Raw genomic sequence first — 85456 nt, forward strand, 5'->3', positions numbered from 1 at the left:
AAACGTAAAAGTTTGAAGTATCTGTATTTTTTGGCAATTTAGTTGTGGAATCAAGATGTTAAACAGCCTTAAAATAATGATTAGAAATCGTGGACAGTGATTTAACATTAATGTATGACATTGGTACAATAGAATAAGGAGTGTCTTACAAATCAAAAATCAATTAGTGAAATTACAAAAACATTTCCGTAATTTTACCAATTGATTAAACATCTGGTAAATGACTTGCAATCCGCCACATATATTTTAGTTAACATAATATATATTATCGAAAGCTATGTTAACTAAATCTCTTTAAATACATACACTAACAGCCTATACATGGCTTATAAATTATTACTATTTCTATGTATTCTTCATATGTTTTAATCATTCGTATTCTAAAACTCGCTAAAACGCCTGTAAACGTTGATTTACAGGCGTTCCTTATTAAATGCTTCTTAAGCTATCCAAGATATAATCGCTTATAGTAACAATTAGCACCAACTTTTAACTAATAAATAAATTATTTTTGCAATAACTACAGTTATTTAACTTAACAATGATTCATAAATACGAATAAATTGGTATTATTAACTAATTTTTCATAATTCCACGGATAATAAGTATATACTCTAGGAATTCTTGATTATCGCAAATTAGCAAGCCAATATTCCATTTATACGCTTCAAAAGTATTAAAATCATCATATTTATTCTCTAACTTTAATTAAGTACTGATAATAATTCGTTCAACCATATGCAAATAAAATAAAACAACAACGATATATTTTTACTTTGGATTCAATTTAAAACCATAAAACGCATGACCTTTAAACGTTTGTTTAGCCATTTTACCAGTTGCTGTATACTGTTTGCCACGTTTTGATTTTGCTTCAAAGCTAATGATTTGACCCTGTAATAGCTTTATAATTTCGTCCTCTGTAAAAACATGACCGCTCCATTCTTTAGCAAAAGAAATCATTTCGCCATTAAATTGACCAGTTATTTTTTCAGAAACTTTTCTTTTGGGTGTGGCTTTTGGTTTGCCCAAAAGAGATTCTAATGACTCAGCATTTTCTAACATAATTGGCATATCATGTATCACAACCTGGGTTACCGATTCGAGCAACTTAGACATTGTCATATCAAAGCGACCAACTTGATCCATCATTTCAAATAAACGTTTGGTGATTTTTGGCGAGGCAATCCATGTTCCTTTAACCATAACGGCTGAAACTTGACCCGTTTCAGTTAAAGTTAATTTACCACGCAATTCTTTTATCATCGCCTTTGTACCACGGCTCATATCAGCTAATGTTGATACTCGAGTCGCACCAGTGCCAACATTATGCTTTTCCAAAAATGCCATAATCCACTTTGTTGTCGGTGCTTGTGGTTTTTATTCGCCCCTTCATACAGATATGGACCAGCCATCGGTCCCAACTGTTTCCCCTGCGCTTGATCATCATCATGTTCATCGTCTACTTTTACAGCACGTTGTGAATCATATACTGCCTTAAAGTTCAATTCAATTGGTACATTAAAAGCAGTTTTAAAAGTTGGATAATCTTTTAAATCAGCCGTTACATGATCATATACATAATCTTCAGCAAGCATTGCAAGGTAGTTTTTTGCTACAATTTCGTAAATAGCTTGTGCACTAGTACCAAATTTGGACAAATCGGTTAAACTTGTTGGTACGGATTCCCCTGGCCTATTAGCGCCGTGAGCCCCTTTTGCTTTAACATGCGTTGATCGTGGCTGACGATGCGTTAGTAGCTGCGGATCCACATTTACAACTTTCGCAATCTGATCAATCTTAGGTAATAGTTCGTTAAATTGTTCTGGTGTTACGGTTTTATCTTCCGTACGTGGATATGACACAATCTGCGCTTCATACATTTTTTGATAAGTACTGAGAACTTCTTTGGAAGAAAAACCACGTGGTGCCAAAATGGCTGCTAAACCAGCTAAATCAAGTAATTTCCCAGGTATTTGTTGACGAGTTTGATGTTTCTCGTTATTAATTGCACTGTCATGATACTGCATCATATCGTTTTGTGCTTGTGCTTGTGCTTGTGCTTTGGTTGCAAAACGCCAAGGTATATTCTCGTCATTTGAAACGGCGCGACTAAAAACATGTCCAGCAGGATCTTTGAATTTCACTTCAAAGTAAGGCTTCTTAATGTATTGTTTAATTGCTTCAAGTTGCGCATAAATTTGCCAAATAATAACAGACTTTAACCGACCTTCACGGGCAACGACCTTATAACCTTGCTTTTTTGCCGCTGTGGTCGCAATGCGTGTGAGCTGCATTGAAGCAAAGTCCCATCGATTACGACTTTCACCTTTGATATAATCCCCATCTTGATGTTTATCGGAGACATCACGTAAATTTTTCATGGCTGTTTGAATACCGTGCGATGATTCGTCCATAAAATTAGCACGCAATACTACTCCGTGCCACTTAATATCTTCTAATGCTTCCCAAGCTAATAATTCTCCTTCACCAGAGGGATCTGTATCGGTTGCAATCACAATCGCATCGTAATCAGTCTGCGATTCTTTCTTTAACTCATCGACTAATTTTTTTGTGGATTCTATCTTTCCTGTGCGCATATTACGCTGACGAATATACGTTCGTGCCCAAGAGAAATCGGATAACTGCCAGGGTAAATGTTTAATCTGCCAGGATTTATACTGCTTTTTTAAGTCCTCAGAAACCATTGCTTCCGGATCTTTTAGCGTCATCACATGGCCACGTAAATGTGTAATTTTATAGGTAAATGTGCCAAACGTACCAGTTTGACCACCTAATGCTTTGACAAAGTTTGCGGCAGCAGACGGTTTTTCAGTTAGAATAAGATATTTTGGCATAAATAGATGACATGACTTTCTAAATTTATCTTCTTCTATTCTAACAGATTATGATTGTGACTTCTTTTTCTTAAGCTGTTCATTAATTCGACGAGCGTTGGCACGTGCTTGCTGCCGAATATAAATGAAAATAATGATATAAATTATGATGAATGTGGGAACATTACTGAGCACAATTTTCAAATCACCAAATGTTAACCAAATAAAGAAACCGTAGGTAAGCATTTCCAATATAAAATGGCTGATAAACTGTGTTAAAAACGTGATTTGATCATATCTGAACACGATAGATAGTAACCCCATTATTGCACTCATTGTCATTAACAAGCCAAATTGCGGTATAGATAATGTGGTATGATTTAACGTTACAGATAATAGTGATAGGAATGATCCAATGCCAACACCGATTAATATATCTTTAAACTGTTTCATTGTCTGCCCTCCCCTCTAAGCGATTCAAGATATTTTTAATAAATCTTCGTGATACGGTAACTCGGGTTCCGTCTGTTAAAAAGGCATAATAATTACCAGAAAATGCGGATTCCATGCGTACTAGTGCGTTTAAATTAATAGCCATTGACCTTGAGATTTGTACGAATAAATGTGAAGTATTAGAAGATAAAAATTGCTTCAATGTTTTGCGAGTGGTTAGCTGTTGTTGTTGTTTTAATGTTACAGATAAATCATTGCCAAAACTTTCCACAATTAAAATATCTGATTGCGCCACAACGTGAATGTCATCGGCTGTTTTGATTACCAATTTATGTGTTTCAACTGTTTTTGTTTGTAGCTGTTTTGCAATAGCTGTCATTTTTGTTAAATCGTTTCCTGAAATGACAACCTCTATATCATTTAACGATTCATTCACATTGATTTTAATTTCCATATATATCCCCATGTCGCAACATACTTACTAACTTAAAACTATTTTATCAAAATACGTAGTGATGACATATGCCTTTTAGCATAACGATAATATTGCGCCAGACAAAATAAGACAACTGTTATGAATAAAAACACAATCATTTTAAACCATTGCGACTGCATGTCTGATAAAAATCCTGTTGCCCAGTGTGCTTTAAGCGTTTCCCGAAAAATTGAAAATGGTATCCATTGCATCACGCTTTCTATTGTACTAGGTAGTTGAAACGTCCCCATGCTTCCAGTTAAAAATGCGATACCAAAATAAAATACCATTGCTACACCTTGTATCAAATGAAATCCTTGGAATACTTGTGCAATCGTAAATGCTAGTAAATACAATGATAATGATAAAATGCTGATACTTGTAAAGATATTGATCATACTTAAAATAGACAAATTTGGTAATGGTAAAATGTGCAGCAATGTTAAACAGTAAATAACAGTAATGATATTTACCAAAATGAACACTGAGACAAACTTTGCGATGAGCTGTTTTGCCAAACTATAACCAAATAAAACAAGTCGATCGGTTACACCATCTGTCGTATCCCGTCCAAAAGCAATAGTAAAAGGTAATATTACCAGTCCCAATGGAATCATCGGCAATAGTGTGGCAAATAGCCCTTTGGCCAATGCTTGGTTAGCTATAGGATCAGGCGTTGCATGATAGTTACCGATGGCTAACATAAGTGGCAATAATCCACCGACAATCATGGCAAGGCTATAACCGACCGTATTTTTTAACTCGAATTTGATATAATGCCACATGATTATTGTCCCGATCTTTCTTTTGTAATACCTGATAAAGCATTTAAATAAATCAAATTAATACTATTTTGTGTTACGGAACAGAGATATCCCTGTTGGTTTAAATGGTTAACAATTTGTTGCTGATGACTTTTGTTTTTGCATGCAATGACAGTTTGTCCCTGTTCACCACGAACTATTTGATAGTCATTTAGCACAGTAACACCTTCTGGACAATCAACAATAATAGCTGAATAACCTATATATTTTTCAAATAAGGTGGTGATACGCCCATAATCAATAACACGCCCATGATCGATAATCAGAAGTTTATTGGCTAATTTTTCGATTTCATCGAAATAATGTGTAATGAGTAAAATCATGGCGGGCTTATTAGCATACCAACTTTTAATTTTATTCATTAAGTTACAGCGCGTTTCAAAATCTAAACCCGTACTCAACTCATCAAAACAAGTTAACGGTGCATCTTGATAAAGTACCATGATGATAGTTAAGCGTTGCTTTTGGCCACCAGATAACTGTGAGAATTTCTGATTTAAATTCTTTTCAAAATCAAAAAACTTAACTAGTTCAATCAATCGTTGATTTTTTCGGTAGCTTGTCTGCAGTAGCCCTTCCAAAATGGTGCGACAATTCACAGTCGTCGGATAATTATTTTCTTGTAAATGCACTGCAATGTGGTTAGGTTTATTAATTTCACCACTATAAGCCACCTGATTCGTCAGTGCTTTAATAAGTGTTGATTTTCCAGCACCATTACTGCCGATAATCCCAACAATATCATGTTCTAATATCGTAATATCACAGCCCATGTCCAATGCGACAAAATTACCGTAGTTCACTTTAATATGTTTCATTTCTAGCATATGGTTGCTCCTTATTAATATTCTATGGTGCCAGCATAACAGCGTTAATCAGCAAAAAACCGCTTTCTGTGATAAGCGGTTTAAATATGTAGATATGTTGCATTTTGTATGACCTAAAATATGGACAATCTTGAAGTAAATTAATATAAAAAATGCTGACAAACAGCAAAAATATATTGACGAATCTGTATATTCTTGGTATTCTAATATAGTTGTTTATTACGAACAACGTAATTGACCATGGCTCGTTGGTCAAGTGGCTAAGACGCTGCCCTTTCACGGCGGAATCGAGAGTTCGATTCTCTCACGAGCTACTAAAAAAGCTGGAACTTCGGTTCCGGCTTTTTTGTTTTATGCATTAATTATTTTGAGCGTCTAATAGTGCTTTTTGTAACTCCGAATCAACAGCATATAAAAATAATCCATGAACACCGCGTTTAATAAGGACGTTTAATTCATTTTTTAAATGTTCTACTGCATGGTCTTTCCCGTTACGTTTTTTAATGGCATTTTTATTGGCTGAGGCAGATGAATCAAATGACACTTTACCATCACGATATATTACTGAGGGACCAAGAATTAACCCAGCATAATTTAAATCAAATCCTTGAATAGTAAATGTTGAACCAATCTCATTAATAGAATAATCAGATTCAGCCCATGATAATCCACGATTACGTTGCTTATCTTTTGAAGTTCTTGTTTCTAGATTCCAGGGTAATTCCAAATTATCAGCTATAACAGTCCACTTATCATTCTTTCCGTATCCACTTTTACCTTGTTTATATTCCCAATCAAAAGTAGCTAACATCCTAGATAATCCATTCTGTTGATCTTTAGATTTATGAATAATTTCGTGATACATCTTTAGAGGATCTTCAAAAATTTTAAGATCATATTTATTATCATACGGAATTGCATCAATACTGCCTTCAACAAAATTTTCAATCCATTTAATTGTTTCGTCAGATGCATCAATTCTAAATTGATCTTCTAGTTTAACCACACAATTTGCAGATAAGAACATGGTTGCAATATGCTCTGAATCGATATGTTGTTCAGAGCGTAAGATTTGTTTTTGATCAAAAACAATTACGGTTACTTTTGCACGCTTACGAATTTCATCCAATTGCCATCCTGATTTCCAAGATTGTTTTCCCTGCGTCCATAATAAATGTGCCTCATCAACTAATACCACATCAGCCTTACTGTTAACGGGCCGATGATTAATCCATGTGGTTGGTTTTTTAACTATATCGTGGTTTTTAGTAGAGAGTCCTAATTTTTATCGTGGTTTTTAGTAGAGAGTCCTAATTTTTTAGCAATTTGATCATAAACTGTTAATTGTTCGTCATGGTTAACAAGTAAATAAGAATCTAAATTATTAATGATTGGATTTGCGAATTCTCCTTGACCATGTGAAGATAGTTCAAAAAATAATGAACTCAATAATACTGTTTTCCCCGTTCCTGCTGCACCATCAATAATAATTAATTGGCCATCATCTTCAGTAGATAATGCCGACTCTATTCTCGAAATAATTTCATTTTTAGCCTTACGTTGTTTTTCAGATAATTTATGAAATGGACTGGCTTTAAAAAGTGCAGAATCTCTGACGACGTTTAGTGGTGGTATCAACTCTTTATTTTCGTGATGAAGTTTATTCCAAATTTTATGAAATATTTCATCAGTCATATTAGACGTATAGTATTGACCTTGTTGGTTACCACGACCATTTAACGATTTTACTCTATCAATCCCCATCATATTATTAATTAAACGATTCTCTATATCTAGTGTCATAGATTTAGTGAACATATCATGCCCAATTGCATATACATGAGGATTGTGTGTTAACTTCTGTAATTTATCATTTTTATCGTTAAGATGTTGACGTGTTCGCTGTTCTAACCGATTTGCCTCTCCTACATATACATCGAACGTACTTTTTTGGTACTTACTGCTAGTTTTGTTTTCGTCTTCTACAATGTATACAATAGGATAATCAAAAAACAATTTCTCATCCTGAGTTAATGAAAGAGTATGCTTCAAATAATCTAACCCATTTTGTGAATATTCAAACTGTCTAATTTTCGGTGTGTTTACTGTCATACTATTGCTATCCCATATTTATTTAATCATAGCGTCATTGATACTCTCAAACTTCGCCTTCATTGTTGGATTACCTCTCGTCAGCTTTTTAACACTAACATCATCTAGCTTATTATTCGCTAACCTTAATTGATTTTCAGATGTGGTTAAAGCTTTCTTAACGCTTTCCATACGGGCAATCGACTTATCAATCTCTTCAATCGCTTTTTTAAAGTTATTTGCAGCGCTTTGATAATTTTTACCGAATGCATTTTTAAAGCTAGATAAATCACTCTCAAAATGTGTGATATCAATATTTTGCTCGCGGACTTGCTCAAGTTCTTGCTTGTAGGCAACACTATTTAACGCAGCATTACGTAGCACACCAATAAACTGAATAAAGAATTGTGGTCGAACGACATACATTTTTTCGTAGTCTGTTACTTGGACAATACCCGTGTTGTAATAATCATTATCTGCTTCAAGTAATGAAACCAACACCGCATATTCAGTCTGCTTCTCACGACGGTCCTTATCTAATTCTTTAAAGAAATCAGCGTTCTTATGCTTCGTTGCAGTAGTATCTGCTTCATTTTTCATATCGAACATAATACTAATAAATTCAGTACCATCTTGATAATCTCTAAAAATAAAGTCACCTTTAGAATTCGTTTCGGATAATTGATTATCCTTTTCGAAATATGCATTAGGAAAAGCATACGGTCGAATTTTATTAAACTCATTAAGTGAATATTGTTCTAAGCTTTCACCAATTTCTTTTGTTGATTGACGTGCTTTAAAATCTTTATAAAATTCGACTTGATCAGTTGCCGCTTTAAGTTGGGCTTCATATTGACCTTGAACCGTGGCTAACTGTAATTGTTTTTCTTGATCTTTTAATTTTAGCTGTGTTGTTAATTCAGCAACTTTTTGATCACGTTGTGCGAGTTCATTTTGAACGGCAGCCTCTTTTTTAATCAAGGCATTTTCTAATTCAGATTGACTTTGTTGTCTGACAGCTTCAACTTTTGATGTCAACGATGTAATTTCCACTTGTTTTTGAGCTAATGTGTCCTGTAGGTCCAAATCTTTTTCATGAGTTGTGCTTGTAGTTCAACAGCATTTTGCTGTGAAATACCTTTTAGCTGCGTTTCTAGTGCAACAATTTTATTTTCTTTATCGGTGATAGATGTCTGCAATGTTTCTTTTTGATGCTGCAGTTGCGCCGTTAATTCGGCTTTTGCTTGCTGACGTTGCTGTACGAGCCACTCTGCCTTAGCTTGTGCTAACTTATCATCCAGTATTTCAGCTATTTTGCCATTGATAATTGATGTGTCAATGTTTTGCTCATCCGTTAAATCAATACTATCTCCTACTTGGGCAGCCTCATCTAACACTAATTCTGTCTGTGATGCGATATGAAATTTAATTTTTGCCATGTCTGGACATCCTTTAAAACATGCTTTACCAAAGTTGGTCGTAATGCTTTTATTATAGCAAAAATACATTTATGAATGATATTTCTTCCCATAATATTGTGCTTTGAGCAGTAAACATACCTTACTTCTCTATCGTGAGTATAATGAAAATAGAATAATGTATTTTGTATGATTGTTAAAAATGAGGAGGTCATTTATGGCAAAAGTAGCTGTTCTAGTCACAAATTTATTTGAAGATATTGAACTCACTGACCCGGTTGGCGCCCTAAAGGACGCCGGTCATACCGTAACATTTATTGAAAAAGACGCTGATAATATTGTTTCTGGTAAGCATGGTACAGAAGTCACTATTGACGCTGGCATTCACCATGTTTCACCAAAGGATTTTGATGCGTTATTATTACCTGGTGGTTTTTCACCTGACCAATTACGAGCAGATGAGCGTTTCGTTGACTTTGTCCGCTACTTCTTATTAGCAGACAAACCAGTATTTGCGATTTGCCACGGACCGCAACTCTTTATTCAAACAGGATTAGCTAAAGGTCGAAAAATGACGGCTTATAAGAGTGTACAACCAGATTTGTACTATGCTGGGGCAATCGTTAAAGATGCATCTGCGGTAGTCGATCGTCAACTGGTGACAAGTCGTAATCCAAACGATATTCCTGATTTTAATGTCGCTATGTTAAAGGTATTAAGTTAATACCACATAAAAAAGCAGTTGTTGTGACTAACCACAATAGCTGCTTTTTATATATGTTGTTATTGATAAAATAGACCACTTAAGACAGCAACCAAAGCCAAAAATATAATACACAATAATAACGTTATACTGGTTAATTTTATCTTCCTTTTCGTACGCGATAAATCAACCTGTTTCACTTTTTTATACCACAATTCAATGAAAGTGGTGATAAGAAATAGTGCAACAACCAAAACAAGCATGATGGCTACTGGTATCAAGCGGCCTAAGAATCCTACTGTCATAACTACAGACACCTCCTTCTGCCATTAAAACCATCATAACGCCGAATCGTTGTTTTTGTACACTGAAGTGCTCGCTTTTAATTGACTAAACGTTGAATGTATTGCGCAGCTTGGCGACCAGCTTGTTGTCCAAAAACAATCGTTTCAGCAATTGAATTTCCCCCAACACGGTTATCACCGTGTAAACCACTGGTCACTTCTCCAGCCGCAAAGAGACCATGAATAACTTCTTGCTGTGCATTCATCACTTCTGTTTTAGTATTAATTCGAACACCACCCATAGTGTAATGGACAGCTGGTTGGATCCGTATGGCGTAGAATGGTGATTTAAACGGTAGTTGTTGCGACAGTATTGGTCGCTTAAAATCTGGATCGTTGTGTGCTCTGACGCTCTTCTCCCAATTTTCTAGGGTGTCTCGTAGTCTCTTGGTATCCAAATGTGTCCGGGTTGCTAGTTCTGAAATTGTCTCTCCCTGCTGAACAAAGCCCATTTTGTCATAAAAATCGACAGCCTGACTACGTTCACGAATACGTTGATCAAAAATCAAAAAACTATCGTGTTCAATGGTTGCAGAAACAATCTGTCGATCCGCTAGTTCATTTACAAAGCGCTCTCCTTGATGGTTAACAAGAATCGCCCCTTCACCACGCAAAGCTTCACCGATTAAATAAGTGCGTCCGGTGACCTGATTAACGTGTGCAGTTGGATGAATTTGAATATTTTCTAAATTGCATAATTGCGCCCCAACATTTTCTGCTAAAAATAGACCGTCACCAGTAGCGCCTACTTGATTAGTAGTTGGGTAACCAATTAGCTGTGAGTATTGCTGAATGAGTTTCTGATTCGCAGCAAATCCACCTGTTGCTAGTATAACTGCTCGGCCGTCTAATACTGTTTCTTTTGATAACTCTTTTGTTGAAATGGCTACACCATTAATCCAACCTTGACTATTTTGCTTTAAAGCGGTGACTTTTGTAGATAATAAAATCGGTATGTGATACGTTTTTATCTGTGACAATAAACCATTAATGAGATATTGGCCGATTGGTGCTGTAGATGCTGGTCGGTGCGTTCGTTTCTTTGTCATACCTGCAGTGAGTGTAAGATCTTCAAGCAAAATATAATGTTGCGCTAACCATTCGATTGCTTGATTGCTATGCGCAACAAAATACTTTAATATAGCAGGATCATTCTTTTGGTGACCAATACGATACGTGTCATCATAAAACGACGTTGTTGTATCCTGAATACCTTTTTTCTGTTGTACAGTCGTTTCGGCAGCATTCATACCTGATGAAGCTCGTTTTGTATTACCACCAATACTTGGCATTTTTTCAATGATGATGGGCTTTAAGCCAAGCTCATAGGCTTGAATTGCACTGACTAGGCCCGCACTACCTGAACCAATAATAATAACGTCATAATTTTCATTCATATATCCCTTATCCACCACTATTAGCCCCCCTTGACAGATGTCATATACTTATCATAGCGAATATTACGGCTAAAAAGAAGATGCTATAATGGATTTAAATAACTAAGGAGTATGATATGAGAATCCGACCTTTAGAACGAAAAGATCTCCCATATGTTTATAATCAAGAGAATGCACGTGGTGTCATGGCACTATGGTTTGAAGAAGCTTATACATCATTTGATGAACTAGAACTATTATACGAAAAGCATGTTTTAGATCAAACTGAACGTCGCTTTGTTATCGATGTCGACGGACAATTTGCCGGTGTTGTTGAATTAATGTATATCGATGACTTACACCGTAATACTGAAATTCAAATCATCGTTGACAAGGATTTCCAAGGTCAAGGCCTAGCCCAAGAAGCAATGCAAAAAGGTATTGAATACGCTTTTAATGTTTTAAATATGTATAAAGTTTACCTGTATGTTGACGTTGATAATCAAGCTGCTGTTCATATTTATGAGAAAATTGGTTTCCAAAATGAAGGCCGTCTACGACAACATTTCTTCGCTGAAGGTCAATATCATGACAGTTTTGTTATGGGCATCCTAAGATCAGAATTTTAAAATTAAGCGCACAAAAAAAGAACGTCTGCTTTAAAGCTGTACGTTCTTTTTTGATGATTACTTATTCAAACCATCATGAATATGATCTAAGTTCCACTTCATCATACCGTAGTAAGTGTCACCATCAGTTCCCTCTTTAGCTAGAGAATCTGTATAGACCTTAGAATAGATTGGTAATCCTGTTTCCTTAGATACCTTTTCCATTGACTTTGGTGAAACTGAACTTTCAACAAACAATGATTGTACCTTTGTAGCACGAATCTTAGCCAACACTTGCTTCATTTGTTCAGGTGTTCCTTGAGATTCTGTGTTAATTTCCCAGATGTATGCTGGTGTTAAGCCGTAAGCTTTTGAGAAATACTTGAAGGCACCTTCTGAGGTTACCAACAACTTCTTGTTTTCAGGAATATCTGCAAACTTTTCTTTAGCTTGTGTGTCTAACTTTTGTAGCTTCTTAACATAAGCATCTGTACGCTTTTGGTAATCATCAGCGTTTTTTGGATCCTTCTTCTTCAATACATCGTTGATGACTTTAACGTATGAAATACCATTTTGTAAGTCTAACCAAGCATGAGGATCAAGTTCATTTGTTTGACCTTTACTTGTCAACTTCATTGGTGTCACATTTTTTGAAACTGCGAATACTTCTTTGTCATCCTTTTTGTTAGCATTCTTTGTTAATTCAGAGAACCAACCATTACCACCAGTTTCAAGGTTCAAACCATTGTGGAAAATAACATCCGCTTCAGTTGTCTTTGAAATATCTGTTGGACGTGGGTCGTATTCGTGCGGATCTGTACCACGCTTAACAATTGAGTATACTGAAACATCATCGCCACCAACATTTTTGACCATATCTTCTAAAATTGAATTAGTCGTTACAACACGCAACTTGTCATGCGCCGTTGATTTTTTACTACTTTCATGGTTAACAAACCATAAAACACCGCCAATAACAACAAACAAACCAATCAGTGTGATTGCAACTTTTTTAAACATTGGGTTCTCCCTTTTTTGCAATTCTTGATGTCAAGAAGCCTTGTTTTGGTGAAATAATAAATGAAATGATAAAGAATATTGAAGCTGTTAAGACGATTGATGGTCCAGATGCCCAGTTAAATGTATAGCTCAAGTACAAGCCAACAACTGAGGCAATAACACTTAAGATAGCCGACAAGACTAACATAAACTTCAATTTATTTGTCCATAGGAATGCAGTCGCTGCTGGTGTGATCAACATTGCTACAATCAAAATAATACCAACAGTTTGTAATGCAGACACTGTGACCAATGTCAACACAATCATCAAACCATAATGTAACCATTGTGTCTTTAATCCATATGATCGTGCAAATGTTTCATCAAATGATGAGATTAACAGTTCTTTGAAGAAAACTACGACGAACAAGACAACCAATGCGCCAACAATAACGGTTGTGATTAAATCAGAATCACTAACAGCCAAAACATTTCCAAACAAAATGTGATGCAAATTAGTGGTACTCTCTGCCATAGAAATCAAAATGAAACCAAGGGCAAAGAAAGAACTGAACACAATACCAATTGCCGTATCATTTTTTAACTTACTGTGTGTTGAAACAAAACCAATTAACAAAGCTGCTACGATACCGAACACAGACGCACCGATAAGCAAATTAACGCCAAGCATATACGCAACGGCCACACCTGGTAAAACAGCGTGGGAAATGGCATCGCCCATTAATGACATACCACGCAAAATGATGAAGCTACCAACCAAACCTGACATAATACCCACTAGGATTGATGTAATCAAGGCTGTTTGTAGAAAATTATATTGACCTAATGCGTCAATAAAGTTTACAATACTATTCATGGGAAACCCCCTCTTGTTTAGAATCATTATCATCTGTAAACAAGACATTACCGAGGTCTGCACTGAATGCCTTAGAGACATTATCTTTGGTATACACTTCTGCGACAGGACCAGCGGCCACAATACCACGGTTCAAAATAATCAAGTGATCAAAATAATCTGTTACCTTATTCAAATCATGATGAACCACAATAATTGTTTTGCCTTCTGCTCGCCATGTTTTAAGGATTGACATAATTTCGCTTTCACTCTTCATATCAATACCAGCAAACGGCTCGTCCAATATGACAATTGGCGCTGCTTGAACAATCGCACGTGCTACAAAGACACGTTGTAATTGTCCGCCTGACAAATCACCAATTTGACGCTCTTTAAAATTAAGCATGTTAACTTGCTCTAAAGCAGATAACGCATTTTGCTTGTCTTGCTTACTTGGCTCCTTAAAAAGCCCTAGACGGCCATATGAACCGCTCAAAACAACATCAAACACATTGATTGGGAATGTTAAATCTAAATTAGCTCTTTGCTCAACATAGGCTACTTGTTCACGATGAGACTCAATAGGCCTTTGATCAACACGAGCTACACCATTTTGGCGTTTAATTAAACCTAACGCCCCTTTAATCATGGTTGATTTTCCCGCTCCATTGGGACCGATAATACCAGTTATTGCGCCACTGGGGAACTCTACGGATAGATTATCTAATATCTGAGTATTTTGATAACCCACCGAGAGATTTTCAATTTTAAACATACACTTCCACTTCTCCTTACTTTTATTCTGTATTTAGGCGCACTTAAATTTTACTATATATTAAACTTAAATTAAAGTATAATTTTACCTGAAAGGACAATAATATGTCAGTATCTATGTCTAAGAAGCAATATCTTCAAACAATTTTCGAATTAAGTGGTCCAAAACAAGACCTCGTTGCCAATAAATCGGTTGCAGAACATTTACATTTAACACCGGCATCAATTTCGGAAATGGCAACACACCTACGTCAACACGGTGATATTGAAGTTGTACCATATCACGGCATGAAATTAACCGATCAGGGCTATGAGACGGCGATGAAATTAATTCGTGCACATCGAATCTTAGAAACATTTTTTGTTATCCACCTCAAAATGAGTTTAGCTGAAGCACATAAAAGTGCTGATGCCTTTGATCATGATTCTTCATTTGACATTACGAACCGCTTAGACGCCTTTCTCAATTTCCCTTCAACCAACCCAAGCGGACTACCTATTCCTAATCAAGATTATCAATTACCCCCGCATCAGTTTGATGCGTTAAGCTCTGTTCACGAGGACGACAAGTTCGTGATTACAGCATTAGCTGACGATTATGAATTATTACGTTTCTCCGAGACACTTCACATTACGATTAATTCCAAATGGCGATTATCGGGGCATCTCAGCGTTGATGACGGCTTTTATATCCAATCTCTAGATAATGACCAACAACAAATTGGTGTAACTGCTAAAATTGCCGCATTGATATTTGTCAAAACACTACCTGCTATTGAACAGTAAAAAAGCATTATTCTCCTAATTAGAATAATGCTTTTTTATTGCGCTTTAAACGCCAATATTTATCAGCTTCAGCAACAATTAATACAATAAACCCAGTAGCAATAATCAACAGCCAATGATTGAATTGTAAGGCTTGCGTTGAAAAGACTGTTTGCATAAATGGTACATAGGTTAAAATGAGCTGTAATACAATCATTATTCCAATTGCAATGAAGGCCATTGGATTACCCCATAAAGCAGAACTAAACGCTGGTGCAGATGTTCGAATATTAAATAAATAGAATATTTTACCAAAAATAATAATATTCACGGCAACAGTGCTGGCCACTTCAAAGGCAGTTCCAGACGCATTCAATGTTTCAAACGTAACTAAAGCAACCGCTGCTATAATGACACTAACATAAGTCATCTGTATCACATCATGGCGACTCATTAACTTATTGGTTGTTTTACGTGGTAGACGTTTCATAATGCCCGGTTCAGCTGGTTCGAATATAAAGGCTAACTGAATAGTGATTGCTGAAACCATATTAATCCAAAGTAATTGTGTTGGAGTTAAAGGCATCGGTTGTCGTAGTAAAATGCTCATGACAACAATCAGTCCTTCAGCAAAACTTGTCGGTAGCAAAAATAAAATAGTTTTACGTATATTATCGTAAAGTCGTCGCCCTTGCCTAATTGCAACTTTAATTGTTGAGAAATCATCATTAGCTAGTATCATGTCTGCAGAATCTTTCGCAACATCAGTACCTTTAATACCCATCGCCACACCAATATCAGCTTGTTTCAAAGCTGGTGCATCATTCACACCATCCCCAGTCATCGCCGTGACCAAACCATTGGCCTGATAAGCCTTGATGATACGTAATTTATCATATGGTGTTGTACGTGCAAATATATCACGTTGCGGTACAACATCTCTCAACTCATCATCCGATAAGCGTTCAACCTCTGAACCCGTCATTGTCTGAATGTCATCTGATAATCCCAACTGTTGCCCAATAGCTTTCGCAGTAGATGGACTATCACCGGTAATCATTTTGACACGAATGCCTGCTTGACGCATATCCGCAATTGACTGAATCACTTCAGGACGCGGTGGATCAATAATGGCAGCTAAACCAAGTAACTGAATCCCTTGTTCCGCCAGAAGTTCATGTGTAACTTCTTGTGTATTATCTGGCACATCAAGATAACCAACCGCAATAACACGCTTACCCGTTTGTGCGAAATTTTCAGAAGCATCATCCCAATACTGTCGCTTAAAGTCTTGTTGTTGTTCAGATAGCTTAAATAGCACATCTGGCGCACCCTTAATCGCAATGAAACGTTTACCCTTTTGATTTTCTACAAGACGTGCAATATAACGATAATCCGAATCAAATGGGATACGATCAATCTCTTTTAACTTTGGTTCTTTAACACCAAAGGCTTTATAATAAGCTGACAAAAATGACGCATCAGTCGGCTCACCGTTCACCACCCATTGGCCTTTATCTTCGGTTAAGAAGGTGTCATTGGCTTGTTGCCCCATCGTTAGGAACATCTCTAATTTTTCATCAGTTGTTGGATCAATGATTTGGTCCTGCCATAAAATATCGCCATTGGGCTGGTAACCGGTTCCGGTCAATTGATAATGGCGTTCATCAATCAATATATCTTGGAGCGTCATTTCATTTTTAGTTAACGTCCCAGTTTTATCAGATGCAATGATATCAACAGCACCCAGTGTCTCTGCAGCTGGTAGTGTTTTAACAATCGCTTGTTGCTTCGTCAGTTTTTGAACACCTGTGGCTAAGATAACCGACGTTGCAGCGGGCAACCCTTCAGGAATGGACCCAACAATCATCGTAATAATAGCCATAGCCAGTACTGGTAACGTATAGATATTCATAAACCAGCCTAAAGCAAACATCGCAACTGCCACAAAGATAATAAACCAAGAAATGCCCTTACCTAAATTATCTAATTCTTTTGTTAGGGGTGATTTATTCTGCGTTGCATCAGACACATTTTTAGAAATTTGGCCAATCTCGGTATGAATACCAGTCGCGACAACAATTCCAGTAGCACTACCGTTACTAACAGCCGTTGAAGCATATGCCATATTGTTTCGTTCAGCTAGTGGTGTGTCTTTTGGTAAAACCAGACTATCCTTCAAAACAGAATCGGCCTCACCAGTTAGTGTGGCTTCTTGAATTCTTAAATTATCAGTATCTAGTAATCGTAGATCTGCTGGGACGTTATCACCAGCTTCTAAATAAACTAGATCACCTGGTACCAATTCACGTGCAGGAATATAAACCCGCATGTTGTCTCGAATAACAGTAGCGTTAACAGATAGCATTTGCTTAATATTTTCAAGTGCATTAGATGCGTTCACCTCTTGAAAATATCCGATAAAGGCATTAATCACAACAACCAAACCAATAACAATCGCATCAGAATAGTGTCGCATTAACAATGTTAGCAATGCAGCAACAATCAGAATATATACAATAACGTTGTTAAATTGTCGCAAAAAATTAACCACTTTGGTGTTGGTTTACTTGTTACCTCATTGAAGCCAAATTGCTCAATACGTTTTTGAGTTTCAGATTCCGTCAGTCCTTGCGGATAATGACCTGCTAAATCTTCTGTCACTACTTGCCATTCTTCGTTATAAAATAACGATCCAGGTTCTTCTTTATCATGATTATTTGGTGTTTGCATATATCTTTTAGACTCCTAATTATGCCCATTTTTATACCACATCAATATATGTTAATGGTAACATCAGTACTTTTTAAGTGTCAAAGAAACTGCTTTCATGCTAACTTGTAAAAACTTGTGGTGTGGCAGTGAGGTGTTGCTTTATTATCGCTTCATCAATGGTTACGCCAATACCATATTCTGTTGGCACCTTAATGTGCCCGTGGTGAATGGTCAAACGCTGATGAATAATATCTTGCTCAAAATACCGTTGGCTATCTGATATATCACCAGGAAATGCAATACCCGGTAAACTAGCTAATGCCAAATCCACTGCTCGACCCAATCCGCTACTTAACATGCCGCCAATCCAAGGCAAAACATGGTGCTGTTGGGCAAGTCTAATCGCTTCAATGGCTGTTTGGATCCCTCCTATTTTCCCTTGCTTAATCGTTAGTACATGATTAGCCGACAAAGCAATTGATGTATGAATATCATCAAGGGCGTTAATACTCTCATCCAAACTTAATTTGATATTAGACATTCTCTGAAATGTTGCATGCTGAACAAAATCATGAACACCAAAAGGTTGTTCTATAAAGTCAAGATTTGGTGCGTCTAATGGTGATAAAGATTGCGCTGATGTTAACGTGAAACTACTATTAGCATCTAAAGAAAAATGTTGCGTTTTAAATCGTGCTAAGAGCCACTTAATTTGATCAAAATCTGTTGCCTTAGCATCTACCTTGAGCTTAATACGCTCATAACCCATAGCATGTGCTTGCTTAATTTGCGTTAGTAATTGTGACGGTTCCGATAATAAGGAAATCGCAATACCAACAGGTACTCGCTGGTGTATACCGCCAATCATCTGTGCCAGTGATTTGTGCTGTAGCTTACCCAATGCATCCCACAATGCCATTTCGATACCTGCGCGTGCAAACGATCCAAATGGTGTGATTTGTTGCAAATAGCTTGTGACCGCTTTAATATCTGAAAATTGGTAAGCTTTTAATGCGGGGATGAAGTGATGAGCAAGTAAATGACGACTTAACTGTTGATTTTCAGGGGCATAGGCACAATCAGCAAAGGACTGTACTTCGCCATACCCAGTCACTGTGATCCTTGAGCTCATATCTTGAACATCAATGGCAATAATCGTTAAAGGTCGTTCCTGCGTTGTATTATGCGCTGTACGAAATGGTGCCTTTAGCATCAATGCAATCGGCCATAATGTTATTTTTGAAATTTTATAAGTCATTTAATACGCTTTCAAGAAACTGTTGTGGTCGCTCAAGATGGCAATTATGGCCAGCCTGCGCCAAACAGTATAATCGTGCATTTGGTAACAGTGCTAGCATATCAGAACCAATCTGTCGGAATTTCTGGTCTAATTCGCCAACAATAACCGTAGTAGCTACATCTAAATGAGCTAGTGACGGCCAATAATTGGCTTGTTGTCCGGTTCCCATTTGAATTAATGAAGTTGCCATATTATTTGGATTTTGGTTTAAGCGTTGTTGCCGAATCTTAACTTTCAATTGGCTGGGTAAACGCGATTGACTTGCAAATAATGGCAATTGTTCCCACTTAGAAATAAATGAAGGAAAGTCATCTAAGAGCGCGGCAGCTCGTTGTTGATCTAATTGTCGCCGTTGCTTTTGCGTTGCTATCGCTGTCAAACCTGGGGAAGCACTTTCTAATATTAATTGCCGAAGCATTTCCGGGTGCTGTAAAGCAAATCCCAAGGCTAAACGACCACCCATTGAATAGCCTAGCAAATGGACATCATCCCAACCATACCATTTCAGAATAGCTGCTATGTCTATGATTTGTTGTGACATTGTAAATCGCCTAGTATCAGTTACCGTATCTGTTGTATTAAAGCCTAAGAGATTTAACGCGATAATTTCGCCAGGCAAATCAGCTATTATCGTATCGAAATCATGATAACTTCCCATAAAGCCATGTAGTAACAACCACTGGTAATTTGTATCATCATTTTTTGATGCCATAGGCTGTATGTATAATGATTGATTGTTAATGTCTGTTCATTCATTGAAATGTTCTCTTAGCATTTGAGTAAAGTCTTGGTGTTGTTCATAATTATCTTGTCTATTACTACTATATTCAATAATACGGGTACCAACAACCGACTGCCGTAGAATATCGCCTAGTCCTTGTGTTGTACTTATTTTTTCATACGTCAAATCATACAGCATTGCAATACGAGATAAATCTAACCCTAACGGTGTTCCAAATAACGTGTCAAAATATTCTTGTTGTTGTGCTTGTGGTAAAAATGAAAAAATACTGCCACCATTATTATTTGTCACAATAATATCTAATGGTAACTGATATTGTTTCCCCATCATTAAGCCATTCATATCATGAAAGAGCGCAATATCACCAATTAATAGTAAGCTTCTTTGTTCTTGACTAGTCGCTGCCATTCCCATTGCACTCGACACAACACCATCAATGCCATTAGCACCACGATTAGCATAAATATTATGTGTATGGCGACCAAGAAAGAAATTATCCATATCTCTAATTGGCATGCTATTAGAGACAAATATTGGTTGAGCATCATGGGTAAAGTGATCAATAGCATCAATTAAAGATAATTCACCAACATTGTGCATCAATTGATTTTGATATTTTTGATTCATTGTTTGCCATACTGTATAAAATTCTGACTGTACCGTGCTATTATTTTGAATTTGGGTCAACTGTTCCAAAAAGTTAGCCACTGCTATGGGCACAATATGTGAAGCGTGGCGTGAATGGTCATTACCAGCGTCTTCACCGACATACCAAGTGGTAACCTCATGCTTTTTCAACCATCCTAATAGTTGGCCAGCAATCGGCGTTGCACCAAAGCGAATAACAATATCTGGTAAAGCGTCATCATTTAAGATATCTGCTTTAATGAATTGATCAATTCCAGTAATAGTATGCGTATAACGCACCCGGCTTAACACATCTGCTATAACAGGAATATGATATTTTTCAGAAAAACTACGCAGTAATTCACTATAATCCTCGGACTCATTGGGTCCGCAAAGCAACAAAATCTTTTTATTCTGTAACGCTTCCAGAGTATTTTGTGGCACAATATTGGGCGCCATCGTCCACGTTAGCTGTTTAACGCGAAGCGGCGTGTCATCATTCATATCCGGCATCAAAGGTTTTCTCAATGGTAAATTAATATGAATGGGTCCTCTAGGTGCTATTTGAGCTTGATATATCAACTTCTGTACTTCGTATGCAATATATTCTGGCACATCCGGATGATTATCTTGCAGCGTGAGTTCTAAATCTTGTTTAACAAAATGGCTGAAGAGATGTGTTTGGGAGATCGTTTGTGGCGCCCCATTGTTTTGTAATTCTTGCGGTCTATCAGCGGATAACACAATTAATGGTATATGTGATACAGATGCTTCAGCAACGGCTGAAGTAAATTCAGTAATCGCTGTTCCTGAAGTGCCTAACACAACCACTGGTTTTAACGTGACTTTAGCAATACCTAAAGCAAAAAAAGCTGCTGAGCGCTCATCAACATCTACAAAAAGCGCTATTTTTTCTGATTCAGCTAATTGAGCTAACAGCAAAGCAATTGGTGTATTGCGGGAACCGGGTGACACGACGAAATGTCGAACGCCACTATGCATTAGTGCCGTAAGCAAATATTTTGTATTGATCGTTAGTGCATCAGTCATTCAACATATCCTCGATTAATTGTTGCATCGGTAAAAATTTTAAATCTGTCTCACGCCATTCCTCTTCGGCAGACGAATCTTGAAGAATCCCTGCCCCAGCAAATAATTTAGCCTGTTTTGTCTGACTATCAAAATGCATTGCGCGGATACCAACCACTAGCTCACCATCTCCTTGCAGATTAGCAATGCCCACAGGTGCTGCAAAAATCCCTCTTGGATATTTTTCATGCTGTTCAATGTATGCCAATGCTGTTGTCGTGGGCATACCACCTAAAGCGGGCGTGGGATGTAACTTGTCTACAAAATCAAAAATGGTCACTTTGGGTCGTTTAATGCCGCTAATTGGTGTATAAAGATGTTGAACTTGTTGATTTTGTAAAATAACAGGCTTATCCGGTACATTTAATGTCAAAGTTAAGTCCTTTAGCTGTTGATTAATTTGTTGGACCACGAATTGATGTTCAGCACGATTCTTAGTATCCTGCATGAGGTGCTGTGCTAATTCTTCGTCCCGATTATACTGTTGATTACGTTGGATTGTACCAGCCACTGCAGCGGTATAGATATGATGATTCACCAGTTTAACTAGCCGCTCAGGTGTTGCTGATACAAACCATTCATGATCTGATTTTAACAAAACATGATAAGTATTCGCTTGCTGCTGTTTTAACCGACTAATAATACGTGGAATGGATAAATTGCTTGCTAACTGAAGATGACGTTGACGTGCAAAAACGACTTTCTTTAACGTTGGCGTTTGTTTCAAAGTATCAATTAATTGGGTAGTCCTTTGGCGCCAATCTTGTTCATCTTGTTGTGTGAGAATACTATTTTTAATCTTTACAGATGCTGTCATTGTTCTAAATGGTGCTAACCACTGCTCATAATCAAATGTCTGACGCGTTCGACTATACTGATACCAATGCAATGACTGATTACTATCTATGTGTACCACGAGTTTTGGTAGAAACCATCGTCCCTGCATTAGACCATGAGATGGTTTTTGATCCGAAAATTGTTGCGCACCAAAAATCCAAGTGTGTGCAACATCTAATGATGACAATGCTTGATACCATTGCTTAAAATTCTTCTGGCCTGTTCCTTTTATCCATGTATCTAATTCACCATATGCTAACCACATATGACCATCTTGTGTAGATTCAAAATAAGCACCAACATCATAAGCTGCCAAAGCCTGAAGCAACCATTGTAATTCATCATCTTTTATTTTCTTACAGCCACTATTAACTGTGATCATTATTTTATTACTCCATTGCTACACATCAATATGAATAAAAACAGTAGCTATACGGCCCACTGTTTTCCAACTACTCGTCTATACGAGTAGATTATAATTAATGATATTCAACGATTCGTCCTACTATCATGGCAATACCGATTAGCGCCGGGCCAAACTGTCCCCACTGGTAATGTTTGGTTAAGTGTTATCCCTTGCTTAATGGCATGATAGACAAATTCTTTAGCATTAGTTATTGCTTCTTGTGCATTGGCCCCAATGGCATAATTTGCTGTAATACTAGCAGCAAATGTACAACCCGCACCATTATTACAAAGCAGTGATTGTTTAATTTTGTCTTGACTCAAAATGAAGTACCGATTATCTTCATCAAGTACCACATCAACAGCATCATGCCCAGCTAAGCGGTTACCACCTTTAATCACTATTGTTTGCCCAGCAACACTTTTAATCTGTTGGGCTGCATGTTTCATGTCGTCCAGCGTTTCGATGCTCTGATCTGCCAAAAGTTCTGCTTCAATTAAGTTAGGCGTAACGACTGTTGCTAACGGTACTAATTGTTCTCGAATAGCGCGCAATAAGCCCTGCATCTCAGTCCGATTTGTTTCTTTAAAAACCATGACTGGATCTAAAATAATCGGTATTGTCACATGTTTTAGTCGTTGCGCTATTAATTCAATCGCTTCAATATTAGGTACAAAGCCAATTTTGATAGCCGCAATGTCCGATAAGACCAATACTGAAGATAGTTGTTGTGATAATACATTTAGTGGTACAACATGAATATCAACAGCATCATCAATCACCGTCACAATGCTAGTAATAATACTCAATCCAAACAACCCATATTCGTTAAATGTCGCCAAATCGGCTTGTAAGCCACCACCAGATAAAGAATCAGAACCAGCTATTGTGAGTACTTTTTTAGGCAAAATAAAAACCTCCTGGTTTATTTTGCAACAAAACTAATGCTACTGCCATTATCATTAACTGACACAACTTTAGCATTACTGTCATTGGATTCAATGCGCCAAGAGTAATAACGACCATTAGCTTTAGCCCATTCAATCGCTTCTGAAATAGACTTTCCCACTAGGGCTTGTGAATCACCCGTTGTTTTAGAAGAGCTTGAACTACTTTGGCTAGAGGAAGAACTACTGCTACTTTGAGAAGACTCAGAACTGCTACTTGATGACTCTGTATCCTGATCAGAAGTAGATCCGTTACCAGATGAATCGATTGTTTCATTTATAACTTTTGAATTTGAATTTTTTGCAGCAATCGGCGTTGACGGACTCGAAGAATGGGTAAACATATAATAAGAGAACCCAGCAAGCCCAATAATTAGCATGGCAACGAGTGCAAAGAACGTATTGCGTACGGGGTGAGACTTTTTTCGTCTACGAGAACGTTGTAATTGGTTATCTTTTGTCATAATACCATCCTTTATCACTATATTATACCAAAATACAAAAAGCAAAAACGACTCTAATAAAACGTACGAGTATTACAATTAATTTGGTACAATATGACTATTATTTTTGAGGTGAAAATATGAAAGCAAAACAAGATATAGAAGATTTACGTGTTATTGATTTTATTATGATTATTGTCGGAACAGCACTATATGCTTGGGGTCTAGTTAATATTAATATTCCAAATCAACTTGCCGAAGGTGGCATATCTGGTGTCACTTTAATATTATATGCACTTTTTAAGTTTAACCCTGCTTACACGACAATTATTCTCAATATTCCAATTTTATTACTGGGCTTTAAATTACTTGGCAAACGCTCCCTCATCTATACATTGTTAGGTATTTTATCTCTGTCGAGCTGGCTTTGGTTTTGGCAAAAAGTACCAATGCCACCTATGCTCAATAACGATATGCTAATTGCCGGATTGCTTGCAGGTATTGCAGCGGGTGTTGGCTTAGGTATTGTTTTTCGTTTTGGTGGTACATCTGGTGGTACCGATGTGATTGCGCGTATTGTAGAACAACGATTGGGTATTCCAATTGGTAAAACAATGTTCTTTTTGGATGCCATCGTTTTAATTGCTTCACTCATTTATATTGATATCTTACATATGATGTATACGCTGATTGCCTCATTTGTCTTTGCACAATTTCTTAATATTATGGAACAAGGTGCTTATCCTGCACGAACGTGTATTATTTTCACAAATTATCCAGAAGAAATCGCGCACGCAATTATGGAACAATTAGAACGTGGTACAAGTCTATTAAAGTCCGAAGGCGGTTACACGCATCGTGAGCAACGTGTTGTCTACGCTGTTATTGCACCATCAGAGGTCCAAACCATGCGACGTATCATTGAAGAAGTTGATCCAAAAGCATTTGTTTCTATTATTAATACACAAGAGCAACATGGTGAAGGCTTTAGTTATCTTCGACCTCGAAAGAAATACTTTTCTTTTTCAAAATAATATTGTAGTTATTAAAAAGTTTCCTGTCCTCATACATATGAACAGGAAACTTTTTATTTACTTTTCTTGTGTATCAGATGTATCAGCTGGCGTTTCATCTTTAGGTGTTGTGCCATCTGGTAAAGTTTTTTCTGTTGGCTTATCCCAAGTCACAAAATCGCAATCTGGATATCGGGAACAACCGTAAAATGTTCGGCCACGCTTTGTTTTACGCTGGATAATTTGTCCCTTATGACATTTAGGACATACCAGCCCGATTTCTTGAACAATCGCTTTAGTATTACGGCAATCTGGAAAACGGGAACAGGCATGGAACTTGCCATAACGTCCCATTTTAACAACCATTGGCGCACCACAAATTTCACAATCCATACCCGCCAATTCATCATGCATAATAATTTTTTCAAGAGATGATTCAGCCTTTTTGACTTCCTTATCAAACGGTTGAAAGAATGAATCAATCACGGGCACCCATTGTTTTCGTCCCTCTTCTACTTCGTCCAACTCATGTTCAACATCAGCAGTAAACTTCATATTCGTTACATCAGGGAAATTATCTTCAACAATGGTTTGAACAATTTCACCTAGTTCAGTTGGTACAAATTTACGGGCATCAATACGTACATAATTACGACGCTGTATCGTGTCTAAAGTTGGCGCATAGGTTGATGGACGACCAACGCCATTTTCTTCTAGTGCTTTAATTAAAGTCGCTTCAGAATAACGAGCAGGTGGCTGCGTGAAGTGTTGCTCCGGATTAATATTAGCCAGATTGGTTTTATCACCAACTGCTAGTTCTGGTAATTGGTTGTGCTTTTCTTTAGCCGCTGGGTAAGCTTTAGTAAATCCAGCAAACTTTGTCTTTGAACCATTGGCACGGAAAATAATGCCATTTTGCTCAATTGTGACAGCCATTGTATCCAAGACTTCAGGCGTCATTTGACTCGCTACAAATCGTGACCATATCAAAGAATAGAGTTTGAACTGATCTGGCGTTAGTTTATCTTTAATCGATTGTGGTGTATGCGCAACACTAGTAGGACGAATGGCTTCATGAGCATCTTGTGCGCCTTCTTGCAATTTACCCTGTACCGGTTTTGTTGCAGCGTATTCTGCGCCCCATTCTTCATGAATATAATGTGCTGCTTCATTCTTAGCAATACTTGAAATTCGTGTCGAATCGGTACGCATATAAGTAATTAGCCCAACTTGGCCAATGCCTTTACCTAAGTTAATGCCCTCATACAACTGCTGTGCTGCCATCATCGTTTTACGCGTTTTAAAGTTTAACTGCGTATTAGCCGTTTGTTGCATTGTAGATGTGGTAAATGGTGGTTGTGGCTTTCGACGACGTTCCTTGGCAACGACATTCGTCACATCAAAATCAGCATTTCGGTCTAACTTTTGCAGTACCTGTTGCACGGCTTCATTATCAGGAAGGGGTTGCTTTTTATCATCAAATCCATAAAAACTAGCTTTAAACTTACTACGCTGTTTTTTAAATTCAGAATCTAACGTCCAATACTCTTCCGGTTGGAAAGCTTGAATTTCGCGTTCACGTGCAATGATTAACCCTAGTGCAACAGACTGTACACGTCCTGCAGACAATCCACGCTTAACCGTCTTCCATAGGATAGGTGATATTGAATAACCCACTAGCCGATCCAAAATGCGTCGCGCTTGTTGCGCATCCACTAGATTTTGATTGATATTTCGTGGTGTTTTAAAGGCGTTTTTGACCGTATCTTTAGTAATTTCATTAAATACAACACGATTGGACTGTTCTGGATCTAAGCCTAGAATATGTTGTAAATGCCAAGCAATGGCTTCACCCTCACGATCCGGATCGGAAGCTAAATATACTGACTTAGCAGCTTTAGCTTCCTTACGCAATCCCTTAATCACCTCTCCTTTACCACGAATATTAATATATTTTGGTTCGTAGTCATTTTCCACATCAACACCTAATGTTGACTTTGGTAAATCTCTTACGTGACCTAGACTTGCAATAACTTTATAATTTCGCCCCAAATATTTTTCAATTGTCTTGGCCTTTGACGGGCTTTCAACAATAACAAGATTTTTTTAACTTTACTCGTTTTTCTTTTTTAGTAGCTTTCTTTTTAGTTTCTACCAATTCAGTATGCCTCAAATTTTATTTCTACATTTTTAATATAGATTACAAGATATCATATATAGCATATCAAATGCTATCAAAAATTTGTATACTTTCTAAGATATCCTTTGATTTTACCACTGGCTTAGCACCTAAAGCTAATAATTCATTCGTTCCTTGACTGTTTTCCGCAAAAATTGGGCCCGGAATAGTCAATACTTCGCGGTTGTTTTGCAATGCACTGTTAGCTGTAATTAGGCTGCCAGATTTTATTTTGGCTTCCACAACCAATGTCACACTAGAAAGTCCAGCAATAATACGATTCCGTGCAGGAAAATGGCTACGATACGGGCCACATCCTGGTGCATATTCACTAAGTACCAAGCCACTGCGCGCAATTTGCGACTGTAATTGTCGATTACTTGCAGGATAGAATTGATCAATTCCTGTGCCAATCACAGCAATCGGCACACCACCGCGACGTAAAGTAATTTGATGTGCCATGGTATCAATGCCCTTGGCTAAGCCAGATATTACAGCAGTTCCTGAATGTACAACATCTGGTAATAAATGCTGCAATGCCTGATAGCCATAGTTAGTAGCCGTTCGCGTTCCTACAATCGCTAAATTCGGTAATTTAAGCGCTGCCAAGTGTCCTTGATAGAAAAGAATTAGGGGTGGCTCAAAAATTTCGCGTAATTGTATAGGATAGGCTTCATCAAAATAAGTGATGTAATCAACATCTATGGGGAATATATTTTGGTTTAACTGCTGTTGATAGGCGTAGGTTATATTTTGTGCCTGTTTACTATTAGGATTGATTTGTAAAATCTGACATAATGCATACACGGACCAAGGATAACGTTTAGGTGCTTGGTCATGAGTTATTGCAGCAATAATTTTTGCTTCCGCTGCTGAACCGATCCCTTTTGTTAAATGGAGCATTAATAAAAAATGATTGCGTTGCATGATTTTCCCTCTCAGATATCATACGAACCACAATCACAAAACTATATCATATTCTTAATTGGCGCAAATGTCTTACGATGAAGCGGTGTAATACCGTATTCTTCAATTGCTACTAGGTGTTCTTTAGTGCCGTACCCTGCATTGTGTTGAAAGCCGTAAGCAGGATACCTTTTACCATATTCTGCCATGAGACGATCACGCGTTACCTTGGCAATAATACTTGCTGCCCCAATCGAATTACTACGCGCATCACCTTTAATCAAAGATTCTTGGGGTAAATCAAGGTCAAGTTGCATCGCATCAATGAGCAGACCATCAACCGGAATACTTAACTGTTGAACAGCTTGAGTCATTGCCAGCCGAGCAGCCTGATAAATATTAATAGCATCAATTGTCTCAGCATCAACTTGCCCAATACCAATCGCCAATGCCTCAGCCATAATCACATCATATAAACGATCACGTTTGTCCGCGCTTAACTGTTTCGAATCAATCACGTCAACTTGGTTAAAATCATGTGGTAGAATAACTGCCGCACTAACGACTGGACCGGCTAATGGGCCACGACCCACTTCATCAATCCCAGCGACATTCACGAGTCCTTTAGCCCAATACTGTTTCTCAATATCAAAACGCTTTTGAAATGCCACTTGCTTCAGTGCATATTGTTTTTGGCGTTTATGCCAGCTTGAAACAGCTGTTTGCACACCTTTTCTTGTATCCTGCGACCACTCTGCTAAACGTTGATCTGTTGGATCATTGATGAATTTAAGCTGTTGTTTAATTTCACTAATTGATTCGCTCATGACTGCGCCTCAATTAAATCTAAAGTAAAAGTACCCAGCTTACCCTTTCTTAAGTCATTTAGAATACGTTCACTCGCTCTATCGTAATCATCTTTAAATCCAAGCTTTTGTGTAATCAGCAGTAATACATCAACATCGCTCTGGTCAAAAGCATTATCTGGCAAATGATATCGTGCAATAATGCGTTCAGGATAGTAATCCCGATAAAATTTAAGCAGAAACAATGCCGCATCATCTTTAGCAAAAATAGTACTTTTGACAGCACCTGTTAATGATAATCTTAAGCCAATAGCTTGATCTTCAAATTTTGGCCACAAAACGCCAGGCGAATCCAATAATTCAAGCTTGGTTGAGGTTTTTAGCCAAGCTATCTTTTTTGTAACACCCGGTCGATCAGCAGTTGGTGCCACATTCTTTTTAATGAGATGATTAAGTAACGTCGACTTACCAACGTTAGGGATACCAGCAATGAGTGCTCGAATAGGCTGATCAACGATGCCTTTTTCTAGCTGTGCTGTTTTCTTAGCTTTTAACGCCTCTCTTGCAGCTTTCGTGACAAGTTGAGGTGTTTTAGGGTCACGCGTATCCAACACCAGTACTGTGTAGCCTTGCATCTCAAAATGTTTTTTCCAAAGTCGTGTCTGTTCAGGATCAGCTAAATCTGCCTTGGTCATGATTAATAATCTTGGCTTTTTACCAATTAACTTATCCACTTCAGGATTACGTGAACTTTCTGGAATACGCGCATCTACTAACTCAAAAACAATATCAACTAATTTTAGATTTTCTCGCATTAAGCGAAAGGCTTTGGCCATATGTCCAGGGAACCATTGTATTATTTGTGCCATAAAGATCTCCTTATTACCTTAACGCCAATGTGTTTATCGATTCGCCTGGAATTCTTGCCACGCTTCATCGAATATTGTCATACTAACTAAGTATGTTGCAGTTTCTTCTAAATACTTTGATAATTCATCAAAGTCGGTACTCTGCTTTGGAAAATCACTATCTAAAAATGCATGATTTGCAAATTCTTGAATTTCATTGGCTGACACAACATTTCTTTGTGTCATCAACCACTGATAGAATGAACGTTGATGATTCATTTAGCTACCCCTCCCTCAAATACAAATTGATCATGTTGAATATCAATGACTTTCGCTCTAAATGCCATATCTTGGACAACGGGTAATTTTGACATATTGATAAAAATTTGCTGCTTGTTTGGTTGAATTGTCACGTATTTCGGCGCATCATAACTTGCTTTAACATAACTCAAAACCGTTTTAGTGGGTAGTGGCAAGCGACCGATGGCTAATTTCTTAGTTTTCAAAATAATATTTCCGTTTTTGGTGACTTCAGGATCAAAGGTCATCCCCATATCTAATTTTTGCCCGAGCATATTTAGTGAACCATAAAGCATAATATGGTCATCGATACGAAAATGATACCCTTCCGGTGCTGATTCATTGAGATAGTGCGCAGCTAAAGCATTAATTTGTTGTTTGTTTAAGGTAACATCAAAAGTTGCCTGACTGCTCTGTAATTTAGAAGCAGTATCGGTAAGCTTGGTAGGTTTATTAGCCATAATCATAGCAAAACTAAAACTGACTACAAGCACTACAACCAATGCCCAAAAAGCCCAAAACCATTTAGATTTTTGCTTTTGAGTTATTGCGGTTCGCTTTAACGCTGATTGATCCATACTATTTCCTTTTGTTTTATTCTTTGCAACAATTGACGCGTCATATAATCATATCCACGACTATTAGGATGATAATGATCATCATCACTAATATAATCATTATGTACATCAGAGTGTGTATCACTTAATAATGTTTGCATGGAAATTGCTGATGTATTGGTCAATTCTTTTCGCAATTTTGATGTTGTATATTGTCCATATGTTAAATCAAAGATATCAACATAATATGCTTTTTTAACTTGTCGCGTGGATTGCTGATTAATATTATTATACAACTTAACATCTTGATTTAAATCTGCCCGATTCGCAAAATAAACATAAACTGGATTATAATTACCAAAAATAAAGATTGGTGCATCGGCATTAAATGATCGCACAGTAGTGAACAATTGTTGAAGATGGCGAGTATATGTTTTTGTCGATGAATTTACCGAAGCAGTTAATGCTTGTGGCGTCTTGACGGTTGCATTTTTCAATAATACTTGTTGTAAATCGTTACCACCGACAGTCAACACAATTATATTTGACTGACTAATTTTACGTTGAATATTCTTTTGTGCTAGCACTCGTGATCTAATTTGATCTGAACGATCTCCTGCTTTACCAAAATTAGTTGTCTTAACCGGTAAATGGTAATGAGATTTCAACTCCCTGGTAATTCTACCAGAATAACCTTGCTCATGTTGTTGATCACCGACACCTTCAGTCAGTGAATCACCAATTGTAAGCAAGTTTATTTTTGTTATTTTATGTGGTGGTTCAGCTGGCTTAACATACTGCCATAAATAAAAGGTTCCAGTACCTACAATGCTAATCGCAATGAGGCTATAAATAATATACTTTAGATAATGTTTTAAACGCATCCTATACTTACGCTCCTGTTACTATAGTCAGCAAAGCATTATTATACAATAAAAAACGACCAGAGGTGGTCGTTTTAAGATAACTGAATTCAACGTGCACGATAAATAATGGCTAACGCACCAGCACCTGTATGTGTTGAAACAATAGGCGTTGTTACTTGCGTTACAATCGGTGTCTCAGGAAAAAGTGTTTGCAAGCGTGCCGCCATCTTTTCAGCTACTTCTGGTATGCCGGCATGAGAGATACCAATACTCATAACTTCTGAATATGCTTTCATACCATCAATAACGCTGTCATGAAACTTGGCAATGGCTTTCATCCCTCTACCCTTTGCCAGTACTTCGACTGCACCTTCTTTGTCAACACCAGCGCCAACCTTAATATTCAGTAAATTACCAATCATACCTTGTGTTTTACTCAGGCGACCACCGGCTACCATATTATTCAATGACGTAAAGCTCAAGAAAATATGTGTTTGATTCCTGACTTCCAGTAACTTATCCAAAATTTCAGTCATGGTTGCACCTTTTGCTACCATTTTAGCAGCTTCGATGACCATAAAAGCCTGTCCGCGGTCTGTTGATAATGTATCAAAGGTAGTAACTTTAGCGTTAGTCAGAGCGGCAGCTTGTTCGGCAGCATGAATGGTACCCGATAGACGTGATGATAAATGTAAACTCAAAATTTCATCATCCGGATACTGCTGTGCTATCTCATCATACACCGCCGTGAACTTACCAATTGCTGGTTGGGATGTTTGCGGCAAGCTTTGGCTAGTTGCCATTTTTTCCAAAAACTCGTTGGGTTGAATTGTTATACCATCTTCATAAACAGTACCATCTATTTGAACTGACAAAGGTACAATATAAATACCATATGTTTTTACTTCTTCCGCCGTTAACGCCACAGAAGAATCAGTCACAATTTTAATGTTTGACATAGATACCCTCTAATTTCACTTCTTTAAATAATGTTCTACAATAAATGCATAATCATTATTGTCATTTTTTTCATAATTTTTTTGAGATTGTAGCGTGAAGTCATCACGATTAATATCATCGACAAACGTATCACCGTTAATCGTTGCCTGAACACGCGTGATGACTAATTCATCAGCAAAAGGCATAAATAGCTTAAAGATTTCAGCGCCACCAATAATGGCCATATCTTGATCACATTGTTTAAACAATTGAATGACCTCATCAACACTATGTACCACCTTAACCGATTCATGTCCTGATTGCCATGTTTCCTGACGTGTCAAAACAACATTCGTGCGTTTAGGTAGTGGTCTGCCAATACTGTCCCATGTTGCACGTCCCATAACAGTCAGTGTATTAAGTGTTTCTGCTTTAAACAATTTAAGATCATCAGCTATATGCCAAGGAATTGTGCCATCTTTACCAATAGCATGTTGTTGATCTTCAGCCCAAACCATTTTAATTTTGTTCATCACGCCATCTCCTTGCATAGTTCATTAATACTTGTCGATCATTGATTAGTTCACCAGTCACAACTTGTTCTGTTATTCTTCTTAACATTTGACCTAATTGTGGACCAGCCGGCACAATGTGATGTGCCATTAAGTCCTGACCATTAATCGTTAATTCATTGGCATGCTTAATAGGTAAATCGGATAATATTTTTTAACCTCGCCTATTACAGCAGAACGAATCGGTAGCAAGGCTAAGACCTCTAACAATGTGTCTTGATAGTCAGCAACCTGGAATAGATCCCACGCCTTAATTATACCCGCTTGAATATGATATACAACAGGGACAATAGCTGTGGTTGTACGCATAATTGTACGGCTCAACTTCCATTCACGTAATAACGTGTTAACCTCATGACTATTCTCACCAGATTTCACTGCCAAATAGCTCCATATGCCCGCTATTGTGACAGGTTGGTTTTCAAGTAAATCATGACGTATATCCTGCCATATTGACAAGCGCCAATGGCGCATATTGCTAGGTAGATAGTTGAATAACTGATGCGTTATCCCAAGCTCTATAGCATGTGCTGCGTTTTTTCCCATCATGAGTTTTTCAAACTCAACCTGAATGCGTTCGACAGCAATCTTTTCCAAATTAGGCACCAACGTTGCCAAGGCATGACACGTTTGTTCTTCGATGGTAAAACCTAATTGTGCACTGAAACGTAATGCACGCATCATACGCAAGGCATCTTCACCAAAACGTTCTGTAGGATCACCAACTGCACGAATAATTCCGGCGTTAAGGTCATTTAGCCCATCAAAAAGATCAATCACTTCACCTTCTCTAGTCATTGCAAGCGCATTAATCGTAAAATCCCGGCGCTTTAAATCCTCTGATAAGCTTCTAACAAAGCGTACATGATCAGGTCGCCTAAAATCGGTATACCCTGATTCTGTTCTAAAAGTGGTGATTTCATAACCCTCACCATGATCTAATATCATGACTGTGCCATGCTGAATACCTGTATCTACGGTATGCGTAAAAATACGTTTTACTTCTTCTGGAAAGGCACTTGTTGCGATATCAACATCATGAATCGGCTGTCCTAACAACGTATCTCGAACAGATCCACCAACAAAATAAGCTTCAAAGTGCGCCTCATTCAGCTTTTTTAAAATCGGACTTGCAATCAAAAATTCCGATGGTATTTTTTAATTTTCATAGATTTAGTCGAGTACATTTTCTAAGCCAACCATTAACCCGTTTAATCGATCACGGTGGCGTATTGCTACAGCAACACCTGTCATAAATGATGAACGATCAAATGAATCTTGACGAATAGTCAGCGCTTCTCCCTTTCCACCGAACAAAACTTGTTCATGGGCAACATAGCCCGGTAGTCGCACAGAGTGAACATGAATGTCTTCAACTTTACCACCTCTAGCACCTTCAATACTTTCAGTGGCATTTGTGTTTATTGTGGGTAATGATTGTCGTGCTTCTGCTATTAACTTGGCAGTATTAATTGCGGTACCAGATGGTGCATCTAATTTACCTGGATGATGCATCTCAATCACTTCGACGTCTGGAAAATACTTTGCTGCTTGTTTCGCAAACTGCATTAGCAATACAGCAGATAGACCAAAGTTTGGTGCAATGAGACCGGCCATATGGTTTTGCTGTGCCACATGTTGTAGTGACTCTAACTGCGCATCATCTAATCCCGTAGTACCGACAATGGGGATGATATTTTGAGATAATGCGTAATGGACGTTATCAAATACCGCACTTGGCACACTAAAATCCAGCCATACATCACTCGTGACATCTATTGATGATAAAGAATGATAGATGGGCACATCTAGGTTATCTGTATAATCCAATGCTCCAGTTCGATCGAATGTTGTATGTGGATCATAAACACCAATCAAGTCAAAATCATCGTTATCTGCTATAAGGCGCATCACATTTGTGCCCATATTACCTCTGAAACCAGCTAGTATTATCGTTGCCATCTTACATCAATACCTCAATTCATTATCGTTAATTCTATTCTACCAAAAACTTATTCGTTCAAGGCAAATATACTCATCTTACATACTATCATTTTCATAATCAGCCAAACGCAACTGCATCTCGATATCATCTGGTACAAGTTTTAAGTACTGCTGTAATGATTGAATTTCAATATCGCGTTGGCCATTCTCTCGATACCATGCCATAGCATCCAATAAAAAGTCAGTATTATTTTGCAAAAGTGGCCATGCTAAATCATAATTTTCACTTGCTTTTTCATATTCATCTGTCATTTCGTATGCTTTAGCGAGCACCCAATAAAAACTATTATCAATCACATCATTTTCTTGCTGATCTAAAATAAGTGTGATGACTTCAGCTGCACGGTCTTGAAGCAAAAGTACCTGTGCTAATGATGTGATGGCCATTGTATCCGCTTCATCTAGTGCAATAGCTTTGACAAGATAGGTTTCAGCAGATTCTAACTCATTTAACTTCTGCGCTGTTATACCAGCTAAACGATAAAGCTGTGAATTGGTTTCATCTTGAGAAAGGCCTTCTTGATAGATTCGATAAGCTTCATCGATTTTATTTAGTTTTTCATAAGCTTTTCCAAGTAACGGATACACAGATGTATATTTGGGATCTACGTCAATAATGTCATTAAATAAATCAATTGCATCTTGCCATTGCGTATTTTGATAATAAACAACCGCTAATTGAAACTGTGTTGTCAGTGTAATATTTTCAGGTTTAATTTGTTCCAGGTATCCAATGGCATTATCATAATTACCGATTTGTGCGTACGCGACACCGAGTCTTGCTACAATATCAATCTTGCTAACTTCTAATGTCCCTTGCATAATCAAACGACGATAAATAGGAATGGCTTGATGATAACTCTGAATATCAAAATAGAATTCCGCTAATGCTAACTGAATAATATCGTGATCCGGCATTAACTGCTGTGCTCGACGTAGACTACTTTCAGCAGCTTCATTTAGGCCCTCTGATTGGTACAAATCAGCTTTAACCAATAGGGATGACACATAGGCGTCAGATTCAGGATTAACTTGTGATAGTAACTCTAAAGCATGATCAATTTCTCCGTCATCAATTGCAATATCAGCTAACGCTGTACGGATACTATCTTCTTGTGGATATCGCGTTAACAAAAGCTCGTAGGCTTCTTTAGCGTAATGTGTAAATCCCATGCCATATAATTCTTCAGCTAAATTATAGATGAGTTCGTCACTATCATTCTGCAATGATTTTTTAAAATAGTTCTGAGCGCTAACTAAATCACCGCTTTCAATTGCATTTAACATACTATTCGCATCATTGATTGCTGTCATATATTCCTCCAGATATCTATTTTCCAAATAAAAAGAACCAGAAATATTCTGGCCCCTTTATTTAGAAAAACATCTCATAATAGCGTATTCACTACTATTTTTAACGAGATTCTTTATTTAACGGCATATTCTTGAAGCCATCAAAACATTTCTATACAAGCGTTTTTGATGATTAAAGCATCTATAAAATCTTATAATTATTAATGCTTTTTTCAAAAAATTCTCCGGTATTCCTGTTGAGATTACTTAGATATTAATGCTGTTTTTAGACCTTTACCAGTTTCCCAAATTATGCTATGAAATGCAAATAAATTATGAAAATTAAAATGACTGAATTTTGGACAATGCCATATCTCTCAAAGGTGCATGTAGTTATTTGAATTGTGTCACTCTGATAGCAGTCATGATATATAATTCATAATCTAGCTTTCAATTCCACACTATTATAGAATGAAGGCACCAGTTGATTGAATTGTTCAAATACCTTTTGAATTAATATATGGAGGATGTTACATGATGGAAGACAATATTACTAATTATACTTTTGATGACAGCCTTGAAATTCAAGGACTTTTTGGAAACACTCCCAACATTCAGCAACTAGATGATGATAAAATATCTGGCACACTATTAATTAAAAATGGCGTCGGAGAATTAAATATTTTAGGTAAAATTGAAAAAGTGGATTATACTCTTCCTACTTCAGGAGTGATTATAAATAACGAAAATCTTTTAAGATACTCAAACGAAGGATATATATATGGTTTTCTAGAAAATGGTAATATTATTCGTTTAGATAAATTTTATATGAAAGACTATAAAACTTCGTTTCCTGGATTAGAGAGAGCCTCCTATGATGTTGAAAAATAAGATCGATAATTGGAAAAACTGATAACTTTGATTTCCCATCTAACTATGCCTATATATCAATAAATTCTCTGGTCTATTGGGGGTTTACTAATCAATTTTTCCCACCCCACAACCTAAGTACAGTTGGCCCGAATGTCCCAGTAGGAAGCTTTGATTACAAAAATTTATATTTTTCACTGGAAATATGCCCTAGTCGATTTCATAAAACAAATGCTCGTAATCAAAATGTTATTACAACATACAATAGTTTAACTTTCAAAATAATTTTTCCTACAACCTGTTCTGATGAGCAATTAGAAGCAATAAGTGAGGAGATAAACAAATTCATTATTATCTTAACTCACCATGCCTCTTACATTTCCAAAATACAAAAAGATTTAAAATCTGAAAAACTTAACATAAGCTCATCGGTAATCAGTCATCATGGAGATAAATCTGACATAGCGGATTACTCTTCCATTCGAGAGCCATTATCTTACCAGAATATTCAAAGCGGTTTTGACTTTCAAAAGTATTTAACTAATTATTTATCAAAGTCGTTTGAACTCAACGTTATGATTAATAGTTTCCTCATGAATATTAATGGAAATCTAGTTGTGGAAAATTCTCTTCTATCTTATAGTAACGCTATAGATATATATTATAGAAATGCTACATATACTACCAATAATAAACTAATAAAAAATTTCAAAGATAAACTTTCTCGTTTTATAGATGAGATACCTCCAAAAATTCGATCTCTATTTTTTCATCCACCGATAAAAAAGATTTTTTCGTAAAGGCCACTAAGACAACCCGAGATTTTTTGGTGCATGGCATACACTCAGAATCTAACTTTGTTTTAAATGATGTACGCTTAACTCTATTAGTAATTAATTTAGATTGGCTAGTTTATATAACTATACTAACTAAACTTGGTATAGATGAAGCTACTATTTTGAATGTATTGAAGAACTATCACATACCCGTTTCCGAAAATGATATTCTCTCTTAAAAAATAGAAACTAAAAGCACCCCGCAATTAAGCGAGGCGTTTTTAGTTTCTATTTAACTTCTTTTAATCCTGCAACTTGATAGGCTTTAGTCGCATTCCCAAGTTTCACGTACTCTTCACAAAAGCGTTTCTGTTTTGTTGTTAATTTGTCCAATCTGATCTTCTCTCTACATTTTTTTGATAGTAGATGTTTATTTTTGTCACAAAATAAAAAACGTTTATCCAAAATAATTTATGATAAACGCTTATTCTCTCGTGATTTATACCAAATGAAATATTTTTCCAACCTCTTAATGGTATGCAAAATAAAACGTGTTCACGCTTTTATAGCAATGATGATACCTTTAACGACAAGCACACATAGCACAGCTAAAGCCAAAAACACAACTAATCCAGACATAAATATCACACCACTCCAAATTGCATTAATCATTTTACTTACTTCTCACTTCCTTATTTCTGTGCAAAATAAAAAGCGCTTATGCGCTAATCTTTAAACACTTTATAATAAATTATTTATGAATATCACATCACTAAGTACAATCATTTAATTTAATATATTCGATTTACTACCTTCTTAAAGTTTATTCTTTATATTCATAACCAATTTGATAATATTTTCTGAAGTATTTTCAACTTCTTCATAAGCTTCATGATAGTTATCATAAAGCTTTTGTTCGGATGAAGATAAATATGCACGTTCGACATTCTTTTCATGACGCTCATAGTTAAGATCTTCCAATATTTTTTGATTTATAAATCTTTGTTGTTGGGAATAATAATATACTAGATGATTTTTTAATTTCTCTGTTTCCTCTTTAAGATTATCAATGTATCTGTCTAAATTAGAATCTCTATTTTCCAATTCCATGTAACGAATCTCTTTAAGCATTAAATCAGCATAAAACCAATTATTCATTTTAGCTATTTGTTGGTCGAACCCACTATAAATATCTGCATAATAATCATCTTGATCCAACTGATCAGGTAAATTTGTTTTAACAAATAATCCATTATCGTTGTTTATATTAAGCTCAATGTTATAAAGTGGTTCGATAAAATCTTTTAAATACTGAGACCAACTTTCCAAACGTTTTTCTTTCTTAAAACTACTGTCAGCTTGCCAAAGAGCTATCATAGTAGCACCTATCACACCAATAATACTACCACTTATATTAGACCAAAATCCCAACCAGTCTCCACCATAATTTGATGTTGGAAACCAGTTATAATATTGCTCTGTAATCAATATAACCATCACAATAAGCACAACTATAGTTACCAATAAATATTTTAAAAATTTCTCTGCATTTTCTCATCTCCAATAGCATGAAGTCTACTACTGGGAAACGTTAAACAACAAAATTATTATGCCAAATTAAGAAACTAACCGTGCAAACAATCCAATAAAAACCACAATAATATAGGAGCCCTCTCATTTATTTAGTTATATAGTTTCCATATTCATCACTCATAATCAGTTATCCTCTGAATAATGATACGCAAATAAAAAGAGCCACACATATTTTTGTATGACTCTTTTCGATATTACAATATTACCACCATTCTTTAGGTAAAAAGTACCAAAATAGTACCACCATATTGAGGGGTCGAGTTATCCACAAATAAGAAAAATATTCTACATTCTTAATTGCATTAGCTTAATTGCAACTTGTGCTTGATGCTATCAGATAATACTTGTGAAAAATTCAAACCAGCCTCTCGACCAGCTCTATCAACATATGCCGGAACTGTTAGGGTCTTCTTGACTAATTTATTATCTTCTTTTTCGCGCACAATAGACGTATTTACTTGGACGGCTAACAACGCTTCTCCTTTGTTAACTTGTATATCCAAGGCATCTGTTGCCTTTGGTAATTTTATATTTTCGTCTTCAGCAACCAACAAGTAACCTTCTAAAGCATCCTTCGCCATATCTGAAGCTTCAACAACATCCGCTCCAAATGTATTGACACTTGGTAGATCATGAAATTTAACACCGATAGCATCGTCGTCGTGATACAAAGTAGCATAATAAACGTATTTCATATTTATCACCCTTCAATCTTGAGTACAACAAAACCAGGCTATTTATAGCCTAAAGCTTTGATTATTTTCTGTGCCGTCCCTTTGGCTATAGGATTGTTACCATGATTTGGAATAGTTACCAACTCACGCGTTGTCTTATTAAGAAACTGATGATGACTGCCCTTAATTCGAACAACTTCAAATCCTTTAGTTTTAGCCATTTTGGATAGCTTTTTGAAATTGTACTCAACCATGATTGCTCCTTTCAATACAATAATTATAACACGTGTATTTATACGTGTCAAAGAAGCAATAGGATCCTTTTGCAAAAACATTCGTTAGGTTGCAACTATCAGTTAACTGTTCAATGTCTAGGAATTTCCAGAACATGTTTGAGTAATTAACCCCAGTAATCGTCCAAGAACGTGTTTCTTTGTTTAGGAACACACTCATCCCTAGATACTACTAAAAACATCACTATGACGATTAAAAGCGCTTTAAAAGACGCATACATTGATGGATACATTGATCGTGATATATTTGGTAGAGTTAAAGCTGTTAGTGCTAAACGAGAAATACATATTCAAAACTATTTGAATGCGACTGATTTCGAGAAGTTACAAAATTATCTTTACTCCGAAATAAATAAATTTGATAAATTTCATCTATTAATTTTATTAGCAATTGAAACTGGAGCACGATTAGGAGAATTACTAGCATTAAATCCGTCTGATTTTGACTTAAGAGCTGGTGGATGAGTATATTAAAATCATAACTAAAGTACATAGCATTTACAGTCATATGCTCAAAGAAAAAGAGCAAACTCAACGTGAGCTTGCTCTTAGTGTATTGGACAATATCAAGGAATAGATTACTCATTTCCCCAAAGTTCCCCAAAAACCTTATGAAACCTTGTTGTATAAGGCTATTGATTATTTAACAGCATCTTTCAATGCTTTACCTGGCTTAAATGCAGGAATCTTTGATGCAGGAATATCAATTTCTTCACCAGTTTGAGGGTTACGGCCCTTACGAGCAGCACGTGAACGAACTTCAAAGTTACCAAATCCAATTAATTGAACTTTGTCACCCTTCTTTAATGAAGCTTCGATTGATGAAAATACTGCGTCAACTGCTGCAGTAGCATCCTTTTTGTTAAACCAGTTGCTTGCGCTACTGAATCTACTAATTCTTGTTTATTAGCCATGTCTTTCTCCTTAGGAGTTTATTTATCGCCACGCGATGATGAAATGCGTCGAAACGTTATTTCATGTAATTAGATTATCACAAGAACAGCCAAATGTGTAGTAATTACAAGGGTTTTAGCGTTTTCGTAATATTTGTGTCATCTTAAAGTTAACTATTTGTAAAGTTTATGTTCGCGCTCTGATAATTAATTTAATAGGTGTTCCACTGAAATCGAAACTATCACGAATTTGATTTTCTAAGAAACGTTCATATGAAAAATGCATTAATTCAACATCATTGACAAAAATAACAAATGTTGGTGGCTGAATCGCAACTTGCGTTGCATAATATACCCTTAATCGGCGACCATTATCACTAGGCGTTGGGTTAACGGCAATTGCATCCATAATCACATCATTCAGTGTAGATGACGAGATACGCTTACGGTGGTTAGCATCAACGTCTTTAATCAGTTGTGGTAAACGGTCTAACCGTTGTCCTGTTTTGGCTGAAACAAACACAATTGGTGCATAATCCAAAAACTTAAATTCAGTACGAATGGTCTCTTCGAATTCTTGCATAGTTTTTGTATTTTTATCAATGGCATCCCACTTATTAACAACAATAATCATACTACGACCCGCTTCATGAGCGAAACCAGCCACGTGCTTATCTTGTTCTCTAATGCCAGCTTCGGCATCGATTACCATCAAAATAACATTACTTTCGTCTACTGCTTTCAAAGCACGTAATACTGAATATTTTTCAGTGTTTTCATAGACTTTACCACGCTTACGCATACCAGCCGTATCAACCATGACGAATTCATCACCATCAGCTGTCATAAATCGTGAATCAATGGCATCACGTGTTGTACCTTCAATGTCAGAAACAATAACACGTTCTTCACCTAAAATCGCATTAACGATAGAAGATTTACCAACATTTGGACGCCCGATAATGCTAAAACGAATCGCATCATCTTCTTGTTCGGCAGCTTCGTCGGGGAAATGCTTAACAATTTCATCTAGTAAATCACCCAATCCTAGACCGTGCGAACCTGAAATAGGGAAAGGATCACCCAGACCTAACGCGTAGAATTCATAAATATCAGCGCGCATTTCTGGATTATCAACTTTATTGATTGCCAAAACAACAGGTTTGTCTGTTTTATAAAGCAACTTAGCGACAACTTCATCGGCTTCTGTTAATCCTTCACGACCAGATGCTACCATTACGATGACATCAGCTTCTTCTAAGGCAATTTCAACTTGTCCACGAATTTCTGACAAAAATGGTTCATTACCAATTTCTATACCACCGGTATCAATAATTTTAAAATCATAGTTTAACCAGTCCGCGCTTGCATACAAGCGATCACGCGTTACACCAGGTAAATCTTCCACAATGGCGATACGTTCACCGGCCATACGATTAAAAATAGTTGATTTACCAACATTCGGGCGACCTACAATTGCAACAATGGGTGCTGCCATAGAGACACCTCCTTATATATTTAACTTAGTATTTACAATAAAAAAAGCTGGCAAGCCAGCTTTTTAATTTTACAATTTATCACCAAAGATGTCACCAAGTGTTGCACCTGATTCATCATCTTGTTGATTATATGCTGCGATATCCGCACGTGATGCACGTCCATCGTTGTCTTCTTCTTCGTGAGCTGGCTTCTCTTCCAATGCCTTCATTGAAAGTGAGATACGTTCTTCGGCTGGCTTAACATCCAAAACTTGTACCTTAACCTTATCACCTGACTTCAAAACATCAGCTGGATTTTCAACACGCTTGTGTGAGATTTGTGATACGTGGATAAGACCTTCAATACCTGGGAAAATTTCAACGAATGCGCCGAAATCCTTAACACGCTTTACAGTACCTTCAAGTACAGTACCAGCAGGTGCTTCTTCAGCAACTTTATCCCAAGGTCCAGGTTGAGTAGCCTTGATTGATAGAGAAATACGACCCTTCTCTTCATCCAATGCCAAAATCTTAACATTGACCTTTTCACCACGTGATAATACATCAGCTGGGTTCTTGACACGATCATATGAAATTTCAGAAACGTGAACCAAACCGTCTACACCACCAAGGTCAATAAATGCACCGAAGTCAGCCAAACGTGCTACTGTTCCTTCAACAACTTCACCTACTGAAAGCTTACCAAATACTTCAGCAATCTTTTCAGCATGTTCTTGTGCAATAACGGCCTTACGTGAAAGAATCAAACGACTCTTGGCTGGATCAATTTCAATAACCTGTGCCTTGATGTCTTTATTCTTGAATTGGTTCAAATCTGAAACAAAACGTTCTGCAACCATTGATGCTGGTACGAATCCACGCACACCTTCAACCGTGACAACTAAACCACCACGAACAGCATTAACAACCTTTGCATCCACTGTATCACCTTCGGCAAAGTTTAAGTTCTCCCATGCCTTACGTGCATCCAAGCGCTTCTTTGAAAGAAGGTATGCAACGCCTTCTTTATCGCTTGTTACGTTGTTAATAACAACAGCTTCAACTGTGTCACCAACTTTTAATTCGTCGGCCAGATTGATGTTACGATCGTCAGAGTACTCACGTGCTGGCACAACTCCTTCTTCACCGGTATGCAAACCAATAACAGCTTGGTTGTCATTATCAATGGCAACAACTTCGCCTGTAACAACATCTCCTACCTTTATTTGATCTGCACTTTCAAGAGCTGCTAATAGCTCGTTGTTTGTTTCACTCATGACGTCAATCGTCCTCCTGCAATTTACACTTATAGGTATACTATAACAAATTAAACTCTATTTGCATAGTAAAAAAGCCGCTTGCGCGACGATAATACTTTATTTCTTTTGTCTATCGTTAATTATAGCCGTAATCTCTGTCACGACTTCTTCAATGCTGTGTCCTGTTGTGTCTACTAATATTGCATCATCAGCTTGAATTAGAGGACTGATTGCACGGTGCGAGTCTTTATAGTCACGTAATGCAATGTCTGCTTTTAACGTTTCCAAATTGGCTGTCATTCCTTTAGCCATATTTTCTTTATAGCGGCGCTGCGCCCGTTCATCGACACTAGCAACTAAAAATATCTTGACTTGAGCAAGTGGTAAAACCGTCGTCCCAATATCACGGCCGTCCATAATAATATTAGCTTCCTGCGCTAATTGGCGTTGCCTTTCCACCAAATCAGTACGAACATCAGCATAAGCTGCAACCTGTGACACGTTGTTCGTAATTTCATTGGAGCGAATCTCTTCTGTCACATCATCATGATTTAAGAAAACGCGCTGTCCAGATACATCAGGTTCAAAATCAATATTAATTTTATCAAGTAATTCAATAACTTTTGATTCATCATTATAATCAATATGTGCACGTTTAACAGCCAATGTTACCGTCCGATACATAGCACCAGTATCTACATAGATATAACCTAAATTAGATGCCAAAATTTTTGCAATCGTTGATTTTCCAGCTGAAGCTGGCCCATCAATAGCAATTTGCCAATTCATAATAATATGGGTCTCCTCTTATTTAACGCGTAATGATTGCCCTGGAGCTAAATTAGTCACATCAACTCCGGGATTAAGACGTTGTAATTCAGAAACCGAAATACCTGCATTTGTGGCAACACGATATGCGCCCTGCCCCGATCCTACCGTTGCTGTTGATTGACTTGCTTCGCTACTAGTTGCTGAACTACTTGTCTGAGCCGTTGTGTCGCTTTGCGCACTAGATTCTGACTCTACAGTGGATGACGAAGTAGTGGTATCAGTGCTTTCTGACACGGTTGAAGATGAAGCCATAGTATCATCGCTTTGCGCACTTGATGTACTCGTCTCTTCACTAGTACTCTTTGATATGTCTGCTTTGCTACTGGTTGAAGATGAAGCCTTACTTGATGAGCTTGACGACTTAACACTGGCTGGCGTTGCATCTGATCTATGATTGTTCTTTATCATACCGTAAACGGGCACAAACGAAATTACCACTAAAAATAGTGCAACCAATAGGACATATATTTTTTATTATTCTGATCTGACCCTTGATCTTTTTTCTTGAAAAATGAGGTTCAACTTTTTGATGTTGACGCCGAGATGTTCGACTCAAGTCGTTAGGGTTATAATCGTTCATTTGAAACGACCTCCACATAAAATTACTTCACATAAAAGTTTACCATAAGGCGAACGATTAGTGTGTTAAAGTCTTGGTCATCTATTAATTATATGCTTAACTTTCATAGTACTCGATAAAATCGTCATCGAAACAATACCCCATATAATACCTTGTATCAGATTAAATGGCATAACAATGGCAATCAAATAGTGTCCCACACCAAATATCTGTTGAATATCAAAATGAGCAAACTGTGCATATAGCGGAATGACCACAAACCAATTAACAATAATCATACTTATCGCCAAACCACCTGTTGCAACCAAGACGCCAAGTATAGCACGAATATAATTTAACTTGACTGTTACCCGTGGCAAAATAAGATATAAAAGTGTGATAAATGTCAAAACACCTAACACATTAACAGGCAGTCCCAAATATGTATTGACGCCTTCGTTATTTAATAATAATTTTAAAATTGTTCGTAATAAAATAACCAATAATCCTGCTGAAAAATCAAACCAATATACAGCTAACAGAACAGGTATAATTGAAAAATCTAACTTCAAAAAATCTGCGCCTGGAATTAATGGAATTTGCGGAAATATCATAAGCAAAAAAGATATGGTACTCATGATGGCGATAAACGTAATCCGCTGTGTCCGTGTGCGTGAAATTGACATATTTTTATCCTCAAAAAACTGCCTATTTATCAGGGCACAACAAATAAGCAGTTACTTTCATTTTTAACTTCTTTATACCAGACTTTAACTGTCGGCCTTGGAATCTCACCAAATCGGTCACATCACTGTGAGTCGCGGAGCTTGTCATATTGGAAAACATGCATTACCGCCGGTTGGGAATCACACCCGACCCTGAAGTAAATATTCAATTTAATATGATACTACCACATGAACAGAACAAAAACAACGGTTAGTGCTTACGACGATAGTTTTTATAATCCTTTGCCTTTAGACGACTCACCTCAGCATTTGTTAACTTACGATATTCTCCCGGCTGTAATCCAACCAAATCTAAAAAGGCATATTGTTCTCTTTTCAGTTTTTCAACTGGGAAGCCGACCTTAGCTAACATATTCTTAACTTGATGATTTTTACCTTCGTGGATAATGAGCTTCACCATGCTAGTTTTCTTAGTTTTATCAACACTTTCGACACTAACACGTGCTGGTTGCGTCTTATGCCCCTCAATCATCACACCTTTTTTCAAAGGTAATAAATCATTCTCAGTCGCCATCCCCTTAACTTTAGCAATATAAACCTTGTCAACCTTTGATTTTGGGTGCATCAGTTCATTAGCTATCGTGCCGTCATTGGTCAATAGCAAAGCACCCGTTGTGTCATAGTCTAGACGCCCTACTGGATAAACACGTTGGCTAACATCATCTAAAATATCTAAAACAGTGGCTCTACCTTTTTCATCTTGCGTCGTCGTCACAACACCACGTGGCTTATTTAATAAATAATAAACGAGTCGTTCACGCCCCTCGATGGGCACACCGTCAACGGCAACCGTATCACTACGACGTACTTTTGTTCCTAGTTCTTTAACCTGTTGGCCATTAACACTCACACGGCCCTCAACGATTAAAGCTTCCGCCCCGCGTCGTGAAGCAAGACCTGCTTGCGCAATAACCTTTTGCAAGCGTTCTTCATTTTGTATTTCAGACATGATTAAGTTCCTCATTTTTTGGTTTGGTAAATGTACTTTCTTGATCAAAAAGCATTTGTTGTGGGGCATCCCCTGATTCCACCTCAATCGCATCAAAATCTACTAAAGGTGGTAATTCATCCAAAGATTTCAAGCCAAAATAATCAAGAAATCCAGATGTTGTCCCATACATAATCGGTCGACCAATTTCATCCTTGCGGCCAACCACCTGAATCATTTCTTTAGTCAAAAGCTTTTGTAAAATATTTGTCGATTTAACACCGCGTATATTTTCAATTTCAATTCGAGTGATTGGCTGTTTATAGGCAATAATAACTAAAACCTCTAAAGAAGATTTGGATAATTTATTATTAGCGGGTAATTCGAAATATTTTTTAAAATCCCCCCTAATTCGGGCTTCGTTACCAGATAAAGCCTATCCTCATCTTGATGTAATTCAAGTGCACAATTATTATCTTGACTATACTTGGCATTTAAATGATCAATAATGCCTTGAATCGCTGGATGTGTAAAGCCTGTAATATTACTAATTGCACTAAAACTGATGCCCTCATCTCCTGCAACAAATAGCAAGGCTTCGATTTGGCTTTGGTTACTCATCGTTAAAACTTCCAATTTCTATAAAAATTTCTGCTGTAGGCATTTCTTGGTGCAGTATTAAGCGTGATTCTTTGACTAATTCTAGCAACGCAAAAAATTCATCACCAAAATCTCACGATCACTCAAATCAACAAAAAAGATTTAAATGATAGCCGCTCTCCAGAACTTAATTGACTCATCTTTGTTGTCACCGAAGTCATTGCATCATTAAGTGAGTAACGTTCACGCACAATACTACGACTAATAGGATCTTCTCGTTGTTTACGCAATAAAATTTGTGAAAAAGCAAGCTGCAAGTCAACCAGTGTTAATCCTGGAGATAATGCTGTATTGGGTGATAGATCACTAGGCACTAATGCTGGCTCACGAGTGAAGGATTGCTTCTCTGCATGTTCGCGATATTCTAGCGTTTTTGCAGCAATTTGAAACTGTTGGTAAGTCAATAATTGCAACATTAATGCTTCTTTTGTGTCTATTGATTCTTCATCGATGATATCTACGGTGGTATCTTCAATTTCTGGTGGTAACAAATCTGCTGATTTAATGCGAAGTAATGTTGCCGCCATGACCAAATACTCACTTGCCACGTCTAATGCCATTGCTTCTTGTTGCTTAATAAATGCAAGATATTGGGTGGTAATTTCTGCAATAGGTAGATCTAAAATATCCATTTCTGACTTTTGAATTAGGTGCAATAATAAATCTAAAGGGCCTTCAAATTCAGAAATTTTAATTGTGAGATTGTTGTTCTTGATAATTTTTTCTCCACTTATTAATGAGTTTTTGATTATCTAGTGTCCCCATCAAATAAGCATCACGATATTGTACTTGATAATCTGTTAGAATCGCAAAATAATTAGCCGCTTTTCGTGAATCTGGTGTTAAAGAAATGTGGCGCACCAATGTAATTTTGTGATTAATCACTTCCACGCCCAATACGCCTTGAACTTGATTATGATCATCATCACGCCATGTCCATAGTTGACGATTATCATCTCTGTAATACCAAGCAATTTCAGCATTAAGATGATCGATTTCTCTTAAACCAGGTAATAATGCCAACAGGCCCATTACTGTTTTTTCACTATCTTTTCGAGCTCTTACTAACATAATGTCGTCTTTCCTAAAATTCTATTAAGCACGTGGATGCGTTTGGTCATACACTTCACTTAATCTCTTCTTCGAAATATGCGTATAAATCTGAGTCGTTGAAATATCGGCATGCCCTAATAATTCTTGAACAATCCGTAAATCAGCACCATTTTCTAAAATGTGCGTTGCAAATGAATGACGTAATGTATGGGGTGATACATCTTTTGTAATACCAGCTGCAGTCACCATTTTTTTAATAATTTTCCAAATACCTTGCCGGCTAATTTTCTGACCACGGTCGTTTAAAAAACATAGTCAGATTCTTGGCCTTTAAGCAGTACATCTCGACTAGTCTCAAAATAACGTTGTAACCAAGTTGTTGCAACCTCACCAATTGGAATAATCCGCTCTTTGTCCCCTTTACCAATGGTTTGAATCAAACCTAGAGTCAAATGTAAATCTTTCATTCTTAAATTAACCAGTTCACTGACTCGAAGACCTGTTGCATACATAACTTCTAACAAAGTACGATTACGTATGCCTAAAGGGTTTACTGGTGTTGGTACTTGCAATAAACGGTCGATTTCTTCGACACTTAAAACAGCAGGTAAGTGACTGGACTTCTTTGGTGGTTGAATATGGATCATTGGATTATGTGCTAATAATTTTTCTTGCGCCAAATAGCCAAAAAATTTACGTAATGAAGTTACCATACGAATAACTGAATTGTTTGACTTATGCGACTGCTTTAAAACGTTCAACCAGGATAAGATGGTAACATGATCCACATTTTCAAGTTGAATTGACTGATGCGCTAGATACGTCACAAACTGTTTTAAATCTTGCCGATAGCTTGTAATGGTATTTTCAGACAAGCCACGTTCAATCCTTATAAAATGCAAATAATCATTCACATAATTCTCTGAATTATTGTTCGTCATTTTTTAATTTAATGCCACCTTCGATTTGTTCAACTACTCTTAACTTAAGCAGTCTACCCAAAGCACGTTTAAATTGGCCCTTACTAAAGCCAAGCTGACGTTTAATCAAAACTGGATCACTCTTATCATTAAATGGCAATGAATGATTACTGCGTCTTTGTAGTTGCAACAACAAAAACTTGGCATCTTCATCCATTGTTTCATGCGCTAATGGCTTCAGTGATAAATTCAATGACCCATCATCACGTACAGCAATGACACGTGCGTTCACCACTTCACCAAGTCTTGGTTCATCATCACGTTGTGAGGGATGAATAAAGCCTAGATAATAGTCTTCAGTGACAACTAACGTCCCTGCTATTTTATTACGATACACAGTTGCTTTAACTGATTTATGATTCAAACCTTCTGGTGCGCGTCGAGAAACGGCGGCAATAATGTCTTGCTGTGCCAATTCACCCCAAAGGCGCCCCTTGCTGTCCTCTTTCAACGCCAATAGTAAGCGATCACCTTTTTGTGGCCATAAATTAGTCATTGTAGGTAAATCATCCATTGATATCACAATGTCCTTATTGGGGATCCCGACATCAACAAATATACCCAAATCATGGCGACCAGCAACAACACTACCCCAGCCGTAAACGTCTTTTTGAGCGCGTGGCATATTTTTAGTAATTTGTAATTTATGTTGGTTATTTTCATACGCAAATCCAGTGACAAAACCGCCCATTTTGAGCGGCTTCACTAATTCTGCTTTGTCAATTTCATAGACGAATCCATCTAATTGTGCAAAGAAGAAATTATCATTCTCATCTGTAACATTTGCTTTAATAATAGTACCTAATTGTGGTTGTGTCATACGATTTCCTTTTTGTATTCTGATACTATTCTATCATGTTAAAAGTTAACATAAACTATATTAATAAAAAAACAGCCAAATGCTGTTCTTTTATTGCAAAATATCGTGCAACAAGATATCGTATCCCTTTTCTTCTTCCTCAGGCGTAAGGCGTAGAGGCGCTGCAATCATTTCCGTGATTTTAGCCAAAATAAAAGTACCAAGTGCCGCAAGTACCACAGTAAATAGTACCGCAATAATTTGTTTACCAAGCAATGCGATATTCCCGTTTAACAATCCTGCAACGCCGCCGATGCGTTGATCAGCGAATACACCAGTTAATAGCGCCCCAACAGTACCGCCAATACCATGAATACCAAAAGCATCCAATGTATCGTCATAGCCGAAACGATTTTTGACAAATGTAATACCAGCAAAACCAACAACACCACCGATTAACCCCATTACCACAGCTGCCCACGGTGAAACGAACCCAGCAGCGGGGGTGATAACCACTAATCCAGCAATACCACCACTTGTAATGCCCGCTAAAGTGATACGCTTACGCATTAAGTACTCAACCATTCCCCACATGAGCAACGCAGCTGCAGAAGCCAGCCATGTATTCACTAACGCTAATACTGCAATGCCATTAGCTGCCAATGCTGAACCGGCATTAAAACCAAACCAACCAATCCATAACAAAGCGCCACCAATCAAAACGTAACTCGGTCGTACTGGTAAATGTTTATCTTGATGACGATGTCCAATCATCAAAGCAAGCACCAAACCAGTCACACCACTTGAAATGTGAACTACTGTACCACCAGCAAAGTCAATCGCGCCAAGTTGTGCTAGCAAACCATTTCCCCATACCATATGTGCCAATGGTGCATAGATTACAATCAGCCATAACGTAATAAATACAATTAGCGCTTTAATACGTACACGACCAACAACTGAGCCAGTAATAATAGCGGCAGTAATTATTGGAAACATGCCTTGAAACAATGCAAATGCACCGTCCGGAATGGTTAAATCTTTTGTTGATTTAGAGAAAGACACATTATTAAAAAATAAATGGTCGAAGTTTCCCATGATATTTCCCTTACCACCAAAGGCAATTGAATAACCGACTAAAAACCAAACAACTGTTGCAATACCAATGATGAGAACTGGTACGAACATTGTGTGGAATAAATTACGTTTTTCGCCTAAGCCACCGTAAAACAAAGCTAATCCTGGCGTCATAATCCATACCAATGCAGCAGAAATCAAAACCCATGCCAAATCACCACTGTTCATACTATATCTCCTCTTAATTCATTCTATAAACAGTAGTTTACCATCTATACCAGTTGATGGAATATAAAGTGATAGCTTTTCTAACATTATCATTTTATCGCTATGATTGTTTTGGTATCAATGCTATATTATTAATTTATTTAATTAAGTACTCTTATGAATGATATATACAAATAAAAAATAACGCCTAAGCGTTATTTTCTTTAGTTATCACATATTGTACAAATTGGTCATGCGATTCGGTTGGCACATGATCTACAAAAAAGTTCAGATGTCGCAATGGCGATCGTATGCCCCGTATATTGTGACAAGAAACGATCATAGTATCCAGCCCCCTGACCCAAACGTGCACCACGTTGATCAAAGGCCAGGCCTGGTACAATAACGAGATCAATCGTATTAATTGCTACAGCATCGGCTTGTTCTGGCTCTGAAATAGCTAACTGGCCTTTTTTCAGCTTAGTATCCATTGTTAACGGTACAAAATGCATATTGTGATTCAAAATTTTGGGAACCACAACGCTTTTATTGTCATACCAAGCCCGTGTAATAATGGCTTGTGTATTGACTTCCCAAGGTAAACTCAAGGTAACGGCAACTGTCTTTGCATTTTGCCAATAGTCGCTATGAAATAACTTTTCCTGCAACAAAGCTTCCTCTTGATGATGCTGTTGATGACCTACAACCGCTTTCATCTTTTGCTTTTGTATATCACGTAATTGCGATTTATCCATTTTTTCTGACATAATCACTTGCGTCGCAGATTAATTAAATAAATGTGCCATTGCCAACTTTTCAGCTGACTTTTTAACCTGAGCAAGTACCGTAGCATCATCTGCATGGTGAATCGCTTCAGCAATCAAGCGCGCAACTTCACGTGCATCTTCTTCATTAAACCCACGCGTTGTAATAGCTGGTGTTCCAATACGAATACCTGAAGTAACAAATGGGCTAAGCTTTTCATTTGGCAAAGCTTCTTTGTTGGTCGTAATCGACACTGAATCAAGCAATTCTTGTGTCTGCTTACCGTTCAAACCTGTTTGTGTTAAGTCGAGATTGAACAAATGATTATCTGTACCACCAGTTACAACACGGATATCATCTGTCTTGTTAAATTCATCAGCCATTGCTTGAGCATTACGAATCACTTGAGCAGCGTAATCCTTAAATGATGGCTGCAATGCTTCACCAAATGCAATAGCCTTTGCAGCAATAACGTGTTCTAATGGACCACCTTGAGATCCAGGGAAAATCGCTGAATTAATTTTTTAGCATATTTTTCTTGCGATAAAATAATACCACCACGTGGGCCACGTAATGTCTTATGCGTTGTAGATGTCACAACATCAGCAATGCCAACAGGATTTGGATGTAATCCTGCAGTAACCAATCCTGCGATATGTGCCATATCAACCATCAGATAAGCGCCCACTTCATCAGCAATTTCACGGAACTTATTGAAATCAATAATACGTGAATAAGCAGATGCACCCGCCACAATCATCTTAGGTTGTACTTCTTTTGCTTGTTGTAAAATGGCATCATAGTCCAATAATTCGGTTTCAGGATCTAATCCATATGAAAATGATTCATACATTTTACCAGAAAAACTTACTTTAGCACCGTGGGTTAAATGACCACCGGCATCCAACCCCATGCCCAAAATTTTGTCACCAGGCTCTAGGAAAGCCATATAAACAGCAGCATTAGCTTGAGAACCAGAATGTGGTTGAACATTGACATACTCTGCACCGAATAACTCCTGCAAACGCTCCATAGCAGTCTGTTCAATGACATCGACATACTCAGTTCCACCATAATAACGCTTATAGGGATAACCCTCAGCGTATTTATTAGTAAGTCTAGATCCTTGCGCTGCTCGCACAGCCTGAGATGCGAAATTCTCTGAAGCAATAAGTTCAATTGTTCGATTTTGACGTGCTGACTCTTGTTGAATAGCACTCCAAACAATAGCATCTTGTTCCTGATATGACATGTAGCTTTCTCCTTATATTACCAAAATAGGTTATGTTAATATTTTACCCTATTTTAGCTTTAAAGTTACACCTAATGTTTGTAAAATTTCCGAAGAATCAATAATTTTATCGTGTAATATTGGTTTTTGAATAAATCACGGACTTGGTTCGGTATTTTCGTATGTGTTATCGTGGATAATTGGGTTAATCCTGCCTCTCCTAGAGCCACTTCCTCACCTAATGCCTGCATCACTGTTTGAGGGAACTTATAGGGGCTAGCCGTCGCTGCCAATAAGGTTGGCATTTGACCATCAAGCTGTTCAAATGCATGGTAGCCAACTGCCGTATGTGGGTCTAGCAAATAACGAGATGCCTTGAAAACTTGGCTGATTGTTTTATCAACTTCTGTATCCGTTGCATCATAAGCTAAGAACTGACTAAGCTGTTCACGCGTTGTTGCTGTTAGCTCATAGTAGCCTTTTTGTGTTAGATCACTCATATAATTTTGAATTTCTTGCGCATTACGACCGCTCGCAAAGTATAGCAAACGCTCTAAATTACTTGAAACCAAAATATCCATTGCTGGTGAGTGTGTGACTTTAAATTGGCGATTTTTATTGTAAACACCAGTATTGAAAAAATCAGTCAAAACATTATTCTCATTAGATGCAACGACAAACTGGGCAACTGGTAAACCAATTTGTTGCGCATAAAATGCAGCCAGCACATTACCAAAGTTACCGGTTGGCACAACAATTTTTATCTCATCACCGGCATGAAGTTGTTGTTGTTTAACAAGTTGCGCATAAGCGTAAATATAATAGACAATTTGCGGGATTAATCGACCAATATTGATTGAATTAGCTGAAGAAAACTGCAATTGATTACCTGATAACAGGGTCATTAATTCTTGATTACCCAGTGCGGCCTTTACTGCTTGTTGCGCATCATCGAAGTTACCCGTAATGGCAATAACATGCGCATTTTTTGCCTGTTCACTGACCATTTGTTGCCGCTGTATATCACTAACACCAACCTTTGGATAAAAGACAATGATTTCAGTTTGATCCACATCCCCAAAACCGCTCATTGCTGCTGTACCAGTATCTCCTGATGTAGCTGCCAGAATCACGAGTTTATTTTTTAATTGTTGTTTTTTAGCTGCCATTGTTAATAAATGTGGCAACGCTTGTAAGGCAATATCCTTGAACGCTAATGTTGGCCCATGAAACAATTCTAAATAATGCAAATGCTTTTCGCTATGGATAGGCACAATGTCTTGATTATCCCATTGCTGGCCATAGGCTGCCTGAACGACTTCTTGGATTTCTTGATTCGAAAAATCATCAAAAAAGCACCAAAAATGCGTGTCGCAATTTGTTGATAGGATTGCTGAGCTAATATCTGCCAATCTAGATCAACATTGGGCCATTTCTCAGGAACATATAATCCGCCATCTGGTGCCATTCCATTGATTATAGCTTGACTGGCACTGACAGATGGACTTTTACCACGTGTCGAAATATAATTCATTATTAGAATTCCTTTTAATTTTATTATAATTTAAGTATACATGATTTCATTTTTTAGACAAAAATGATAAAATTAATAGATAAATCAAAGTAAGACAAGGAGAGTAGTTGTTCTATATCAATTAGAGCATTACGTAAATATATATGTCAGAAATCGGAATTGGTCTTTTCGGCCTTGGAACTGTAGGCACAGGTGTTGTCAAAATATTGCAAGAAAATGCAGAACAAATTGCTAAACGTACCGGAACGAAAATGGTTGTGAAGCATGCTGTCGTTCATAATGTGAATAAAACAAGATCTGGTATTATCAACACCTTCCCAATTACCGATAATCCAAAAGATATATTAGAAAATGATAGCATCGAAATTGTCGTTGAAGTTATGGGTTCCATAGATGCAGCGCGCGACATTATTAAACGCGCGTTAAATGCTAAAAAACATGTTGTAACGGCTAATAAAGATTTAATTGCCATTCATGGTCAAGAATTAGTCCGTATTGCGCATGATAACGGTGTTGACCTATATTATGAAGCAGCTGTTGCTGGTGGTATTCCTATCTTACGCACGCTAACAAGTAGCTTTACCGCTGACGAAATATCTCGTGTTGCTGGTATTATTAACGGTACAAGTAACTTTATTTTAACGCAAATGGCTGTCAACCACCTTTCATATGCACAAGCATTACAACTTGCCCAAGATAAAGGATTTGCTGAAGCAGATCCAACTAATGATGTTGAGGGCTTTGATGCGGCGTATAAACTGATTATTCTATCTAACTTCGCGTTCGGTGTACAACCCGTTCTAGGAGATGTCAATATCAAAGGTATTAGTGATTTAACGGACACCGATATTCAAGATGCACACCAATTAGGCTTTGCTATTAAATTATTAGGTGTTGCTGAACGCGTTGATAACGCCATCAGCATTGAAGTCGCACCACATTTGGTACCGCTAGATCATCCTTTAGCTACTGTACACAATGAAAATAACGCCGTTTTGGTAAATGGTGAATCTGTTGGTGAAATCATCTTATATGGACCTGGTGCCGGCGAACTACCAACAGCTAATTCCGTTTTGAGTGATTTAACTAACGTCGCAACCGATTTAGCCCTCAATACTTCCGGACGCCCATTTAATTCATTTAATCAAGATTTACCTTTAGCCAAACCATCTCAAAGAAAAGCACGCCGTTTTATTGTCATTGAAGTAAAGGATACACCAGGGGCTATGTACTCAGTGACCGGTATATTTGCCAGTGCACAGATTAGTTTTACAGATTTGAAACAATCCCCAGCTGTGAATGGTATTGCACGTCTTATTGCCATTACCCATCCTGCGAGTGATGCACAACTCAATGTCATCAAAACAACGCTTAAAAATGCTGACGGGATTAATCTGCGTTCGGAGTACAAAATATTCTCATGACTATACGTATTAAAGTTCCAGCAACAACGGCCAATATCGGCCCGGGTTTTGATTCATTAGGTGTCGCTGTTAATCTATATCTCACATTAGATATTATAAAGCCAGCAAATACATGGTACGTTCACCATGATTATGGTGATACTATCCCCCACAATGAGCAAAACTTCATTGTCAAAACTGCGTTAAAAATATGCGCATCACTACCCCCACATGAAATTAAAGTAACCTCTGATATTCCATTGGCTCGTGGTCTTGGTTCTTCTTCATCAGCACTGTTAGCTGGTATTGCTCTAGCCAACGTTTTAGGACAATTAAATCTAACATCCCAGCATATATTAGAAAAAGCAACACAATTAGAGGGTCATCCTGATAATGTTGCCCCTGCTTTATTAGGTGGTGCAGTTGCAGCTTATTATGATAACAGTACCGTGTATCATGCCTCATTTGATATTGATCACAGCTTACGATTCGTTACTTTTATACCACACTATGAAATGTTAACCGAAACAGCTAGAGCCGCTTTACCTGCGTCACTCTCATTTCAAAATAGTGTGCAAGCTAGTGCAATCGCCAACACTTTAGTTGCAGCATTAACTCATCATGATTTAAATACTGCCGGTCGGCTTATGGAGCTAGATCAATTCCATGAAGTATATCGACAGTCCATGGTGCCACATCTTCAGGAAATCCGACAAGTAGCGCACCAATTAGCGATTCATGGTACGTTCTTGTCTGGTGCAGGGCCAACTACTATTACTGTGACCACAGCAGACAAAGTGGCACCCTTAATCCAAGCTATCAATCAATTAAATTTATCAGGTGACATCCACGTCTTACAAATCGATCCGTTAGGATTACAAATTACTGGAGAATAATAAAAATGAAAGTTGTTAAATTTGGCGGTACCTCTCTTGCTGATGGTACCCAATTAAAGCGTGTTTTTGATATTATCAACTCAGATGTTGATCGAAAAGTTGTTGTTGTATCAGCGCCTGGGAAGCGATTTCAAGATGATATTAAAGTCACTGACTTATTATTACAGTATGCGCAAGCCACAATTGATGATACTGATACAAAGGAAATCATTCAAGAAATTAAACAGCGCTATCATGCTATCGCAGATTATTTTCAAATGCCACATGAGCATCTAACCCAAATAGATGCTCAAATTGATCATTTGTCTCAAAAGCACTATCGCTCATTTGATTACCTTAAAGCAGCATTTGCAGCCCACGGTGAATATTTAAACGCTCAATTAATCGCCAAAGTGTTCACACATTTGGGGATGCCGGCTAAATTTATTGATCCTAAGGACGCTGGTTTACTTGTTAATGATCGACCTTTGTCCGCAAGCCTAGAATCAAGCAGTTATCAAAAAATTGCACAATTGGATTTAAGCACTAGTGAACGATTGATTATCCCGGGTTTCTTTGGGTATACTGCTCGTGGCGATATTGCAACATTTTCTCGTGGCGGATCAGATATTACAGGTGCCATTATGGCACGTGGCTTAAATGCAGATTTGTATGAAAACTTCACAGATGTTAGTGCTATTTACGCTGTTAATCCTAACATCATTTCCAATCCTCTACCGATTCATCATATGTCGTATGATGAAATGCGAGAATTATCTTATGCTGGATTTGCAGTATTCCATGACGAAGCTATTATTCCAGCCATTCAGGGTGGAATTCACATCAATATTAAAAATACCAATGCGCCTGACGAACCTGGTACTTTCATCGTGCCACCGACTGAAGTACGTCATACCAAAGCCGTAACCGGGATTGCAAGTTCTAACAGGTTTGCAGCATTATACTTACATCGTTACCTCTTGAACCGAGAAGTCGGCTTCACACTTAAAATATTAGAAATTCTAAAGCGTCATAACGTATCTTATGAACATATGCCATCAGGTATTGATGATTTAACCATTATTTTTGATAAATCGCTATTAGTTCAAGAACAAATTGATGGTATGATTGCTGATATTACTGAAGAAATCAAACCAGATACATTGAAATGGCTGCCCAATTACAGCATCATTATGATTGTTGGCGAAGGTATGCGTAATCGTGTTGGTGCCCTAACTGAAATTGTATCCCCACTAAGTAAACAAGGCATTAGTTTACAGATGGTTAACCAAGGTGCTAGTGAAATTTCAATTATGCTAGGTATTCAACCTGATTTGTCAGATAAAGCTGTTTCGGCAATATATAATCAAGTATTTACTGATTAAACAATTTATCAAAAAAGTACGCACAGTAAGTGGCGTACTTTTTTATTTCTCGATTTTAATGATAAAAAACGCCACTCTCTAAAGAGTGGCGGGTAGGTAGATAGATACTACCCAGTTGGTCAATAATAGTTTAACATATTATTTTAAAATAAGCTATATCTAAATTACCATTGCGCTAATAAATCAGTAATTATTAGCTGTCCTGGTGCACTCCCTGTCGTCTGAGACGTCGTCGCAAAAGTTAATTCAGAACCGTATTGGTAACCAATAATCCGTGATTTTTTGCCTAAATCACCCATGCTCATGGTAATTAATGGTTGCGTCAGTACTTTATGACATTTCGCAGTCACGTTCAATAACCTTTCGACATCTGCTAATTGCTTAGGCATCATTGCGACTTTGACAACATCGGGATGATAGTCACTCATATTTTTGATTAGAGACACCAATTCGTTTTCATCTGGCGTTTGCGTAAAGTTATGGAGTGATAAAATAGACATCACCCTTCGGTCACGTGCTAACGCTAGCAACTGATGGACAACCTCTGCACCTTGATTAACTTCAATATCAATTAAATCAGGTAAGACGTCACAAGCTAAGATATCATGTACTACTTGCTCATAAATTTGTTGTCCCTCACCACCTTCTTGTTTGGAACGATAAGTTAGCAATACCTTTTTATGTGATTTTAATTGCTTTAACACATCACGATATTGGATTTTATCTGGCAAGGTCATTTCTAAATCCAAACGCCATTCAACAATATCAGCTGCTGAGCTTAAAATTTCTGTCAAAGCCATTTGCGTTGTGAACGGCACCGCAATAAGCGCCGGATGCGTTAAATTTAACTTTAATTGGTCTTTAAGCAACTTGGTACACCACCCATACCATTTTAGGCTGTAATTCTTGTCGGATAACATATTCTGCCTTAGGCAATTGTTCCGGTTTAGATATCAAGGCAAAACGTTCACCATGCTTTTGAAATTCACCATAAACTTTAGGCTTACTAGATGAGAAGGTAATGGAAGGTCCCCAAGCATCATCTAAATGTTCGTCTTGTAAAAATTGCTTAAGCAATCCTTCCGTGGCTGCATGTGTTCGTGCAATATTTAAATTATACTTCGTATTTTCTAAAATAATTAACGGTAGTAATGGCAAATCAAAAACATCAATCATTTGTAATTGCTGCCATTTTAAATAATTAATATCTGCCCAATTTAAGTGATCATATTTTTTACTTTTAAAGGCAACTGGCATTAATATTTGTTCACCAGAATATTCATCCAATTGTAATAAAATTTCTTCAAAACTATCATGCAGAATAATTTCAACATCATGATCATTTTGATAAATTCTTGCAGCACGAGCTGAGTCTGTACTATCAGGTCCGAGTGTATGTAATTTCATTATTCTAATTGCTCTCGCTCTCTTTCAATTGACATTTTTAATAGCAAATTTAAGAGTTCATCAATCATCTGCTCCTCAACATGCGAGTGAGCAGAAAATTCATTTTTCAAAGCCGCGCGCATTTGATTCATTCTATCTTTTTGAACGACTGGCATATGGTAGCTTTTTTATAATCTGCTACTTCATCAACCAATTGCATTCGTTTAGCGATGAGATTAATCAGTTTACGATCTACCGTATCAATTTGAGATCGCAAATATAGTAAATCCTTTGTTGCAACATCAGCATCAATCGTATTGATAATTTCATTGACGATTGTTGCTGCTGGTTTATCAACAATTTCAACGACATAATCAGCTACTGAACGGTATAGCGGGTCGCGCTTTTGCCATAATTCAAAAAAGCAAGTGTTGATTTTTGGTTCAAAAGCGGTCGTTGCTTTTCAGGTAGCAAGCGCTTGATTGTATCCTCTAATGGCCCATATAAATAAATAATAGTTGCGCCACTTTGCTTCAAAATGGCAACATTTTCAGGCCGATCAACACTACCGCCTCCTGTTGCAACAATACCCGGAAAACGAACTGCTTGCTGCAATACTTGTGTCTCAATATCGCGGAATGCAGCCTCACCATCTTCTGAAAAAATATTTGGAATAGTCTTATTCGCTGCTTTTTCTATTTCGTGGTCAACATCAAAAAACCAACGTCACGTTTTTGTGCCAATGTTTGTCCAACTAACGTTTTACCAGCACCCATAAATCCAATTAATATAATTGTTGGTGTCGTCATGCCTTTTCTCCTAAATGTTGTCGCGAATCTTGTGCACGTGATAGCAGTGCTTCTAATTCTAGTCGATTACCGTTTGTTAAAGCAATTTCAATTTCTTTTAAGGCTTCTGTATAAACGTGCAAACTATCAACGATACTATCTTGATTAGATAATAAGATATCGGTCCATACTTTAGCATTACTGCCTGCTATTCGCGTTGTATCTTTAAACCCACCCGCAACATATTGACCAAAGACTTGCGCATCGCCAAGTTGTTTTACCGCTGCGTTAACTAACGCAAAAGCTGCGATATGTGGGACATCGCTAATCATTGCCATCAAATCATCATGTTGCTGTGTATCTATTTCAGTGAAATTAGCCCCAATTGATTGTAAAATTTGCTTTAATTCTGGAACGTTTTGTTTAGATTGTTTATCAATAGGTATCAAAAAATAGGGCACCCCTTGATATAAAGTTGGATTCACAGCATCAAGGCCACTATTTTGCGTTCCAGCCATTGCGTGGCCACCAATAAATGTAATATACTGTTGATCAAAAGTAATCTTAGCTTGTTCAAAAATTGATTGTTTAGTAGAACCAGCATCAGTAATGATGACATCATCCTTTAACACCAGTTGACCTAATGTTTTAATGGTACTAAGAATAACAGAAACTGGCGTTGCTAAAATAATAACATCAGCCTTTCCAGCGACTGCACTCAAATTCGTCGTGCCCTCATGAATGATTTGCTTTGCGCACGCTTCATTAATAATATCTGTATTTTGATCAACGCCAATAATATGATGCTGATGATATAAAGCCGCAGCTAATGAACCACCCATCTCACCTAATCCTTGGATTACTATTGTCTTCATGAGATTACCTGCTTAAGATCCGATAGAAATTCAGGATACGATACTGCCATTGCTAGTTCATCTTGCAATGTAACATCTCCAGCTGTAATTAATCCTGCTACTGCTAACATCATCCCAATACGATGATCACCATGACTATTAACCGTTGCTGATACTTTCGTTTGCAATGGTGTGCCACCATGAATAATCATGCCATCAGATGTTTCTTCGATATTGGCACCTAATTTTTTAGTTCCGTAACAACTGTTGCAATACGATCTGTTTCTTTTACACGTAGCTCTTCGGCTCCGCTAATCACGGTATCCCCTGATGCTTGAGTCGCGGCTAATGCCAAAATGGGCAACTCATCAACTGCACTTGGAATATCAGCAGCAGTAATATTAATACCCTGCAAGTCTTGTGATCGAACAGTTATGTCAGCAATTGGTTCACCTATCGTATCATGCTGATGTATCTCAATTATTGCACCCATACGTTCCAGCAATGTTAACACGCCAATTCTAGTTGGATTAACACCAACATTTTTTAAAGTAATTTCTGAATGTGGTGTGATAAGCGCAGCAACAATAAAAAATGCAGCACTAGAAATATCACTTGGCACCAAAACTTGCTGTCCTAACAACCGTTCTTGCTGAGTCACCGTAATCTGATTGCCATCAATTTGAATATGTCCACCAAATTGTTGCAACATCCGCTCAGTATGATCGCGGCTCTTAATTGTTTCAATAACTGTGGTTTCACCTTCGGCTTGCATACCAGCTAATAATATCGCACTTTTAACTTGAGCAGAGGCCACTGGCATTTGATATGTGATGCCATGCAACGTGTTATTCGCTTGAATAACACCCGGTAAATAGTTGTCTTGCGACAATTCAAATTTAGCGCCCATTTGTTTTAATGGTTCACTTACACGATTTAATGGTCGCTTTGATAACGATGCATCTCCAAATATAGCTAAATCAAATGGCTGACGACTTAGCAAGCCCATTAATAGTCGTGTAGAAGTGCCTGAGTTCCCCATATCAAGTGCCTGATTGGGTTGATTAAAATGACCTAAGCCCCGCCCATTAACCAAGACACGTTCATCATTATAATCAATATCGACACCCAAACTTTTAAACACACCCATTGTATGTAATACATCTGCAGAGGTGAGAAAGTTCTTAATTTCTGTTTTGCCCTCAGCAATAGCGCCAAACATCAGTGCTCTGTGAGAAATACTTTTATCACCAGGTACGAGTAGTTCGCCGTGTAACCCTTTTTGTGTTGCTTTTTGTAATTTAATCATAGTTGTTAATCCTTATGTACGAGGTAAATCCTTACCCCACCTTTACGTCGCATTTTAAAATTGTTGTGTCTCTTGACGATACACTGCGACTTGTTCTTTCATACGCTCGATATTGTCAGCGTCAAACTTATCAAGTACTGCTTTAGCAAGTTCAATCGCTACCATTGCTTCAGCAATCACAGCTGCTGCTGTAACAGCAGTCGTATCAGAACGTTCAATACTTGCCTTGTGATCTTGATGTGTATCAATATCAACACTTTGCATTGGTCGATACAAAGTTGGAATTGGCTTAACAACACCACGTACAATGATGGCACCACCAGTGGTCATACCACCTTCAAAACCACCTAAATTATCGCTACCACGGTAGAATCCTTTTTCTTCCGACCAGAAAATTTCATCCATGACTTGATCACCGTATTTTTCAGCATTACCAAATCCGCCACCAAATTCAACACCTTTAAAGGCATTAATACCCACAATGGCGCTGGCTATTTTCGCATCTAATTTTGTATCAGCTGAAACATAAGAACCAAGGCCAACTGGCATTCCCGTAGCCATTACTTGAACAGTACCACCAACGGTGTTGGCATTTTTTTAGTTTGGTCAATAACGGTCTTAATTTCATCATCCGTTGCTTGGTCTAAAGTGCGCGTATCAAAACTTTCTGTTACCTCACGTAATTTCGCTAAAGTTTTATACTGTTCCAATTGCGCTAAGTCGGTCTTGGCTGGGCCAACATTAACCACAAATCCATGCACATCAACACCAATTTCACTCAGTAATTTTTTAGCAACAGCACCCACAGCAACCCGCATTGTCGTTTCACGTGCTGAAGAACGCTCCAACACATTACGCAAATCATGGTGTCGATACTTAATACCACCAACTAAATCCGCATGCCCCGGGCGTGGCCGTAATACTTTACGCAATGTATTTTCATCATTAGCAGGCGTATTCGGTGCCATAATTTTTGACCAATTATTGTGATCATCGTTGTGTACATTAAGCGTGATGGGTGATCCCAAAGTGACTTGATGACGCACACCAGTTAAGAATGTCACCTGATCTGTTTCAATTTTTTGACGATCTCCACGACCATACCCTTTTTGACGACGGGCTAACTGTTGATTAACATCTTCTTGTGTTATATGTAATCCCGCTGGGATACCTTCAATAACAGCAATCTCTTCAGGACCGTGACTTTCACCTGCAGTAACGTAACGCATAAATAATCCTCTTTTCAATTTAGATAAAATCCGGCATTTCGGATAATGATTTTTTAATAATTTTAGGTTGACCGATGCTTGTCAAACCAACCAAATTGAGCATACCATTGTGATTCTTTTTATCGTGTTTCAGTTGATCAAAAAATGCTGATGTTCCAATAATTTCAGACGAGGTTGGCAAGCCAACGGCATCTAGTCGTTGCTTTATTTGATCTGTCATCCCCTTTGGAGAAACACCATCTCTTTCAAAGCGTGATGTGATAGCAATCATGCCAATCGCAACAGCTTCTCCATGACGTAATTGACCGTGAGCTAATAGTTCAATCGCATGGCCTAATGTATGACCAAAGTTCAAAAATTGACGTTGCCCACTCTCTTTTTCGTCAGCCATCACCACTTTAGCTTTATAAGCGATGGCTTTTTCAGATAATTCCGGAGCATGTTGGCGTAAATCTTCAATTGATGTAATACTGCCAGTTAATTGGAAGAATGCTTCAGAATCAAGGGCTGATGTTTTCACAACTTCGCCATAACCTTCCACAAGATCACGATCAGTTAATGTCTTTAAATAGGTACTATCTACTAACACCAAGTCAGGTTGGTAGAAAGTGCCAATGATGTTTTTAGTCATTTCTAGATTAACCGCTGTTTTACCACCAACTGAAGAATCGACTTGTGCTGTTAAAGATGTAGCAATTTGAATAAATGCAATGCCTCGCATATAGGTGGAGGCAATAAATCCACCCAAATCACCAATGACACCACCACCTAGTGCAACTAACCCATCTCCTCGTGTAAACCCATACATCGCTAACTGTGATACAACATCACCAACTGTTGCTAAAGATTTTGACCCTTCGCCTGCGGGAACTTGTACAGGTAGCACATCAAATCCAGCAGCAGATAATTGTTTGACGACATCTGCAAGATATAGTGGTCCAACATTTTCATCTGTCAGAACTGCCACTTTTCTGGATGTCCATACTTCTTGAATCATCTCACCAATCTTAAGATGTAATGTATTATCTATTTTTACGTCATACTGCTTTGTCGCTAAATCAACATGTACTACTGTCATCATTAATCCCTTTCCATCCGTCAAAATCCATACGATAATATTTCAGTTCAAATTATTGAATTGCCGTTCTTACACGACGGACTTTATCTGCTAATTGCTTGAATTGCTCAGGTGTCAAAGCTTGAGCACCATCAACAAATGCTTCCTTAGGATGATCATGAATTTCGGTCATCAAACCTTGGGCGCCAGCAGCAACAGCAGCTAGTCCAATTGGCTCAACAAACTTAGAAACACCAGCAGCATGTGATGAATCAGCAATAACTGGGTAATGTGTTAAGCTCTTCAACACTGGTATTGCACTAACATCCATTGTATTACGCGTGTACTTGTTATCAAAAGTACGAATACCACGTTCCATTAAAATGATTTGATCATTACCACCAGCAGCGATATATTCAGCAGCATTCAATAAATCATCAATTGTGGCTGACATACCACGTTTCAAAACAACTGGCTTATTTTTCTGACCCAATGCTTTCAATAAAGCAAAGTTTTGCATGTTTCGTGTACCCACTTGGAAAATATCTGTGTACTGATCAACTAAATCAACATCGCGTGTATCCAAGATTTCAGTGACCATATCCATTTGCAATGTATCAGCTGCTTGACGATGGGCTTTCAAACCATCTTCACCATTACCTTGGAACGAATATGGCGATGTTCTGGGTTTAAAGGCACCGCCACGTAGAATTGTTGCACCAGCGAGTTGAACATCTTTTCCCATTTCCAACACATGTTCAGCACTTTCAATAGAATCCGGACCTGCCATAAAGACAAAATGATCACCGCCGATTATTGAATGCTTAGTCTTAATAATCGTGTCTTCAGGGTGGAAATCACGTGATGACTTAATCGCACCATGATGATTTGTGATAACTTCTACAACATCATCTTTAAAATCTGCTAATTGGGCATCATCAATTTGCTTGACACCAGCCAAGCCAATACGATTTTGATGGACAAACACCGGCTTAATCGGATTATGTGTATCCAAAGCCTTAGCCAAATTCTGCGCTGCATTCTCATTTTTCATTACAATAATCATTTTTTATTCTCCTCTATAACTGCTGTCATCATATCAATATTAGCTTGTTTGTCAAACCAATATTCAAAGCTTAGGGCACCCTGTTGCACTAACATGGGCAAGCCATTTTGGATATTCAACCCACGCTGATTGGCATCCTTCAATAATGTTGTGTAGTGATTACGATAAATCATATCAATCACCATACAATGTTGTGGTAATTGTTGAACTTGCTGTTTACTGAGCAAGGATTGATCATCATCCATTCCTACTGTTGTCGCATTAATTAAAATATCTGCTTGCTTAAGCTTCTGGTTCAATTGTTCAATATTGTCCAGATTTTCTAATGAAGCAATACCATCACTCAATGTTTCAATGGCATCTTGACGTTTCACCCAATCATTGTGATAACGATTAAAAACCATCAAATGTTGAACACCATAAGTTTTAGCCTGTGCGATCACTGCTCGCGCAGCGCCACCTGTCCCTAATATTATCACATTCTGTTTACGTTGATGCTCCGAAATACTCTTCCAAAAGCCATCACCATCTGTATTAATACCAATCCAACGATTGCCAACTTGTTTCACAGTATTCACTGCCTGCAACCGTTGTGCTAAAGGTGAAATTTCATCTAATTGTGTGATAATTTTTTGCTTATAGGGTGTTGAAACATTAAAACCACCAACATTCAGTACTCGTAAACCAGCGATGGCTGTTTCAAAATCTGATTCTGCGATATCAAACGCGTGATAATGCGCATCTATCTGATATTGTTTCATCATCGCGTTTTGCATTTTTGGTGACAGTGAGTGCCCCGCTGGGTGGGCAATCAAGCCATAAACTGTTGGTGTCATTGTAACGACTCCATAATTCTTTGTGAAATATGTGTTGCGGTCAGTCCAAAGTCGACCATCATCGCATTCGGCTGTGCGCTAGCACCGAATTGATCAATACCAAATATCAAGCCATCTTTTCCTACAACTGATTGCCATCCCAATGTATTACCTGCCTCGATGACTACATCTTTTTTCGCTTGTTCATCAATGATCGCAGCTTGATCTTTTTCATCGAGTTCCAGATAACGATTCAAATTGGGCATTGAAACCACTCGACTTGCAATATGATGATCAGCTAATTGTTGTTTAACCTGCATCGCCAGCTGAACTTCCGTTCCGGTTGCAATCAAGTTAACAACGGGCTGATCATCAGTTTCAACAATACCTGCACCATGCTGTATAATATTTTCCGCTTGTTCTGCAGTCGTCTCATTGCCAATTGTGCCACGGCTCAATATTAAAATCGTTGGTCGCTGTGTTGAGCGGAGGGCTTGACGCCAAGCCGCCGCAATCTCTTGTGCACTACCTGGCCGTAAGACATCAACACCAGGTATCATTCTTAGTCCCATTAATTGTTCAATTGGCTGATGAGTAGGACCATCTTCGCCAACGGTAATACTATCATGTGTAAAGATATAAATAACAGGTTGCTTTTGTAGTGCACTTAAACGAATACCAGCTTTCATATAATCTGAGAAAGCCAAGAATGTTGCACCAAATACTTTAGTTCCACCATGCAATGCAATACCATTCATAACAGTAGACATCGCAAATTCTCTCACACCAAACGCAATATTACGCCCAGCTAAATCATCTGAAGAAAAGACACCACTTTCTTCAATATTTGCGTTAGTCGATGCTATCAAGTCAGCCGAGCCGCCCCAAATATTTGGCACAGCTTGACTCATCTTTTGCAAAACAGCGTGTCCAATTTTACGCCCAGCTTGTAATGTCTGTAGCGCATCTAGATGAACATCCGAAATATCATGATGCTGTACAAATGCTTGGTAAGCCAATTTTTCGTCTTTAGTTGGCTGCTTTTGTAACGCTAAGCGTTGTGCAATTCGTTCTTGAATATTTTGCCGTAAATCTGTATCAATCTCAAACCCTGATAATGTTACATCAAGATTATCTGCTAATGTGTTAAGTTGCTTTTCCGTTAACGGCGTGCCATGCGCTTTACTTGTTCCAGCAAAAGGACCAGATTCACCAATAATCGTTTTAATTGAAATGAATGATGGTTCGGGTGACAATTTAGCATTTTCAATCGCATCATGAATGGCAATCAAATCATTACCATCTGCTACTTTTCTAACGTCCCAGCCATAGCTTTCAAATCTCTTCGGCATATCCGTAATATCACTGCGCGATTTCTCACCATCTAAAGTAATATCATTATCATCATGCAGCACAATTAATTTTTTGAGTTGCTGTTGACCAGCTAAGCTAGCTACTTCATGACTAATGCCTTCCATGAGGTCACCATCACCAACCAAAACATATGTGTAATGATCAATCACATTAGGAAATTGATGATGTAACTTTGCTTCAGCCATTGCCATACCAACGGCCATACCCAATCCCTGTCCTAAAGGACCTGTTGTCGCTTCAATGCCAGGTGTAACGTTAACTTCAGGGTGACCCGGTGTTATGCTACCGAACTGTCTAAAAGCAGCCAGATCCTCTCCAGTAATCGCAAACCCTGCCGTATGTAACATACTGTACAGTAAGGCAGAGCCATGACCAGCAGATAATACAAACCGATCACGATTTTCAAAATTAGGATTCTTGGGGTCGAGCATCATCTGATTCGCATATAACTCAAACAATGCAGGTGCAGCGCCGAGCGCGATACCAGGATGTCCAGAACCTGCCTTGGTAATCATCTTATTGGCAAGCAGCCGAACACTATTAATGATTTTTTCATCCAATTTTGTTACATTAATCTTATTTTCCATATTAATCCTCTCATTTTAAATTAAGAATATAAAAACCACATACAGTGTTAGCACAACACTATATGTGGTCTTATAGAAAGGATCCTCTTTCAATAAAAAACACTAAGTGTTGTTACACTTAGTGCTTGAAATCTTGAAAAAACTTCAGGTCACCAAGTGCGTCGGTAGCCGACGCACTTGATGCGACGGCCTAGGTAAACCAGAAGTAATAATAGCTATTTAATTTCAAGGATTTCTTATTCATGTCGTTCTCACTTTTAATTTATACTATAATCCTAACAGAACAAATTATTTTGTCAACTAAATTATTAAATATTTTTAAGAATGTGTTATAAAATTAGAAAAATGACAGACTATACGTGCCATTAAAAGTATCGCCTGCTGCAAGTACATTAATACCATACTTTTCTTTGAAGTTACCGGTAGCATCAACTGTATCTGCTAAGCCCCACCATGGCTCAATCGCAATAAATGGCGCTTCTTTACCTGCTGGTGTCCATATACCGACATACTGCGCATTGTCTAATGTCATACGCATACCGTGCTGATTGGCCAAGCGTGCCAATAATAACGATGTTTTTTGACGTTCTAATCGCAAAATAATCGCATCATCATGATAGTCTTCTTGTCGTAATCGTAATGGAATCTTGGCATCAAATGGTGTTGGCTGTGATGGATTAGAATAAGGACCAACTAAGCGAATGCGATCGTAAATTTTTCCGGTTCAACAGAAACATAGTAGTCTGAGAACTTACCGCCATCTAATGGTAAGTTAAAGGCAGGATGTCCGCCAACACTAAAGAACAAAGATTCTGCCGTATCCGTATTATGCACAATATACGCAATATGCAAAACATTGTCATCAGTGAGCTCATAACTAATATCAAATTGAAATTTAAAAGGATAGACACGATGTGTTTCTGGTGTATCTCCTAAACGAAAGATAACCTTGGTCGCACTACTTTCCACCACCGTAAACGTAGAATTACGGGCAAAACCATGCTGGTTCATGTAATAAGTTTCACCAGCAACTTGGAATTGATCGCCACGTAATCGTCCAACAATTGGAAATAGATTTGAGGCATGTCTTCCCCAATATTTTGGATCAGCAGTCCATATGTACTCTAATTTTGCTTGCTTATGCCATACACTAGATAGCTCAGCACCTAACTCATTAATCTCTACTTTAATCTCTTCATTTTCAAGTTTTATCATAATATTTATATTCTACCAATTTTTAGGATGATTGTGTATCGTTTAACTTAGCTCTTGGAAAGAAATTTTGATAATTTTTCTGCAGGCTCTCACGTGTAACATGCGTATAAACTTGCGTCGTGGATAAATTAACATGCCCTAACAATTCTTGAACAGTTCTCATATCAGCGCCATGATTTAACAAGTGTGTAGCAAACGTATGACGCAACATATGCGGATGTATTTTACCATTTAATGAGGACTGTTTCATTAATTGTGACAAAATATACGACACGCCTGCAGTCGTTAATGGTGCACCACGATTATTAACAAAAACGAAATCATGATCTTGCTGATACTGTGTTAGTAATTCTTGTCTCAACTCCTGCGTGTAACGTTGTAGTATATGATCTGCAAACTTACCAAATGGAACATACCGTTCTTTATCACCTTTTCCGCGAAGTAAAACTAACTTCTTTGAAAAATCAAGTTGTGGTAATCGTAAATTAACAATTTCAGCGACTCTTGCTCCTGTTGCGTACAATAATTCCAATAACGCGGCATTTCTCTGCCACAATTTTGTATGTTGATTATAGGCAGTATCAAAAAGTACCTTCATTTCTTCTTCATAAAAAAATTCTGGTAAATGATTTTGATGTTTACGTAGCGCAACATTTTCGAAAGGATTATCTTCTAGAACGTGGTTTGCCACTAAAAACTGATAAAACATACGTAGGCTACTAATTTTTCTAGCGATTGTTGTTCTAGCTAATGAGCGCTCATACAAATCATTAAGATACACACGAATATCCAATGTTTGCACTTTCGCATAAGATGTAAAACCACCATTTTGCTTCAAAAAATCTACAAATTCATGAATGTCAATCATATAAGCCTTAATTGTTTGCGCAGAATATAGCCGTTCAAATTCAAGATAATCTCGATATAATTGTAATTCACTTTTGTCCATGATTTCATTATAAAACAATCACAACAACAAAAGATTAAGAAGCGCTAAATTTGTTTATAAAATAATTGCAATCCTTAAATACCATATAAAAAAGATTTAAATTTCTTATAATTAAGAGAGTTACGGAGGAAATTATATGAAAATACCAATATCAACATCTTATAGGCAATTAAAAAGTATAACCGCATCCTTATCAAGTCGATTATTAATTGCTATTGATGGTTTTCGTTCTAACATTCTCAACAATCGCGATGCCCATAAGGTTCATCAACCGACTATTCGTTCCATTACAGTTGTTCCCTACGAATCATCAGCTAAAGCCGTGGATACTGATAGTTTTGCCTACGCAGCTAATGCTTCCATTGTTGAAGGTAAATTCGATCCTGATGAACATCATCACCACACCTCAAATTCAAATAAAATCAAACATTTTATCTTTCATCCCTTGCGTGCCTTCATACTTACTGTGATTCTAGTATTAGTCATCTATGTTGTTATTACTGCAGCACAAGCATTTGCTGATAATAAAACCCCTATCACAAATCAAAATACGCAAACAAAAAAGCGGTTAAATAACCGCTTTTTTATTTGTCATTAAACTGTTTGTACTGAAAGCATGTTAGTTGTACCAGATTGTGACATTGGTACACCAGCAGCGATAACAATTGTATCACCATCAGTAGCAAGTCCTTGTTCCTTGACTGCCTTCTTAGCCAATTCAACCATTTCATCAACAGTTTGTGGGGCTTCATATACAACAGGAGCAACACCGTAGTTCAATGTCAAACCACGTTGTACACGTTCTGAATATGTGATAGCTAAGATATCAACATCTGGGCGATGCTTTGAAATCATGCGGGCTGTGTAGCCTGAGTTTGTTGACACAACAACTGCCTTAGCATTAATGTTGCGTGCAATTTCAGCTACTGAGTTAGCAACTGCTTCAGTTGTATCTGTTTCATCAAAGAAAGTTGTTTCATGGCGACCGTATTGCTTCAATACAGTTTCAGCCTTTTCATTGATAGCTGCCATTGTTGCAACTGCTTCGACTGGATATTCACCGTTAGCTGATTCTCCAGAAAGCATTGTTGCATCTGTACCATCGAATACAGCATTGGCAACGTCAGAAGCTTCGGCACGTGTTGGACGTGGGTTTTCTTCCATTGAATCCAACATTTGAGTAGCCGTGATAACTGGCAAACCTGACTTGTTCATCTTACGAATCATTTCCTTTTGAACCAAAGGAACGTTTTCGGCTGGAATTTCAACACCCATGTCACCACGTGGTACCATCAAAGCGTCTGAAACTTCCAAGATAGCATCAAGGTTATCAATACCTTCTTGAGATTCAATCTTAGGAATGATTTGAACATGTTCCATGTTCTTTTCTTTCAATAATGAACGAATTTCAAGAACGTCTTCTGGCTTACGAACGAATGATGCAGCGATGTAGTTGATTTCGTGATCCAATCCGAAGCGAATATCATCAGCATCTTTCTCAGTAATACCTGGTAAGTTAATTGAAACACCAGGCGCATTAACACCCTTACGTGAACCCAAGATACCATCGTTCTCAACACGAACAACTAATTCACGATTAGCGCTGTCCTTTTCAATAACAGTTGTACCTAACAAACCATCATCAAACAATACTTGTCCGCCTTCTTTGACATCGTCAAACAAGCCAGCATAAGTTACGGCAATCTTTTCCTTAGTTCCTTCAAGATTCTCGTCCATAGCAATACGAACAACATCACCAGTATGGAACTCAATCTTACCGTCAGCTTGCTTTGTTGTACGGATTTCAGCACCCTTTGTATCCAACAAGATACCAACAATCTTACCAGTTATCTTTTCAGCTTCATGAACGGCACTCATACGCGCCAAATGCTCTTCATGGTCTCCGTGTGAAAAGTTAAAGCGGAATACGTTTGCACCAGCTTCAATTAACTTTACGATAGTTTCGACATCTGATGACGCCGGTCCAAGTGTTGAGACAATTTTCGTCTTCTTCATGGTTAGATAAACTCCTTATAATCTTTATAGTTGCTTGTGCAACATTAACCAAAGTCTATTTTATACATTGTTTCGTAAATGTACAAGATGAAAACAATGAAAAAATTTTTCTATCGTCTGAAAATAATATTATCTGCGCCCAACAAAGGCGCTAAATCACGGATGATACCGGTTTCATCACTCAACCAATATTTTTGTTCTAATTGTGAACTTTTTCCAGTATTTTGCCAATGCACAACGACGGGTATCGGCCCGTGATGCTTTTTTAGTACATCACTCACGCGCCTTTTATTGTCATCATTATCGTGTTGCGCATCAAACTGCAAAAACCAAGTGCGTGAAGACGTTTTTGATACAGTTGGCTTCGGTGCCAAATTTAACTGTTGCGCAATCAAGCTAACTTGTCGTGTTGTCTCGGTTTTACCAGATATTAAAATAATTTGGCCAACTTTTAAGATATCTTGTACCTTTTGATAGAGATTAGGAAAAACCGTTACACTCAAACTACCGCTTGTATCGGATATGTTAACAAAAGCCATTAAATCGCCTTTTTTAGTCCGAATCGTACGCACACCATCGATTAAGCCCAAAACACCAATTTTCTGGTCGGCTTCTTTAATATCAGCAATTTGTGTCAGTTGATGTTCTGAAATAAAAGTGCCATAGTCATCCAGCGGATGCCCTGATAAGTTGACACCAATGACTTCTTTTTCTTTATTTAATCGCTCTGTTAATGCCAATTCCTCAACCTGAGCTATTTTCGTTTCGTTTAGAATCAAATCGCCAAAATTCGCTGCATCAATTAGGTCTGGCAAAGCACGCAATATCTCAGCGCGGTTATACCCAAAATGATCTAAAGCACCAGCATAAGCGAGTTGCTCTAGCACCTCTTGCTTACGTAATTTTTCGGGTATGCGACGAATAAAACTCTGTATCGAATGAAAGGCGCCATTTTCCTGTCGTTCAGCTAGTACAGCTGTTACAAAATCAGTGCGCACACCACGAATATTATTCAATCCCATTTGTAACGATTCTTGGTTAATCGTCCAAAAACGTTCAGATTGATTAACATCTGGGGCCTTCACTTCAATGTGCCGTAATTTGGCTGCTGTAACATATAAGCGCACTTTATCTTGATTACCAAGATTAGCATTTAACAAGGCCACAAAGAAGGCAATTGGATAGTTAACTTTTAAATAAGCGAGCTGATAAGCCATTTTACTATAAGCCACCGCATGCGAACGATTAAAGCCATAATTAGCAAATTCATCGATATAGTTAAAAATCTTGTCAGCTTGCTGATGTTCGTGACCCTTTGCAATGGCGCCCTGAATGAATTTATCATGCATTTCAGACATTTTTTGAACATTTTTCTTAGACATGGCACTACGTAAAATATCAGCTTCACCCAATGTGAAACCAGCATAAGTTTCTGCCACACGCATGACCTGTTCTTGATACACAATAATACCAAATGTTGGAGCTAAAATTGTTTTCAAACTAGCATCCGGTAAGGACGCTGGTTCTTTACCATGCCGTCTGGCAACAAAATGATTAATATTTTGCATTGGGCCTGGTCGATACAATGCATTAACAGCTGCGACCAATTCAAATGTTGTTGGCTGTAGACGTCTCAAAACGTTTTTAATTCCTGCTGATTCAAACTGGAAAACACCATCTGTATCTCCCTTAGCAAATAATGCTAAGGTCTGAGGGTCATCTAATGGAATTGTACTAATATCAAAATGATCTGGTAAATAAGGTTTGGCATAATAAAGCGCTTGACTGAGCAATGTTAAATTACGTAACCCTAACAAGTCAATTTTCAATAATCCTAGATTTTCAACCGTATCCTTCTCAAACTGTGTTAATAATTTATCTTCACTGCCCTTTTGAACAGGCAGTGTCTGAATTAAAGGAGATTCGCTTAACACAATACCAGCAGCGTGCGTTGATACATTACGCGGCAAACCTTCAATTTTTTGAGCCGTATCAAAGATTAACTGGCCATGCGGTAATTCACCCAGTAACTTTGATAATTGTGGTGTTTCATTGATTGCTTCTTGCAGTGTAAAATGTAATTTTTTGGCAAAGTGTGACTCAAACGACTAATATCTCGTTGCGACAAATCAAAGACACGTGCAGTATCCCTTAAAGCCTGTCGAGCAGCTAAAGTACCAAATGTGATAATTTGTGCAAAATTACGATGACCATATTTTTGATGGAGATAATCGAGCACTTGTTCACGCTTGTTATCTGGTAGATCAATATCAATATCTGGCATTTGAACACGGTCAGCATTCAAGAAACGCTCAAATAGTAAACCAAATTGAATTGGATCAACATCAGTTATATGTAGAGCATACGCTACCAAAGAACCTGCTGCCGAGCCACGACCAGGTCCCGTTTGGATATGATGTGTGTGTGCAAAATTAAGAATATCCCATACAATTAAGAAATAATCACTAAAACCTAATGCATTAATCACTGCTAACTCATGATTTAATCGCTCAACATAAGTATCATGAGATGATTTATTTTTAATTAAGCGTTGCTTAAGCCCTTCAGTTGCTAATTGCTCAAGATATTGCATACTCGTTTGTTCATGAGGGGTGACGAATTGTGGTAAGTTAACTTGCTTAAATGCGATACTAACATTTATTTTATCCACTAATTGCTCATTATTTTCAAACGCACGCCGTAATGTCGATGTTGCCTGATAGGCCTGGTCGATATCGTGAAACGGCCTCAGTACATGCGCCCCTTCTTGTTGTCGCAATAGCTCGATTCCTTCTAACTTAGTATTCGTATCAATTGCGCGTAACACTTGTGTGGTAAAGGCATCTGTCGGGTCTAAATAATCAACGTCGTCCAAAGCAATCAGTTGTGCTTGATTATTTTGTGCAAAATCAGTTAAATTTTGAAGAATCTGAGGTGCCAAAAAAGGATGAATGCCAACATATAAATCATCATGATTCAGCAAAGTAGTTAATTGCTGCCATGTCTCATTTAAAACCGATGTTTGAGTGCCAATGAGCTGTCCGATTTCACTATCATGTGGCAAGATAATAGCAATACCTGCTAAATCGTGTTTAAATTGATTAAATGACAATAGTTGCTGATCATCTTGTGTCATTTTCATAGAGGATATTCGCATTAAATTACGATAGCCAATGTCATTAGTAGCAATACAAATAACAGGAAATGCAGTTGCAGTGTTAACGAGACCCGCAACATGTAATGTGACGCCCAAAATCGGCTTAATATGATGTTGCTGTGCTGCATGATAAAATTCAACTGCGCCATAAAGATTGTTAACGTCAGTTAAGGCTAATGCCTGGTATCCTCTATCTTTAGCTTTACTTATAATTTCATTCACTGTATTGGGATTTTTTAATAGGCTATAACTACTAAAAATCTGTAATGGTGCATACATCATTGGCCTCCTAACACGTCTTAAACCTTCATAAGTATTATTATACTGAATTTATGGTCTTAGACTTGCTAAATTTTGTGAAAAGCGTATTATACTAATTGTTAATGAGGTGAAGATATGAAATATTTAACAGTGGCCTTCTGGTCTGCAGTTTTTGGTGAAATTCTTGGCTATATCGTTTCTCAATTAACTGGTGCTAGCTACTCATTTGTTTGGGTTGCTATCATTGCCATTATTGTTGGCGAAGTTGCACTGATTGCAATTCCAGCTATTTCTGGTCGTGCAATACCACAGAATAAAACCGAAAATTAATAAAAACTCGAATGTTGACACATTACCGTCAATGTTCGAGTTTTTATTTATCCTGTTAATCACTGCTGGGATAGTGCAATAATCTTTAAAATCGTATCCGTTGCTTGAGTCATCACTTGTGCTGAAACGTATTCAAAACGGCCATGCATGTTCTCTCCACCAGCAAATAAGTTAGGTGTTGGTAATCCTAAGAACGTTATTTTAGACCCATCTGTACCACCTCTTACGGGTTCGATAATTGGTTTAATATCTAGTGACCGCATCGCTGCTTCAGCTAGATTCACAGAACGCATATCGTCTTTCAAAATTTCACCCATGTTGTAGTATTGATCATTGATTGTCACAGTAATGCGTTGCTCATGCGCAAATCTTTGATTAAATTGTTCGGCAATATCAACTAATTTTTGTTTGCGATTTTCAAATTGCTTACGATTGTGATCACGCACAATGTAGCGCATCGTAGCACTTTCAGGTGTTCCTTCAATCATCATCAAATGCCAAAAGCCTTCAATTCCCTCAGTGTTTTCTGGCCGATCATGATCAGGTAACTGTGAATGAAAGTCCATGGCCACTTGAATCGCATTAATCATGCTATTCTTAGCCGTCCCAGGGTGAACATTACGACCAGCAATTGTTACTCGGGCATCCGCTGCGTTGAATGTTTCCCACTCTAACTCACCCAATGGCCCACCATCAACTGTATATGCAAAATCCGCACCAAAAGCATCAGTATCAAAATGATCAGCACCAATACCAATTTCTTCATCCGGCCCAAATGCAAAACGTAATGCACCATGTTTAACATCTGGATGTGTGACTAAATATTGAATAGCAGATACAATTTCAGCAACCCCTGCCTTATCATCCGCACCAAGCAATGTCGTACCATCCGTTGTGATTAAAGTATGCCCCATATACTTTTTTAAGCTTGGAAATTCCGACACAGTTAACTTATAGCCACTATCGCCTAATACAATCTCCGAATGGCCATCATAATTGGGGATAATTTGAGGGTTAACCTGTTTAGCGTTAAAATCAGCGGTGTCAACGTGCGCAATGAACCCAATTGTTGGGACGTTATCGTCATCAATATTCGCTGATAATTCAGCAAAGACATAGCCATCAGGCATCGTCCGGACATTTTCCAATCCAAGCGTTTCCAATTCCATAGACAAATCTCTTAAGAAGGCCACCTCTTTTGGCGAAGAAGGAATCGTCTTTGAATCTTCATCTGATTGTGTATCTATTTTTACGTAACGCAAAAAGCGATTCATTAATTCTGGATATTTTTCGTTTATCATTATTTCGTATTCGCAATCACGCTAATCAGCTTGATTACATCCCTTTCACTAGCATTAGATATATTGGTAAGGATCCGTATTCTCATGTGTTACATTAATATATTCCAAATCCCATTTATGTTCAATTTGCCACTGCCAGACCAATTCTGCCATTTTCTGATTCGCAATGGCCTCCATATGATGATCAGGATCAATGACAATAAAATCATTAGCTAAAATAGCGTGCCCAACATGGTAATACACATCTGCTGTTATGTAGGCATCAGCCCCTTTAGCTTGAGCAACGTCCCAGTAGCGACCGCCATCGCCACCCAAGACCGCAATCTTTTGGATAGCTTGATTTAAATTTCGCGCAATAACACGTACAGCTTTTACATTAAAAGTATGTTTTAACTTTTCTGCATACTCAGCGACTGTTATGGGTTCTGCCAGTTCACCTATTCGTCCAAGACCGGTTTCACCATCATCATTAGGGATTAATGGTTGTACATGTGTTAAACCCAGCTTCCCTGCTAACCAGTCATTCATACCACCCTTTGTCGCATCCAAATTCGTGTGAGAAGCGTAAACCACAATATTGTGTTTGATAAGTAGCGCATACATTTTATTTTGTGGCACAGATAAATCAAGATTTTTGGCAGGGTGAAACATAGCTTCATGATGTGCCCATATAAAATCAACATTCATTTCAATTGCTTCTTGAACAACTTCTGGTCGTACGTCCAGCGTTGTCATAACTTTATGAATTTCTTGTGTTGGGTCCCCAATTTGCAAACCAATTGGATCGCCTTTTTCAGCTAAATTTTTAGGTGCAAATTTTTCAATTTCATTGATTAATTCTTGTGCAATCATCTATTTAATACCTCTTGAATTTCCTGATAACGTTGAGACCATTCATCGTAAGCTTGTGTATTCATTTTATTTGCTTGTCGTAATTTCAACAAAATAATATGAATACGCTCCAATTCTTTTTCCCATCTCGCTTTAAAGGTAGGTGATTTTTGTTTACTTAGCACCGGTCCAAAATAAATATCTTGTCGGGATAATGTTTGTTTACCCTGCTCAATCATCATTACTTCGTAAAAATGCTTTCCCTCTTGCACGATACTTTCTGAATGAATCGTATAATCATGCTTCATTAACCATTCACGCACAATAAACTCATCGGTATTGGGTTGCAAAATGAGATTGGGAAAACGCTGATGTTGGGTTAACCCAGCAGATAATATTTCGGTAATTAAAATACCACCCATACCGGCAATAATCACAGTGTCGATTTTATCGTCCGGCGTTATAGCTTTCAAGCCGTTCGCTAAGCGTGGATGGACTATGTCTGCCAAACCCTGACTCTGTATTTCATGCTTTGCATTATCAAACGGTCCACGTGCCACCTCACCAGCAATAGCATAATCAATTTGTTGATGACGTGCTAAATAGGCTGGTAAATAAGCATGATCCGAACCAATATCAGCTATCCTTGCGCCCTTTTTACATAGTTTGCTACGGCTTGTAAACGTAGCGAAAGATGTGTACTATCCATACTTACTGTTTTTCCTTTAATAACTTTATACTCACTCAGTATAGCAAAAAAGCGGTTACCCACCGCTTTTATCAACGCTACTCATGTTACTCGTCCATGAAATCTTTCAATTGCTTTGAACGACTTGGATGTCTTAACTTACGTAGTGCTTTGGCTTCAATTTGTCGGATACGTTCGCGGGTTACACCAAATACACGACCTACTTCTTCCAAAGTACGGGTACGCCCATCTTCAAGACCAAAACGCAAACGCAATACATTTTCTTCACGATCAGTCAGCGTATCCAATACTGATTCAAGCTGCTCTCTTAACATTTCATATGCCGCAGAATCAGCTGGCGAAACAGCTTCATTATCTTCAATGAAATCGCCAAGATGTGAATCATCCTCTTCACCGATTGGTGTTTCTAATGAAACAGGTTCTTGTGCGATTTTAAGAATTTCTCTGACCTTATCTGGTACTAGGTCCATTTCAGCCCCAATTTCTTCAGGCAATGGTTCACGACCCAAATCTTGAAGCAATTGTCGTTGAATACGAATTAATTTATTAATCGTTTCAACCATGTGCACTGGAATACGGATTGTACGCGCTTGATCGGCAATAGCACGTGTAATGGCCTGACGAATCCACCATGTTGCATACGTTGAAAACTTGAATCCCTTTTGATAGTCAAATTTCTCAACGGCCTTCATCAACCCCATGTTACCTTCTTGAATCAAGTCCAAGAATTGCATACCACGGCCAACATAACGCTTAGCAATCGATACCACTAATCGTAAGTTAGCTTCCGCCAACTCTTGTTTAGCGATTTCAGCATCAGCATCACCAGCCTCAATACGCTTGGCGATTTCGATTTCTTCATCACCCTTCAGCAATGACACACGACCAATTTCCTTTAAGTACATACGTACCGGGTCGTTAATTTTAATGCCAGCCGGTGTATCCTCAGCCGCAGCTAATTCTTCCTTACTAGGCTTATTTTGCTTAGCACGCAATACTTCCGGTGCTGGATCGCCCTTTTCATCAACAATGGCAATACCAGCATCTTCAACTTTTTCCATCATGCGTTCAATATTCTCTTCATCTAGAGAGAAAGGTTGCGCCAAACGCGTTGCTAAATCATCGTACTTAACCTGCTTCAAAGGTTTAAATTCAGCAATCAAAGCCTTCAATGCTTTGTCATATTCTGGATTTTTTAATAGGACCAGATTTAGTACTTCTTTTATGTGTTGATGCTTTACCTGCAGCCGCTGCTTCTTCTGGTGTTTTACCTTGAGCTAAGGCCAACAACTCAGCTTTTTTGGCGCGGCTATTGTAGGAAACATGATGTTGATCTAAATATGCTTTAATATCTGAGATTTTACTTGATGCTGTAATAGTAGCCATATATTCTCCTGTAATGCAATGCTCATATAACTCAATTATAAACTATATTGTTGCTTTTGACGTTTAAGCTGTATCAGTTCTGTCATTAATGTAATCATTTGTGTCTGATCATGCTGCGCTTTAGCAATATTCAGCTTTTCTTGAATACGATTAATTTTTTCATCTAATGGTGCTTCTTCGACAATAATGTGTAAATAATCATGAATCGCTTCATCATTAATGGTAAGATCTCCGAATACACGTTCCATAGCCATTAATTTTTGATTCAACTCTGGTTTTTGAATAAAATCCATAAATTGCGCTAAATCAAATTGTGCTGGATGCTGGTTATGATAAATGTCAACCAGCATCATTAATAACTGATAATCGGAATGAATGAAAGCGAAACCCTCTGTCTGTTTAACATAAGCTAATACTGATGGTGACTTGATCATGGCCATGATCAATGCCCGTTCAGCCTGCTCAACTCTTGTAATACTGTGATTAACATCAACCGTTTCAAAAGAACTTTTGGCCTGTTCAACATCATTTTGTGTGCCATTAGAACGTTTGGGATGTGTTACTGATGTCTGCGTTACAATTTGTGCTAATTGCGCTTGTAATGCACTTTGAGACGTATTAAATTCATTAGCTAATCGTTTAATTTGAATATCTTGTTCGACGGGTGTTGCTTCTGCGATAATCGTCAATGCGTCGTTGATAAAACTCAGATATTGCGATTGATTACTCAAATTTTTTCCGAAACGCGCATTCTCGATTAGAAATTCTACTGGTGTTTGAACACTCTGTTGCAACGCCCGTTTTAAGTTATCAACACCACGTTGAGTTCTCATTTCATCCGGGTCCAAATTATCAGGTAACAGGACAATGCCCATTTTGATTTTTGGTGCATATTGACGAATTAAATGAATACTACGCTTGGCTGCGCGTTGCCCCGGTTCATCACCATCATAGACGAGCATGACTTGTTTTGCATACCGACTAACCAGTTGAATATGTTCTTTGGTCAATGCTGTACCCATTGTTGCCACACCAGACAATGTATCTGCCATATGCGCTGCAATGACATCCATAAAACCTTCGAATATGAATACCGTACTCGTCTGTCTAATGGTTGCTTTTGCTAAATCAAAATTATAGAGCAGTTTTGATTTATTAAAAAATGGGCTTTCAGGGCTGTTCATATACTTGATCTGATCATCAGGTCTAAGAGAACGACCAGAAAAGCCAACAACCTGTCCACGATCGTTTTTGATGGGCCATACAATTCTACCCGAAAAACGGTCTCGCAACTTACCATCAGAATTATTTTCAATAAAAAGCTCTGACTGACTTAACACATTGCTTGATATACCCTTATCTTGAGCATATTGCAATAAAACATTGTCTTCCGGTACAAAGCCAATACCAAAAGTCTGAATAATATCATCAGATAATTGACGCTTATTATGAAGATAAGCCAGTGCCTTTTCACCAGATGTTGTATTTAACAAGATATGTTGGTACATTTTTTGCGCATCAACATATAACTGATAAATTTGCTGCGTCGTGCCGTCTGTTTGATGGGTTACATTAGAGGCCATTTGTTGGCTGACAGTCATACCAACAGACTCAGCCAACGACAATACAGTTTCAGGAAAGCTCAACCCCTCTTTTTCCATAACAAATGAAAAACCGAACCCGAACGACCACACGAAAAACAATTATATACTTGCTTCGTTTCATCGACAAAAAGTGATGGATGATGATCATCATGAAATGGACAAGAACCATTATACTGCTTGCCACGTTTAACTAATTCAGTATATTGACCAATAACATCTATAATATTAACTTTTTGGCGAACTTCGTCAACAAAAGATTGCGGAATTTTACCTGCCACAAAGACCACCTTTCAATAACAAAAGTCGCAAACGAGCAGTCTGCGACTAAATACTAACAAATATAATTTTAGCTGTTTAACCGCTTTTTGTCAAGTCTCGGTTAACGCTATAAATGTTATGATATCAAGCTTTTACATCGTTTATAATACTCAAGTACCGATATTATGTTAACTAAACAATCGCTTTTTCCATCATTAATAATTGCCGTTTAAGATCTTTTCCTGCTCTATATTGTCCAATATCCCCATTTTGACGAATAATGCGATGGCACGGCACAACGAATAATACTGGATTTTTTGCAACAGCTGTTGCCACTGCTCGGACAGCGCTGGGATAGCCGACTTTTTGAGCCAATTGGCTGTAGCTCCATGTTTGTCCCCGCTTAATTGTTAATAGCGTTTGCCAAACTGCTCTTTGTAGGTCAGTACCACTATGAAAAGTAATGTGTTGACTAATTGGTGATTCTTCACCATTAAAGTATGCTTGTAAATATTGTGCAGCACCCACCGTCCGCATGTTATCTTCTATTAAATGTGCATCAGGAATATACTGATGTATTTCTGACAGGCCATGATTTGGAGAACCCACAAAGCTCAAACTCAACTGACCATCGACGGCCAAGTAATAAGTCATATCATTGATAGTATATTGATCATAATAAAGTATTACCATATTCTCACCTCGGTTTTTCCAACTAATATAGATAAAATTAAGATAAAATTGTATTTTCTTCTATTATATAATCAATCAATCTACTAATTATATGTTAGTAGTATGTATAATATTACAAATTGTCATCTCACTGACTTAAAAATAGTAATCAATTTAAGAATATATCACGCGCTTAACATTAATCCATTTTTGTCCTTGTTTAAAAAAGTGAAGTAATATCACTGTAATCGCTAAGGTTCAGAATAGTATTCGTAACATTGTTATTGATATACACAAACGGAGGAAACAAATTGACTACTATCGCTACTAACTTTACTAAAGCTATTCTAGGAACAGCCGCAGCTGCAGGATTACTTATTGCAGGCGGTAGCGCAGCATCTGCTGACTCAAACTATACAATTAAATCTGGCGACACATTAAACAAGATTGCCGTCGCAACTTACGGTGATGCACAAGCTTCAGCTGGTGTATCTGCTATCGCTAAGGCAAATAACATTACCAATGTCAACTCAATCTTTGTTGGTAAAACATTGGTAATCCCTAGCCTTTCAGGTAATACAACGACAACACAAACACAAGCACCTGCTGTTAAGCAAGCTGCTTCAACTCAACAAGCTGCTTCAACTCAACAAGCTGCTTCAACTCAACAAACTGCACCAACTCAACAAACTGC

72 protein-coding genes, 1 tRNA gene, 15 pseudogenes and 1 riboswitch are annotated in these 85456 nt (G+C 37.7%); of the genes and pseudogenes, 13 read left to right on the plus strand and 75 right to left on the minus strand.

Annotated elements, in window-relative coordinates:
• Window positions 1-771: 771 nt before the first annotated feature.
• From LEUFL_RS11880 to LEUFL_RS0106615, 5 genes and pseudogenes are all read right to left on the minus strand, one after another.
• A pseudogene (locus LEUFL_RS11880) lies at window positions 772-2858 on the minus strand (DNA topoisomerase).
• A gap of 48 nt (window positions 2859-2906) precedes the next feature.
• A complete protein-coding gene (locus LEUFL_RS0106600; RefSeq protein ID WP_010008336.1) occupies window positions 2907-3290 on the minus strand; it encodes a DUF3021 family protein in 384 nt (127 codons plus the stop codon).
• Window positions 3277-3744, minus strand: a complete 468-nt coding sequence (locus LEUFL_RS0106605; protein WP_010008338.1) for a LytTR family DNA-binding domain-containing protein — start codon at window positions 3742-3744, stop codon at window positions 3277-3279. The genes LEUFL_RS0106600 and LEUFL_RS0106605 overlap by 14 nt, the downstream gene beginning before the upstream one ends.
• Window positions 3745-3782: 38 nt before the next feature.
• A complete protein-coding gene (locus tag LEUFL_RS0106610) occupies window positions 3783-4550 on the minus strand; it encodes an MFS transporter permease (RefSeq protein WP_010008340.1) in 768 nt (255 codons plus the stop codon).
• 2 nt (window positions 4551-4552) lie between these two features.
• Window positions 4553-5416 carry an ATP-binding cassette domain-containing protein gene (locus LEUFL_RS0106615; protein WP_010008341.1) on the minus strand — a complete coding sequence of 288 codons (864 nt, stop codon included), beginning with the start codon at window positions 5414-5416 and terminating at the stop codon, window positions 4553-4555.
• A gap of 242 nt (window positions 5417-5658) precedes the next feature.
• Between LEUFL_RS0106615 and LEUFL_RS0106620 the strand changes: the two genes are divergently transcribed.
• Window positions 5659-5730, plus strand: a tRNA-Glu gene (locus LEUFL_RS0106620).
• 44 nt (window positions 5731-5774) lie between these two features.
• Here the strand turns inward: LEUFL_RS0106620 and LEUFL_RS13320 are convergent.
• The 3 genes and pseudogenes from LEUFL_RS13320 to LEUFL_RS11890 all read right to left on the minus strand — a co-directional run bounded on the left by LEUFL_RS13320 (window position 5775) and on the right by LEUFL_RS11890 (window position 8946).
• Window positions 5775-6671: a DNA/RNA helicase domain-containing protein gene (locus LEUFL_RS13320; RefSeq protein ID WP_141557420.1), complete on the minus strand. Its 897-nt coding sequence runs from the start codon at window positions 6669-6671 to the stop codon at window positions 5775-5777.
• A gap of 23 nt (window positions 6672-6694) precedes the next feature.
• Window positions 6695-7528: a DNA/RNA helicase domain-containing protein gene (locus tag LEUFL_RS13325; RefSeq protein ID WP_141557421.1), complete on the minus strand. Its 834-nt coding sequence runs from the start codon at window positions 7526-7528 to the stop codon at window positions 6695-6697.
• Window positions 7529-7546: 18 nt separating this feature from the next.
• Window positions 7547-8946: pseudogene (locus LEUFL_RS11890) on the minus strand (DUF2130 domain-containing protein).
• Between the two features lie 196 nt (window positions 8947-9142).
• On the opposite strand from LEUFL_RS11890, the gene LEUFL_RS0106635 reads away from it, so the two are divergent.
• Window positions 9143-9649, plus strand: a complete 507-nt coding sequence (locus tag LEUFL_RS0106635; RefSeq protein WP_010008342.1) for a type 1 glutamine amidotransferase domain-containing protein — start codon at window positions 9143-9145, stop codon at window positions 9647-9649.
• 59 nt (window positions 9650-9708) lie between these two features.
• Here LEUFL_RS0106635 and LEUFL_RS0106640 read toward each other — a convergent pair whose 3' ends face one another.
• Both LEUFL_RS0106640 and LEUFL_RS0106645 read right to left on the minus strand, forming a co-directional pair.
• Complete coding sequence (locus LEUFL_RS0106640; protein WP_010008343.1) at window positions 9709-9933, minus strand: hypothetical protein; 225 nt, start codon at window positions 9931-9933, stop codon at window positions 9709-9711.
• A gap of 77 nt (window positions 9934-10010) precedes the next feature.
• Window positions 10011-11369 carry a flavocytochrome c gene (locus LEUFL_RS0106645; RefSeq protein ID WP_050792589.1) on the minus strand — a complete coding sequence of 453 codons (1359 nt, stop codon included), beginning with the start codon at window positions 11367-11369 and terminating at the stop codon, window positions 10011-10013.
• A 116-nt stretch (window positions 11370-11485) separates the two neighbouring features.
• Here LEUFL_RS0106645 and LEUFL_RS0106650 point away from each other — a divergent pair, with 116 nt between their 5' ends.
• Window positions 11486-11977 carry a GNAT family N-acetyltransferase gene (locus LEUFL_RS0106650; protein ID WP_010008346.1) on the plus strand — a complete coding sequence of 164 codons (492 nt, stop codon included), beginning with the start codon at window positions 11486-11488 and terminating at the stop codon, window positions 11975-11977.
• Window positions 11978-12034: 57 nt separating this feature from the next.
• Here LEUFL_RS0106650 and LEUFL_RS0106655 read toward each other — a convergent pair whose 3' ends face one another.
• Genes LEUFL_RS0106655 through LEUFL_RS0106665 form a run of 3 tightly spaced genes read right to left on the minus strand, consistent with a single transcriptional unit; the run spans window position 12035 to window position 14586 of the window.
• On the minus strand, window positions 12035-12976 hold the full coding sequence (locus tag LEUFL_RS0106655; protein ID WP_010008348.1) for a metal ABC transporter substrate-binding protein: 942 nt from the start codon (window positions 12974-12976) through the stop codon (window positions 12035-12037).
• Window positions 12969-13832, minus strand: a complete 864-nt coding sequence (locus LEUFL_RS0106660; RefSeq protein ID WP_010008350.1) for a metal ABC transporter permease — start codon at window positions 13830-13832, stop codon at window positions 12969-12971. Before LEUFL_RS0106660 ends, LEUFL_RS0106655 begins: the two co-directional genes overlap by 8 nt.
• The gene (locus LEUFL_RS0106665; RefSeq protein WP_010008351.1) at window positions 13825-14586 is read right to left on the minus strand and encodes a metal ABC transporter ATP-binding protein; all 762 of its coding nucleotides are present in this window, start codon (window positions 14584-14586) and stop codon (window positions 13825-13827) included. The genes LEUFL_RS0106660 and LEUFL_RS0106665 overlap by 8 nt, the downstream gene beginning before the upstream one ends.
• Before the next feature lie 104 nt (window positions 14587-14690).
• Here LEUFL_RS0106665 and LEUFL_RS10230 point away from each other — a divergent pair, with 104 nt between their 5' ends.
• Window positions 14691-15371: a metal-dependent transcriptional regulator gene (locus LEUFL_RS10230; protein ID WP_010008353.1), complete on the plus strand. Its 681-nt coding sequence runs from the start codon at window positions 14691-14693 to the stop codon at window positions 15369-15371.
• A 19-nt stretch (window positions 15372-15390) separates the two neighbouring features.
• Here LEUFL_RS10230 and LEUFL_RS11895 read toward each other — a convergent pair.
• The 7 genes and pseudogenes from LEUFL_RS11895 to LEUFL_RS0106705 form a co-directional block, all read right to left on the minus strand.
• Window positions 15391-18083: pseudogene (locus LEUFL_RS11895) on the minus strand (HAD-IC family P-type ATPase).
• 100 nt (window positions 18084-18183) lie between these two features.
• Window positions 18184-19323 carry an o-succinylbenzoate synthase gene (gene menC / locus LEUFL_RS0106680; RefSeq protein WP_010008356.1) on the minus strand — a complete coding sequence of 380 codons (1140 nt, stop codon included), beginning with the start codon at window positions 19321-19323 and terminating at the stop codon, window positions 18184-18186.
• Window positions 19313-20077, minus strand: coding sequence for a 2-succinyl-6-hydroxy-2,4-cyclohexadiene-1-carboxylate synthase (gene menH, locus LEUFL_RS11900; RefSeq protein WP_010008358.1), 765 nt, complete (start codon window positions 20075-20077; stop codon window positions 19313-19315). Before menH ends, menC begins: the two co-directional genes overlap by 11 nt.
• Before the next feature lie 36 nt (window positions 20078-20113).
• Window positions 20114-21784 carry a 2-succinyl-5-enolpyruvyl-6-hydroxy-3-cyclohexene-1-carboxylic-acid synthase gene (menD, locus tag LEUFL_RS0106690; protein WP_010008360.1) on the minus strand — a complete coding sequence of 557 codons (1671 nt, stop codon included), beginning with the start codon at window positions 21782-21784 and terminating at the stop codon, window positions 20114-20116.
• Window positions 21777-23042, minus strand: a complete 1266-nt coding sequence (locus tag LEUFL_RS0106695; RefSeq protein ID WP_010008361.1) for an isochorismate synthase — start codon at window positions 23040-23042, stop codon at window positions 21777-21779. Before LEUFL_RS0106695 ends, menD begins: the two co-directional genes overlap by 8 nt.
• Before the next feature lie 107 nt (window positions 23043-23149).
• Entirely contained in the window at window positions 23150-23974 is an 825-nt protein-coding gene (locus LEUFL_RS0106700; protein WP_010008362.1) for a bifunctional hydroxymethylpyrimidine kinase/phosphomethylpyrimidine kinase, read from the minus strand.
• A gap of 17 nt (window positions 23975-23991) precedes the next feature.
• Entirely contained in the window at window positions 23992-24477 is a 486-nt protein-coding gene (locus tag LEUFL_RS0106705; RefSeq protein WP_010008363.1) for a hypothetical protein, read from the minus strand.
• A gap of 119 nt (window positions 24478-24596) precedes the next feature.
• Between LEUFL_RS0106705 and LEUFL_RS0106710 the strand changes: the two genes are divergently transcribed.
• The gene (locus LEUFL_RS0106710; RefSeq protein ID WP_010008365.1) at window positions 24597-25490 is read left to right on the plus strand and encodes a YitT family protein; all 894 of its coding nucleotides are present in this window, start codon (window positions 24597-24599) and stop codon (window positions 25488-25490) included.
• Between the two features lie 57 nt (window positions 25491-25547).
• On the opposite strand, the gene topA is transcribed toward LEUFL_RS0106710, so the two are convergent.
• From topA to LEUFL_RS0106770, 12 genes and pseudogenes are all read right to left on the minus strand, one after another.
• Window positions 25548-27521, minus strand: coding sequence for a type I DNA topoisomerase (topA, locus tag LEUFL_RS0106715; protein WP_010008366.1), 1974 nt, complete (start codon window positions 27519-27521; stop codon window positions 25548-25550).
• A gap of 172 nt (window positions 27522-27693) precedes the next feature.
• On the minus strand, window positions 27694-28575 hold the full coding sequence (gene dprA, locus LEUFL_RS0106720; protein WP_010008367.1) for a DNA-processing protein DprA: 882 nt from the start codon (window positions 28573-28575) through the stop codon (window positions 27694-27696).
• Window positions 28576-28616: 41 nt separating this feature from the next.
• On the minus strand, window positions 28617-29381 hold the full coding sequence (gene rnhB, locus LEUFL_RS0106725) for a ribonuclease HII (protein ID WP_010008368.1): 765 nt from the start codon (window positions 29379-29381) through the stop codon (window positions 28617-28619).
• Complete coding sequence (gene ylqF, locus LEUFL_RS0106730) at window positions 29378-30229, minus strand: ribosome biogenesis GTPase YlqF (protein ID WP_010008369.1); 852 nt, start codon at window positions 30227-30229, stop codon at window positions 29378-29380. Before ylqF ends, rnhB begins: the two co-directional genes overlap by 4 nt.
• 33 nt (window positions 30230-30262) lie before the next feature.
• Complete coding sequence (locus LEUFL_RS0106735; RefSeq protein ID WP_010008370.1) at window positions 30263-30487, minus strand: YozE family protein; 225 nt, start codon at window positions 30485-30487, stop codon at window positions 30263-30265.
• A complete protein-coding gene (locus LEUFL_RS0106740) occupies window positions 30484-31086 on the minus strand; it encodes a YpmS family protein (protein ID WP_010008371.1) in 603 nt (200 codons plus the stop codon). The genes LEUFL_RS0106735 and LEUFL_RS0106740 overlap by 4 nt, the downstream gene beginning before the upstream one ends.
• Window positions 31068-31949 (minus strand): SGNH/GDSL hydrolase family protein, encoded by an 882-nt coding sequence (locus tag LEUFL_RS0106745; protein ID WP_010008372.1) that lies wholly within the window; start codon window positions 31947-31949, stop codon window positions 31068-31070. The genes LEUFL_RS0106740 and LEUFL_RS0106745 overlap by 19 nt, the downstream gene beginning before the upstream one ends.
• An 89-nt stretch (window positions 31950-32038) precedes the next feature.
• Window positions 32039-32890: a DegV family protein gene (fakB, locus tag LEUFL_RS0106750; protein ID WP_010008373.1), complete on the minus strand. Its 852-nt coding sequence runs from the start codon at window positions 32888-32890 to the stop codon at window positions 32039-32041.
• A 15-nt stretch (window positions 32891-32905) separates the two neighbouring features.
• Window positions 32906-33403, minus strand: a complete 498-nt coding sequence (locus tag LEUFL_RS0106755; protein ID WP_010008374.1) for a dihydrofolate reductase — start codon at window positions 33401-33403, stop codon at window positions 32906-32908.
• A pseudogene (locus LEUFL_RS11905) lies at window positions 33390-34597 on the minus strand (CCA tRNA nucleotidyltransferase). The gene LEUFL_RS0106755 and the pseudogene LEUFL_RS11905 overlap by 14 nt, the downstream one beginning before the upstream one ends.
• Before the next feature lie 18 nt (window positions 34598-34615).
• Window positions 34616-35404, minus strand: coding sequence for a 4-hydroxy-tetrahydrodipicolinate reductase (gene dapB, locus LEUFL_RS0106765; protein WP_010008378.1), 789 nt, complete (start codon window positions 35402-35404; stop codon window positions 34616-34618).
• A gap of 78 nt (window positions 35405-35482) precedes the next feature.
• On the minus strand, window positions 35483-36772 hold the full coding sequence (locus LEUFL_RS0106770) for a tetratricopeptide repeat protein (RefSeq protein WP_436798219.1): 1290 nt from the start codon (window positions 36770-36772) through the stop codon (window positions 35483-35485).
• Window positions 36773-37273: 501 nt separating this feature from the next.
• Between LEUFL_RS0106770 and LEUFL_RS0106775 the strand changes: the two genes are divergently transcribed.
• The gene (locus LEUFL_RS0106775) at window positions 37274-37630 is read left to right on the plus strand and encodes a hypothetical protein (RefSeq protein ID WP_010008383.1); all 357 of its coding nucleotides are present in this window, start codon (window positions 37274-37276) and stop codon (window positions 37628-37630) included.
• A 1043-nt stretch (window positions 37631-38673) separates the two neighbouring features.
• Here the strand turns inward: LEUFL_RS0106775 and LEUFL_RS13560 are convergent.
• The 4 genes from LEUFL_RS13560 to LEUFL_RS0106800 form a co-directional block, all read right to left on the minus strand.
• Entirely contained in the window at window positions 38674-38850 is a 177-nt protein-coding gene (locus LEUFL_RS13560) for a terminase small subunit (RefSeq protein ID WP_367114866.1), read from the minus strand.
• A 351-nt stretch (window positions 38851-39201) separates the two neighbouring features.
• Window positions 39202-39873: a hypothetical protein gene (locus tag LEUFL_RS0106790; RefSeq protein WP_141557422.1), complete on the minus strand. Its 672-nt coding sequence runs from the start codon at window positions 39871-39873 to the stop codon at window positions 39202-39204.
• A gap of 407 nt (window positions 39874-40280) precedes the next feature.
• A complete protein-coding gene (locus tag LEUFL_RS0106795) occupies window positions 40281-40673 on the minus strand; it encodes a type II toxin-antitoxin system HicB family antitoxin (RefSeq protein ID WP_010008390.1) in 393 nt (130 codons plus the stop codon).
• Window positions 40674-40711: 38 nt separating this feature from the next.
• Window positions 40712-40906, minus strand: a complete 195-nt coding sequence (locus tag LEUFL_RS0106800) for a type II toxin-antitoxin system HicA family toxin (RefSeq protein WP_029508700.1) — start codon at window positions 40904-40906, stop codon at window positions 40712-40714.
• Between the two features lie 225 nt (window positions 40907-41131).
• Between LEUFL_RS0106800 and LEUFL_RS0106805 the strand changes: the two genes are divergently transcribed.
• Window positions 41132-41410, plus strand: a complete 279-nt coding sequence (locus LEUFL_RS0106805; RefSeq protein WP_010008392.1) for a site-specific integrase — start codon at window positions 41132-41134, stop codon at window positions 41408-41410.
• A gap of 174 nt (window positions 41411-41584) precedes the next feature.
• Here LEUFL_RS0106805 and hbs read toward each other — a convergent pair.
• The 16 genes and pseudogenes from hbs to thrC form a co-directional block, all read right to left on the minus strand.
• Window positions 41585-41859: pseudogene (hbs, locus tag LEUFL_RS12685) on the minus strand (non-specific DNA-binding protein Hbs).
• A 166-nt stretch (window positions 41860-42025) separates the two neighbouring features.
• Window positions 42026-43336 (minus strand): ribosome biogenesis GTPase Der, encoded by a 1311-nt coding sequence (gene der / locus LEUFL_RS0106820; RefSeq protein WP_010008396.1) that lies wholly within the window; start codon window positions 43334-43336, stop codon window positions 42026-42028.
• 69 nt (window positions 43337-43405) lie between these two features.
• Complete coding sequence (rpsA, locus tag LEUFL_RS0106825; RefSeq protein ID WP_010008398.1) at window positions 43406-44593, minus strand: 30S ribosomal protein S1; 1188 nt, start codon at window positions 44591-44593, stop codon at window positions 43406-43408.
• Between the two features lie 99 nt (window positions 44594-44692).
• Window positions 44693-45364, minus strand: a complete 672-nt coding sequence (gene cmk, locus LEUFL_RS0106830; RefSeq protein ID WP_010008400.1) for a (d)CMP kinase — start codon at window positions 45362-45364, stop codon at window positions 44693-44695.
• Window positions 45365-45382: 18 nt separating this feature from the next.
• Window positions 45383-45814: a LysM peptidoglycan-binding domain-containing protein gene (locus tag LEUFL_RS12690; RefSeq protein ID WP_010008401.1), complete on the minus strand. Its 432-nt coding sequence runs from the start codon at window positions 45812-45814 to the stop codon at window positions 45383-45385.
• A gap of 249 nt (window positions 45815-46063) precedes the next feature.
• A complete protein-coding gene (locus tag LEUFL_RS0106840) occupies window positions 46064-46651 on the minus strand; it encodes an ECF transporter S component (RefSeq protein ID WP_010008405.1) in 588 nt (195 codons plus the stop codon).
• Between the two features lie 61 nt (window positions 46652-46712).
• A riboswitch (FMN riboswitch) is annotated at window positions 46713-46855 on the minus strand.
• A gap of 46 nt (window positions 46856-46901) precedes the next feature.
• Window positions 46902-47660: a pseudouridine synthase gene (locus tag LEUFL_RS0106845; RefSeq protein ID WP_010008406.1), complete on the minus strand. Its 759-nt coding sequence runs from the start codon at window positions 47658-47660 to the stop codon at window positions 46902-46904.
• Window positions 47653-48260 (minus strand): annotated as a pseudogene (gene scpB / locus LEUFL_RS11915) (SMC-Scp complex subunit ScpB). Before scpB ends, LEUFL_RS0106845 begins: the two are co-directional and overlap by 8 nt.
• A gap of 122 nt (window positions 48261-48382) precedes the next feature.
• Window positions 48383-48955 carry a segregation and condensation protein A gene (locus tag LEUFL_RS11920; protein ID WP_010008408.1) on the minus strand — a complete coding sequence of 191 codons (573 nt, stop codon included), beginning with the start codon at window positions 48953-48955 and terminating at the stop codon, window positions 48383-48385.
• Between the two features lie 34 nt (window positions 48956-48989).
• The gene (locus LEUFL_RS0106860; protein WP_010008410.1) at window positions 48990-49370 is read right to left on the minus strand and encodes a hypothetical protein; all 381 of its coding nucleotides are present in this window, start codon (window positions 49368-49370) and stop codon (window positions 48990-48992) included.
• 24 nt (window positions 49371-49394) lie between these two features.
• A pseudogene (gene xerD / locus LEUFL_RS11925) lies at window positions 49395-50293 on the minus strand (site-specific tyrosine recombinase XerD).
• Window positions 50280-51152, minus strand: a complete 873-nt coding sequence (locus tag LEUFL_RS0106870; protein ID WP_010008411.1) for a CvfB family protein — start codon at window positions 51150-51152, stop codon at window positions 50280-50282. Before LEUFL_RS0106870 ends, xerD begins: the two are co-directional and overlap by 14 nt.
• A 90-nt stretch (window positions 51153-51242) precedes the next feature.
• Window positions 51243-52436 (minus strand): ammonium transporter, encoded by a 1194-nt coding sequence (locus tag LEUFL_RS0106875; protein WP_010008412.1) that lies wholly within the window; start codon window positions 52434-52436, stop codon window positions 51243-51245.
• A 230-nt stretch (window positions 52437-52666) separates the two neighbouring features.
• Window positions 52667-53182: a 5-formyltetrahydrofolate cyclo-ligase gene (locus LEUFL_RS11930; protein WP_010008413.1), complete on the minus strand. Its 516-nt coding sequence runs from the start codon at window positions 53180-53182 to the stop codon at window positions 52667-52669.
• Window positions 53183-53200: 18 nt separating this feature from the next.
• Window positions 53201-54432: pseudogene (glyA, locus tag LEUFL_RS11935) on the minus strand (serine hydroxymethyltransferase).
• Between the two features lie 48 nt (window positions 54433-54480).
• Window positions 54481-55945 (minus strand): annotated as a pseudogene (gene thrC, locus LEUFL_RS11940) (threonine synthase).
• Between the two features lie 143 nt (window positions 55946-56088).
• Here thrC and LEUFL_RS0106895 point away from each other — a divergent pair.
• Genes LEUFL_RS0106895 through LEUFL_RS0106905 form a run of 3 tightly spaced genes read left to right on the plus strand, consistent with a single transcriptional unit; the run spans window position 56089 to window position 59608 of the window.
• Window positions 56089-57369 (plus strand): homoserine dehydrogenase, encoded by a 1281-nt coding sequence (locus LEUFL_RS0106895; protein ID WP_010008414.1) that lies wholly within the window; start codon window positions 56089-56091, stop codon window positions 57367-57369.
• A complete protein-coding gene (gene thrB, locus LEUFL_RS0106900; protein WP_010008416.1) occupies window positions 57366-58244 on the plus strand; it encodes a homoserine kinase in 879 nt (292 codons plus the stop codon). The genes LEUFL_RS0106895 and thrB overlap by 4 nt, the downstream gene beginning before the upstream one ends.
• Window positions 58245-58249: 5 nt before the next feature.
• The gene (locus LEUFL_RS0106905) at window positions 58250-59608 is read left to right on the plus strand and encodes an aspartate kinase (RefSeq protein ID WP_010008418.1); all 1359 of its coding nucleotides are present in this window, start codon (window positions 58250-58252) and stop codon (window positions 59606-59608) included.
• A 164-nt stretch (window positions 59609-59772) separates the two neighbouring features.
• Here the strand turns inward: LEUFL_RS0106905 and aroD are convergent, their stop codons facing one another.
• The 14 genes and pseudogenes from aroD to xerC all read right to left on the minus strand — a co-directional run bounded on the left by aroD (window position 59773) and on the right by xerC (window position 72237).
• Entirely contained in the window at window positions 59773-60477 is a 705-nt protein-coding gene (gene aroD, locus LEUFL_RS0106910) for a type I 3-dehydroquinate dehydratase (RefSeq protein WP_010008420.1), read from the minus strand.
• Complete coding sequence (locus LEUFL_RS0106915) at window positions 60470-61015, minus strand: hypothetical protein (RefSeq protein WP_010008422.1); 546 nt, start codon at window positions 61013-61015, stop codon at window positions 60470-60472. The genes aroD and LEUFL_RS0106915 overlap by 8 nt, the downstream gene beginning before the upstream one ends.
• A complete protein-coding gene (locus LEUFL_RS13240; protein WP_010008424.1) occupies window positions 61015-61170 on the minus strand; it encodes a hypothetical protein in 156 nt (51 codons plus the stop codon). Before LEUFL_RS13240 ends, LEUFL_RS0106915 begins: the two co-directional genes overlap by 1 nt.
• Window positions 61143-61271, minus strand: coding sequence for a chorismate mutase (locus LEUFL_RS13565; protein ID WP_373419079.1), 129 nt, complete (start codon window positions 61269-61271; stop codon window positions 61143-61145). Before LEUFL_RS13565 ends, LEUFL_RS13240 begins: the two co-directional genes overlap by 28 nt.
• 101 nt (window positions 61272-61372) lie before the next feature.
• The gene (locus LEUFL_RS13245) at window positions 61373-61693 is read right to left on the minus strand and encodes a shikimate kinase (protein WP_308736784.1); all 321 of its coding nucleotides are present in this window, start codon (window positions 61691-61693) and stop codon (window positions 61373-61375) included.
• A 106-nt stretch (window positions 61694-61799) separates the two neighbouring features.
• Window positions 61800-62657 (minus strand): prephenate dehydrogenase, encoded by an 858-nt coding sequence (locus tag LEUFL_RS0106935; protein WP_010008427.1) that lies wholly within the window; start codon window positions 62655-62657, stop codon window positions 61800-61802.
• Window positions 62654-63945 (minus strand): annotated as a pseudogene (gene aroA / locus LEUFL_RS11950) (3-phosphoshikimate 1-carboxyvinyltransferase). Before aroA ends, LEUFL_RS0106935 begins: the two are co-directional and overlap by 4 nt.
• A gap of 54 nt (window positions 63946-63999) precedes the next feature.
• Window positions 64000-65174: pseudogene (gene aroC, locus LEUFL_RS11955) on the minus strand (chorismate synthase).
• A gap of 19 nt (window positions 65175-65193) precedes the next feature.
• Window positions 65194-66252 (minus strand): 3-dehydroquinate synthase, encoded by a 1059-nt coding sequence (gene aroB, locus LEUFL_RS0106950; RefSeq protein ID WP_029508702.1) that lies wholly within the window; start codon window positions 66250-66252, stop codon window positions 65194-65196.
• A gap of 52 nt (window positions 66253-66304) precedes the next feature.
• Window positions 66305-67297, minus strand: a complete 993-nt coding sequence (gene aroF, locus LEUFL_RS0106955; RefSeq protein ID WP_010008430.1) for a 3-deoxy-7-phosphoheptulonate synthase — start codon at window positions 67295-67297, stop codon at window positions 66305-66307.
• Window positions 67294-68133, minus strand: coding sequence for a shikimate dehydrogenase (gene aroE / locus LEUFL_RS0106960; RefSeq protein WP_010008431.1), 840 nt, complete (start codon window positions 68131-68133; stop codon window positions 67294-67296). The genes aroF and aroE overlap by 4 nt, the downstream gene beginning before the upstream one ends.
• Window positions 68130-70073, minus strand: a complete 1944-nt coding sequence (tkt, locus tag LEUFL_RS0106965; RefSeq protein ID WP_010008433.1) for a transketolase — start codon at window positions 70071-70073, stop codon at window positions 68130-68132. Before tkt ends, aroE begins: the two co-directional genes overlap by 4 nt.
• Before the next feature lie 337 nt (window positions 70074-70410).
• Window positions 70411-71288, minus strand: a pseudogene (locus LEUFL_RS11960) (aldose 1-epimerase family protein).
• Between the two features lie 22 nt (window positions 71289-71310).
• Window positions 71311-72237 carry a tyrosine recombinase XerC gene (gene xerC, locus LEUFL_RS0106975; protein ID WP_010008434.1) on the minus strand — a complete coding sequence of 309 codons (927 nt, stop codon included), beginning with the start codon at window positions 72235-72237 and terminating at the stop codon, window positions 71311-71313.
• Window positions 72238-72373: 136 nt separating this feature from the next.
• On the opposite strand from xerC, the gene LEUFL_RS0106980 reads away from it, so the two are divergent.
• On the plus strand, window positions 72374-72835 hold the full coding sequence (locus tag LEUFL_RS0106980) for a hypothetical protein (RefSeq protein WP_010008435.1): 462 nt from the start codon (window positions 72374-72376) through the stop codon (window positions 72833-72835).
• Here the strand turns inward: LEUFL_RS0106980 and pyk are convergent.
• From pyk to LEUFL_RS11965, 3 genes and pseudogenes are all read right to left on the minus strand, one after another.
• Entirely contained in the window at window positions 72832-74253 is a 1422-nt protein-coding gene (gene pyk, locus LEUFL_RS0106985) for a pyruvate kinase (protein WP_010008437.1), read from the minus strand. The two genes, LEUFL_RS0106980 and pyk, sit on opposite strands and share 4 nt — an antisense overlap.
• A gap of 110 nt (window positions 74254-74363) precedes the next feature.
• A complete protein-coding gene (locus LEUFL_RS13570) occupies window positions 74364-74792 on the minus strand; it encodes an OB-fold nucleic acid binding domain-containing protein (protein ID WP_373419080.1) in 429 nt (142 codons plus the stop codon).
• A gap of 6 nt (window positions 74793-74798) precedes the next feature.
• A pseudogene (locus tag LEUFL_RS11965) lies at window positions 74799-77692 on the minus strand (DNA polymerase III subunit alpha); the annotation flags it as partial.
• Between the two features lie 114 nt (window positions 77693-77806).
• On the opposite strand from LEUFL_RS11965, the gene LEUFL_RS0106995 reads away from it, so the two are divergent.
• Window positions 77807-78001 (plus strand): YjzD family protein, encoded by a 195-nt coding sequence (locus LEUFL_RS0106995; protein ID WP_010008439.1) that lies wholly within the window; start codon window positions 77807-77809, stop codon window positions 77999-78001.
• A gap of 59 nt (window positions 78002-78060) precedes the next feature.
• Here the strand turns inward: LEUFL_RS0106995 and pepT are convergent, their stop codons facing one another.
• From pepT to LEUFL_RS0107030, 6 genes and pseudogenes are all read right to left on the minus strand, one after another.
• A complete protein-coding gene (pepT, locus tag LEUFL_RS0107000) occupies window positions 78061-79302 on the minus strand; it encodes a peptidase T (protein WP_010008441.1) in 1242 nt (413 codons plus the stop codon).
• A gap of 54 nt (window positions 79303-79356) precedes the next feature.
• Window positions 79357-80154 carry a Nif3-like dinuclear metal center hexameric protein gene (locus LEUFL_RS0107005; protein ID WP_010008443.1) on the minus strand — a complete coding sequence of 266 codons (798 nt, stop codon included), beginning with the start codon at window positions 80152-80154 and terminating at the stop codon, window positions 79357-79359.
• On the minus strand, window positions 80151-80777 hold the full coding sequence (locus tag LEUFL_RS11970; protein ID WP_308736785.1) for a tRNA (adenine(22)-N(1))-methyltransferase: 627 nt from the start codon (window positions 80775-80777) through the stop codon (window positions 80151-80153). The genes LEUFL_RS0107005 and LEUFL_RS11970 overlap by 4 nt, the downstream gene beginning before the upstream one ends.
• Before the next feature lie 151 nt (window positions 80778-80928).
• Window positions 80929-82228 (minus strand): annotated as a pseudogene (rpoD, locus tag LEUFL_RS0107015) (RNA polymerase sigma factor RpoD).
• A 35-nt stretch (window positions 82229-82263) separates the two neighbouring features.
• Window positions 82264-84110: pseudogene (gene dnaG, locus LEUFL_RS11975) on the minus strand (DNA primase).
• 172 nt (window positions 84111-84282) lie between these two features.
• Window positions 84283-84783, minus strand: coding sequence for a methylated-DNA--[protein]-cysteine S-methyltransferase (locus LEUFL_RS0107030; RefSeq protein WP_010008445.1), 501 nt, complete (start codon window positions 84781-84783; stop codon window positions 84283-84285).
• A gap of 290 nt (window positions 84784-85073) precedes the next feature.
• Between LEUFL_RS0107030 and LEUFL_RS0107035 the strand changes: the two genes are divergently transcribed.
• The coding region (locus LEUFL_RS0107035; protein WP_010008446.1) for a LysM peptidoglycan-binding domain-containing protein at window positions 85074-85456 on the plus strand (383 nt) is incomplete at its 3' end.

Origin of the sequence: Leuconostoc fallax KCTC 3537 (assembly GCF_000165675.1) — a bacterium.
Taxonomy (GTDB): domain Bacteria; phylum Bacillota; class Bacilli; order Lactobacillales; family Lactobacillaceae; genus Leuconostoc_B; species Leuconostoc_B fallax.

Excerpts from the sequence above, each read along its gene's own strand:
- pepT (WP_010008441.1), bottom strand. The coding sequence starts at position 79,302 with ATGATAAACGAAAAATATCCAGAATTAATGAATCGCTTTTTGCGTTAC.
- LEUFL_RS13240 (WP_010008424.1), bottom strand. The coding sequence starts at position 61,170 with ATGCCAGTCGTTCAAAAAGATAGAATGAATCAAATGCGCGCGGCTTTG.
- menD (WP_010008360.1), bottom strand. The coding sequence starts at position 21,784 with ATGACTGATGCACTAACGATCAATACAAAATATTTGCTTACGGCACTA.
- LEUFL_RS0106710 (WP_010008365.1), top strand. The coding sequence starts at position 24,597 with ATGAAAGCAAAACAAGATATAGAAGATTTACGTGTTATTGATTTTATT.
- LEUFL_RS0106745 (WP_010008372.1), bottom strand. The coding sequence starts at position 31,949 with ATGCGTTTAAAACATTATCTAAAGTATATTATTTATAGCCTCATTGCG.
- LEUFL_RS0106800 (WP_029508700.1), bottom strand. The coding sequence starts at position 40,906 with ATGGTTGAGTACAATTTCAAAAAGCTATCCAAAATGGCTAAAACTAAA.
- menC (WP_010008356.1), bottom strand. The coding sequence starts at position 19,323 with ATGACTTATAAAATTTCAAAAATAACATTATGGCCGATTGCATTGATG.
- LEUFL_RS0106860 (WP_010008410.1), bottom strand. The coding sequence starts at position 49,370 with ATGTTAGTAAGAGCTCGAAAAGATAGTGAAAAAACAGTAATGGGCCTG.
- LEUFL_RS0106650 (WP_010008346.1), top strand. The coding sequence starts at position 11,486 with ATGAGAATCCGACCTTTAGAACGAAAAGATCTCCCATATGTTTATAAT.
- LEUFL_RS0106660 (WP_010008350.1), bottom strand. The coding sequence starts at position 13,832 with ATGAATAGTATTGTAAACTTTATTGACGCATTAGGTCAATATAATTTT.
- LEUFL_RS0106895 (WP_010008414.1), top strand. The coding sequence starts at position 56,089 with ATGTCAGAAATCGGAATTGGTCTTTTCGGCCTTGGAACTGTAGGCACA.
- LEUFL_RS0106695 (WP_010008361.1), bottom strand. The coding sequence starts at position 23,042 with ATGATCACAGTTAATAGTGGCTGTAAGAAAATAAAAGATGATGAATTA.
- LEUFL_RS0106805 (WP_010008392.1), top strand. The coding sequence starts at position 41,132 with ATGACGATTAAAAGCGCTTTAAAAGACGCATACATTGATGGATACATT.
- LEUFL_RS0106875 (WP_010008412.1), bottom strand. The coding sequence starts at position 52,436 with ATGAACAGTGGTGATTTGGCATGGGTTTTGATTTCTGCTGCATTGGTA.
- LEUFL_RS0106915 (WP_010008422.1), bottom strand. The coding sequence starts at position 61,015 with ATGAAATTACATACACTCGGACCTGATAGTACAGACTCAGCTCGTGCT.
- LEUFL_RS0106995 (WP_010008439.1), top strand. The coding sequence starts at position 77,807 with ATGAAATATTTAACAGTGGCCTTCTGGTCTGCAGTTTTTGGTGAAATT.
- LEUFL_RS0106665 (WP_010008351.1), bottom strand. The coding sequence starts at position 14,586 with ATGTTTAAAATTGAAAATCTCTCGGTGGGTTATCAAAATACTCAGATA.
- LEUFL_RS11930 (WP_010008413.1), bottom strand. The coding sequence starts at position 53,182 with ATGTCAGAAAAAATGGATAAATCGCAATTACGTGATATACAAAAGCAA.
- aroE (WP_010008431.1), bottom strand. The coding sequence starts at position 68,133 with ATGACACCAACAGTTTATGGCTTGATTGCCCACCCAGCGGGGCACTCA.
- xerC (WP_010008434.1), bottom strand. The coding sequence starts at position 72,237 with ATGGACAAAAGTGAATTACAATTATATCGAGATTATCTTGAATTTGAA.
- rpsA (WP_010008398.1), bottom strand. The coding sequence starts at position 44,593 with ATGAGTGAAACAAACAACGAGCTATTAGCAGCTCTTGAAAGTGCAGAT.
- LEUFL_RS0106635 (WP_010008342.1), top strand. The coding sequence starts at position 9,143 with ATGGCAAAAGTAGCTGTTCTAGTCACAAATTTATTTGAAGATATTGAA.
- der (WP_010008396.1), bottom strand. The coding sequence starts at position 43,336 with ATGGCAGCACCCATTGTTGCAATTGTAGGTCGCCCGAATGTTGGTAAA.
- thrB (WP_010008416.1), top strand. The coding sequence starts at position 57,366 with ATGACTATACGTATTAAAGTTCCAGCAACAACGGCCAATATCGGCCCG.
- LEUFL_RS13325 (WP_141557421.1), bottom strand. The coding sequence starts at position 7,528 with ATGACAGTAAACACACCGAAAATTAGACAGTTTGAATATTCACAAAAT.
- LEUFL_RS0106905 (WP_010008418.1), top strand. The coding sequence starts at position 58,250 with ATGAAAGTTGTTAAATTTGGCGGTACCTCTCTTGCTGATGGTACCCAA.
- LEUFL_RS0106795 (WP_010008390.1), bottom strand. The coding sequence starts at position 40,673 with ATGAAATACGTTTATTATGCTACTTTGTATCACGACGACGATGCTATC.
- aroF (WP_010008430.1), bottom strand. The coding sequence starts at position 67,297 with ATGATTATTGTAATGAAAAATGAGAATGCAGCGCAGAATTTGGCTAAG.
- LEUFL_RS0106705 (WP_010008363.1), bottom strand. The coding sequence starts at position 24,477 with ATGACAAAAGATAACCAATTACAACGTTCTCGTAGACGAAAAAAGTCT.
- LEUFL_RS0106980 (WP_010008435.1), top strand. The coding sequence starts at position 72,374 with ATGAAAATACCAATATCAACATCTTATAGGCAATTAAAAAGTATAACC.
- dapB (WP_010008378.1), bottom strand. The coding sequence starts at position 35,404 with ATGGCAACGATAATACTAGCTGGTTTCAGAGGTAATATGGGCACAAAT.
- LEUFL_RS0106840 (WP_010008405.1), bottom strand. The coding sequence starts at position 46,651 with ATGTCAATTTCACGCACACGGACACAGCGGATTACGTTTATCGCCATC.
- LEUFL_RS0106845 (WP_010008406.1), bottom strand. The coding sequence starts at position 47,660 with ATGTCTGAAATACAAAATGAAGAACGCTTGCAAAAGGTTATTGCGCAA.
- rnhB (WP_010008368.1), bottom strand. The coding sequence starts at position 29,381 with ATGAGCGAATCAATTAGTGAAATTAAACAACAGCTTAAATTCATCAAT.
- LEUFL_RS0106735 (WP_010008370.1), bottom strand. The coding sequence starts at position 30,487 with ATGAATCATCAACGTTCATTCTATCAGTGGTTGATGACACAAAGAAAT.
- LEUFL_RS0106610 (WP_010008340.1), bottom strand. The coding sequence starts at position 4,550 with ATGTGGCATTATATCAAATTCGAGTTAAAAAATACGGTCGGTTATAGC.
- LEUFL_RS0106640 (WP_010008343.1), bottom strand. The coding sequence starts at position 9,933 with ATGACAGTAGGATTCTTAGGCCGCTTGATACCAGTAGCCATCATGCTT.
- dprA (WP_010008367.1), bottom strand. The coding sequence starts at position 28,575 with ATGCAACGCAATCATTTTTTATTAATGCTCCATTTAACAAAAGGGATC.
- menH (WP_010008358.1), bottom strand. The coding sequence starts at position 20,077 with ATGGCATCAAAAAATGATGATACAAATTACCAGTGGTTGTTACTACAT.
- LEUFL_RS0106775 (WP_010008383.1), top strand. The coding sequence starts at position 37,274 with ATGATGGAAGACAATATTACTAATTATACTTTTGATGACAGCCTTGAA.
- LEUFL_RS0106870 (WP_010008411.1), bottom strand. The coding sequence starts at position 51,152 with ATGACACAACCACAATTAGGTACTATTATTAAAGCAAATGTTACAGAT.
- LEUFL_RS0106645 (WP_050792589.1), bottom strand. The coding sequence starts at position 11,369 with ATGAATGAAAATTATGACGTTATTATTATTGGTTCAGGTAGTGCGGGC.
- LEUFL_RS0106740 (WP_010008371.1), bottom strand. The coding sequence starts at position 31,086 with ATGGATCAATCAGCGTTAAAGCGAACCGCAATAACTCAAAAGCAAAAA.
- LEUFL_RS10230 (WP_010008353.1), top strand. The coding sequence starts at position 14,691 with ATGTCAGTATCTATGTCTAAGAAGCAATATCTTCAAACAATTTTCGAA.
- LEUFL_RS13570 (WP_373419080.1), bottom strand. The coding sequence starts at position 74,792 with ATGGCTTTTGTTAACATATCCGATACAAGCGGTAGTTTGAGTGTAACG.
- LEUFL_RS12690 (WP_010008401.1), bottom strand. The coding sequence starts at position 45,814 with ATGATAAAGAACAATCATAGATCAGATGCAACGCCAGCCAGTGTTAAG.
- aroB (WP_029508702.1), bottom strand. The coding sequence starts at position 66,252 with ATGACAGTAGTACATGTTGATTTAGCGACAAAGCAGTATGACGTAAAA.
- LEUFL_RS0106605 (WP_010008338.1), bottom strand. The coding sequence starts at position 3,744 with ATGGAAATTAAAATCAATGTGAATGAATCGTTAAATGATATAGAGGTT.
- pyk (WP_010008437.1), bottom strand. The coding sequence starts at position 74,253 with ATGAAGAAGACGAAAATTGTCTCAACACTTGGACCGGCGTCATCAGAT.
- LEUFL_RS0106655 (WP_010008348.1), bottom strand. The coding sequence starts at position 12,976 with ATGTTTAAAAAAGTTGCAATCACACTGATTGGTTTGTTTGTTGTTATT.
- LEUFL_RS0107005 (WP_010008443.1), bottom strand. The coding sequence starts at position 80,154 with ATGATTGCACAAGAATTAATCAATGAAATTGAAAAATTTGCACCTAAA.
- tkt (WP_010008433.1), bottom strand. The coding sequence starts at position 70,073 with ATGGAAAATAAGATTAATGTAACAAAATTGGATGAAAAAATCATTAAT.
- LEUFL_RS0106755 (WP_010008374.1), bottom strand. The coding sequence starts at position 33,403 with ATGAACAAAATTAAAATGGTTTGGGCTGAAGATCAACAACATGCTATT.
- fakB (WP_010008373.1), bottom strand. The coding sequence starts at position 32,890 with ATGTCAAACATTAAAATTGTGACTGATTCTTCTGTGGCGTTAACGGCG.
- cmk (WP_010008400.1), bottom strand. The coding sequence starts at position 45,364 with ATGAATTGGCAAATTGCTATTGATGGGCCAGCTTCAGCTGGAAAATCA.
- LEUFL_RS0106935 (WP_010008427.1), bottom strand. The coding sequence starts at position 62,657 with ATGAAGACAATAGTAATCCAAGGATTAGGTGAGATGGGTGGTTCATTA.
- LEUFL_RS0106600 (WP_010008336.1), bottom strand. The coding sequence starts at position 3,290 with ATGAAACAGTTTAAAGATATATTAATCGGTGTTGGCATTGGATCATTC.
- LEUFL_RS0107030 (WP_010008445.1), bottom strand. The coding sequence starts at position 84,783 with ATGGTAATACTTTATTATGATCAATATACTATCAATGATATGACTTAT.
- ylqF (WP_010008369.1), bottom strand. The coding sequence starts at position 30,229 with ATGGCACAAATAATACAATGGTTCCCTGGACATATGGCCAAAGCCTTT.
- LEUFL_RS0106615 (WP_010008341.1), bottom strand. The coding sequence starts at position 5,416 with ATGCTAGAAATGAAACATATTAAAGTGAACTACGGTAATTTTGTCGCA.